At 64.1% G+C, this 115,343-nt stretch carries 89 protein-coding genes (1 of these 89 only partly in view); 24 read left to right on the top strand and 65 right to left on the bottom strand.

The window, feature by feature from the left end:
• Positions 1-162: 162 nt before the first annotated feature.
• Complete coding sequence (locus H582_RS27820) at positions 163-2,691, bottom strand: diguanylate cyclase domain-containing protein (RefSeq protein WP_052333308.1); 2,529 nt, start codon at positions 2,689-2,691, stop codon at positions 163-165.
• Positions 2,692-2,760: 69 nt separating this feature from the next.
• The gene (locus H582_RS0115015; protein WP_028599173.1) at positions 2,761-3,348 is read right to left on the bottom strand and encodes a biliverdin-producing heme oxygenase; all 588 of its coding nucleotides are present in this window, start codon (positions 3,346-3,348) and stop codon (positions 2,761-2,763) included.
• A 193-nt stretch (positions 3,349-3,541) separates the two neighbouring features.
• Between H582_RS0115015 and H582_RS30195 the strand changes: the two genes are divergently transcribed.
• Positions 3,542-4,009 carry a hypothetical protein gene (locus H582_RS30195; RefSeq protein WP_028599174.1) on the top strand — a complete coding sequence of 156 codons (468 nt, stop codon included), beginning with the start codon at positions 3,542-3,544 and terminating at the stop codon, positions 4,007-4,009.
• A gap of 113 nt (positions 4,010-4,122) precedes the next feature.
• Here H582_RS30195 and H582_RS0115025 read toward each other — a convergent pair whose 3' ends face one another.
• The gene (locus H582_RS0115025; RefSeq protein WP_028599175.1) at positions 4,123-4,506 is read right to left on the bottom strand and encodes a DUF423 domain-containing protein; all 384 of its coding nucleotides are present in this window, start codon (positions 4,504-4,506) and stop codon (positions 4,123-4,125) included.
• 181 nt (positions 4,507-4,687) lie between these two features.
• Between H582_RS0115025 and yhbH the strand changes: the two genes are divergently transcribed.
• Positions 4,688-5,833 (top strand): sporulation protein YhbH, encoded by a 1,146-nt coding sequence (gene yhbH, locus H582_RS0115030; RefSeq protein WP_028599176.1) that lies wholly within the window; start codon positions 4,688-4,690, stop codon positions 5,831-5,833.
• 139 nt (positions 5,834-5,972) lie between these two features.
• Here yhbH and H582_RS31995 read toward each other — a convergent pair whose 3' ends face one another.
• Entirely contained in the window at positions 5,973-6,074 is a 102-nt protein-coding gene (locus tag H582_RS31995; RefSeq protein ID WP_028599177.1) for a hypothetical protein, read from the bottom strand.
• A 122-nt stretch (positions 6,075-6,196) separates the two neighbouring features.
• On the opposite strand from H582_RS31995, the gene H582_RS0115040 reads away from it, so the two are divergent.
• Together H582_RS0115040 and H582_RS0115045 are read left to right on the top strand one after the other, a co-directional pair.
• Positions 6,197-8,257, top strand: a complete 2,061-nt coding sequence (locus H582_RS0115040; protein ID WP_043111407.1) for a prenyltransferase/squalene oxidase repeat-containing protein — start codon at positions 6,197-6,199, stop codon at positions 8,255-8,257.
• A gap of 199 nt (positions 8,258-8,456) precedes the next feature.
• Positions 8,457-10,535, top strand: coding sequence for a serine hydrolase domain-containing protein (locus H582_RS0115045; RefSeq protein ID WP_028599179.1), 2,079 nt, complete (start codon positions 8,457-8,459; stop codon positions 10,533-10,535).
• A 112-nt stretch (positions 10,536-10,647) separates the two neighbouring features.
• Here the strand turns inward: H582_RS0115045 and H582_RS0115050 are convergent, their stop codons facing one another.
• The 8 genes from H582_RS0115050 to H582_RS0115085 all read right to left on the bottom strand — a co-directional run bounded on the left by H582_RS0115050 (position 10,648) and on the right by H582_RS0115085 (position 22,365).
• Positions 10,648-12,420: a glycoside hydrolase family 2 protein gene (locus tag H582_RS0115050; RefSeq protein WP_028599180.1), complete on the bottom strand. Its 1,773-nt coding sequence runs from the start codon at positions 12,418-12,420 to the stop codon at positions 10,648-10,650.
• Between the two features lie 19 nt (positions 12,421-12,439).
• The gene (locus tag H582_RS0115055) at positions 12,440-14,071 is read right to left on the bottom strand and encodes a response regulator (RefSeq protein ID WP_028599181.1); all 1,632 of its coding nucleotides are present in this window, start codon (positions 14,069-14,071) and stop codon (positions 12,440-12,442) included.
• A complete protein-coding gene (locus tag H582_RS0115060; protein ID WP_052333309.1) occupies positions 14,046-15,890 on the bottom strand; it encodes a cache domain-containing sensor histidine kinase in 1,845 nt (614 codons plus the stop codon). The genes H582_RS0115055 and H582_RS0115060 overlap by 26 nt, the downstream gene beginning before the upstream one ends.
• A 21-nt stretch (positions 15,891-15,911) precedes the next feature.
• Positions 15,912-17,396 (bottom strand): extracellular solute-binding protein, encoded by a 1,485-nt coding sequence (locus H582_RS0115065; RefSeq protein ID WP_240479027.1) that lies wholly within the window; start codon positions 17,394-17,396, stop codon positions 15,912-15,914.
• 62 nt (positions 17,397-17,458) lie between these two features.
• On the bottom strand, positions 17,459-19,204 hold the full coding sequence (locus tag H582_RS0115070) for a family 43 glycosylhydrolase (protein ID WP_028599184.1): 1,746 nt from the start codon (positions 19,202-19,204) through the stop codon (positions 17,459-17,461).
• Positions 19,205-19,229: 25 nt separating this feature from the next.
• Positions 19,230-20,069, bottom strand: a complete 840-nt coding sequence (locus H582_RS0115075; RefSeq protein ID WP_028599185.1) for a carbohydrate ABC transporter permease — start codon at positions 20,067-20,069, stop codon at positions 19,230-19,232.
• Positions 20,070-20,957: a carbohydrate ABC transporter permease gene (locus H582_RS0115080; RefSeq protein ID WP_028599186.1), complete on the bottom strand. Its 888-nt coding sequence runs from the start codon at positions 20,955-20,957 to the stop codon at positions 20,070-20,072.
• A 109-nt stretch (positions 20,958-21,066) separates the two neighbouring features.
• Complete coding sequence (locus tag H582_RS0115085) at positions 21,067-22,365, bottom strand: ABC transporter substrate-binding protein (protein WP_028599187.1); 1,299 nt, start codon at positions 22,363-22,365, stop codon at positions 21,067-21,069.
• A 235-nt stretch (positions 22,366-22,600) separates the two neighbouring features.
• Here H582_RS0115085 and H582_RS0115090 point away from each other — a divergent pair, with 235 nt between their 5' ends.
• Together H582_RS0115090 and H582_RS0115095 are read left to right on the top strand one after the other, a co-directional pair.
• The gene (locus tag H582_RS0115090) at positions 22,601-22,867 is read left to right on the top strand and encodes an AbrB/MazE/SpoVT family DNA-binding domain-containing protein (RefSeq protein ID WP_240479028.1); all 267 of its coding nucleotides are present in this window, start codon (positions 22,601-22,603) and stop codon (positions 22,865-22,867) included.
• Positions 22,864-23,199, top strand: coding sequence for a type II toxin-antitoxin system PemK/MazF family toxin (locus H582_RS0115095; RefSeq protein ID WP_028599189.1), 336 nt, complete (start codon positions 22,864-22,866; stop codon positions 23,197-23,199). The genes H582_RS0115090 and H582_RS0115095 overlap by 4 nt, the downstream gene beginning before the upstream one ends.
• An 82-nt stretch (positions 23,200-23,281) precedes the next feature.
• Here H582_RS0115095 and H582_RS0115100 read toward each other — a convergent pair whose 3' ends face one another.
• The 12 genes from H582_RS0115100 to H582_RS0115155 form a co-directional block, all read right to left on the bottom strand.
• The gene (locus H582_RS0115100; protein ID WP_043111409.1) at positions 23,282-24,700 is read right to left on the bottom strand and encodes a family 43 glycosylhydrolase; all 1,419 of its coding nucleotides are present in this window, start codon (positions 24,698-24,700) and stop codon (positions 23,282-23,284) included.
• A gap of 719 nt (positions 24,701-25,419) precedes the next feature.
• Complete coding sequence (locus tag H582_RS0115105; RefSeq protein WP_028599191.1) at positions 25,420-26,193, bottom strand: alpha/beta fold hydrolase; 774 nt, start codon at positions 26,191-26,193, stop codon at positions 25,420-25,422.
• 3 nt (positions 26,194-26,196) lie between these two features.
• Positions 26,197-26,484 (bottom strand): hypothetical protein, encoded by a 288-nt coding sequence (locus tag H582_RS0115110; protein WP_028599192.1) that lies wholly within the window; start codon positions 26,482-26,484, stop codon positions 26,197-26,199.
• Positions 26,485-26,696: 212 nt separating this feature from the next.
• On the bottom strand, positions 26,697-26,960 hold the full coding sequence (locus tag H582_RS0115115; protein WP_028599193.1) for a DUF3886 domain-containing protein: 264 nt from the start codon (positions 26,958-26,960) through the stop codon (positions 26,697-26,699).
• Positions 26,961-27,044: 84 nt separating this feature from the next.
• A complete protein-coding gene (locus tag H582_RS0115120) occupies positions 27,045-27,923 on the bottom strand; it encodes a VOC family protein (protein ID WP_043111445.1) in 879 nt (292 codons plus the stop codon).
• A gap of 221 nt (positions 27,924-28,144) precedes the next feature.
• A complete protein-coding gene (locus tag H582_RS0115125) occupies positions 28,145-29,962 on the bottom strand; it encodes an APC family permease (RefSeq protein ID WP_028599195.1) in 1,818 nt (605 codons plus the stop codon).
• 251 nt (positions 29,963-30,213) lie between these two features.
• Entirely contained in the window at positions 30,214-30,453 is a 240-nt protein-coding gene (locus tag H582_RS0115130; RefSeq protein WP_028599196.1) for a hypothetical protein, read from the bottom strand.
• 290 nt (positions 30,454-30,743) lie between these two features.
• Positions 30,744-31,829: a glycoside hydrolase family 88/105 protein gene (locus tag H582_RS27830; protein ID WP_052333310.1), complete on the bottom strand. Its 1,086-nt coding sequence runs from the start codon at positions 31,827-31,829 to the stop codon at positions 30,744-30,746.
• Positions 31,830-31,953: 124 nt separating this feature from the next.
• Entirely contained in the window at positions 31,954-33,150 is a 1,197-nt protein-coding gene (locus H582_RS0115140) for a YhgE/Pip domain-containing protein (RefSeq protein WP_028599197.1), read from the bottom strand.
• 15 nt (positions 33,151-33,165) lie between these two features.
• Complete coding sequence (locus tag H582_RS0115145) at positions 33,166-33,813, bottom strand: TetR/AcrR family transcriptional regulator (RefSeq protein ID WP_052333311.1); 648 nt, start codon at positions 33,811-33,813, stop codon at positions 33,166-33,168.
• Between the two features lie 150 nt (positions 33,814-33,963).
• A complete protein-coding gene (locus H582_RS0115150; RefSeq protein WP_028599199.1) occupies positions 33,964-34,854 on the bottom strand; it encodes an aminoglycoside phosphotransferase family protein in 891 nt (296 codons plus the stop codon).
• Positions 34,854-35,429 (bottom strand): Uma2 family endonuclease, encoded by a 576-nt coding sequence (locus tag H582_RS0115155; RefSeq protein WP_028599200.1) that lies wholly within the window; start codon positions 35,427-35,429, stop codon positions 34,854-34,856. The genes H582_RS0115150 and H582_RS0115155 overlap by 1 nt, the downstream gene beginning before the upstream one ends.
• A gap of 160 nt (positions 35,430-35,589) precedes the next feature.
• On the opposite strand from H582_RS0115155, the gene H582_RS0115160 reads away from it, so the two are divergent.
• Positions 35,590-37,023, top strand: a complete 1,434-nt coding sequence (locus tag H582_RS0115160; RefSeq protein WP_028599201.1) for a SpoVR family protein — start codon at positions 35,590-35,592, stop codon at positions 37,021-37,023.
• 71 nt (positions 37,024-37,094) lie between these two features.
• Here H582_RS0115160 and H582_RS0115165 read toward each other — a convergent pair whose 3' ends face one another.
• Positions 37,095-37,589 (bottom strand): DUF6933 domain-containing protein, encoded by a 495-nt coding sequence (locus H582_RS0115165; RefSeq protein WP_028599202.1) that lies wholly within the window; start codon positions 37,587-37,589, stop codon positions 37,095-37,097.
• 174 nt (positions 37,590-37,763) lie between these two features.
• On the opposite strand from H582_RS0115165, the gene H582_RS0115170 reads away from it, so the two are divergent.
• Positions 37,764-39,386 (top strand): stalk domain-containing protein, encoded by a 1,623-nt coding sequence (locus H582_RS0115170; RefSeq protein ID WP_028599203.1) that lies wholly within the window; start codon positions 37,764-37,766, stop codon positions 39,384-39,386.
• Between the two features lie 115 nt (positions 39,387-39,501).
• Complete coding sequence (locus H582_RS0115175; RefSeq protein ID WP_028599204.1) at positions 39,502-39,984, top strand: DinB family protein; 483 nt, start codon at positions 39,502-39,504, stop codon at positions 39,982-39,984.
• Positions 39,985-40,041: 57 nt separating this feature from the next.
• Here H582_RS0115175 and H582_RS0115180 read toward each other — a convergent pair whose 3' ends face one another.
• The 3 genes from H582_RS0115180 to H582_RS0115190 are packed head-to-tail and all read right to left on the bottom strand — an operon-like array spanning position 40,042 to position 41,812.
• Positions 40,042-40,221, bottom strand: coding sequence for a hypothetical protein (locus H582_RS0115180; RefSeq protein ID WP_028599205.1), 180 nt, complete (start codon positions 40,219-40,221; stop codon positions 40,042-40,044).
• On the bottom strand, positions 40,218-40,982 hold the full coding sequence (locus tag H582_RS30200) for a GNAT family N-acetyltransferase (protein ID WP_052333312.1): 765 nt from the start codon (positions 40,980-40,982) through the stop codon (positions 40,218-40,220). The genes H582_RS0115180 and H582_RS30200 overlap by 4 nt, the downstream gene beginning before the upstream one ends.
• A complete protein-coding gene (locus H582_RS0115190) occupies positions 40,979-41,812 on the bottom strand; it encodes a phosphotransferase family protein (RefSeq protein ID WP_240479030.1) in 834 nt (277 codons plus the stop codon). Before H582_RS0115190 ends, H582_RS30200 begins: the two co-directional genes overlap by 4 nt.
• Before the next feature lie 238 nt (positions 41,813-42,050).
• On the opposite strand from H582_RS0115190, the gene H582_RS0115195 reads away from it, so the two are divergent.
• Positions 42,051-42,674: an FMN-dependent NADH-azoreductase gene (locus H582_RS0115195; RefSeq protein ID WP_028599207.1), complete on the top strand. Its 624-nt coding sequence runs from the start codon at positions 42,051-42,053 to the stop codon at positions 42,672-42,674.
• An 86-nt stretch (positions 42,675-42,760) separates the two neighbouring features.
• On the opposite strand, the gene H582_RS0115200 is transcribed toward H582_RS0115195, so the two are convergent.
• Positions 42,761-43,642 carry an alpha/beta fold hydrolase gene (locus H582_RS0115200; RefSeq protein ID WP_028599208.1) on the bottom strand — a complete coding sequence of 294 codons (882 nt, stop codon included), beginning with the start codon at positions 43,640-43,642 and terminating at the stop codon, positions 42,761-42,763.
• A gap of 158 nt (positions 43,643-43,800) precedes the next feature.
• Between H582_RS0115200 and H582_RS0115205 the strand changes: the two genes are divergently transcribed.
• Positions 43,801-44,526: a MerR family DNA-binding transcriptional regulator gene (locus H582_RS0115205; protein ID WP_307719985.1), complete on the top strand. Its 726-nt coding sequence runs from the start codon at positions 43,801-43,803 to the stop codon at positions 44,524-44,526.
• Between the two features lie 387 nt (positions 44,527-44,913).
• Here the strand turns inward: H582_RS0115205 and H582_RS31080 are convergent, their stop codons facing one another.
• The 4 genes from H582_RS31080 to H582_RS27855 form a co-directional block, all read right to left on the bottom strand.
• Positions 44,914-51,927, bottom strand: a complete 7,014-nt coding sequence (locus H582_RS31080) for a pullulanase (protein ID WP_240479032.1) — start codon at positions 51,925-51,927, stop codon at positions 44,914-44,916.
• 779 nt (positions 51,928-52,706) lie between these two features.
• Positions 52,707-53,672, bottom strand: coding sequence for an ornithine cyclodeaminase (locus tag H582_RS0115220; protein ID WP_028599211.1), 966 nt, complete (start codon positions 53,670-53,672; stop codon positions 52,707-52,709).
• A gap of 88 nt (positions 53,673-53,760) precedes the next feature.
• Entirely contained in the window at positions 53,761-54,753 is a 993-nt protein-coding gene (sbnA, locus tag H582_RS0115225; protein ID WP_043111411.1) for a 2,3-diaminopropionate biosynthesis protein SbnA, read from the bottom strand.
• Positions 54,753-56,222 carry a phenylacetate--CoA ligase family protein gene (locus H582_RS27855; RefSeq protein ID WP_174817701.1) on the bottom strand — a complete coding sequence of 490 codons (1,470 nt, stop codon included), beginning with the start codon at positions 56,220-56,222 and terminating at the stop codon, positions 54,753-54,755. Before H582_RS27855 ends, sbnA begins: the two co-directional genes overlap by 1 nt.
• Positions 56,223-56,441: 219 nt before the next feature.
• On the opposite strand from H582_RS27855, the gene H582_RS0115235 reads away from it, so the two are divergent.
• Positions 56,442-57,245: a YheC/YheD family protein gene (locus tag H582_RS0115235; RefSeq protein WP_028599213.1), complete on the top strand. Its 804-nt coding sequence runs from the start codon at positions 56,442-56,444 to the stop codon at positions 57,243-57,245.
• A 36-nt stretch (positions 57,246-57,281) separates the two neighbouring features.
• Here H582_RS0115235 and H582_RS0115240 read toward each other — a convergent pair whose 3' ends face one another.
• From H582_RS0115240 to H582_RS0115250, 3 genes are all read right to left on the bottom strand, one after another.
• Positions 57,282-58,136, bottom strand: a complete 855-nt coding sequence (locus tag H582_RS0115240; RefSeq protein WP_028599214.1) for a carbohydrate ABC transporter permease — start codon at positions 58,134-58,136, stop codon at positions 57,282-57,284.
• Between the two features lie 12 nt (positions 58,137-58,148).
• Positions 58,149-59,033, bottom strand: coding sequence for a carbohydrate ABC transporter permease (locus H582_RS0115245; RefSeq protein ID WP_028599215.1), 885 nt, complete (start codon positions 59,031-59,033; stop codon positions 58,149-58,151).
• Positions 59,034-59,132: 99 nt separating this feature from the next.
• Positions 59,133-60,374: a sugar ABC transporter substrate-binding protein gene (locus tag H582_RS0115250; RefSeq protein WP_028599216.1), complete on the bottom strand. Its 1,242-nt coding sequence runs from the start codon at positions 60,372-60,374 to the stop codon at positions 59,133-59,135.
• Between the two features lie 271 nt (positions 60,375-60,645).
• On the opposite strand from H582_RS0115250, the gene H582_RS0115255 reads away from it, so the two are divergent.
• The 6 genes from H582_RS0115255 (at position 60,646) to H582_RS27860 (ending at position 69,391) form a co-directional block, all read left to right on the top strand.
• A complete protein-coding gene (locus H582_RS0115255; RefSeq protein WP_052333313.1) occupies positions 60,646-64,026 on the top strand; it encodes a GH36-type glycosyl hydrolase domain-containing protein in 3,381 nt (1,126 codons plus the stop codon).
• Positions 64,027-64,109: 83 nt separating this feature from the next.
• On the top strand, positions 64,110-65,084 hold the full coding sequence (locus H582_RS0115260) for a LacI family DNA-binding transcriptional regulator (RefSeq protein WP_028599218.1): 975 nt from the start codon (positions 64,110-64,112) through the stop codon (positions 65,082-65,084).
• A 224-nt stretch (positions 65,085-65,308) separates the two neighbouring features.
• A complete protein-coding gene (locus H582_RS0115265; RefSeq protein ID WP_052333314.1) occupies positions 65,309-66,808 on the top strand; it encodes a spore germination protein in 1,500 nt (499 codons plus the stop codon).
• Entirely contained in the window at positions 66,805-68,016 is a 1,212-nt protein-coding gene (locus H582_RS0115270; protein WP_028599220.1) for a Ger(x)C family spore germination protein, read from the top strand. The genes H582_RS0115265 and H582_RS0115270 overlap by 4 nt, the downstream gene beginning before the upstream one ends.
• An 11-nt stretch (positions 68,017-68,027) precedes the next feature.
• Entirely contained in the window at positions 68,028-68,261 is a 234-nt protein-coding gene (locus H582_RS0115275) for a hypothetical protein (RefSeq protein ID WP_028599221.1), read from the top strand.
• Between the two features lie 17 nt (positions 68,262-68,278).
• Positions 68,279-69,391 (top strand): GerAB/ArcD/ProY family transporter, encoded by a 1,113-nt coding sequence (locus tag H582_RS27860; protein ID WP_052333315.1) that lies wholly within the window; start codon positions 68,279-68,281, stop codon positions 69,389-69,391.
• A gap of 28 nt (positions 69,392-69,419) precedes the next feature.
• Here the strand turns inward: H582_RS27860 and H582_RS0115285 are convergent, their stop codons facing one another.
• The 4 genes from H582_RS0115285 to H582_RS0115305 form a co-directional block, all read right to left on the bottom strand.
• Positions 69,420-70,286, bottom strand: coding sequence for a transglutaminase family protein (locus H582_RS0115285; RefSeq protein WP_028599222.1), 867 nt, complete (start codon positions 70,284-70,286; stop codon positions 69,420-69,422).
• Positions 70,283-71,275: an alpha-E domain-containing protein gene (locus tag H582_RS0115290; protein ID WP_028599223.1), complete on the bottom strand. Its 993-nt coding sequence runs from the start codon at positions 71,273-71,275 to the stop codon at positions 70,283-70,285. The genes H582_RS0115285 and H582_RS0115290 overlap by 4 nt, the downstream gene beginning before the upstream one ends.
• Positions 71,269-72,813: a circularly permuted type 2 ATP-grasp protein gene (locus H582_RS27865; RefSeq protein WP_084137351.1), complete on the bottom strand. Its 1,545-nt coding sequence runs from the start codon at positions 72,811-72,813 to the stop codon at positions 71,269-71,271. The genes H582_RS0115290 and H582_RS27865 overlap by 7 nt, the downstream gene beginning before the upstream one ends.
• A gap of 401 nt (positions 72,814-73,214) precedes the next feature.
• Entirely contained in the window at positions 73,215-75,110 is a 1,896-nt protein-coding gene (locus tag H582_RS0115305) for a PrkA family serine protein kinase (protein ID WP_028599224.1), read from the bottom strand.
• Between the two features lie 248 nt (positions 75,111-75,358).
• Between H582_RS0115305 and H582_RS0115310 the strand changes: the two genes are divergently transcribed.
• Positions 75,359-76,108, top strand: a complete 750-nt coding sequence (locus tag H582_RS0115310) for a DUF2161 family putative PD-(D/E)XK-type phosphodiesterase (protein ID WP_028599225.1) — start codon at positions 75,359-75,361, stop codon at positions 76,106-76,108.
• 123 nt (positions 76,109-76,231) lie between these two features.
• Here H582_RS0115310 and H582_RS32430 read toward each other — a convergent pair whose 3' ends face one another.
• The 5 genes from H582_RS32430 to H582_RS0115335 all read right to left on the bottom strand — a co-directional run bounded on the left by H582_RS32430 (position 76,232) and on the right by H582_RS0115335 (position 82,373).
• Positions 76,232-77,428 (bottom strand): hypothetical protein, encoded by a 1,197-nt coding sequence (locus H582_RS32430; protein ID WP_028599226.1) that lies wholly within the window; start codon positions 77,426-77,428, stop codon positions 76,232-76,234.
• A 176-nt stretch (positions 77,429-77,604) separates the two neighbouring features.
• Positions 77,605-78,933: an ABC transporter substrate-binding protein gene (locus H582_RS0115320; protein ID WP_028599227.1), complete on the bottom strand. Its 1,329-nt coding sequence runs from the start codon at positions 78,931-78,933 to the stop codon at positions 77,605-77,607.
• Between the two features lie 208 nt (positions 78,934-79,141).
• The gene (locus tag H582_RS0115325; RefSeq protein ID WP_043111412.1) at positions 79,142-80,443 is read right to left on the bottom strand and encodes an ABC transporter substrate-binding protein; all 1,302 of its coding nucleotides are present in this window, start codon (positions 80,441-80,443) and stop codon (positions 79,142-79,144) included.
• Positions 80,444-80,661: 218 nt separating this feature from the next.
• Entirely contained in the window at positions 80,662-81,495 is an 834-nt protein-coding gene (locus H582_RS0115330) for a carbohydrate ABC transporter permease (RefSeq protein WP_373864125.1), read from the bottom strand.
• Entirely contained in the window at positions 81,492-82,373 is an 882-nt protein-coding gene (locus H582_RS0115335; RefSeq protein WP_028599230.1) for a carbohydrate ABC transporter permease, read from the bottom strand. The genes H582_RS0115330 and H582_RS0115335 overlap by 4 nt, the downstream gene beginning before the upstream one ends.
• A gap of 223 nt (positions 82,374-82,596) precedes the next feature.
• On the opposite strand from H582_RS0115335, the gene H582_RS27875 reads away from it, so the two are divergent.
• Positions 82,597-84,447: a sensor histidine kinase gene (locus H582_RS27875; protein WP_052333316.1), complete on the top strand. Its 1,851-nt coding sequence runs from the start codon at positions 82,597-82,599 to the stop codon at positions 84,445-84,447.
• Entirely contained in the window at positions 84,444-86,036 is a 1,593-nt protein-coding gene (locus tag H582_RS0115345; protein WP_028599231.1) for a helix-turn-helix domain-containing protein, read from the top strand. Before H582_RS27875 ends, H582_RS0115345 begins: the two co-directional genes overlap by 4 nt.
• Positions 86,037-86,326: 290 nt before the next feature.
• Here H582_RS0115345 and H582_RS0115355 read toward each other — a convergent pair whose 3' ends face one another.
• Positions 86,327-86,575, bottom strand: a complete 249-nt coding sequence (locus H582_RS0115355) for an AbrB/MazE/SpoVT family DNA-binding domain-containing protein (RefSeq protein WP_028599232.1) — start codon at positions 86,573-86,575, stop codon at positions 86,327-86,329.
• A gap of 211 nt (positions 86,576-86,786) precedes the next feature.
• Positions 86,787-87,251, bottom strand: coding sequence for a tRNA (uridine(34)/cytosine(34)/5-carboxymethylaminomethyluridine(34)-2'-O)-methyltransferase TrmL (gene trmL / locus H582_RS0115360; protein WP_028599233.1), 465 nt, complete (start codon positions 87,249-87,251; stop codon positions 86,787-86,789).
• A gap of 116 nt (positions 87,252-87,367) precedes the next feature.
• On the opposite strand from trmL, the gene H582_RS0115365 reads away from it, so the two are divergent.
• Positions 87,368-88,093: a response regulator transcription factor gene (locus H582_RS0115365; RefSeq protein WP_028599234.1), complete on the top strand. Its 726-nt coding sequence runs from the start codon at positions 87,368-87,370 to the stop codon at positions 88,091-88,093.
• Between the two features lie 106 nt (positions 88,094-88,199).
• Here the strand turns inward: H582_RS0115365 and serC are convergent, their stop codons facing one another.
• The 13 genes from serC to liaF all read right to left on the bottom strand — a co-directional run bounded on the left by serC (position 88,200) and on the right by liaF (position 105,541).
• Positions 88,200-89,312 (bottom strand): 3-phosphoserine/phosphohydroxythreonine transaminase, encoded by a 1,113-nt coding sequence (gene serC, locus H582_RS0115370; protein WP_028599235.1) that lies wholly within the window; start codon positions 89,310-89,312, stop codon positions 88,200-88,202.
• 220 nt (positions 89,313-89,532) lie between these two features.
• Positions 89,533-90,957 carry a type I glutamate--ammonia ligase gene (gene glnA, locus H582_RS0115375; RefSeq protein WP_028599236.1) on the bottom strand — a complete coding sequence of 475 codons (1,425 nt, stop codon included), beginning with the start codon at positions 90,955-90,957 and terminating at the stop codon, positions 89,533-89,535.
• 332 nt (positions 90,958-91,289) lie between these two features.
• Positions 91,290-92,351: a 3-deoxy-7-phosphoheptulonate synthase gene (gene aroF / locus H582_RS0115380; protein WP_028599237.1), complete on the bottom strand. Its 1,062-nt coding sequence runs from the start codon at positions 92,349-92,351 to the stop codon at positions 91,290-91,292.
• 213 nt (positions 92,352-92,564) lie between these two features.
• Complete coding sequence (locus tag H582_RS33155; protein WP_052333317.1) at positions 92,565-94,922, bottom strand: glycosyltransferase family 39 protein; 2,358 nt, start codon at positions 94,920-94,922, stop codon at positions 92,565-92,567.
• A gap of 1,482 nt (positions 94,923-96,404) precedes the next feature.
• Positions 96,405-96,959, bottom strand: coding sequence for a DUF2062 domain-containing protein (locus H582_RS0115390; RefSeq protein WP_084137353.1), 555 nt, complete (start codon positions 96,957-96,959; stop codon positions 96,405-96,407).
• Positions 96,956-97,906: a 4-hydroxy-3-methylbut-2-enyl diphosphate reductase gene (locus H582_RS0115395; protein ID WP_028599240.1), complete on the bottom strand. Its 951-nt coding sequence runs from the start codon at positions 97,904-97,906 to the stop codon at positions 96,956-96,958. The genes H582_RS0115390 and H582_RS0115395 overlap by 4 nt, the downstream gene beginning before the upstream one ends.
• 87 nt (positions 97,907-97,993) lie before the next feature.
• The gene (locus tag H582_RS0115400) at positions 97,994-99,469 is read right to left on the bottom strand and encodes a sensor histidine kinase (RefSeq protein WP_028599241.1); all 1,476 of its coding nucleotides are present in this window, start codon (positions 99,467-99,469) and stop codon (positions 97,994-97,996) included.
• A 2-nt stretch (positions 99,470-99,471) separates the two neighbouring features.
• The gene (locus H582_RS0115405) at positions 99,472-100,167 is read right to left on the bottom strand and encodes a response regulator transcription factor (protein WP_028599242.1); all 696 of its coding nucleotides are present in this window, start codon (positions 100,165-100,167) and stop codon (positions 99,472-99,474) included.
• Between the two features lie 137 nt (positions 100,168-100,304).
• Complete coding sequence (locus H582_RS0115410; RefSeq protein WP_028599243.1) at positions 100,305-101,903, bottom strand: S1C family serine protease; 1,599 nt, start codon at positions 101,901-101,903, stop codon at positions 100,305-100,307.
• 199 nt (positions 101,904-102,102) lie between these two features.
• Entirely contained in the window at positions 102,103-102,522 is a 420-nt protein-coding gene (locus tag H582_RS0115415; RefSeq protein WP_028599244.1) for a YugN family protein, read from the bottom strand.
• 154 nt (positions 102,523-102,676) lie between these two features.
• On the bottom strand, positions 102,677-103,339 hold the full coding sequence (locus H582_RS0115420; RefSeq protein WP_028599245.1) for a response regulator: 663 nt from the start codon (positions 103,337-103,339) through the stop codon (positions 102,677-102,679).
• On the bottom strand, positions 103,336-104,373 hold the full coding sequence (locus H582_RS0115425) for a sensor histidine kinase (RefSeq protein ID WP_028599246.1): 1,038 nt from the start codon (positions 104,371-104,373) through the stop codon (positions 103,336-103,338). Before H582_RS0115425 ends, H582_RS0115420 begins: the two co-directional genes overlap by 4 nt.
• 10 nt (positions 104,374-104,383) lie before the next feature.
• Complete coding sequence (gene liaF / locus H582_RS32615) at positions 104,384-105,541, bottom strand: cell wall-active antibiotics response protein LiaF (protein ID WP_028599247.1); 1,158 nt, start codon at positions 105,539-105,541, stop codon at positions 104,384-104,386.
• Positions 105,542-105,925: 384 nt separating this feature from the next.
• Here liaF and H582_RS0115435 point away from each other — a divergent pair, with 384 nt between their 5' ends.
• The gene (locus H582_RS0115435; protein WP_028599248.1) at positions 105,926-106,384 is read left to right on the top strand and encodes an Lrp/AsnC family transcriptional regulator; all 459 of its coding nucleotides are present in this window, start codon (positions 105,926-105,928) and stop codon (positions 106,382-106,384) included.
• A gap of 47 nt (positions 106,385-106,431) precedes the next feature.
• Here the strand turns inward: H582_RS0115435 and H582_RS30210 are convergent, their stop codons facing one another.
• The 3 genes from H582_RS30210 to ytxC all read right to left on the bottom strand — a co-directional run bounded on the left by H582_RS30210 (position 106,432) and on the right by ytxC (position 110,666).
• Positions 106,432-107,274 (bottom strand): 3D domain-containing protein, encoded by an 843-nt coding sequence (locus H582_RS30210; RefSeq protein ID WP_052333318.1) that lies wholly within the window; start codon positions 107,272-107,274, stop codon positions 106,432-106,434.
• Positions 107,275-107,428: 154 nt separating this feature from the next.
• Complete coding sequence (gene thrS / locus H582_RS0115445; RefSeq protein WP_028599249.1) at positions 107,429-109,369, bottom strand: threonine--tRNA ligase; 1,941 nt, start codon at positions 109,367-109,369, stop codon at positions 107,429-107,431.
• Between the two features lie 349 nt (positions 109,370-109,718).
• Positions 109,719-110,666 carry a putative sporulation protein YtxC gene (ytxC, locus tag H582_RS30215; RefSeq protein WP_052333319.1) on the bottom strand — a complete coding sequence of 316 codons (948 nt, stop codon included), beginning with the start codon at positions 110,664-110,666 and terminating at the stop codon, positions 109,719-109,721.
• Positions 110,667-110,871: 205 nt separating this feature from the next.
• Between ytxC and H582_RS27890 the strand changes: the two genes are divergently transcribed.
• Entirely contained in the window at positions 110,872-111,993 is a 1,122-nt protein-coding gene (locus H582_RS27890; protein ID WP_043111414.1) for a GGDEF domain-containing protein, read from the top strand.
• A 1,805-nt stretch (positions 111,994-113,798) separates the two neighbouring features.
• On the opposite strand, the gene mqnC is transcribed toward H582_RS27890, so the two are convergent.
• Positions 113,799-114,932 (bottom strand): cyclic dehypoxanthinyl futalosine synthase, encoded by a 1,134-nt coding sequence (mqnC, locus tag H582_RS0115460; RefSeq protein WP_028599250.1) that lies wholly within the window; start codon positions 114,930-114,932, stop codon positions 113,799-113,801.
• A 308-nt stretch (positions 114,933-115,240) separates the two neighbouring features.
• Positions 115,241-115,343: the end of a trans-sulfuration enzyme family protein gene (locus tag H582_RS27895; protein WP_043111415.1), read on the bottom strand. It continues 1,097 nt past the right edge of the window; the window shows 103 of its 1,200 coding nt (coding positions 1,098-1,200); the start codon falls outside the window, past its right edge — the gene reads right to left on this strand; its stop codon occupies positions 115,241-115,243.

A 115,343-nucleotide genomic window follows, 5' to 3' on the forward strand; every position in this document is an offset into this window, starting at 1 on the left:
GCAATCCAAGGCACATTTATGCCTTGGATTCGACGAGTCGGCCCGCCTTGGACTTCCCCGCTCGTTTCACTCTATCGCCGGCGGCGATCAGCTCCGACGCCGCCACAGCCTCTGGCTGCCGCGCGCTGCGAACGCGCGCCGCTGCCGGATCGCGGCCGCGGCCTACTGCGGCGAGGCGCTCGCGCCGCGGCCCGTGCCGGCGGCCTTCGCCTGCCGCAGCGCCTCCTGCGCCGCCTGCAGCAGCTGCGCGGAGGCTTGGCCGTCGGCCGGCCGCGCCGTCGCCGCGCCCGTGCCGACGGAGATGAAGCCGCCGCTCGCGCCGTCGCGCGGAATCTGCAGCGACAGCACGCTGCTGCGGATCTCCTCCGCCAGACGCGCCGCGGCCTCCTCGTCTTCGCGCAGCTTCAGCACGAACGTATCGCCCGTGATTCTGGCCAAATAAGCTCCATGCTGCTTGGAGATGACGCCGAGAGCGTCAGCGACCCACTGCAGGCACAAGTCGCCGCCGCGGAAGCCGTGCAGCGCGTTGTACGACCGGAAATCGTCGATGTCGACGAGCAGCAGCGACAGCGGCTCGCCGGTCCGCTCCGGCTCGTCCCAGTCGGCTTCCAGATCCCGCTCGAACGTAAGCCGGCTCGGCAGGTCGGTGAGCGAATCGCTCGTCACATAGCTTTCCAGCTGGCTCGCGATATGGGAGAAATTCTCCTTTTGCTCGGGCTCCGCCTTGACTTCCTTGGCGATGACCATCGCGGACGGCTCTCCGCCGTGGATGACGGAGGCCAGCGTCAGATCCAGCTCGACCGGACCGCTCCCCTTGGGCAGGAACGTCCCCCGATACGAGTCCAAAAGGGCGACGTTCTCGCCCAGGCTGTCCAGCCGCGCCCCGAGCTCGCCTCGTCCCTGCTCGTCGAAGAAGTCGAGGAATCCGGCCCCTTCCAGCTCCCGGGCCGACTTGCAGCCGAGCAGCTCCGCCGCCTGGCCGTTGGCGTATACGACGCGCCCGCCCGTGACGGTCAGGAACGGAACCGGAGAGTACTCCATCAGCTGCAGATAGCGGTTCTCGTTGTCGCGAAGCACGCGGGCGTTCTGCAGCGCCTGCTCCTCGGCCTGCACGAGCTGATGCTCCGTCTCGCGCTGTACGATCGACTTCAGCTCCTGCAGCGCGCTCAGCTCCGATTCCTTCCACGGCTCCGACTTGCCCTTGATGACCTCTCGCCATTTTTCGAAGGACTTGCGCGGAGAGAGCCGCAAGCCGTCATCGGCCTGGATGACCGCCTTGGCCGGATCTCCCGCCCACTCGACGACCTCCACCTGCTCCGGACGGAACCAGAGGATGTAATGCTGCAGGCCGGGCGACAGCGCGAGGAACACCGCTCCCGCCGCCTTGTCCGCATAAGCGGCGGCGGGAGCGTATTCCTGGCCGAGCCTGGACGTATGGTACGCGTAGTCGGCCGACTGCGCTCCCATCCATCCGGCCAGCTCGCGCACCTGCGAGGCCGTCGGCGTCCTGCCGAACAGCTGCAGCTTGTCGCGGAAGCAGACGGCGGCGCCGCTCGCTCCGAGCAGCTCGAGCAGCTGCCGCTGGCTCTGCTCCACCTTCTGCATCGTCCGCAGCGCATTGCCGCCCGCGAACAGGCCGGTGAGCCGGGACGCGGCGGAGCGGGTGCTCAGCGTCCGCTCGTACTCCTCCAGCTGCTGGCGCTGGTACAGCTCGTTCGAGAAAAACGCGCCGAGAAAGTTGCACAGGCTCCGCACCCGATGCGGAACGTACTTGGGCGAATAGTGGTGGCAGGTGATGAGGCCCCACAGCTCGCCGTCGTGGATGAGCGAGATCGTCGTCGTCGCCGCGACGCCCATGTTGCCCAAGTATTCGATATGGAGCGGAGACACGCTGCGCAGGGAGGACAGGCTGAGGTTGAGCGGCTTGCCGGTGAGCGGCTGCACCGTCGGCACGATGGCCGAGGGCTCGTACCGGACGTCGACGATCGTCCGCAGCCAGTTGCGCAAGTACAGCGCGCGCGCCTGCTTCGGAATGTCGGAGGCCGGATAGTGATGGCCGAGGAACGGCTCCAGCCCTTCTTCCTTGGCTTCGGCAATGACCTTGCCGTTCCAGTCCGCATCGAACTCGTAGATCATGACGCGGTCGTAGCCGAGCATCTCCTTGACCTGCTCGGCTGCCGCCTGGCTCGCCTCGATCCGGCTCGACGCCTGCTTGATCCGGGAAAAGAACGTATTGATCCACTGGAAATCGTGAAGCGAAGGGCCGAGCTCCTCCTCGCACGGCTCCAGCTCCAGGATGAGCAGCCCTTCGCTCACATGGACGATGCCGGTGAACGTCATCCGGCTGCCGTCGGCGCGCGAGACCGGGACGGCGACATAATGGAGGTCCGCCGTCATCGTCGCGTCCGGATCCGTGCTTGCGATCTGCTCCGCCTTGTCCTGGCCGACGAGGCGCTCGAGAGGCTGCCCGATCAGCTCCTCCGCCGGATAGCCGAACAGCTCCAGCGTGCTGCGGCTCGCCTGCACGATGAGCGGCCGCTCGTCCCGCGTCACCGCCAGCAGCGCCCCGTGGGGCTGGATGCTGCCGGGAATATGGATCGGCTCCTTGTCGCAGTTCGTCAGGTCGATCTGCGCACCGTGCTCGTACTCTCCCTCGTCCAGAAGAGTCCGGTCCAGCGTCCCCTCCTCCATGCTTGCTCGTTCCTTCTTGATGGGAATTCTCCTCCTCGGCGGTTGGATTCGCGGAACGCGCGGCGTCCGTCAGGCGGAGGCGGCGACCCAGCGCTCCAGCAGGGCGAACGTCTCCTTGGCGGCGGCGATCGTCTCTTCCTCGCGTCCCGCCGCTCCCTGCTCGATGATGCTCCTCATCTCCAGCCAGCGGCTGCGGGTATCGTCTCCGTAGGCGCGGAAATAAGCGAGTCCCCGCTCCTCGTCCAGCCCGAGGCTGGCCGCCAGCTTGCGGGAAATGATCTGTCCGCCGAGAGTGGAGCCCTCCAGGACGTACAGATAGCCGAGCTTGCGCGCCGGATCGGACAAGTCGGGCAGCTCCGCGCAGCGCGGAATGGCGCCGAGCTCCTCCCTCGACAACCCCAGCTTCTCGAGATCGCTTTCAAGCAGCGGCGCCTTTTGCCGAACGGCCGCCTCGAGCCCCAGCGACTCCAGCTCCGCATCGGGATAGATCCGCTCCTCCGCCGGCTGGATGAAGCCGTAGAACAGCTCCAGATAGCGGCGATATCCCGCAGGATCCAGCGTGCCTTCCATGATCGCCCGAGCATACCGGTTCTCCTCCATGCGCTCGTGCTCCTCCGCGGTCTGGCCGCGAAGCCGTTCCATGATCGATTGGCCCATGATCCACCTCTTCCTAACCGCCTCGGCGGAAATGTCGCTGCCGTACATCCCAGCATGGAGCGAGAAAAAACGTCCATCCACCCATCCTACCATATTCAAAGAGCGCCTTGAAATGCCGAGAAAAATAGGACTATATGTTCAACAATTCCAATGATATAGTTAATGAACTATCTCAATCAAGTACGGAGGAACTATGGCTATCAAGAATGGAAAAGGACTCCATACCTATTCTTTCCAGACCGATCTGGTCGTCGAGGCAAGCACCCGCGATGCGGCCGAGGCGCTGCTCAGGCAGCGCCTCGGCGAGGCGGGGCTCGACCGCTACCGGATCGGCAAAGGAACCCTCATCGGCTTCTCGCTCCTGCCCGACACCGACGCCCCTGCCGCATCCGGCGCCGCGACCGTCCCGGCCGCGCCCGTCCCGCCTCCGGGCCAGCCTGCCGACGGCCTGCGCGATCTCGCGCTCGATCTGATCCGGCGCTGCGTCGATGACGGACGCCTCGTCCGGCTCAGCATCAACCGCGGCAAAGGCGTGCGGCTGAGCGTGCCTTGCCGGATCTTGCGCTGGGACGAGCCGTCCTCGCTGCTGACCGTCTACCATGTCGACGAGAAGCAGGTGTACACGTTCGGCATCGGCGAGATCGACGACTTCCTGCTGTAGCCGCCGGCTGGCGGCTGGCGGCCCGAACCTTTTCCCAACTCAAAAGACCTTGCCTCGATGCTTGTCCGAGGCAAGGTCTTCTTTTTTAAAGCATAAAGGGCCGATGCGGCAGATCAGCCTTCTCCCCTCGCCCTCCAGGCGCTCCAGGCGGCGATCCCCCAGGCGGCGATGAAGCAGACGCCTCCGATCGGCGTAATCGCGCCGAGCCAGGTGACGCCGCTCAGGACGAGGACGTACAGGCTGCCGGAGAAGATCCAGATGCCGGCCTGCATGAGGCGGCCGGCGAGGCGAAGCGGCCTCCGGTCGCCGAGCTTGCTCGCGGCGAAGGCGAGCAGGATGAGGCCGATCGCATGGTACATCTGATAGCGCACGCCCGTTTCAAAAATCTCGAGCCGGTCCGGCTCCACATGAGCCTCCAGCCCATGGGCGCCGAAAGCGCCGAGAGCGACGCCCGCAAGAGCGTAAAGGGCGCCGAAGGCGACGTAGCGGGGAAACATCGGTTGGACTCACCTCTTCTGTCGTCCCGGAAGGAACGGATTCTACCGTAGTATAGCACAACCCGCCGGCGCCGGTCCCGTCCGCGCCGCCCGGCGCTCCGTCATGATCGTCCTCCATCTGAATATACTTGGAGAACAGGTCCGGCGGACTCTGAATATCGAACGAAGCGGGGTGAGCGGCATGACGGAACCGTTGTTCATCGTCTCGCGCGAGGACTGGTCCCTGCACCGCAAGGGCTATCAGGACCAGACCCGGCATCAGCAGAAGGTCCGCGAGGCCATCAAGAAGAACCTCAAGGACATCGTCAGCGACGAGAGCATCATCCTGTCGAACGGCAGGGAGACGGTCAAGGTGCCGGTGAAGAGCATCGACGAGTACCGGTTCGTGTACAACTACAACAAGAAGCAGCATGTCGGACAAGGCGACGGCGACTCGCAGGTCGGCGACGTGCTCGGCGTCGATCCGAGCTCGGCCAAGGGCTCCGGCAAGGGCCAGGGCGCGGGCGACCAGGCGGGCGAGGATTATTTCGAGACCGAGGTCACGATGGATGAACTGGAGGATCTGCTGTTCGAGGAGCTGGAGCTCCCCCGGCTGGAGCAAAAGCAGAAGGAGAACGTGCAGGCGGCCGACGTCGTCTTTCAGGATATCCGCAAGAAGGGCATCATGAGCAACATCGACAAGAAGCGGACGCTGCTCGAGAACCTGCGCCGCAACGCGGGCAGCGGACGCAAGGGCATCGGCGGCATCACGCCCGAGGACCTTCGCTACAAGACGTGGCAGGAGGTCATGAAGCCCCACTCCAACGCGGTCGTGCTGGCGCTCATGGACACGAGCGGATCGATGGGCTCGTTCGAGAAATATTGCGCGCGCAGCTTCTTCTTCTGGATGACGAAGTTCCTGCGGCGCAAGTACGAGCATGTGGAGATCGTCTTCGTCGCCCACCATACCGAGGCGAAGGAGGTGACCGAGGACGAGTTCTTCACGCGCGGCGAGAGCGGCGGCACGATCTGCTCGTCCGCCTATCAGAAGGCGCTCGACATCATCGACAGCCGCTATCCGACCGCGAACTGGAACATCTACCCGTTCCACTTTTCCGACGGCGACAACCTGACCTCCGACAACGAGAAATGCGTCAAGCTGATCGACGAGCTGATGAAGCGCTCGAACCTGTTCGGCTACGGCGAGGTGAACCAGTACAACCGCAGCAGCACGCTCATGTCCGCCTACAAGCATATCCAGGACAAAAAATTCCTGTTCTCCGTCATCCGCGACAAGAGCGAGGTGTACGACGCGCTCAAGAAGTTTTTCGCCAAGCCCGCCGGCTGAGCCCGGCGCCCCTCCTGTCCGCCGATGGCGTCCGGCATGAAAAAGGGCTGCGCCCTTCCGCGACCTGCATGCAGGTCGCGGAAGATGCGCAGCCCTTTGGCTGGCGGGATGCGGCGCGCCGGGCTTCAGCCCCGAGGCGCTACACCAGGAAGATGCGGCTGATGATGACGAGAAGAATGAAAAGGACGAGGATGACGCTCGTGCTGGTCCAGCCTGCCCCGGCTCCTGCAGCATATGACATGGATGCTTCACTCCTTTTGCCTTGAATAGTCCAGCATATGCCCGGTTCGGGCGTTTGCTCTGGACGCATGCCCATGCCCTTGCAGCCGGAACGATCCGATCTTGAAAGGAGGCCTGAACGCCATGTCCGACCCGGCCCGCCTCGCCTCGGCCGCCATCTCGAGGCTGCAGCAGGAGCTGCTCCGCAGCCAGAGCGGCGACGGCGCCTGGAGAATGATATGCGAAAGCGGCGTCATGAGCGACGCCTACCTGCTCATCCTGCTGCAGGCGCTCGGACGCCCGCCGCAGGACGAGGAGCTGATCCGCCGCATCGCCGCGCGCATCGCCTCGCTGCAGCACGAGGACGGCGGCTGGCGGCTGCATGCCGATCAGCGCGAAGGCCATCTGGAGTCGAGCGTGGAGGCGTATTACGCGCTGCTCGCGAGCGGCGCGCTGGAATACGGCGATCCCGCGCTCGTCCACGCCCGCCGCTTCATTCTCGAGCGGGGCGGCCTGACCCGCGTGCGGGCGATGATGACGCAGGTGCTGCTGGCGATGACGGGCCAGCTGCCGTGGCCCAAGGAGCTGCGGCTGCCGGTCGAGGCGCTGCTCGCCCCCTCCTGGCTGCCGCTGTCGCTGTTCGACCTGTCCGGCCACGCGCGCGCCCATCTCGTGCCGGTGCTCATGCTCAGCTCCGGCTCGTTCCGCCTCGGCGAGGGCCGGCTGCCGCATCTGACGGAGCTGATCGCCGGCGAGGACCGCGGCTTTTCGCTGCCGACGCTGCTGCCCGAGCCGCTCGCCGGCATGCTGCAGGCGATGGCGGACGGCCATTCGCCGCTCTACCCGGCCTCGCTGGAGCGCGCCGAGCGCTACCTGCTGGAGCGGATCGAGCCGAACGGCACGCTGCTCACGTACTCGACCGCCACGATGCTCATGGTCGCGGCGCTGCTGTCGATCGGCTACGATCCCGGCGACGAGACGATCCGGCGCGCGCTGGACGGCGTCCGCTCGCTCGTCTGGCAGGAGCCGGAAGAGGCCGAGGCTGTGGAAATCGCGGCGGCGGCGGCCACGGGAACGGCATCGGCACCGCCGGAGCATGCCGCGGCCGGCCCGGCGCCGCAGCCGGAGCGAGCGCATCTGCAGATCGCCGACTCCGCGCTGTGGGATACGGCCATGATCGCCAATGCCCTCCTGGAAAGCGGCATGCCCCCCGAAGCGAACGCGATCCAGCGGGCCGCCCGCTGGGTCGCCGCCCGGCAGCAGAGCGAGGCCGGCGACTGGCGGCGCCGCGTTCCCGGCGTCAAGCCGGGCGGCTGGGGCTTCAGCGCCGTCAATACGCGCTATCCCGATGTCGACGATACGACGGCGGCGCTGCTGCTGCTGCAGCGGGCGGCAGGCAAGAGCGGCGGCGCTCCGTACTGGAGCGAGGCCGCGCAGGAGCGCGGCAGCCGCTGGGCCTGGGCGCTGCAAAACCGCAGCGGCGGCTGGCCGGCGTTCGAGCGCGAGTCGGGCAGCCCGCTCATCGGGCTGATCCAGTTCGAGCAAAGCGCGCAGATCGTAACCGATCCGCCGACCGTCGACCTGACCGCGCGCACGCTCCAGTGGGCGGCGCTGGCCTCCGCCCCGCTGCCGGGCTGGCTCGCCGCCGCGCTGCAGGCGGAGGACGACGATGCGGAAACGGCCGCCGCCACGGACGCCGTGCGCCGGGCCTGCGCATGGATCGTCTCGCAGCAGGACCACGACGGCAGCTGGGCCGGACGCTGGGGCATCTGCCGCGTGCACGGCACCGGCGCGGCGCTGGCCGGCCTGCTCGCCGTCAAGGCGCCGAGCTCGGCATCCGCCCTGTACCGCGGCATGCAATGGCTGCTCTCCGTGCAGAACGGCGACGGCGGCTGGGGCGAGTCCTGCGCCAGCGACGTCGAGGGCAAGTACGTGCCGCTCGGCGCCAGCACGCCTTGCCAAACCGCCTGGGCGCTGGAGGGGCTGCTCGCCCATCCGCATGCGCCGCGGGAGGCGGTCGAGCGCGGCATCGCCTGCCTGTGCTCTCTGCTCGAGGCGGACGACTGGCGCGGACGCTATCCCGCCGGCGGCGGCTTGCCGGGGCATGTCTACCTGCACTACGGCAGCAGCCGCTACATCTGGCCGCTGCGCGTGCTGGCGCAGTATGTCCGGCGCTACGGCGGCGGCATGCCGGCGGAGGGCTGACACCGGGATCTCGCCCCGGCGGAGGACCGGCTCGAGCCCCCGCCTCGGGGCGAGGACTGCTTCGGACCTGTACTAGCCGGCAGGTCCTAGAAGAAGCCTTGAGGCTGCGACCAAACTCCTTTTTATCGCCGATCTTGAACTTTGCCGGCGCTTCAGGCGTACGAAAGATGGATCGCCTTACAAAAGGAGGGAATTTTCAATGAAAAAAAGGATCGGCTGGATGCTGGCCGCCGCGCTCGTCGCGACTCCCGTGCTGCCCGTCTCCGCGGCTCCGTCCGCCCCGCAAGGGGCCGCTCCCGCCCAAGGACAAGGACTGGAGCGGATCGCCGCGGACAAGGCAAGGCTGCTCACCGAGCAGTACGGCACGGTCAGCGTCCAGTACGCGCTCATCGACGAGGGGAGCATCGTCGTCTCCGGCCAGAACGGCAAGAACGACGAGCAAGGGAAAATTCCGCTGGCCGCGGACACGATGTACGGCATCGGCTCGGTCAGCAAGATGTTCGCCGCAGCAGCCGTCATGAAGCTGGTCGACGAGGGGAAGATCGACCTGGACGTCCCGCTCGTCCAGTACATGCCCGACTTTACGATGAAGGACGAGCGGCATAAGCAGATCACCCCGCGCATGCTGCTGAACCATTCCTCCGGACTGCCGGGCTCGAGCCTGAACAACGTGTTTCTGTTCGAGGATCCGGACTCCTACGCCCACGATACATTGCTGCAGCAGCTGGCCGAGCAAAGCCTGAAAGCCGATCCCGGCGCCTTCTCCGTCTATTGCAACGACGGCTTCACGCTCGCGGAGCTGCTCGTGGAGCGCGTGAGCGGCATGGCCTTCACCGCCTTCGTGCACCAGCATTTCACCGATCCGCTCGGCATGGAGCATACGAAGACGCCTGCGGACGGGGTCGATCCCGCCCGGATGGCGGGGCTGTACTTCCCGGCGATGGCGCGGCAGCTGCCGAATGAAACGGTCAACATCTTCGGCGCAGGCGGCATCTATTCCACGGCGGAGGACCTGGCGCGGTTCTCGCAGCTGTTTACGGACGAGGAGCAGGGCATCCTCTCGGCCGAGGCGGCGGAGGCCATGGAGCAGCCCGAATACAAGAGGGGGCTGTGGCCCGAAGAAGCGGACAACAGCATCGACTACGGCCTCGGCTGGGACAGCATCCGCCTGTATCCGTTCGGCGATTACGGCATCCAGGCGCTGACCAAGGGCGGCGACACGATGTTCTACCATGCGTCGCTCGTCGTCCTGCCGGAGCAGGACATGGCGGCGGCCGTCCTGTCCTCGGGCGGAAGCAGCTCGACCGCCCAGCTGCTGGCGAACCAGATTCTTTTGGAGGCGCTGAAGGAAAAAGGAGAAATCCCGGACATCAAGCCGGACAAATCGTTCGGCAAGCCGGCGCCGGCCCCTCTGCCGGCCGGCATGAAGAAGCTCGCCGGCTACTACGGCATGTCCGGACAGCTGGCGAAGGTCGAGCTGAAGGGCGACGGCATGTCCGTCACGCTGCCTAACGCGCCGGAATATCCCGCGGAGAAATATATGTATACGGCAGACGGAACGTTCATGGACGAAGCCGGAACCGTCAAGATCGAGCTCGTGAAGGAAACGAACGGCCAGACCTATGTCTGGGTCCGCCAGTACATTTCGGTGCCGGGACTCGGACAGACCGCGCTGTCCCACTATACGATGCAGAAGCTCGCCAGCAATCCGCTTCCCCGGGAGACGGCCTCGGCCTGGGCGAAACGGGAAGGCAAGACCTACTACCCGCTCAATGAAAAATACACGTCGATGCTCTACCTGCTGAACCCGAAGCAGGACATCCGGCGCGTCGTCGAGTTCGGCGGGTATGCGAACGACAAGCAGATCACCGGCCCGAACAGCGCCGCAAGCCGGCTGCAGATTCCCGCCATGGGCGGCCGCGATCTGGCCGCCTACCGCTTCTACCGCCAGGCCGGCGCCGAATACCTGGAATCGGCCGGAATCCGCTATATCAGCGAGGATGCGGTCAAGCCGCTGCATCCGGGCAAGCAGTCGGCCGTGACGGTGAAGCAGGACGGCCATGCCAGATGGTTCACGATTCCCGCTGCGGCAGCGGGCAAGACGATGACGGTGAAGCTGCCGGCCGCAGGCGGATTCACCGTGTATGACGCCGCTGGCCTCCCCGCAGGCAGCAGCGTCGCCGGCGGCACGACCTCCGTCGCGCTGCCGGCAGGCGGAACGGTCGTCTTCGCGGGCGAGCCCGGCTCGGCGTTCGGCATCACGCTGAGCAAGAAATAAAGCTTCGCGCGAAGCTGAAGCCGATTCAACTTCATGGAAACCGAACAGGACGATGCAGAGGGAGATCCCTCGCATCGTCCTGTCTTGGCCTTCCTATTTCCGCTGCCCCGCCTCAGCCCTGCGCGTACCGTCCCTCGACGATCGCGCGGATCGTCTCCAGCGGCAGCTTGGGCTGCCGGTCGTACGTCAGCAGGCCGTTGATCTCCTGCTCGACGTCGGTCAGCTGCGTGTAGCACCAGCCCTGCACGATGCCGCCGGCCAGCGGCGAGATGACGTTGTCCAGCCGCTCGGCGAAGTCCTCGTCGCTCGACGCGCCGGAGTAGCCCCAGCCCTCCCAGTCGCTCTTCTTGTAGGCGATGCCGCCGAACTCGGTGACGAGGATCGGCTGCCCCTCGTACGGGAAGCCGTCGACCGCCAGCACGCGGCCGGCCGGCGAGGCGGCGACGGCGCTCTCCGCCGTGGCGTACCGCCGCTCGAGCACGCCCCGCCGCCACTCGTAGTCGTGGATGTTGAACAGGTCGGTGCGCACCATCTCCCAGCCGTCGTTGGAGACGACCGGCCGCGTCGCGTCGAGCGACTTGGTCAGATGGTACATCGCCAGCGCATGCTGCTGCTGGCGCTTGTCGACGGCGATGTTCGGCACGCCCCAGCTCTCGTTGAGCGGCACCCAGGCGACGAGGCACGGATGGTTGTAGTCGCGCTCGACGCTCTCCTGCCACTCCCGCGTGAAGCGGCCGACATACTCCTCGGAGTAGGCGTAGGCGTTGGCCGCCTCGCCCCACACGAGCAGGCCGAGCCGGTCGCACCAGTACAGGTAGCGCGGGTCCTCCAGCTTCTGATGCTTGCGCGCCCCGTTGAAGCCCATGTCCTTGGTCAGCTCGACGTCGCGGCGGATCGCCTCGTCACTCGGCGGCGTCAGGTTGCCGTCCGGGAAGTAGCCCTGGTCGAGCACGAGCCGCATGAAGTACGGCCGGTTGTTCAGACACAGCCGCCCGCTCTCCACGGAAATCTTGCGCATGCCGAAATAGCTCTGCACCTCGTCGAGCGTCTTACCGTCGCCGTCCACGAGCCGCAGCGCGACATCGTACAGCTGCGGCTTCTCCGGCGACCACCAGCGGCCGAGGCCGTGGTCGCTGAAGTCGCCGAGCGCGATGGCGCGCGACTCCTCGCCCCGCCGCACGGAGAACGTGTCGCTCGCCACCGGCTCGCCCTCGAACGAGATGTCGGCGCGCAGCGTCAGCCCGTCCGGCAGCGGACCTTTCACCCAGGAGCGCAGCTCGATGCGGTCGGCGTCGATGTCGGGCGTCAGCTTGATTCGGTCGAGCCGCGTCGCCTCGACGGCCTCCAGCCATACCGTCTGCCAGATGCCGGTCGTGCGGGTGTAGAAGATGCTGGCCGAGTCTTCCTTCCAATACTGCTTGCCGCGCGGCAGCGTCACGTCCCGGCTGTAGTCGGCCGCCCGCACGACGAGCCGCTGCGGCCCGTCTCCCGCCGCCCGCAGCGCGTCCGTGATGTCCGCGCGGAACGGCGTATGGCCGCCCTCGTGCCGGACGACGAGCGCGCCGTTCACCCAGACGCTCGCCTCGTAGTCGACGGCGCCGAAGTGCAGCAGGATGCGCTTGCCGGCGAACGCCTCCGGCAGCTCCAGCTCCCGCCGGTACCAGACGATGTCGTGGAAGCCCGGCTCGGCGATGCCGCTGAGCTTGCTCTGCGGCGCGAACGGCACGACGATGCGCCGCCCGAGCTCCGTCTCTCCCCGCTGCCAGCCGAGGCTCTCGCCCTCGCCGTCGTCGTCGAACTGGAACTCCCATTCCCCGTTCAGATTGATCCATGCCTCGCGGTAAAACTGCGGCCGCGGATGCTCCGCGCGCGGTTGTTCTGCCATGTTGCGAATCCTCCTCGTGTTAGCGGGAGCGCGCCTCGGCGCTCCCTCTCATGCGTTCCCGATATTCCTTCGGCGATGCGCCGGTCCGGCTCTTGAACACCCGGTTGAAATGCCTCACATGGGCGAAGCCCGTCTCCTCGGCGATCGCCTGGATCTTGTCGGAGGTGAGCGCCAGACGGCGCTCGGCCTCGCGCAGCCGCAGTCCGGTCAAATGCTCGACGAACGTCTCGCCGGTGCGCTGCTTGAACAGATTGCTGAAATAGGCCGGATTCAGGTACACCGCCTCCGCCACGTCGCGCAGCGTCAGCGGCTCCCGGTAATGCTCGGCGATGTAGCGCGCCGCAGCCGCCACCGGATCGCGCTCCTGCAGCGCCCGCGCCTGCGCGATCGCCGCCGCGAGCCGGACGAGCAGCTCCTGCAGCCGCTCGGACAGCTCCTCGCGCGAGCTGATCGCGCATACCTCCGCGAGCCGCTTGCCGATGTCCTGGCCGCCGAGCCAGGCGGACGACGCCCCGAGCTCCTCCGCGAGCTCGTAGTAGCGCAGCAGCAGCTTGCACAGCTGCTGGTGGATCGCCTCCGGCGAGCGGGCCGCCTCGCACAGCTCGCCGACCCAGAGGGCCGCCTCGGCGGCAATGCGCTCCGGCGCTCCCTCCAGCACCGCCTGCTCCAGCCGGTCGGCCGAGCGCCGGGCCGCCTCGCCGGCAGCCGAGCCGCGGCCGCCGACCTCGGCGTAGTCGAGCACGCAGTCGCCGCCCGCGATCAGGCGGTGCAGCAGGGCGATCTCCGCCTCGCCGTAGGCGCGCGGGATGCCGCCCAGCCCCTCGGCCGGCGCGCTGACGCCGATCGTCACCGTCAGCCGCGACAGCGACGAGATCTGGCGGCGGATCATCTCCGCCAGCGAGTCCGCGCCGGAGCGCAGCGGCTCCGGCGTCGGCCGGTTCACGAGCGCGACGACCTTCGTCTCCGACAGCACGAAGCTGATGCCTTCCGCATGGCGGTCGAGCATTTCCTGGGCGAACTGCTGGATGTACAGCTGGAACAGCGACGGATCGCCGCTGCGGTAGCGCTCCTCGCCGACCGAATGCTTGTCGAGGTTGATGACGAGGCAGACGAAGTACGGGTGGCGGAAGCTCGCGCCCATCTGCTCCAGCAGCTCCAGCTCGCCGGGCCCGATCCGGCCCGCCAGCAGCGCCTCGGCCAGATGGCCGGCGAGATGGCGGCGCACCTCCGGCTGCGCCTTCCAGCCGGCCTCCGCCCGGCGCTCGGCGCTGCGCCGCGTCCGCAGCTCCTCCCCGAGCCGGCCGAGCACGCGCGCCAGCTCCTCGCGCTCGATCGGCTTCATCAGGTAGTCCCTGGCCCCTTGGCGCATCGACTGCTGCGCGTAGGAGAAGTCGTCGTAGCCGCTGACGACGACGGTCAGCAGGCCGGGCTGGCGGCTGGCGGCGAGCCGCTGCAGCTGGATGCCGTCCATCCGCGGCATGCGGATGTCCGTCAGCAGCACGTCCGGCGCCAGCTCCTCGAGCCGGTCCAGCGCCTCATGGCCGTCGCAGGCTTCCCCGGCGACCGTCCAGTCCTCGCCGAGGCCGCCGATCATTTTGCGGAGCCCTTTGCGGAAGATCGATTCATCATCGACGATCAGGATGCTCGGCATCCGAATCCTCCTCCTTTCCGGTATCGAGCGGCAGCAGCGGCAGCCGCAGCGCGGCGCGGAAGCCCCGGTACGGCATGCTCTCCAGCTGCAGGCCGTACTCCTCTCCATAGTGCAGCACGAGGCGGCGGTGGACGCCCAGCAGTCCGTTGCCGGAGCTGCCGCCGAGCTCGCGCGTATGCCGCAGATGCTCGCGCAGCGCCTCCAGCGCCTCGCCCGTCATGCCGATGCCGTCGTCGGCGACGGCGATGACGAGCGTCTGCCCTTCGGCCGCGGCGCTCAGGACGATCCGGCCTTCGCCGGCGCCCTTGTCGATCGCGTGGTTGATCGCGTTCTCGACGAGCGGCTGCACGAGCAGCGGGATGACCTCGCAGCCGAGCAGCGCCGGATCGGCCTCCAGCGTGAACTTGATGCGCTCCTCGTAGCGCATCTGCTGGATGCTCATGTAGCCGCGCACATGGTCGAGCTCGTCGCCGAGGGTCACCCGCTCCTTGCGCCCGCTCAGGCTGTAGCGCAGCAGGCGGCTGAGGCTGTTGGCCATCGTGATGATCTCGCGATTGCCCTCGATCTCCGCATACATGCTGATCGAGCCGAGCGTGTTGTAGAGGAAATGCGGATTGATCTTGCTCTGCAGCGCGGCGATCTGCGCGTCCTTCTCGCGGATCTCCGTCTCGTAGAGCAGGTAGCCGAGCTCGCTCAGCTTCGCCGTCATTTCGTTGAACGACTGGCCGAGCGCGCCGACCTCGTCGCGCCCCTCGGCCGGGAAGCGCTGGCTCAGGTCGCCGCGCTCGACGCCCCGCATGAGCCGGCTCAGCTTGCGCAGCGGCTGCGTGACGCGGTACGCGATGAACACGTAGAGCAGCAGCGCGAGGCCGACGCAGACGGTGCCGAACAGGATCAGGAACGTGCGCAGCGTGTCGACGTCCTTCATCAGGCTCGCGAGCGGCACGACGCCGACCGTCGTCCAGCCGGTCACCTCCGACTTGAAGCGGGAGACGAGCAGGCCGCGGCCCCGCTCCTCGACCTGGCTCAGCCCGTCGCCTCCGGCGACAAGCGACGCTCCCGCTCCGGCGAGGTCGAGCGGAGCGGCTGCCGCCCCGCCCCCGCCTTTGCGGATGACGAGCTTTCCCTCGTCGTCGGCGATGTACAGCGACTCCTCCGCGTCGAGCTTCACCTTGGAGAGGATCTCGCGGATGAACTTGGGGTCGACGTCGATGACGATATGGCCGAGCGTGCGGCCGCTGTCGAAGCTGCGCAGCTCGCGCGCGATCGAGAACGCCTGGTAGACGATGCCGCCGGTCGAGCGCACATCATGCGTCGGCACGAATACCGGCTCGCCGTAATGGCCCTCGAAGCGGTCGAGCCAGGCGACGCTTTCGTCGAGCTTGTAGGTCGTCACGTACTGGCTCTCCGGCAGGACGACATAGGAGGCGCCGTCGCGGCCGTAGAGCGACACCCCGAGGATGTCGACCCGTCCGTTCAGGAACACCTGCGTCACGAAATTGTTGAGCTCGCTGATCTCCTCGAGCGTGAGCGGCTGCCCCGGCGTCCGCTTGGACTCCAGGAACGCCGTCACCTTGGGATACTGGTACGGCATGACCGTCAGCCGGTTCAGCTCGTTCATATAGGTGTCGATGTTCAGCGTCATCTGCTTGATCGCCTGCAGCTGCGATTCGCCGACCTTGGCCTCCGTCGTCTCCGAGAAGCGGGCGAAGGCGAAGCCGCCCATCAGCCCGAGCGGCAGGACGATGAACACGGCGTTGATGAGGATGAGCTTGCGCGCGAGCTCGAGGCTGCGGAACCAGATGCCGAATGCCTTCATGCTGCCTCTCTCCTTCGCCCGCTACTTGGCCAGCGCCGCGTCGACCGCCGCCTGCGCCCGCCGCAGCGCCTCGGCCGGCGTCTGCTGCCGGTAGATCATCCGCTCCCACTCCTTGATGAGCAGCTCGATCATGCTCCACTGCTTCACCTGGCGCGGCCAGTAGGCGACGTCGTTGGCCACCTCCGCATAGTCGCTGCGGAACTTGAGCCGCGCGTACGCCTCGCTCGCCACGACCTGGCTCGAGCTCGGCACATGGCCGGCCTTGGCCCACAGGTCGCCGTGCTCGACCGCCCACTTGGCGAACGTCAGCGCCGCCGCCCGCTTCTCCGGCGTCAAGCCGGCCTTGGCCGGCAGCGCCAGCGTATGCGTGTCGCCCCAGACGGCGGCATGGTCGTACAGCACGGGGAACGGCACGACCGACAGCTCCAGTCCCGGCGCCTGCTCGAACGCGCCCGTGCCCCACATGCCGGTGACGAGCAGCGCCGCGTCGCCGTCGTGGAACAGCTGGAACGCGTCGTTGATGCCGGACGGGATGAGCTCCTTGCGGTACAGGCTGTCGACGAGCTCCAGCGCCTCGAGCGCCTGCGGATTGTCGAACACCGCCTTGCCGCCGTCCGCGCTGTAGAACGCGCCGCCGCCGTCCATCTGGTTGTACAGGCTCCACCACAGCCATACGGAGTCGATGCGCGTGCTCGGCAGCGCGAGCGGAGCGACGCCGGGCGGACTGCTCGCCTTGAGCCGCTCCAGGAAGCGGAGGAAGCCCTCCTTGCCCGGCTCCAGCAGCGGCTTGCCGTCGTCGCCGAGCAGCCCGGCGCGACGCAGATGCGCCTGGTTGGCGTACAGCACGAGCGCATGCGTGTCGAGCGGCACCGCATAGTGGGCCTGCTCGTAGAGCGTCGATTCGACGATGTTGGCGTTGAACTGGCTCCAGTCCAGCCCCGCCGCGGCCGCCGGCTCGTCCAGCCGCTCGATGTAGCCGTTCTGCACGAACTGCGGCAGGTTCGTCGCATGCACGATCGCCAGATCCGGCGCGTTGCCGGCGAGAATCGCCGTGCGCAGGCGGGAGTAGTAGTCGTCCAGCCGCGAGTTGATCTGCTCGACGCGGATGTCCGGATGCTCCGAGTTGAACGCTTCCACGATATCCGTCATGAAAATGTTGTCGCCGCCGCTGAACGGCGTCCAGTACTCGAGCACGATCGGCTCGACCGCCGGGCCCGGATCGGGCTGCGGCTCGGCCGCCCCGGAGCAGCCCGCCGCGAGCAGCGCCGCCGCCGCTGCGGCCCATCCGAGCCGCCGCCAGCCTCTCCGGCCGATCCAGCCTCTCCAGCCGCCGCTGCCTTTCCAGCCTCTCCAGCCGCCGCTGCCTTTCCAGGCGCTCCTGCCGCCGTCTCCGGCGGCGCGCGCTCCGCTCCGCCGCGCCTTTCCGGCTTCGCAGTCCATGCTGCCGCCCTCGCGCTTCCATCCGTGCCGTCCGCCGCTCCTGCCGAGCTGTCCGCCGCTTCTCATGCGCCATCCCCCTGCCGCTTCATCGTTGTCGCCTTAAGTTTCCTCCGGCAAGGCGGCTGCCGTCAACCGCCGGGACGAATCCAGATGTCGGCAAAGTCGACGCGCAGGCTGCCGGCCCGCGCCGTCAGCTCGATGGCGCTCGCGCCGGCAGGCAGCTTCAGCTCCGCCTCGTACATCCGCAGCTCGCCCCGCTGCTGCGGCTCGATGTCGAGCGTCCGCTTCGCGCCGCCTGCGGATATCTCCAGCTTGGAGCCGTCCGCCGGGTTCAGCACGGCCACGGACACCGTGTACGTGCCGGACTTCGGCACGCGCACGTTCGGCAGCCGCACGCCGGCGCCGGCCTCATGCAGCAGCGCGGCAGCGCCGCGCGAGGCGAACACGTTCTCGTTCTCCTCCGCGCCGCCGAGCATCTCGCCCCATTCCGCCTCGAAGCGCGGCAGCTCCAGCGCCAGCAGCTCCGCTCCGCCGCTCGCCCGCGCCCGCAGCTCGCCGCCGCCCTCCGGCAGCTTCAGCTCGGCGTAGGCATAGCCGACTGCTCCCGTCGCGGTCGGCTCCAGCTCCGCCGTCTCGGCCTTGCCGGCGGAGGAGCTCAGCGAGATGCGTCCCGCGCCGCCCTCCGCCATCCGGTAGTGGAGCAGCACCGGCACGACCGTCTCGACGGTGGAGACGACGTCGCTGAACACAAGCTCCTCGCCGTCCGGCCGCGCGTCCTCCGCCCGCAGGACGCCCATGCCGGACGGCGCCTCGATCGCCGCCTCCAGCGGCTGCGGCGGACCGAAGTCCGGCAGGCCGTCCGCGGTCCAGCCGACCTTGGCGGCGCGCGCCTTGCGGTTCGCCCAGCCGTCGGACTCGCCGCTCGTCGCGTGGTAGACGATCCACGTCTCCGTCCCGTCCGGCGACGCCGCGAACGAGTTGTGCCCCGGCCCGTACACGCCGGCCTCCGCGTCCGGCGCGAGCAGCGGCTCGGGATGCTTGCTCCAGTCCTCCGCCCGCAGCGGATCGCCGCCCTCGCGCAGCGAGAGCGCGCCGATGCTGTAGTACGGCGTCCAGCTGCCGGCGCCGGAATAGACGATATGGACGCGTCCGTCCCGGCGCAGCACCGACTGCCCTTCGTTGATGTACGGCGGTCCGCCGGCCTTTTCCCAGTCCAGGTCGGGACGGCTCAGCAGCACGCGCGGCCCGCTGATCGTGAGCGGATCGCTCATCGGAGCGATGTACGTGTTCTGGGCTTCGTTGACGTCGCCCTCCCAGCCCGACCAGATGAAGTACAGCCGCTCCTCATGCTCCATGACGAGCCCGTCGATCGCCCACTTGTCCGTGTCGTCCGCGATCTTGCCCTTGAAGGCGTATTCGCCCATCGGGTCGTCCGTCGCCGCTTCGAGCGCGTACATGCGGTGGTTGGCGTTGTCGCCGTCGTCGGCCGCGAAGTAGATCAGCCATTTTCCGCGCACATGCTGGATTTCCGGCGCCCACAGGTTCGCCGAATAGGCGGTGCCGACCGGCGGATGCCAGACGACCTTGCGCTCGGCGGAGCGGAAGTCGAGCGTGCGCGACTTCATGACCATGATGTCCGTGCCGCCATGGGTGAACGTCATGTAGTAGAATCCGCCGTGATGGACGACGCTCGGGTCCGGCGTGTCGATCTCGGCCAGCGTGTTCTTGAACGTGCCGCCGTGTCCGGCGTACGACGCATCCGTCTCATCCGGATGTCCTTGCTTGCTCCACATCCAATAGCCTCCTCCCGCGATCAAAAGCAGGAGCAGCGCCGCCAGCAGCGTCGCCGTCCCTCGATTCCTTTTCAGCCGCATCGCCTCGTTCTCCTTCTAAGCTGCCTTATTTGACGCCGCTGCTCGTAATCGCGCGGACGAACGACTTCTGCCCGAGGATGAAAATGAGCACGACCGGAAGCGCGGCGACCGTCGTCATCGCCATCAGCTTGCCGTAGCTCTGCGTGTAGCTGCCCGTCGCCATCATCGCGATGCCGGCCGTAATCGTGCGCATCTCCGGCGACGTCGTGGCGTAGAGCGGCCAGACGAAGTCGTTGTAGATGCCCATGAACGTGAAGATGCCGAGCGTCACCAGGATCGGCACGGCCGACGGCATGAGGATGCGGGCGTACAGCTGCCATTTGTTGACGCCGTCGATGCGGCCGGCCTCCTCGATCTCCTTGGGGAACGAGAGGAAGAACTGGTACAGCAGGAACACGCCGAACGCGCCCGCCGTCGCCGGCAGGATGAGCGCAGGATACGTGTTGATGAGGCCGAGCGCGTTGAACTCCATGTACATCGGCAGGAACGTCAGCACGCCCGGAATCATCAGCGAGGCGATGAACATCGGCAGCAGCAGCCGGCGCAGCGGCAGGTCGGTCAGGCGCGCCAGCGCGAAGGCGGCCATCGAGTCGATGACCAGCACGATCGCCGTGCCGATGGCGCCGACGGACAGCGAGTTGGCGATCCAGCGCAGCACCGGCGTGTTCATCAGCTCGCCGCCGAGCCCTTGCCGGAAGTTGTCGAGCGTCGGCTTGCGCGGCAGGAAGTCCATCCGTCCGGACAGCGCCTCGAAGTCGTTCTTGAAGCCGGTCGAGAGCATCCAGATCAGCGGCAGCACCATGACCGCGGCGATGATCGCGGCCAGCAGGAGAAGGATCGCCTGGTTCCGTTTCGAAGTCGTCATCTAAGCCTTCTCCTTTCGGTTGGTGAGCTTGAACTGCACGACGGACACGGCCATGATGAGCAGCGCCATCAGGATCGCCATCGCCGACGCCGAGCCGACGTCCTTGCGCGCGAACGCCTGGTCGAGCACGTTGATGAGCAGCACGCGCGTCGTGTCGCCCGGCCCTCCGCGCGTCAGCAGGAACGGCTGCGCGTAGATGTTGAACGAGGCGATCGTCGAGGTGATCATGACGAACAGCATGACCGGACGGATCGTCGGCAGCGTCACGGAGACGAACTTCGACCAGGCGCCCGCCCCGTCGATCGAGGCCGCCTCGTACTGCTCCTCCGGCACCTCGTTGAGCGCGTTGATGAAAATGATCATGTTGAAGCCGATCGTCCACCAGATCGTCGCTCCGATCAGCGACACCCACGCCCACGGCGTGTCGGTGAGCCACGGAATGCCGGCGAAGCCGAGCCGCGCGAGCAGGCTGTTGATGAAGCCGGCGTTCGTATCGAGCATCATGAGCCAGATGACGGCCATGACCGACGCCGAGAGCGCGTACGGCAGGAAGTAGAACGTGCGGAACAGCCCGCGCACGCGCGCCGGCAGCGCGTTCAGCAGCATGGCCAGGGCGAGCGCGACGAAGATGAGCAGCGGCACCGAGTAGAGGACGAACTGCGCCGTCGTCCACAGGCCGCGGAAAAACAGGCTGTTCTCGTACGTGCCCGGCGTGAGGATGGAGATATAGTTGCTCAGGCCGACGAACGCATGCTCGCTCGAGAGCAGCTCGAAGTCCTGGAGGCTGATGACGACCCCGTACAGGATCGGGAACAGCAGGAACAGGCCGAAGCAGGCCAGATAGGGCAGCACGAACAGGAACGAGGTGAGCCGCGAGGTCCATTTCATGGATGGGTCCTTCCTTTCATGGGCAGCGGGCGGGCGAGAAGGAAAGAAGGACGAGAGAGCGCACAGCCCGCTCTGCCGTCCTTCCGCTTTCGCTTCCCGGCAAGCCGGATTATTTCATCGCCTGGCGGGACTTGGCGACCGCGTCGTCCATCGCCTGCTGGGCCGGCTTCTTGCCGAGGATCGCGTTGCTCAGCTCGCCCCACAGCGGCTCGACGATCGTGCCCCAGTTGAGCACGTTCGGCGCGAACTGCACGTCGGCGAAGCTGCCGGCGACCGTGCTCTGGAACTCCAGCGCCTTGAACTCCGGCGATTCCAGCACCTTGTTGGAAGCGACCGCCTGGCCGGACTCCGCCCAAGCGAGCGAGTCGCCGGAGACGAACTTGAGGAAGTCGCCGATCGCGGCGAGCTTATCCGCATCCGTGACCGCCTTCGGCACGACGAAGCCGTGCGAGCCGGCGTAGACCGCTTTTTTCGCCTTGCCGATCTGCGGCATGACGGCGACGCCGTAGTTCAGGCCGGCTTCGTCGAACTGCGACTTCATCCACGGACCGTTGAACTGGATCGCGTTTTTGCCCTGGAGGAACAGCGTGTTCTCTCCGTCCTGCTGCACGTTGCCCGGGGAGATGCCCTTCTCGACCATATCCCGCAGCCATTGCACCATCTCGACCGCCTCCGGCGAGTTGTACGCCACGTCGGAGCCGTTCCACAGCTCGCCGCCGTTCTGCCAGACAAGCGAAGGGAAGATGAACTGCTGCGGCCACAGCGTCGGCACGACGTAGCCGTACACGCCTTTGTCCTTGTTCGTCAGCTTCTCGACGGCGGCGTCGAACTCGGCGCGGTTCGTCGGCGGAGCGGAGATGCCGGCTTGCTCGAACAGATCCTTGTTGTAGTACATGACGGCCGGGTGGATGTCGAGCGGGATCGTGTACAGCTTGCTGTCGATCGTCGCGTACTTGATCGGCGCCTCGGCGAAGTCCGCGGCGTTGATGCCGGCCTGGGACGCCAGGTCGTCGACCGGCTGCAGCTGGTCCTTGCTCTGGTACGTCGGCACGGAGTCGACGTGCATGATCATCAGGTCGGGCCGCTCCTTGCCGGTGCTGAGCGCGACGTCGAGCTGCTTGTAGTACTCGCCGTTCGGCTGGATGACGAATTTCACCTTGTAGGCGTCCTGCGAGCTGTTGTATTGGTCCACGATCTTTTTCATGAACGGGCCGTCCGAGCCGGAGAAAGGAGACCAGAACAGAATTTCCGTCGCTTTGCCGCTTCCTCCTCCGGAGGACTGATTTTCGGCCGCGCTGCCGCTGCCGTTTCCATTTCCGTTTCCGTTGCCCGAGCAGGCGGTGGCCAGAAGCGGCACCATCAGCGTCATGGCGAGGATCGAGGCTTTTTTCCGGTTGCGTTTGCTCATCCGAGATACTCCCCTTTTATGTCGGTCTTCCACGAGCGAGGCTCGTTGGATAGCCTTATCGTAAGGGAAGGAGACGCTTTGAAAAATGGCGCTTCTACAGATGAAGTGGACATTTTTACAGGTCCTGTCTTCGGAAAGAGGAATCTAAACCCGCTTATATGTATATCCTGTGGATATACAAATTGGGAGGAGGGCGATATAATTGAGCCATCAAATACGAAGGGATAGGGTCCTTATGACGACGGTAACGCTCAGCCGTTGGGGCAACAGCAGCGGCATCCGAATTCCGAACCAGTTTCTCAAGAGGATGAATCTGGTCGAAGGCGCGGAAATGGAAGCCGTGCTGACGGAAGATAATTGCATCTTGCTGCGTCCGCTGAATCAGACGGATGCGAACGAACAATTGCGGGAGCATCTGAACATGCTGCTCTCGAAAATCAAGCCGGATTCCTCGCGGCATGAGGAGATCGACTTGGGAATCGAAGGAGACGAGCTCATTTGACCTTTCCCGCACGCGGCGATCTCGTCTGGCTCGATTTTGATCCGCAGGCAGGCAGAGAGCAGGCAGGCCGCCGCCCCGCCCTTGTCTTGTCGGAAGCTTTGTTCAACGAGCTTACCGGCTTTGCCGTTGTATGTCCCATCACCAATCAAGCCAAAGACTATGCGTTTGAAGTGCCGATTCCGGAAGGCCTGGCGTTTTCCGGAGTTGTCCTGACCGATCAATTCAAGAGCCTTGACGTTCGGAAAAGGAAGATCAAGGTCGTCGGGAACGCGGCGCCGGAATCGGACTTTTTCAAGAGCGTGCTTCAGAATGTCCGCTCCATTTTGGCTTGACCCTCATCTTTCGATGGACTCCGATGGAGTCGTTCCAAAAACAAGACGCTGCGCCGGCATCCCTCGAGGCTGCCGGCTTCGGTCAGAGGCTCGGGAACAGATCCAGGCTGTCGATCTCGGCGTAGTTGCTGACGCGGGTGAAGCGCACCGTGTTCGAGCCGGCGTTCAGATAGACCTTGGCCGTGGACGTCCCCCAGTTGTTCCAGCCGGAGTAGGCGACATAGAAGTTCGAGGCCGCTCCGCCGTTCACCGACAGCCCGTGGATCGCCCACGGCTGGCCGCTCGTGCCGTTGCCGGTGCGCGCTGCGAGCACGTACCAGCCGGCCGCAGGAGCGCTGACCGTGAACTGCACGTAGCTCGCCGCCGTATCGATGTAGCCGACCTTGCGGCCGCCGGAGGCGCTGGCCTCGTTGGTCGCCGCCGCGCCGCCTCCGAGCGCGGCGTTCTCCGCCTCATAGCGCTCGCGGGACGGCTCGCCGGACGGAACGGCGATCGGCGCATTCGGCGCGGCGGGGGAGCCGAGGTTCGGCGTATTGTCGGCGTTCCAGCCGAACTTCTGCGCGCGCACCTGGCGCGTCCAGCCGGCGCCCTGCCAGCGGGCGGAGTGGTAGACGATCCAGTCCTCGGCGCCGTCCGGGGACTTGGTGAAGCTGTGGTGGCCGGGGCCGTAGATGCCGTTCGCGCTGGCGAAGATCGGCGTGCTCTTTTTCGTCCAGGACGAAGCGTTCAGCAGGTTCGCGGACGTGCCGGCGGTGATGAGGCCGAGGCAGTAGCCGTCGGTCCAGCTGCCGCTCGCCGAGTAGACGAGGCTGATCGTGCTGCCGCGCACGATGACCTGCGGGCCTTCGTTGACCTGCGGCGTCGTGTTCGTCTCCCAGCTGTACGTCGGCGTGGCGATGCGCGTGCGCGCGCTGCTGATCGTCCACGGGTTGCTCATCTGCGCGATGTACAGATGCTGCTTGTCGTTGACCGTTCCCTCCCAGCCCGACCAGAGGAAGTAGCGGCTGCCGCCGACGGTCAGCACGGTGCCGTCGATCGCCCAGCGGTCGGTCGCGTCGCTGATCTTGCCCTTGAGCGTCCAGCTGCCGGTCATCGGATTGGCGCTGGCGTTCTCCAGGACGTACATGCGATGGTTCTCGTTGCTGCCGTTGTCGGCGGCGAAGTAGACGTACCATTTGCCGTCGAGATAGTGCAGCTCGGGCGCCCATAGGTTGGAGCTGTACATCGTGCCTGCGGGCGGCGTCCAGACGACGGCGCTCTCGCCGGCGTCGATGCCGCTGAGCGTCCTGGAGCGGGACAGCGTGATGTTGCCGCCCGTCGTCTGCGTGTAATAGTAGTAGCCGTCCGTATGCTTGTACATCCATGGATCGGCTCCGTCCTGCTTGATGACGTTGAAGAAGGTCGAGACCGGGGCGGCATGCGCGCGCTCGGCGCCGAGCGGCAGCACCAGCGTGACGGCGAGGAAGCAGGCGAGGGCCATCAGGGCGAGGCGTTTGATCATGATCGATTCCTCCTTGGGATGGTCGCATATGCGAGATGCGCCAAGCCCAGTCTACTCGGTTCAGGGAAGCGCTTCCAGGACATCCTTTTGCAGATGCCGGACGTATTTCTAGATCGTGGAATGGAAATGGCCGCAAATGGGCAAGCCGACCGGCTCTAGACGGAATCGGCATCGTCCATCTGGAACGATTCAGCGGCGGCTCGAGCGGCCGAAGCAATTCTCTTGCCGAAGCCAGGGAGCTGACGACGAATCAGATCGTTAGCAGGTTGAAATGACGCCATTTCCATGCCTAACGACGCGTGGCGGGCTTAGCCGTTAAAAAGACGAAAAAAATGAGCGAAATGGGGGCGTCGGAGCGGTTTAAGCGTATGACGCGTCGTTAGTCGATCATGAAGGCGGAATATGGGGCTCTAAGCGCACCAGGGATCGTTGCCGCGGAATGCCGTCAGCCGGCAGCAGTTCAAGCTGCTCATTGGCATTATTCCGGCTGCTTGCCGGCAGCAGTTCAGCTGCTCGTTGGCATCATTCCGGCTGCTGGCTTGCAAGCCAGCACGGAGACGACAAGCGAACCGGCCAGGCCGCAACGAAGCTTCTCCGCCAGGCGAGCCGCGCCGTCAAGAAAATGATGCAACGCAAACGAGACGAAGCCGCTTCCTGCGGCTTCGTCTCGTTTGCTGCTTCCATTCCTCTGCGCCATGCGCCTTGCGGGAGGACCGCTTTCACGGCAGGCTTTCCAGCCACGCGGCCATCGCTTCGGCGGTGTGACGCGCCTGCGCGCCTGCAGGGAGAGTCGACTTGCCGTCGCCCCGCTGCTCGCCGTAAGCGCCGAAGCCGGCATGATTGCCGCCCTCGATCGGCACGTACGCCGTGTCCGGCGGCAGCCAGCGCTTCGCCTGGCCCCAATCGCCGCGGTCCATCACCTCGTCGTTCGTCGCGAACACGGACAGAGCCTTCAGGCCGCTTCCGTTCAGGTCGCCCTTGGGGTCGGGGTAGGAGGCGAGGAAAAACACGCCCGCCAGCCGGTCCGGATGCTCCGCCGCATATCGGGCCGCCATCACGCCGCCGAGGGAATGGCCGCCGATGACAAAGCTCCCGTCCCGGGCCGAGTCCAGCACCCCGTCGGCGCGGCTCCCTCCCAGCACGGCGAGGTCGAGCGGCATGCGGATGAGATAGGCCGGGTAGCCTCGGCGGGAGAGCTCAAGCGCCAGCGGCGCGTAGCTGCGCTCATCGACAAGCGCTTCGGGATACAGCAGGACGGACGGGCTCTTGCGATCGCCCGTCGGGACAAAGGCGATGAAGGAGTCGGTTTGCTCGACCTCGACGTCGGCTGCCCGCAGCGCTTCCTCGGCCTCGGCAGCGGGACCGTAGCTCAGCGCCTTCAGCGCGATCAGTCCGGCCGCAGCCAGCAGGAGCAGCGAGGCGCCGATCCACATCGCCGCCTTGGTGCTGCGCCGGCGCTTCGGGCGGGACTGGGAGTTGGCAATTTCGCTCATCGTCTAGACCTGCAGCGAGCCGGCCGTCTCCGCGCCGCCGATCGAGCAGGCGAGGATCGCCGCATCGAGCAGCTCCAGCTCGCCGGCGAGCGCCGCGCGCTTGCGCTCGAACTGCTGCAGATGCAGCACCCCCGTCTCGTCCTCCGGGTAGCGCTCGACATATTGGCGCATCTCGGCCAGCGTCAGCTCAAGCTCCTCCAGCTCCCCCGGCCCCGCCTGGCTGGCGGCAAAGCCTTGGCTCAGCCGATCGTCCTGCATCCTGTATTCGTTCATCATCATCATGGAATTCATCGTTGTCGTACCTCCTGATTTCTCGCGTTCGTTTCGGTCCGGATGGGCTCGTTTCGCTCCGAGCCGGGCAGCCCTCGCTGCCGTCCGCTTCCTTTATTACCACCGCGAGTCCGAGTGAAACAACGAAAAGGCCCTCCCTTATGGAAGGGAAGGGCCTTGCCGGAAAGGAAAGGGTCCATCCGCCGCAGAGCATGCGGAAAAAGGGCTCGATTCTACTTGAATTTCTTCCAGTCCATGCTGCTGTTCTCAAGCAGATACTCCATGCTGCTCTCGTTGCGCTTCTGCTCGGCCTTGCGCGCTTCTTCGGCGCGACGGCGCTCTTCCTCGCGGACGCGCTCCTGCTCCGCGCGCATGTCTCCCGCCTGGTTCTTCAGGCGGTCGACGAGCTCCGCCGGCAGCAGATCCTTCAGCGTCGCCGGCTTCGCCGCCGCTTCCGGACGCGGCTCCGGCGCGCGGCCCCGATTCTTTTTGGCCATATTGCGGCATCCTCCCCTCGCGTCTAGCTTGCTCGCAGGCGATTATACCACAGCGCGCCCCTCCCGGCATCTGCCGCGCTCGGCTCAGCCGATCGACAGGCGCAGCGTGATGCCGGAAGGATCGACGACCTCAAGGCCGCCCTCCGCCTCGCGAACGTCGACGCCGCCTGCCCGCAGCCGGTCCGCCGCCGCCTGGCGCGCCGCCTCGTCCGGGAACAGGATCGTGGCGAACTTCAGGCCGACGGCGTTCTCCGGCGGATGCTTGGCGCCTCGTCCGGCCCAGATGTTGAGCCCGATATGATGGTGATAGCCGCCGGCGGAAATGAACAGCGCCCCCATCGACTGCCAGCCGTCGACGATCAGATCGAAGCCGAGCAGGCCGCAGTAGAACTGGCGGGCCGCCTCCAGCTCCGCCACATGGAAGTGGACATGGCCGATGACCGTGCCGTCCGGCAGCCCTTCCCACGGCTGGCCCTCCGCCAGCGCGAGCAAGCCCTCGACGTCGACCGGATCGGTGCCCATCCGCACATGGCCGCTCTCGTCGTACGTCCACTCGCTGCGCGGACGGTCGCGGTAGATCTCGATGCCGTTGCCGTCAGGATCGGTGATGTACAGCGCCTCGCTCACCCAGTGGTCGCCCTGGCCGATGTGGATGCCCGCCTCGGCCATGTTGCGAAGCACGAGCCCGAGCGACCGGCGATCCGGCACGAGCACCGCGAAATGATACAGTCCGGCCGCCGAGCGGCGGTCGACCGCCGCGGCATCCGGCCTTTCCTCCAGCTCCAGCAGCGCCTCGTCCGAGCCGGCATGGCCCAGCGCGGCCTCGCCGCCGCTGCGGCTCAGTACGCGGAAGCCGAGGATGTCGCGATAATAGGCGATGGAACGGTCCAGGTCGCGGATCTTGAGCCGGACCTTGCCGATGCGGACGGCGGGATCGATCGAGCCCTGCAAAGGATTATTCATCATGGATGCACCTCATTAGTTACTTATTTTTAGTTAGTATAATACATAAAGTAAATAGATGCAATCGTCAGCGGATCCGATTCGTTCCCATGAAAAAGGGACGCTGCGAGCAGCGCCCGCCTCGTCCCTTTTCGGCTCTTCCCTATCGTATCCATTTCGAGCGGCTTCATTCAAAGTCGAGCCGGCCGCAGGAGATCGGAGCGGAGCGCTCTTGTCTCTCGTCAATGCTTCAAATGATAAGGGACCGTCGCGATGACGATGTCCTTGCGGTTGAACAGATACGTCCGCAGCAGCAGGCCGGTCTGATTGTGCAGGATGTGCTGCCACCAGTGCTTCGTCACGAACTGCGGGATGAGGATCGTAATATGGTCGGTCTCCGCCGTCTTCCACTCGACCGTGTCGATGAACTTGAGCAGCGGCCGCGTGATGCTGCGGTAGCTGGAGCGCAGCACGATCAGGCGAACGCCCGGGTTCCACTCCGCCCACTTGGCCTCCATCCGCTCGATGGAGTCGTCGTCGAAGCCGACGTAGACGGCGACGACGTTGTCCGTGAGCGACTTGGCGTAGCCGATCGAGTTGCTCACGACGCGCGTGATGCCGGCGACCGGCACGACGACCGTGCTGCCTTTGATGACCGGCTTGTCGGCGGCGAGGTCGATGCGCAGCTCGTCGGCGACTTTGACGTAGTGGCGATGGATGCGCAGGAACAGCCACATGACGACCGGCAGGAAGACGAACACCATCCACACCTGGGAGAACTTCGTGAAGATGAAGATGAGCGTAATGCCCAGCGTCGTCAGCATGCCGACCGTATTGATCGCGAGCTTGCCTCCCCAGCCCTTGGGCCGCAGCCGCACCCAGCGCACCATCATGCCGAGCTGCGACAGCGTGAACGGGATGAACACGCCGACGGCGTACAGCGGGATCAAGTTCTCCGTATCGCCGCCGAACAGCACGACGAGCACGATCGAGAACGCGGCGAGGAATAGAATGCCGTTGGAAAAGCCGAGCCGGTCGCCGCGCACCATGAACGCATGCGGCATGTATTTGTCCTTGGCCAGCATGAACGCCAGCAGCGGGAACGCCGAATACGCCGTATTGGCCGCCAGGAACAGGATGAGCGCCGTCACGCCCTGGATGAAATAGTACAGGAAGCCGCGGCCGAACGTCGAGGCGGCGATCTGCGACACGACCGTCTCGTTGTGGCTCGGCGTGATGCCGTACCAATACGCCAGCACGCTGATGCCGAGGAACATGCCGCCGAGGATGAGGCCCATCATGACGAGCGTCGCGGCGGCGTTGCGCTCGGCCGGCTGCTTGAAGTTCGGAATGGCGTTGGACACCGCCTCGACCCCGGTCAGCGCCGAGCAGCCGGAGCTGAACGCCTTGAGCAGCAGGAACAGGCTGACGTTGCTGACGGCCGTGCCGAGCTCCGGAATGTCGGGATGGGCTCCGCCGGTCAGGTAGCGGATGACGCCGGAGACGATAAGCACGAAGATGGATACGACGAACAGATAGATCGGAATCGCGAGCACCGAGGCCGACTCGGTGACGCCGCGCAGGTTCATGAGCGTGAGGAACAGGATGACGACCGTCGCGATCAGCACTCGGTGGTCGTGCAGCGACGGGAACGCCGACGTGATCGCATCGGTGCCGGCGGAGGCGCTGACCGCGACGGTAAGGATGTAGTCGATCAGCAGCGAGCCGCCGGCCAGCAGGCCGGTCGTCGTGCCAAGGTTGTTCTTGGCCACGACATAGGCGCCGCCGCCCATCGGATAGGCGAAGATCGTCTGGCGATACGACAGGATGAGGATCAGCAGCAGGCCGAGCACCGCGATCGAGATCGGGATGCTGTACCAGACCGCGGCGAAGCCGGCGACCATCAAGGCGATCAGGATCTGCTCCGTGCCGTAGGCGACGGAGGACAAAGCGTCCGAGGACAGGATGGCGAGCGCCTTAAGCCGCCCCAGCTTCTCTCCTTCGAGCTCCTTGCTTTTCATCGGCCGGCCGATCAGCAGCCGTTTCATTCGGTTTGCCATCATGCTTGCTTTCCCCTTTGCGCGCGCTGCGCCTTGACATGGTTGAGTGCTGGCGGCCCCGTCTGCGCCGGAGCCATGATGTATCTTACACCCGGCCCTTATCGCTGTAAATAAACATTTACACCTAAGCTTCTTGCTTCTCTCCTTTCAACCGAAAACCATCCTTCCGAAACGCAATTCGAGCCGTCCCGTTCGGCCTGAACGCGCCGAAGAGCCCTTGCAGCCGGCAAGAGCTCTTCGGCGGAGGCGGCTCAATGACTGGACTTGTCGTCCTTCTCGTTGCCGTGCTTGAAGTTTCCGGTCAGCTTGGCCATGACGAGCTGCGTTCCTTTATGGTCCTGGCCTGCAATCGCGCTCAAGAACCTGTCGCTTGCCTTGCCGGCGAGAGTCTTTACATGTTTGCCATTCCAATAGAGGAATATCCCGTTGTTTTTGGTGCGCTTATAGGTAAATATTTCTTCGTTCAGACGGCCGCGCTTGTCGATTGCCATGTCGTTCCTGCTCCTTTATTCTGCATCTCCCTCCATCATAGAGGCGCGTCTCTTCCCCCGCGAGGCCCGATTCGGCTTAACCTGTTTTCCACCGGCAGTTTCATTTGTAAACGAGATGTAACGGGATTGAGATTTTTTCTTCAGGTTGGTTTAAGATTCGATGCTTAAAATGAACACATGACCCCCCTTTGAATAGAGCATCATCTTGGGCTCGCCGGCTGCCACCGGCGGGCCGCTTTTTTTCCCCGCAAGCAAAAACGCCGGCGGGATCCGCCGACGCTGTTGTCCTTCTATTCCGTTGCGCTTGCCGCCTCTTCTTCCGCCGGCCCGGCCGCTGCGGCTTCATTCCGCTTTGCCGCCCGCTGGATGACGGACGAGAGGAGCGCGAGCGCCAGTCCCTGGCCCCAGCCCTGCGCCCATTTGCGGTCGATCTGAAGATAAGCGTCGACGTCGTTCATGACGGCGGTGCCGCCCGACACGTTTCGGACCCGCCCGTTGTCGGCGATATTCGCCAGCACGCCGTCGAGAGCCTTTTGAACGTACTTCGTATGAAGCGGGTTGCCCTGCTGGACCATCGCCGCGGCGATGCCCGCTGTCGCCGACACCTCGCCGTACGCATCCGGGCAGTCCAGCACCGTCCCCCACAGGCCGTCGTCCTTCTGAAGCTTCTTGAGCGCTGCGAGCTGGTCGCGCAACGAGCTCCAGATATGCATCATCGGCGGATACAGGTAGCCCTCCGGCACCTCGCCGGCGGCTCGGGACATCGTATAGGCCGCCCAGGCGTTCGCGCGCGCCCAGTGGATGCCGGACATATGGTTCTGGTGGACGTGGGTGTAGCCGTGGTACCAGAGGCCGTTGTCCTCGTCCTGCAAGTAGTTGATGTGCCACAGGAACTGATGCAGCCCGTCATGGATCAGCCGCTTCTCGTTCAGCTTGACGCCGACGCGCAGCATGAAGTACGCCGCCATGAACAGCGTATCCGCCCAGCACTGCTCCGGAAAGTCGTTTTTGGACGACACGGTATGCTGCAGCACCCGGTCGCCGAACCGCAGCGCGCGATTTTCCAAATAATCGATCTTGCTCAGGATGATGTCGAGGTATTTCTGATCCTTCGTCTCCTCGTACAGAGTGAGCAGCATATGCCCCATGGCGCAGGTGTTCACCGTCCAGCCGGGCAGGCCGACCTCGATATACTCGTCGACCCAGCGGATCATCCGCTCCAGATACGTCTTGTCGCCCGTCGCCTCGTATGCCCGGCTGACGCCGTAAAACGCGACGCCGCCCGGCCAGTCCCAGGTCAGATCCATCCCGAACGTATAGTCGACCACCCGATCCGCCACCTGGTTCAGCCGGTCCGCGGAAGCCAGTATGTTCATCCGTCCAAGCCCTCCATTTCCTGAAAAGCATGCGGACATTCGGCCTGCTCCGTCCGCATGCTGTCGTTTGTAATGGATTATAACGGCTTCACGAGCGGGATGACATACAGATATCCGACTTGTTTCAGCGAAAAGCAGAGTCTTGGCGGCGGCGCTTCTCGGCTGCGCCGGACTTGAGAGCCGAAGCGAGCGTGACGGCGGCTCCGCCCGCTCCGATCCAGGTCAGCGCGGCGACGGCATGATTCCAGCTCAGTCCTTTGCCAAAGAAGAACAGCTCCCGAAGTCCGTCGACCATAAACCGCATCGGCAGCCAAGGATGGATCCAGTCCCGGTAGAACGGCGACATCATCTCCGGAGCCAGAGCGAGCAGCGGAGCGCCGAAGAACAGCATCAGCGCGAACACGGCGATGCCCTTGAGCCCCAGCCAGGACACCACGGCCGTGATGAGCAGGAAAAAGCTGAAGAAGGCAAGCGCGAGGAACAAAGCCGTATCGACGAACTGCGGAATCGCAAGCCCGATCATAGCCTCCGCGATCCAGGCGAAGCCGAAGCCGACGAGCAGCGCCACGACGGCTCCCGCGCCGATGTGGACGAGCTTCGTCGCGAGCGACCGCTTGCGATCGGAGGCCGCGGATTTGCCGAATGCCAGGAACAGGACGGCGGAGCAGGCCATGCTCGCCATCCAGAGAGGCTGGAACAGCGAGATCGGCGCGTTGCCGTTTGCGCTTTTCGTGCCGATCTCGTTGACGTTCGTCACCTTCTTGGCGATCGGAACGGCCAGCGCGGCCGCCTGGTCGGGCGACAGCGTCGCTCCCTGGGCTTGGAACGCATCCAGCACCTGCGCGCGGATCTTCTCGCTCAACGTATCGACGACGCCGTTCAGCACTTGGCCGGCCGCGGTAGCCGCCGCCGCGTTCAAGCCCTGATTGAGGTAGATCCGAAGCTCCGGCGACGAGGGAGACGGAGTCCGCAGCGAAGCCTGCTTGGCGCTGAAATCCTGCGGGATGACGAGCGCGGCATAATAGTCCTTGTCGTTCAGGCCTTGCCGCGCCGCGTCCTCATCCTTCACGACGACCCACTCGACAGCCGGCTCCTCGCCGGGGGCCGTCGGCGCTTGCCGGATCGTCTCGACGATCGTCTCGCCCATATTGAGCTTCGGCTGGCCGGAGATCTCGACTCCCTGATCCTCGTTGACGACGGCGATCGGCAGCTGCCGAGGCTTGATCTGCACGCTCGGGAACAGCGTGAGCGAGAATACGAATACGATCAGCAGCGCGATGACCGGCGCGAGCAGGACGAGCTTTTTTTCTTTGGCTTGCATGTCAGGATCCTCCCTTTAGATAGACGATGGATTTCCAATTCCGCGGAGCAGGAAGCGGACCGCTTCCTCGATCTCCTCGTCCTCGATGACGTCCTGGTTCAGGAGCACGAGGCGCGAAGCGAAAAATCCGCCGACGAACGTGAACAGATTTTTGAGCAGCATAGCTGGAGGCAGTTCAATGAGCTCCCCCCGCTGCTGGAACAGCTCGATGACCGGAATGAGCCGGGAAGCCGCGACATCGGCCAGATAGGGCAGGATGTCGTTTTTGAGCTCTTCCTTGTAGATCAGCTCCTTGATCAGGACGCGGAGGATGTCCTTGTTCTCCAGCGCGAAATCGACCCGGTTGCGGATGAACGCCCGCAGGAACCCTTCGAGCGACGAGTTGGTGCGGACGATGCTTCCAATGACCTCTTCCGCCATGACCGGAAAGATTTCCTTGACGCGAGGGACGAGCAGATGAAGCAGCAGCTTCTCCTTCGTCCCGTATTGCTTGAAGATGCTCGCCTCCGACACCTCGGCCGCTTTTGCGATTTCCGCCGTCGAGGTATTGGAATAGCCCTTTTCGGCGAACAATTGAATGGCCGCCTCGACGATCCGCTCCTGCTTGACCGTCAGCTTGGATGCGCCGGAGAGCAGGATTTCCTGGAACAGGTTGCTGGTCAACCTCCGTTCACCTCATTCTTCCCGATTCAAAAGTAAGTACTTACTCACTGGGTTATATCACTCCGCTGCGCAACGGTCAAGAGCGCTCGGCGCCGGATGCCGGCCCCGAACGCTGTCCCCCTCCTATCGGCCCGGATAGCCGACGATCCGTCAGCTCCGCCGGCCGCGATGCTCCGCCGCGATCTCATCGATTACGCGCCTGCCCCATTCGGACAGCTCCGAGCCTTTTTCATGCCACTCGTAGGTGATGAGCGCCTTCCAGAGCGCCCAGCCGCGGGCGCGGTCGATCACGCCCTCGTCGGCGGCCATGCGCCCCAGGAACACGGCTCTGCTTGGGGCATCAAAAAAATTCCATGCCATCACCAAATCGCTGGACCGGTCGCCGACGCCCATCGTGCCGAAGTCGATGACGCCGCTCAGGCGGCCGCCGCTCGCCAGCAGGTTGCCGACCGCGACGTCTCCATGCAGCCAGACCGGCTGGCCGGAGAACGGCGCCGCCAGCGCCCTCTCCCAGACCTCAGTCAGCAGCGCGGCATCGAACGGAGCGCCCGGCCTCGCCAGCACGGAGCGGGCATCGTCTTCATAAACCGCGAGATCGCCGCCGCGATGAAAATTCTGCTCGCCTGCCGGCACGCCGTCCGTCGCGTCGATGGCCTCCAGCTCCAGCAGGAAAGCGGCAAGATCCTCGGCGAACTCGATTTTATCGCGAATCGCGGCACGGGAGACCGGCTCGCCGGCCAGCCAGCGATTGACCGACCAGGGCAGCGGATACTCCTCATCCGGCTCGCCCTTGGCGACGGGCACGGTGATCGGCAGCGTCAGATGCGGCTGAAAGACGGGGAGCCATTTCTGCTCCTTTTCCACGGCGGATGCGTAGCGCTCATGGCTCGGCAGGCGGACGGCCAGCTCCGGACCGAGGCGGAACGTGCGGTTGTCATGGCCGCTCTCGTCGACCGGACGCACCTCCAGACGGCTCCACTGGGGGAACTGGCGGGCGATCAGCCTCTGGACGAGGTCGGAGGTGATGCCGATCGTCCCCATCAGGCATCCGCCTCCAAGCGGAACAGCTCTTCCAGCTGGACTTGAAACCCTTCGAATACAAAGGAGGGCACGCTGCCCTTATCCATATACAGCTCCTTGACCTTGTACTCGCCATCTGCCAGCGCAAACACATGGACGGCACGGTTGCCTGGGTCTACGATCCAATATTCGGCGACGCCATATTTTTGGTACAGCTCGAATTTCTCATTGAAGTCCTTGAGGGCGGTGGACGGCGACAAGACCTCGATGACCAGCGTCGGGGCTCCATGACAGCCCTTTTTCCCGATCTGATCCTTGGCGCATACGACGGAGAGATCCGGCTGCACCACATGATCGGGCGAGCGGTAATCACCGCTTTCGCTGAGAAAGACATCGAAGGGAGCGACGAAGACTTGGCAGCTTCTGCGCTGGAAGTAAGCTCGCAAAGCGAAATGGAGCTCTCCGACGACGGACTGATGGAGCGGTGTAGGGGCGGGAGACATGCTGTACGCCTTCCCGTTGATCCATTCCCAGTTTCCTTCCCATGTCTGCCAGTCCTGGTAGCTGTAGACGGCTTTTTCGTCCGGAAATGACATCGGTCTCTCCTCCTTCGAGTTCCTGCATCCTCGGATCGTTCTAGGGAAAGTATACCCCATCTCTTCAGGGACTGCACTTGCCCCCATCCCTCATAGTCCCGTCCACCGTCGCATAGATTGGGTATGAACCTCAACTTTCGCACGGAGGGATGGAACGGACATGACTCAGGACGAGATCCGCCAGCTGGAGCGGGCGATCGACGAGATCACGGAGATCGCGGCCGGCTTCGGCCTTGACTTTTACCCGATGCGCTACGAGATCTGCCCCGCGGACATCATCTATACGTTCGGCGCCTACGGCATGCCGACCCGCTTCTCGCACTGGAGCTTCGGCAAGTCCTTCAACAAAATGAAGCTGCAATACGATCTCGGCCTCAGCAAGATCTATGAGCTGGTCATCAACTCCAACCCCTGCTACGCCTTCCTGCTCGACGGCAACTCGCTCATCCAGAACAAGCTCATCGTCGCGCATGTGCTCGCCCACTGCGACTTTTTCAAAAACAACGCCCGCTTCCGCAATACGAACCGCGACATGGTGGAGAGCATGTCCGCTACGGCCGAGCGCGTGACGCAGTACGAGATGCTGTACGGCACGGAGACGGTCGAGGCGTTCATCGACTCGGTGCTCGCCATCCAGGAGCATATCGATCCCGCGCTCGTGAAGCCGCGCCAGCTCGACAAGTCGCTGCAGGGCGAGTTCCTGCGCCGGGAAGCCGAGGAAGCCGAAGCGCCGCCCGCGGGCGCCTACGACGACCTCTGGTCGCTCGACGAGGACGATGCCGGCGACCAGGACGTGCAGCCGGACCCCCACCGCTTCCCCCGCCAGCCGGAGAAGGATCTCGTCTGGTTCATCGAGGAGCACAGTCCGACGATGCAGGACTGGCAGCGCGACATCATGAGCATGCTGCGCGAGGAGATGCTGTATTTCTGGCCGCAGATGGAGACCAAGATCATGAACGAGGGCTGGGCCTCCTACTGGCATCAGCGCATCATCCGCGAGATGGACCTGACGAGCGAGGAGACGATCGAGTTCGCCAAGCTCAACTCCTCCGTCGTCATCCCCGGACGCGGCAGCCTCAATCCGTACTACCTGGGGCTGAAGATCTTCGAGGACATCGAGAAGCGCTGGGATGAGCCGAGCGAGGACGACCGGCGCCGCTTCGGCTACAAGCCGGGACGCGGCCGCGAGAAGATCTTCGAGGTGCGCGAGCTCGATTCCGACATCTCGTTCCTCCGCAACTACCTGACCAAGCAGCTCGTCGAGGACATGGACCTGTACATTTTCGAGAAGAAGGGCCCGGAGTGGAAAATCACCGACAAGACGTGGAAAAACGTCCGCGAGCAGCTCGTCGTCTCCCGCATCAACGGCGGCTTCCCCGTGCTCGAGGTGCTGAACGGGGACTTCAACCGCGTCGGCGAGCTGTACCTCGGGCACAAGTACGAGGGCGTCGAGCTCGACCTCAAGTACGTCGAGCGCACCTTGCCGCATGTCGTCAACCTCTGGGGCAAGGCGGTCCATCTGGAGACGGTCGTCGAGGACAAAAAAATCGTCTTCAGCTGCGACGGCAAAAAGACGAGCCGGAAATTCATCTGAATCGGAAGCGAAAGCAAGCCGCCCCGCGCGAACGGGACGGCTTGCTTGTCTGAGCAGGGAAACTCCGGACGTCAGCCGCCCGCTCTTGCTTTCATGTTCAGCCACAGCGCTTTCTGGAAAGCTTCGATCGGCCGGTCGTAGTTCAGCGGCTTTCGGATGATGCGGTTATGATAGCCGATGCGGTCAAGCGGATGGGCAAAATCATCCCGCTGGAAGAAGGAGATTTCCGTCATCGTGCCGATGACGCTGCGGCTGTTCGTTTTTGCGATGGAGAAAGTCGTGGCTTCTTCCAGGTAGAGGCTTACCGCCCGCTCCTCCAGCTTTTGCTGCAGCAGGTACTCCCGCAGCGTCTGCACGAAGGCGCTTTGCAGCTTGTCGAGCTGGCCGGCGCGGATGCCCTCGAGAAAAAGGCAGAGCAGCGTCTCGTCATTGACGAGCAGGATCTGCTTGCGGTTGTTCAGCTTGATGATGTTCGCATGCCAGCTGTACAGGCCGTCCGCCGCCTGCTCGTCCGGCTTTGCCTTCATGTCCTTCAGCAGCGACTGGGTCATTCGCAGCGTAATCATGCTTCCGTCCTCATTTCCGTTCGGCGGTTCCGATTTTACTTTCCACTATACGGCCAGCACCGCCGGCTCGTCCATCCTTCAGCCGCCATTCCTTGAAAAAAGCATTGACAAGCATTGCCGAATAGCTGTAGCATCATCCTTGTTCGTAATTTTTACATATAGGAGAGGGTTGGATTGAACAAGCTGTCCGCATTCGCGCTTTCGCTGAGCGCGCTTGCTCTATTGCTGCCTGCATCCGGCGCCATGGCGCACGGGACGGTAGAACGCATTTCGGAAAGCACCTCAGCCGAAGCCCGGCTGTTCGTGGCTGACGGCCAGAATGGCGATCTCGTCACGATCGATCTGCCGAGCGGCAAGACGGTCTCGCGGCTGTCCACGCCGGCCTCGATCATGAGCCTGAGCCTGGCGCCGGACGCCCGCCATCTGTTCGTCACGCGCGGCCGCGACACGGACAAGGATTACGTCACCGTCGTGAACACCGGCTTCGATCCGGCGACCGGCGCCGCCCGTCCTCCGATCGTCTCACGCACGTTCGAGGGCTACTCGCCCGACAGCTCGCATCCCGTGGCCGGCTTGCCGACGATCGCCAACGAATCCAAAGCGGAGCTGCTGCTGCTCAGCGGCGATCTCGACTCGCTGGACGGCGTGAGCGTACGCAAGCTCGCGCTGGCGGGCAACGCCCATTACCACTATGCCGAGGCGGGCGGCCTGCTCTACGTCGGCCATCTGCAGCAAGGCTTCGTCCAGGTGCTCGACCTCGAGAGCGGCCAGGAAAAGACGCGCATCCCCGGCTGCCCGGTGCTGCACGGAATCGCCGAGGACGAGCCGAGCGGCCGCCTGCTGTTCGGCTGCCAGAACGGCACGCTGGTCGTCGGCACGCAGGGCGCGGAGACGGCGAAGGCCGTCGCGCGCATCGACTATCCGGAGAAGCAGCGCGTCGCCGCTTTCCTGGAGGGCAAGGACCGCGTGTTCTGGGGCTACACGGAAGGCACGCTGCCGCTGCTGTACAAGCTGGACGCCAGCCGCCAGCCCTATGCGTATGAGACGGTCGCGATCGAGCCGTCGATCCGCCAGGCGGTGTCCTCGGATCAGGCGTACCTGCTGAGCCTGCGCCGATCCGGCATGCTGGAGATCCGCGACTCGGCCAGCGGCAGCCTGCTGCGCGCGACGGCGATCGGCAAAGGCTGGAGCGCCGACTTCCATGAGCATGTCGACAAGGCGGTGCTGCCGGATATCGCCACGAGCGCGCGCTACGCCTATGTCAGCCTGCCCGGCGAGGGACGGATCGCCCAGGTCGAGCTGGCCTCCGGCAAGCTCGTCCGCTACCTGGAGGTCGGCGGCGAGCCGACCCGGCTGGAGCTGCTGGAGAAAAAGGGCGGCGACGATGCGCCGTCCGCCTCCGAGCCGTCCGCTTCTCCAGCGGCAGCGGAGCCGGCGCTGAAGCGCGGCGATAAATCCGTGCCGCTGGCGGCCGCTCCGCTGATGCAGGACGATCATGCCTGGCTGCCTTTGCGCAGCACGGCCGCAGCGTTCGGCCTGCGCGTGCAGTGGCAAGCCGGCGCCGGCATCGCGGTGAGCGGGGAGGGCCTGTCCGTGCAGCTGACGATCGGCGGCCGGACGGCGAAGGCAGGCGGCAAGGCGGCGGAGCTGCATGCTCCGATCCGGCTCGTCGGCGGCTCCGCCTACATCCAGGAGCATGATCTGGAAAGCCTGCTCGGCATCCAGCTGCTCGGCGCGGGCGGCCATGCCCACGGCGAAGGGCATGAGCATGGCGAGGAGCATGACCACGCGCATTAAGCGCATAGCCTGATCGGGACGACGACGCGACATTTTCTCCCCGATTTTTACACGACTGGAGGAATTCGGCCCTCTGATGCCAAAGTAGTCGTGGAAAAAGGAGGAGGAATGAGCGATGCAGACCCGGCATGAAGTGTTGTTCAACCAGCTTGAAGCGTATCGAAGCGAGCTGCTCGAACTCGCCGAGGCGGCAGGCGAGGACGCCGCCGACCGGATCCCGGACGGATTCGCCAACAACATCCGCTGGAATCTCGGACATGTGTTCACGGACCAGTACCTGTGGATCCGGGCGCTGACGAAGGAGGAGGTCCCCCTGCCGCCAGGCTTCCCCGCTTGGTTCGGATACGGCACGAACCCGAGCCTTTTCACGGCCGAGACCCCCTCGTACGGCCAGCTGCTGGAGCTGCTGCGGCAGCAGCCGCTGCAGCTGAGGGAGCGGTACGGCGATCGGCTCGAGGAGAGCTATCCGCCGACGGAGATGGGGATGCATACGATCGAGCAAGTGCTTGTGCGCACGATCTTTCACGAAGGACTGCATATCGGAGCCGTCCAGGCGATCCGCCGCCAGCTGAACCGGCAAGCGGCCAACGCCGGCTGAACAAAAAATCCAAGGCTTATGAGAGCCTTGGATTTCTTTTTGTATCAGCGTAAGGAACTAGAGCCGATGGTTGCGCTTTTCGTCCAGGTAGATGTCCAGCGCGGCGATAGCGCGTTTCAGCAGCTTAATTAGAAGATAGAGCACGTAAAATCCAATACCAATCAATAGCAGGTAGACGATGCCAATGCCAAGGGGCAAAAAGAAGCTAAATGCGGAAAAGCCGGTAGCCGAATTCATTGCTCCTCCTCGGATTCAGCGGCATTTTTTCCTGCCGCAGATTTTGTCGGCCGTTTCAGCCGGGTCGAATAGGGCCGAAAGCCAGCGCTTCTCCAGAAAGCCATCCCTTCGGGATTGCTCTCCAAAACATCGACGGTCACTTCCGTGCCTGCAGAAGCATGGCGGTCCACATACAGCCGGACAGCCTGCTGCCCGATGCCGCTGCGCCGATGCTGCCGTTCCACGAACAGCTGCCGGATCTGGCCGTTCCCATCCTCGCTCCGCCGATGCAGCAGATAACCGGCTGTCCGCTCGTCAAGCATGATCCATTGGGCATGCCACTCCTCCGAGAGGAGCCAGCCGCGCATCCGTTCCAGCAGCTCTTCGTCGCTCATCGGGTTCGAGCTGCGCTCGTCCTCGATCAGCATCCGATTCATCTGCGCAAGTCGCGGCGCATCCTCGACGGCAGCCGGAACCAGCCGCACCTGCGCGCCAGGCCCCGAGCCGCCAGCGCTAGAGGCGGGGTCTTCTGGCCCGCGCATCCTCTCCAGCTCTTCCTCGATCTCGCGGTTGTACGCCTCAAGCTCGGGATCATGCGTCTCGCGCTCCGCAAGCTTCGCTTCCTCCTCCATCGCCCGCTTCAGCTCGCGCTCCGCGAGCTCCTCCGGCCGCAGCAGGCCGAGCTTTTCGCGAATGGCGGTCAAATCCTCCTGAACCGACTTCGTTTTCTGGTACAGGCTGAACGTCAGCATAAGAAGCGCGATAAGCACGATTAGAATCATGTCCATCCTCCTGGCGTCGCGGCGAGCAGGCTGCGCAGCTGAGCCGCATGCCTGCCGTCGTCGCCACGGTCCATTTCCGCAGCGCGGACCGCGAAGGTCGGAACCATCCAGGCATCCGCCAGCGCCGGGTCCATCCCGGACAGCGAGAAGTACTCCTGGCGATAGTCGTGATGAAATAGCTCCCTGAGCTCGCGCCGGCGCACCCATTCCGGAGCGCCGGGCGGGAGCGACCGCCCCTGGAGCATCATCGAGCTGCGGGCTACATCCGCCGCCGGATCGCCGACAAGCGCGTTCATCCAGTCGATGATGACCGGTCCTCGCGGAGACAGAATGATATTGTCCGGATGAAAATCATAATGGCATACTCGCTCGCCTGCAGGCAGAACGTCCAGCACGGCCTGAGACGCCTGCTTTTCGCTTTCCGTGAGCCAAGGCGCCCATTGGATCATCCGCGCCATATCCGTCTTGAGCTCCGGACCGCCCTCGGCGCGGACGCCGTGCAGCTCGTTCTGCAGACGAGCCATCATCCGGGCATAGGCGGAAACGCTTGCCGCCGACGGCTCGATCGTCCATAGCATCGTCAAGCCCTCGATCCGCTCATAAATCAGTCCCGGCCGACCTTCAAACTCGACGAATCCGCCAAAAGAAGGGGCATTCAAGCCGAGCTTCTGAAAAAAGACGGCCTTGGCCGCTTCTTTCTCGGCTTCCTGACGAGCCGTCGAACCGTCATGGAATAGTTTGACGACCTCCGTTTTTCCCCAGCGGTAAATCGTCGCCGTGTTCCCCCTGCCGATCGGCTCGCCGAGGGTCGAAGCCAACCCATCCTTCAATGAACCCACCTCATTTCGATGGATCTAGCATACAGATTCTTCCTTATCGTGTAAATATGCCGACCGCCCCGGAATCGACACATTGAGATCGCTTCCAACAGGCAAGCTATCGAATCCTCAGGACCGATCCCCAGATCCTGTCCTCAGTCCTAAAAAAAGTTAGTTGCACATTTTTAGTTATCACGCTATACTGTGACTTATTCAGTCACAATTCATTTTCAAGGGAGCGATTTTTTTCATGGCAAATGTTCTATTCATCAAAGCAAACGACCGTCCTTCGGATCAGGCCGTCAGCGTTCAAATGTACGACGCCTTCCTGGACTCTTATAAGAGCACTCATGCCGGCGACACGGTGACCGAGCTTGATCTGTACACGGAGCTCCTGCCGTTCTACGGCAACACGGCGATGACCGCGATGTTCAAAGGCGCGCAAGGCATGGAGCTGACGGCCGAGGAGCAGGAAGCGGCCGATCGCGTCAACCAATACGTCAACCAGTTCCTCGAAGCCGACAAGGTCGTCATCACGGTTCCGCTGTGGAACTATGCCGCTCCGGCTCCGCTGATCAACTATGTCGCATACATCGCCCAAGCCGGCAAGACGTTCCGCTACACGGCGAACGGTCCGGAAGGCCTGGCCAAAGGCAAAAAAGTCGTGCTGCTGAGCGCGCGCGGCGGCGTGTACTCCGAAGGTCCGATGGCCGACTTCGAAGCGGCTGTCCGTCCGCTCAAAGGCGCATTCGGCCTGTTCGGAGCCGACGTGCAAGAGCTCGTCATCGAAGGCCACAACCAGTTCCGCGACCGCTCCGCCGACATTCTGCGCGAAGGTCTGGACAAAGTGAAGGCTGTCGCTTCCGACTTCTAAGAAACGGCTGCAACCACGAACGGAGGATCCCCATGCCTGGCATGGAGATCCTCCGTTTTTTTGCTATTCGGGCGACCGATGCCGGGTCATCGGGGAGCCAGAGCTTTTTCCAGCCAGGGCTTGATCAGCGGCAGCGCGGCGTCCGGCTGCATCGCTTTCACATGGTCCATATCCGCTCCCCGAAGAAGCTCCACCCGCCATCCTGCCTGCTCCATGGATCTCCGATGGCGCTCGATCGGCCCGGCGATATCGACGGTCACGCCGCCGAACCTTTCCCCGTAGGCGATCATGTCCCTTTCTCCGGCAAAGACCAGCCTCGGCATCCCCAGCTTGTCCTGGACGCGCCGATCATCGAAGTCCGCCAGGCTTTCATACAACGTCCGAAACTGCAGCGCGACCTGCGGATCGACCGTGACCGGAGCGCTGTCCCAGTCATGCTCCTCCATGGATGGCGGAGACTCTGGAGGCGGCACGGAAGCGCCAGGCCGCAGCCAGTTCTGCCGGGCCAGCTCATGCGTGCGGCGGGTCACCTCCAGCATCTCTGCATAAGGCCCGTCCAGAGGAGGGAAACCTCCCATGACGAGGCTTTCCATCCGATCGGTGCGGATCGCCACCTGCAAGCCGACCAGAGCGAGCCACGAGTACCCGTAATAACTGAAGCGCCCGACCTCCGCGGCATCCGCGATCTCCAGCATGTCCCTTGCGGCTCGCTCGGCAGTCAAGCCTTCCGGATACGGATTCGAGAAAAGATAGCTTTCATAGTCGAAATATACGACCCGAAACGATTCCGCCAGCCCTTGAACGAACCGCTCTCCAAGAAGCGGGTCGACTCCCCACTGCAAGAGCGCATCGGCCTCCTTTCCGTATACGCTCCGTTTTGCTCCCGGCAGCAGGACGACTCGTCCATCCGGCCTCCCCGCAACCCCGACATCGATCTCCCCGCGAGACAGCTTCGCCTTTCGGTCCATTCGGCATCCTTCCTTTCCTTTTCCCTCTCCTTATCAGGCTACTACATGAAGGCAAGCTTTCGGTTCGACGGGCGGAAAGCCTTGATTCGCGGGTCTCAATCCGGTTCAATGTTGTTGTAGCGCTTCAAGGCTCTACATGAAGGAGGAAAGGTGAGGCGATGCAGAAGATGCAGAAGCTCTACGCGCCTAGCCAGCTGGCCGAGCTCCTGAAGGTCAGCACGACGACGCTGCGCCGCTACGAGGATCTGGGCCTGATCCCGGATGTGCCTCGAACGGAAAGCGGACGCAGAGGCTATGCCGAGCTTCATCGGCAAGCTTTTCAGACGATCCGGGCTCTGCTGAAGGCCGGCTCGATCCCGCTCGCCTACGAAACGATGCGGCTCCTCAAGCAGGGACGAGGCGGGCAGGCGCTGTGGGGCGTCAATCGGCAGCAAGCCGATATCCAGGCGGAAAAGGAGCGGGTCGAGTCGCTCCTCGTCTGGATCCGGTCGGCTGAGTCGGATCCGCCAGAGAGAGCGGACCGCAAGAAAGGAAGGACGATCGGAGAAGCGGCGGAGCTGGCCGGCGTCCGGCCATCCGCGATCCGCCACTGGGAGAAGGAGGGGCTGATCGCCTCCGAGCGGAATCCCGCCAACGGCTACCGCCTGTTCTCGAATCGCCAGCTGCGCCGGATCCTTGTCATCAGCAGCTTGAGACAATCGGTCTATTCGATAGACAACATGAAAAAGCTGCTCGATGAGCTGGACGGCCGGCAGCTCTCCAGCGTCGAGGCTTCCTTCGAGCTCGCTCTGGAGAAGCTGAACGGTCAGCTGGAGCGGCAGTTTCAAGCGATCGCGGAGCTGATGGCTTATCGGAAGCAGCTCATAAAAGCCAGCCTTGAATGAACCGGCGTGGGCGAAAAGGTGACGGGGTTGGTTAAAGGCCCCTGCACCGATTCGTGACCGGAGGCGTACTTGTAAGGATAGGGGAGCCGAAGCCGATGATGCTCGGCCTCCACATCCTCGCCTCCTGTCCGGTCGTTCCCGTGAACAGGTCCAGCAGCCGATAGGCATCTTCGCGCTTCTGCGGGTTGTCTACGCTCTCGATGAAATCCAGCATGCTCGCTTCGGACTGCTTCGTCTTTCAGCTCGTAAGCCATGCGGAGACGCGCCGCTTGTGTGCTTCTCTCCCTGGAAGGCGAAAATCAGCCTGTACCTGAAGACCGAAAAAGGACTGCCCCGTAAGGGCAGTCCTTTTTGCATGCAGCATGCTGCTGGAGTCGCCTCGGCTCGCTACAGCCCGAGACGATCCGCCAGATTGAGGATCGCTTGCGCGCTGTCCGCGCGGCTTGCGGAAGCCGCCGGCGCGAAGCTGCCGTCGGCGCGGCCTTTGAGCAGGCCGAGCGCCAGCGCGTCCTGCACGTCCTTGGCCGCCCATGCGGATACGCGGTCGAGATCGCGGACAGCAGCCGCTTGAGCGGCAGCTGCGGCATCCGCCGCTTGCGCGCGGTAGGCACGGACCAGCATCAGCGCCATCTCCTCGCGGGTAATCGCCGCGTGCGGCTGGAACGTTCCGTCTCCTTTGCCGGTGACGATGCCGTGATGGCGAGCCGCCTCGACGGCGGAGGCGTACCAGGCGCCGGACGGAACGTCGTTGAACGCGCTGCCCGCTGCCGGCGCGTCCAGTCGGAGCGCTCTCGCCAGCATCGCGGCGAACTCGGCGCGGGTGACGGCTTTGGCCGGCGTGAACGTCGTGGAGCTCGTGCCGGCGACGATCTGCTTCGCCGACAGCCGCTTCACGGCCGCTTCGGCCCAGTGGCCGGACAGATCGGCGAACGTCTTGTCGACTTCAAGCGCCGCATAGCGGCTGAAGTGGCTTACGCTGGCCGTCAGACGTCCATCCGCCAGCTTGCCGCCGACGTATTCCGGCTGCTCGCCGGACAGGTAGTAGATGCCGGCCAGCTGCAAGCTCACGCCGGAGTCCAGCGCGAACGTCAGCTGGACCGGAGCTTCGAAGCGATCAAGCGAGTAGGCTTGGCCTGCCTTCGTCACGACGGCGAGGCTCAGCTCCACCAGCTTGCTGCCGAGCTTGACTTCGGCATCCAGCTTCGTCGCCGCTTGATCCGCGGCCGCTACGGCTGCCGCTGCATCCAGCTCGGCGGCCTGGAAGCGGAGGTACGCGCCTTCCGACTCGCCTGCCGGCATCAGCTTGGCGAGCTGCGCCAGCAGAGCTGACGGCAGCTGCACCGTCAGTCCCTCGCGCTTCAGCTCCAGCGGCTTCGAGCCCAGAATCGTGCTCGCGTCAAGCGGCAGGCGGACTTCCGCGATCCCAGCTTCAAGCGTGATGGAAGCCGAGGCTTTGAGCGCATCCGCGGTCAGCTCGACCACGTTCTCCGGCTTGGCAGGAGAGGAGCTCGGCGCCGGAGTCGGAGTGACCGGCGACGGTGTCGACGGGTTCTCCGGCGTCGGCGACGGGTTCTCCGGCGTCGGCGACGGGTTCTCCGGTGTCGGCGTCGGGTTCTCCGGTGTCGGCGTCGGGGTTGCCGGCGTCGGCGTCGGGTTCTCCGGCGTCGGCGTCGGGTTTGCCGGCGTCGGCGTCGGGGTTGCCGGCGTCGGCGTCGGGGTTGCCGGTGTCGGCGTCGGATTCTCCGGCGTCGGCGTCGGGGTTGCCGGCGTCGGCGTCGGGGTTGCCGGTGTCGGCGTCGGGGTTGCCGGTGTCGGCGTCGGGGTTGCCGGCGTCGGCGTCGGATTCTCCGGCGTCGGCGTCGTTTTCACGCTCGCCAGCACGACCGTGCCGCCATCCGCCATCGCTGGCAGCGAGAACGTCACCTTGCCGCCTTCAGAGACCGCGTAGGTCTTGCCGCCGTACAGATCCTTCACGCTGCTGCCTGCCGCGAACGGCACGGCCAGCGTCACTTCCTGCGCGGCGGTCTTGACGCCGAGCGCCGTCACGAGCTGCTCGCCTTCATAGCGGTTGAGGAAGGCCATGTAGCCTTTCTCATTGGAAGCCTCCAGGCTGACCCGCTCGCCTTTAGCGTACACTTTCGAATAGTCGGCGCGGATGCCGAGCAGCTTTTGGTAATGCGCCAGCAGCTTGGACTCGGACTCCAGCTTGTCCCACGGCATGTCGCCGCGGTTCTCGCTGAACTCGCCCTTGCCCATGTCGCGGGCGTTCTTGCCGGAGCGGCCGAGCTCCTCGCCATAGTAGACGACCGGCTGGCCCTTGGCCGTAATCTGCATGGCCGCGGCAGCCATCAGCTTGGCCTTGTCGCCGCCGACATACTCGCTCAGGAAGCCGTCCTCGTCATGGCTGCTCAGGAACTGCCCCATGACGCGCGTATTGTCCAGCTTGGCGGCGCGCTCCGTCAGATAAGCGTCTGCCGCCTCTACGTTGCCTTCGACAAAGGCCTTGGCCTGGCCCTTGAACCCGAAGTCGAGCAGGCTGTCCATCTGGCCGCTCTGCAGCGTGCCGCCGTCGCTGTCGACGGTCGCGCCGAAGTATTCGCCGATCAGCTTGAAGTTCGGATCGATGCGCGTCAGCTCGTTCTTGAACGCTTTCCACGTCGTGTCCTCGACATGCTTGACCGTATCGACGCGGAAGTAGTCGATCGTATCGCCGCGATCGCTCTTCGCGCGCTCCAGCCAGTCGGTCTGCCAGCGGATGACCTGGCTGCGGACATCCGGATTTTCCGTCAAGAAGTCCGGCAAGCCGGCCAGCTCGCCCTTGATCGCATCCGTATCGGCGGAGAGGCCGTCCGTGCGAAGCATGCCCGCGAAGCGATCCTTGTCTGCCTGCGTCACGCCAGGGTACTGATCTCCGGGCTTCATGCCGTAGCCCGTATGGTTGAGCACGACGTCGACCATGATCTTGATGCCGCGGTCATGAGCCTCGTCGATGAGCTGCTTGAACGTGTCCAGATCGCCGAGATGCTCGTCGAGCTTGGCGAAGTCCTTGGCCCAGTAGCCATGGTAGCCGTACTGCTCGCCGCCGAAGTCGGTGCCTTTGTTGAAGTCGATGTTGTCCACGATCGGGGTGATCCACAGCGTATTGACGCCAAGATCCTCGATGTAGTCGAGCTTGTCGATCAATCCCTGGAAGTCGCCACCATGATACGCCTCCAGATGGTTCTTGTTCACGTTGAAGTTATTCGTCTCGTCGCCGTCCGCGAAGCGGTCGGTCAGCACGAAGTAGATGCGGGACTCGTCGAAGTCGAAGTCCAGCTTGCCGCCGGCCGTGCTCTTCGCTTGCACCGTCAGCTCGGCGCTGCCATGGTGGCGGTTGCCGTACGAATCGACGAGCGTAATCGGGATTGTCTTCTCTCCCGCAGGCACCGAGTCCTTGACGGCGACCGTCTGCTGCATGAGCTCCGTGTCCAGCTTCACCTTGGCCGGTCCGCCAAGCGCCGTCAGATCCAGATAAGCTTCCTTGAATGCAACTTCTTCGGAAGCTTCCGCTTCCACTTCCAGCACGGCGTGCTGGCCTGCAGCGATCGCTGCCGGGGATGCCGATGCGGAGATGGCTACATCCGGCCTTACATAAGTGACGGTCGACTTTCCATCCACCGTGTTTTTCGGATCGGTGATCTCGGCCGTCTGGCCGTTCTTCGTCACCGCGAACGAATACTCATGCGTGCCCGGCTCGATGCCGCTCAGCACGTAGCGGAACAGCTCCTGCTCCGGCACATACGCCATCGCATGCTCCTGTCCGCCGATGAGGAGCTTCACGCCCTCGATCTCATTCATGCGGTTCGTGCGGAACAGCGCATCGTCCCGATAGCGGAACGTGATCGTTCCGTCGTCGAGCGTCGGACCGGTCAGGCTCGGCTTGATGTCGAGCTCGCGGACCATGCTCGTCACGTTGACCTTCGTAAAGGCCTCGCCCGGAACGAGCGGGATGATGCGGTCATCCGGAATATCCTGCTTCGCCGTATTCCAATCGGTGCCTTTGCGAAGCACGAAGCCGACGCTGGTCGCTTGCGGCGCGACCTCGATGAGCACCGAAGCGATGCCGTTGTCGAACGTCTGGAAATCGATTTGGTCGTTCTTGACACCCGTATTCCATACCCACATATTCCAGTCCTTGTAGCTCTTGTCCGGACGGATATAGTTGACCTGCACGTAGCGCTTCTCCGTCGGAGGAGCCGTCTTGCCCTCCGTGCGGATGATGACCGCGGTCAGCGGCTGCAGCGTGATCGAGCCGGACTCGAGCGAGAAGCCGCTCGGAGCGGATACGCCCGCCGCCAACGCTTCGTCGTCGTCCGCGACGACCAGACCGCCGGTCAGGTCTTCGGAGAGCGTCAGCTTCCGGGACTTGCTGTCGGCGTTGACGAACACATAGAAGTCGTCCTTGCCGTCGGAGGACTGGCTCTTGTACGCGATGACCAGATCCTGCGCGTTCACTTCCGGAACCTGGAGCAGCGTCACGTTGCGATCCACCAGGGCCTTGTCGCCGAGGCGGAACGCGTCGCTCGACTGGCGCAGATCGATGAGGCCTTTCGTATACTCGACGGTCTTGACGTTCTCGCCGTAGACGTTCGCATCCGTTGTCTTCGCCCAGTCGAACTTGTTGATCGCGTCGGAGGAGTCATAGGAGTCATGGACGAAATAGCCGAACGTAACGCCTTTTTCATCCTTGAGCTCATGGTACTTCTGCTCCGGCACCCCTTCGCCGAGCCACTGCTTCGTGCGGCCGTATTCCTGACCGGCATGCAGGAACGCAGTCCCTTGAGACGTGAGTGTCAGCAGGTTGCCGAGACGGACGCGCTTCAGAATTTCCTCATTGTTCTCGGGAACGGAAGGATCCTTCTTGATCGCCTGCGCCACGATGTCGTACAGCGGCAGGTTGTCATGCGCCTCGACGTACTGCACCATGTCGCCGGGATCGTCCTGCTTCGTATTGCCGGCCTGAGCCTTGATATTGTTGAAAATGACGCTGATGTCCCGCGCCCCGCCCGTGATGAAGCGCGGCTCGCCTTCGCTTCCGAAGCCGGACTTCAGTTCATTGCGGAACTCGTCGGAGAAGACGCCGACATCGTCGGTCTTGTCCATCCAGTCCTGATCGGCGCCGTGGCCCGCCAGGTAAGGATCTGCCTGATGGCCGGCGAACGTGCGCCAGCCTTCGCCGATGAACAGCGCCTGCGGGTTGATCGCCGCGGCCGCGTCGTAAGCGTTCTGGATCGACTCATAGGTCGCGTCGCCCATCATGTCGAAGCGCATGCCGTCGATCTTGTATTCATCGAACCAATATTTCACCGAGTCGACCATGAGCTTCTCGGCCATCTTGCGATTCGTCGCCAGGTTGTTGCCGAACCCGCCGAGGAAGTTGCCGTTCGGTCCTTGGAACGCATAGTAGTTCGGAACGATGTCGTTCAGGAAGTCCGCCTTGGCCATATGCGTGTAGACGACGTCCAGGATGACGCCCATGCCGGCGTCGTGGATCGAGTCGATCATCGCCTTCAGCTCGCGGACGCGCAGCTCCGGATCGGCCGGATTCTCGGAGTAGGCTCCGTCCGGAGAGAAGTAGCTGTGCGGATCATAGCCCCAGTTGTACTCATTGTTCATCGCCGAGTAGGCGAGCTCGCGCTCCTTCATCGCCGCCTCGTCGCCGTAGTACCAGGCCATCACCGGCAGCAGCTGCACATGGGTCACGCCGAGCGACTTGATGTAGTCGACCTTCTGCTTGAAGGCGTCGAACGTGCCCCAGGTCGCTTCGTGGAGGTCGCTCTCGACCGACGGATCGGACGTGAAGTCGCGGACGTGGATCTCCCAGATGACCGCGTCCTCTCGCTTCTCGTAGCCGTCGATGTCGGCGAAGCCGTAGCCTTCCGGATCGGTGCCGGCCAGATCGACGATCGCCGCCTTGCCGACCGCGTCGCCGTCCGCTCCCGTCTCGCCCTTCGTATTGACGTGGAACTCGGCCATCGACTTGGCGTACGGGTCGAGCACGCGCTTCGTCACGCCGCCGTTGGTCACTTCATATTGGTAGAAATAGTTCTTGAAATCCGTCACGCCGAAATCGTTCGGCTGGAGCTGGATCGACCAGACGCCTCGCTCGCCTTGGGCAAGCGGCCGGGAGCCGACCTTGACGGTCGCGTCGTCCTTGTCGTAGACGTTGACCGTGACGCTCGACGCCTTTGGCGCCCACAGCTTGAGCGTCGCTCCGCCGGCGGCATACGTCGCGCCGAGATCGCTGCCGTCGTAGGCGTACAGCTCGTCCATCATGCGCCAGCCGGCAGCGGCGGCGACGGTCTTGCCCTCGTAGGTCAGCTGCAGCGGCGCTTGGGCGTCGGAGAAATCCGCCTGGATGCGGATCGACGTCGCGCTGTCGATCTCGACGGAAGCGATCGAAAGCTGCGCTCCGCTCTTGTCCTTGAGCTGCAGCGCCTCCTTGAGCGCCGCCGTATCCAGACCTGTCGTCAGCGTGAAGTCCGCATGAATGCGGCCTCCGGCCAGCAGCTGAGCGGACAGGAGCGCAGGCGCTCCTTCGTTCACCGGCAGCTCGCCGAACGGAGAGATATACACCTTGTCGTCGCCCTGCTTCACGAACAGATGCTTGTAGCTGCTCACGTAGGCGAACTTCTTGTCGCCGCCGTCCTTGCCGGCGTCGCCCTTGGATGGATCAAGCAGCAGGAAGCCGATTTCCTGGGCGTTTTCCTTGAGCTTCAGATCTACGAATCCGCCATAGGCGTCCTCGCCGGAGAACATCGCCGCATCGGTCGGCCATGTGGACGGAGGAGCCGCGACCTCTCCCCACGACCATACGCCGTATTTGGCATGCTCGCCATCGGAGCGCTGATAATGCACGCGCACCGTATCGGCCGGCAGCTCGACCGGCTCGAAGCTATGTACCGCATCTGAGCCTTGCTTCAGCCACACCTCGTTCATCGCCGGCGAGGCCAGCGAGAACTTCTTGTCGCCGGCGTCCTTGTCGCCGTTGGCCGGCTTCATGACGACGAGGCCGACGTTCTTGGCGTCCGCCTTCAGCGGAATATCGACGTACGCTCCGTATCCGTCGGCCTGTCCGGCCGGGAAAGGCGTGCCGCCGTTCGGCCAGTTCGAAGACGGCTGGGCGACGTCCTCGAATTGCCATAGCCCCCAGCCCTCATAGTTGCCGTCCGTACGTTGGTAATGGACGCGCAGATGGCCATCCGCCACCGGCGGCGCCGTTTCCGCCTGCACGGCTGCGTTTTCGCCAGCCGCCGCGTCCGCGTTCGCCTGCACGGGCAAAGCCCCGGCGAACAGCGACAGCAGCAGCGCGAAAATGGCGGTGATGGAAGCGAAACGCTTCGTCGTAGCGCTCATGATCATGTTCAACTAGACCCTCCTCTGAATGAATGACTCCTAAGACAATGACCGTTAAGCAAACGTTTGCATAAGGGTGGAAAAAGATACCCGCTCGTCCAAGGAACGAAGGCAATCCACGGGACGGCAAGCACCAGGATAAATATAAAGCGCTTTCACAGAAAACGTTTGCACAACCTATTCTAGGGATGAAAAGCAAGATCGTCAACTTTAAAATTTCCTCCAAAGCAAAGCGATCCTATCGCGCGAATCGAGAACGAGTCATATCCCGTCATCAGATGACGATGATGAACTTATGCGGAAGCTCGCGGGCATGACCCGACCGCGGACGGTTCATGAACGAAGATTCGTTGGGAGGAGGGGCTGGTTATGCAGCCAGATCGAACTTTTTGACGTCTCAATGATACCAGGAAACGCTATTCGGCGGTTTTGATGGTTTTTTCGCAGCCAACGATACGGAGGAGCGCTATTTTGTCGAAAAAGCAGCTTCGGGAGCGACTTGGGCAGCAATAAGGTCTGTCCGTATCGTTAGGATTTCATTCGGCGCCAATCGGACGAAATAAGGTCTGTGAGTATCATTAGATCGCGGAGCAGGCGTATGGGAACGCCGCTTCGCTCGCCCCGATGGGCGAGCGAAGCGGCGCGGCGGGCATGGAGCTCGGCAGGTCTGGAGCTTGGCGGGCATGGAGCTTAGCGGGTCTGGAAGCGCATCACGCCTGGCGGCGCAACGTGCTCCCTTCCCCCTCCTGCAGAATCATCCTTGCGACCTTAATGATCTCGTCAGGTCAATCCAGCCCCACCCCAAGCCCCTCCGCCAGCGCGCGGCGGTAGAAATCCCCCGCCAGCGCCAGGTCGAAGATGCCGAGCCCCATCGGATTAAAAAAGATCGTCTCGCCCGCGAGCGGAGCCAGCGCGTCGCGGCAGACGGCGTCCGCCAGCGTCAGCGCGTCCGGCTCCGCCAGCAGCCCCGCCGCGTGCAGCCGCTCGATGTCCGTATCCTCGCGGCATACCTGGCTCCAGTCGTCGACGAACGTGCGCAGGCCGGCGACGCTGTGCGGCTCGTAGTCCCGCAGCGACACATGCAGCAGCAGCGCTCCCTGCGGCGGCGGCTCGTCGATGTAGCGGCTCGGCGCGACCGTGCAGGTCGCGGTCACGTCCGACTGCCGGTACAGCTCCCGCCAGTCCGTCGTCGCCTCGACGCGGCCGAGCAGCTCCGGCGGGATGCTGTCCTCCGCGATGCCGCGCACGTCATGCAGCAGCACCCGCTCCAGGCGCGGCCCGAGCAGCGCCGCCGCCATGTCGAGATGCAGGCGGCCGATCGGCCCCCAGCCGATGATGCCGACCGTGAAGCCGCCCCCGGACGCCGGACGCAGCTCGGCGTACCAGCGCAGCATGGCGCCGCTGACCGCCGCCGCGCGCAGTCCGTTCAGCCGATCGCTGCGCAGCACGGCGAGCGGCTCGCCCGTCGACGGATCGTTCAGCGCGATCAGGTTGCGGGCGCGCGGCAGCCCGCGCTGCGGGTTGCCGGGAAATCCGGCGATCCACTTGATGCCGGCCAGCTCCGTGCTTCCGCCGAGATAGGCCGGAGTCGCGATGATCCGGTTCGGCGTGCCGGGAAAGCGCAGATAGCCTTTGAGCGGAGCGGCGCTACCGCCCGCGTCCATCGTGCGCACCGCTTCCTCGATGAGATCCGCCAAGCGGCTCCAGTCCCAGCCGAGCTCGCGGATATGCTCGTCGTTCAAGTAAAGCATCGCTTCTCCTCCTCTTTCCTGCGCTTCCTGGCCTTTTCCCCGACCGTCGTCTCGCTGCTGCCCGTCTCGCTGCCGCTCAAACGCTCCGTCACGGCGCGGCGGCCAGCTCCTCGTCCGGTCCAAGGCCGAGCTCGCGGCTCGCCCATCCGGCGTCGAACGCCGTATCGAGATAGCGGTCGCCCCGGTCCGGCAGGATCGCCGCCACGACCGCTCCGGCAGGCAGGCTGCCGGCCATCCGCTTGATCGCGGCGACGACGCCGCCCGAGGAAGCTCCGGCGAGGATCGCCTCGCGCCGCAGCAGGCTGCGGCAGCCGCGCACGCAATCGGCGTCGCTGACGCGGACGACCTCGTCGGCCAAGTCCGCGCGATGCAGCCCCGGCTCCAGCGCCGCCCCGAGGCCGGGAAAGCGGCGAACGCCGCTGCCCCCGCCGAACAGCGCGCTCCCCTGGGCGTCGACCGCGACGATCCGGGTCGGCCAGCCGCGGCCGCGGATGTAGTCGGAGCAGCCCCGGATCGTGCCGCAGGAGCTGACGCCGCAGAACAGCCAGTCGACCGTGCCGAGCTTCTCGGCGATCTCGGCCATCGTCGTGGCTTCATGCGCGGCGGCGTTGTCCGGGTTGGCGTACTGGTTCGTCCAGTACGCCCCGGCAATCGACGCCCGCAGCTGCCGCACGCGGGCGATGCGCGCCGGCAGGAACTCGCCGGTCGCCGGATCGGGCCGGCTCACCAGCTCGATCTCTCCGCCGTAAGCGGAGATGAGCGCCTTATGCGCCTCGGTCGTGCGCGGATCGACGACGCAGACGAAGCGCAGGCCCGCCTGCCGGCATAGCTGGGCGAGGCTGATCGCCAGATTGCCGGAGCTGGACTCGACGACCGTGCCGCCGGCGGCCAGCTCTCCGCGCCGGATCGCCTCCTTCAGCATATGGAGCGCGGCCCGGTCCTTGGCGCTCCCGCCCGGATTCATCCCTTCGAGCTTGGCATGGACCTCGAACGCCTCCCCCTCGAACAGCCGCGAGAGCCGCACGAGCGGCGTCCGCCCGATCGCCGACGCGATGCCTCCATTCAGATCCGGTTCCCGCATCACGGCGTCTCTCCTTCTCCGTAAAAGATCTTCTTGCGCTTGATCGGCCCTTCGGCCGCCTCGTCCCCGAGCCGCACCCGCCGCACCGCGATGTCCTCCAGCAAGCCGCTGCGGATCATCTCCCCGATCGCCGGGATGCGCGCCTCCACGTCCCGCCCCGCCAGCTCGAACTCCTCGTCCGAGGCGGACGGACTGTCGATGCCGATCGCCAGCCGGTTGCCCCGCACCTCGACGCGCAGCCGCGCGTCCGGCAGCCGGCGGCTGACCGCGTCCTCGATGTCATAGAGGCTGATCTTCTCGCCATGCTTGAGGTCGGGCCCGATGCGCTTGACGAGTCCGGCGAAGCTTTGGCGCAGCCGGCCGCCTGCGACGATCGGCCGCAGGTCGCGCACGACGTCATAGGTGACATATCGAAGCGCCGGGAACGCTTCGCGCAGCGCGGAGGTGAGCACGAGCACCGCCTCGCCCTCCGGCAGCGGCTCCAGCCCGTCGCCGAGCGCTTCCGCCGGCACGCCCTCCGCAAGCAGCCCGTCAGCCAGCAAATAGCGGCCATGCTCCGGGGAGTAGGAGGCGATCGTGCCGATCTCGATGGAGCCGTACGTATCCGCGATGTCGAGCTCGGTCAAGCCGAGCCGAGCCGCTGCCGCGCGCCGCCATCCCGGCGAGGCCAGCTCGCCGACGAGCAGCACGCGCCGGATGCCGAGCTCCGCCGGCCGCGCCGCCGCCGCCAGGATGCGGTCGAGAATCGACGGCATCGTGTAGAGCACCTCCGGCCGCAGCCGCTCGAGCGCGGCGACATGCTCGGCGATCGGCAGCCGGAACGGCAGCGTCTCCACGGACAAGCCGAGCTCGCGGAACACCTCGCCCGCCGTCGCCTCGGCATGGCCGGTGCCCATGTCGGAGACGGCTGTCCGCCACTCGCCGCCGGCCAGCAGCTCGCGGAACACGTCGAGCTTGACGCGCAGGTAATCCGCCTCGTCCTGCGGCGAGTAGTAGATCGCCTTGCGCCGGCCGGAGCTCGTGCCGGACGTGCGGTACACGTTCAGGCCCGGCTGCGCGGCGAGCGGGTTGCCCTCGGCATAGTAGTGCCGCTCCAGCGCCGACGCCGTCAGCAGCGGCAACCCTTCCAGCAGCTGCAGCGCCGCGGCCAGACCGTCGCCGGAATCAGCCTTATCCGGCCTTCCATCGCCGGCTTCGTCCTCGGCATCCGCGGCCCCAGCCAGACCGTCGCCGAAATCAGCCTCATCCGGACTTCCGCCGCCGGCTTCGTCCTTGGCATCCGCGGCCCCCGCCAGACCGCCGCCGAACTCGGCCTCATCCGGCCTTCCGCCGCCGGCTCCTTCCGCTGCCCCGGCCGCCGCATCCGCTCTGCCCGCCGCTCCCTCGACGGCTGCCCCTGCCAGCCCATCGATCCACGGAAAGCTCCGGCGCAGCCGTCCGATCGCCGCGCTCCACTCCGCTGTCCGCATCGCTTCGCCCTCCTCTAGTCGGCGGAGTCGATTCCGCCCATCGCACTACCGTATGCCCATGACGCCTGTCAGGTTCGTGCGTATGTGCCCGCAACGCCGCCGCCAACGGCAAATGGGGCTCTACGAGCTCCACGGTCACGATCCTTCCCCGCGCGCCCAGTCGCCCGCCGCCAATTGCCCATACACTGGAACCAATCCCTAGCGAGAGGAGCCAGCGGCATGTCTAGCGGCGAAGGCGGCGACGCCACCCGGCGATCCGTCGCCAGCAAGATGGAAAAGACGCAGCGGCTGCTTCAGCATCCGCAGCTGGCCAAGTCCGTGCCCGCGACGCGCTGGCTGAACGAGGAGTCGCTCGCCGAGCTGCTCCGCAAGCACCGCATGGTCTACGTGAAGCCCGACGTCGGCCGGATGGGCATCGGCGTCATGCGCGTCGAGCGGACCGGCAGCGGCTGGGCTTACCAGAGCGGAGAGAAGGTGCGGCGCTTCGCGACGCGCAGCGGGCTGTACCGCTCGCTCGCCAAGCGCATCGGCGATACGCCCTATCTGGTGCAGAGGGGCATCCGCATGCTGGAGCACGAAGGACGTCCGTTCGATTTTCGCCTCATGATCCAGCAGGACCGGTCGGGGGCATGGGCATGCAACGGCACCGCGGCGCGCGTCGCCCATCCCGCCAAGATCGTCAGCAACGGCAGCCAGGGCGGCACGATCTTCGAGCCGATGCGTCTGCTCGCGCCCGCCTTCGGCCAGACGGAGGCCGAGGCGCTGCTGCGCCGCATGGACCGGATCGCGCTGCAGACGGCGGGCGAGCTCGGCCGGTCGTACCCGGCGCTGCGCGAGCTCGGCCTCGACCTGGCGGTCGATACGAGCGGCAAGCCGTGGATTCTCGAGGTGAACACGCGGCCCGATCCATGCCCGTTCACCAAGCTCGACGATCCGGCGATCATCCGGCGCATCGTCGAGTACGGCAAAGGCTACGGACGGCATTACAAGCTGATCTGCAACAAAGCGAAAAAAGCGCCCTGAAGGGGCGCTTTTCGCTGTCATCCTTTTCTCATCCGTTCACTTGATGCCGGAAATATTGTAGTTCTCGATGATCTGCCGCTGGAAGAAGATGAAGATGACCATGATCGGCAGCACCATGAACGCCGCGCCGGCCATCTGCAGGGCGAAGTTGGTCGTGTTCTGCCCTTTGAGCAGCTGCAGGCCGACCGAGAGCGTGTACAGCTTCTCGTCGTTGGCGATGATGAGCGGCCACAGGAAGCTGTTCCAGCCGCCGATGAACGTCAGGATCGCCTGCACGGCGAGGATCGGCTTGGACATCGGCAGCACGACCTGCGCGAACAGCCGGTACTCGCTCGCGCCGTCGAGCCGCGTCGCCTCCATGATCTCCTCCGGCAGCGTGCTCATGAACTGGCGGAACAGGAAGATGCCGAAGGCGCTCGTGAAGCCGGGCAGCACGATGCCGAGCATCGTATTGGTCAGGCTGACGCCGTTCAGGATGAGGTAGACCGGGATCATCGTCACCTGGCCGGGGATCATCATCGTGGCGAGCACGAGCAGGAACAGCTTTTCCCGCCCCTTGAACCGGTACTTGGCGAAGCCGAATCCCGCCATCGCGTTCAGCAGAAGGCCGACGAACGAGAACAGCGTGATGAGCAGCGTGTTGCCCAAGTACGTGCCGAAGTCCATCTCCGTGAACAGCCGGGTGAAATTGTCCACGGTGAACGCCTCCGGCCACAGCGTCGGCGGGATGCGCTTGATCTCGCCTTCGGTCTTGAAGGCGGACAGCACCATCCAGACGAACGGCAGCACCATGGCGATGCCGAATACGGTCAGCACGATGCCCGCGGCCCATTGCTGGAGCCGGCCTCTCGGAGCGGCCGAGGCGGGCTTTCGAGTCGTCGCTTGTTTCATGAGAGCCTCCTCCTATTCCTCGGCTTGCTTCCGCTGCAGGCGCAGCTGGACCATCGTGACGGCGATGATGAGGAAGAACAGCACGAACGAGCCGGCGGCCGCATAGCCGAAGTGGCTGTACTGGAAGCCGTTCTGGTAGATGAACAGCGACGCCGAGACGGTGCCGTTCAGCGGTCCGCCCTGCGTCATGACGAAGGGCTCCTCGAAAAACTGCAGCCAGCCGATCATCGTCGTGATCGTCACGAAGAAGATCGCGAAGCGCATCATCGGCAGCGTGATCCGCGTCAGCTGCTGCCAGCCGCTCGCCCCGTCAAGCTGCGCCGCCTCGTAATAAGAGCGGTCGATGCCCTGCAGCGCGGCGATGAAGATGATCATGTTCAGTCCGATGCTCCGCCACAGCGCCAGCAGGATGAGCGACAGCTTGGCGATCGTCGGCTCCGTCAGCCACGGCACCTTGTCGAAGCCGATCGACGTCAGGATGTAGTTGAACAGCCCGATGCCCGGGTTGTACAGATAGCTCCAGACGACGGCCACGGCGACGACGTTCGTCACCGACGGCAAGTAGTAGACGACGCGGAACACCTTGAACAGCCGCGAGCGGCCGAATTGGATGAGCAGCGCCACGCCGAGCGAGCAGGCGATGACGAGCGGCACGCCGATGACGACGTAGAACAGCGTGTTGCGCAGCGCCAGCAGGAATACCGGATCGCCCAGCACGTCGGCATAGTTGGCCAGGCCGACGAAGGAGATGGACGAATAGTCGGCCAGCCCGGCGAGGTCCATGTCGGTCAGGCTGATGCCCAGCGCGACGAGGATCGGCAGCAGCGAGAACACCGCCAGCAGCAGCAGCGTCGGTCCGATGAACACATACGGCGCCATTTTGGAGGAACCCTTCATACACTCACTTCCTTTGCAAGTCGTGGCCGCTCCGAACGGCAGGCGGAAGCCGGCGGCGGGCTGCTCCCGTCCTCCGGCCGCCGCCGCGGCCTCGTTCGTTTACTTGTCGAGCAGCTTCTGCGACTGCTCGTTGAAGTCCTTCAGCTTGGCGTCGATGTCCGCGTCCGCGCGGTAGATCTCCTCGAACGTCTTGAGGAAGTTCTGGGAGATGTTGTCCCACGCCTTGACGAGCGGCATCGGCTCGGCATTTTTCAGCTGCTCGCCGACGACGGCCATGTTCGGATCGCCGCTCAGCTGCGGGTCCTCCCACGCCTTCTTGTTCGCCGGTAGCTCGCCGGTCTGCTTCATCCACTCCAGCTGGTTCTCCGGCTTGCTGAGGAACGCAATGAACTTCATCGCGGCCGCCTTCTGCTCGGTGAAGCCGAATACGCTCAGGTTGGAGCCGCCGAGCGAGCTCATGTTGCCGTCCTTGGACGGCAGCACCGCCGTCGCCCACTTGCCCTCGATGTCGGGGATCTGGTCCGCGACCGTCTTGATCATCCACGGGCCGCTGATGAACATCGGCACCATGCCGTCGCCGCCGAACGTCTGGGACGTATCGAGGCCGAGATCGACCGGCGCGTAGCCGTTTTTGAAATACCCGTCCAGGTAGCGGACCGTCTCCGCGAATGCCGGCTGATCGAACTGGGCCTTGCCGTCCTCGATCAGCTTGGAGCCGTTCTGGCGGGCGAACATGAAGCTGAGCGTCGGCTCCTTGGGATCGAGGCCGATGCCGTATTTGTCCTTGCCCCGCTCGGTCAGCTTCTTCGAAGCGTCGAGCAGCTCATCCCAGGTTTTCGGCGCATGATCGTAGCCGACCGACTGCAGCACGTCCGTGCGGTAGAACAGGACGCGCGTCTCCGCCAGCCACGGCACGCCGACCGTCTTGCCGTCGAACTGCGTGGACGTGACCGTGCCGTCGAAGAAATTGTCCGCGGCCAGCTCCGGGTAGTCGGCCAGGTCGGCGGTCAGGTCGGCCAGCGCGCCGGCCGCCGCGAACTCCGGCATCCACGTCGTGCCCATCTGCAGCACGTCCGGACCTTTTTTGGAGGCGACGGCCGTCAGCAGCTTGTCATGCGCGCTGCCCCACGGAATCGCCTGCACCTGGATCGAGACGTCCGGGTTCTCCTTCTGGTACGCGGCCGCCATCTGCTCCATCGGCTTGCTGCTGTCTCCCATCGCCCATACGGTGAGCTTCGTCTTGCCTTCCTCTGCGCCGCTTCCGCCAGACGAGCAGCCTGCGATCAGGCTGCCTGCCAGCGCGGCGGCAGCCAGCGCCGCGATCGTTCTTTTCGTATCCATTCGCCATATCCTCCCCTGGATTCCGGTTGCTTTTCGTTTAAAGCGAAACGTTTCGAACAAAGTATAAATCAAATTGAAATCGCATTCAAGTCCTCTTTTCCAATCATTTTTCGCTTCATTAATAGCCAGGAAGTCGATACGCTCGTTCGACGCCATGGCCCGGAGCGCCGTTTGACTTCCTCAAGCTCTATTGTATATACTCGTCTTGGTTGTTTTCGAAACGTTTCTATCACTATTATCAAGCGGCTCTGCAAGAAAAGGAGGAAGCACCATGCGATCCCAATCCAAGCCGTTGCCGTCCGCCAGCTGGCGGCTCGAGCGCGACGGACTTGCCTTCACCTTCCACCCGACCGGCGACCTGTATGAGGCGTCCGGCAGCGGCATGATGCTGAACCAGCTGCGCAGCCATCCGCTGGACGGCTCGCTCAACCAGCTGTACCTGCGCGTGCGCGGTCCCGAGGGCATGCGCGCCTATCCGCTGATCGGCATCCGCTCGGACAGCCGCGTCGGCCGCGGGAGCGACCGCATCGTCTGGAGCGGCGAGGCCGACGGCGTCCGCTACGAGGCCGCTTTCCGGCTCGGCTCGGGCGGCGCCTGGTTCTGGCGCGTCCGGCTCGAGGCGGACGAGCGCGGACGCTCCGCCGACATCGTCTACGGCCAGGATATCGGCCTGGGCGCTCCGGGCGCCGTGCGCGGCAACGAAGCGTACAACGCTCATTACCTGGACCATTCCGCCTATGAGGACGAGCAGCGCGGCTGGATCGTCTGCACCCGCCAGAACCAGCCGCAGGACGGGCGCTTCCCGTATGCGCAGCAAGGCTGCCTGACCGGGGCGGTCTCGTTCGCGACCGACGGCTTCGCCTTTTTCGGCCGCTCGTTCAAGGAGACGCATCAGCCGGAGGCGCTGAAGCTGGACCGGCTGCCGGGCGAGGTGCTGCAGTATGAGTTCGCCTATACGGCGCTCCAGTCGCGCGAGGTCGATCCGGCCGACGGCGCGGAGATCGTATTTTACGGACTGTTCCGCGACGATCATCCCGAGGCGGTCGAACGGGCCGAGTTCGGCGAGGAGATCGAGCGGGCATGGACGGAGCTTTGCCGAGAGGAAAATGAAGCCGTCCCGACGCAGCCGACGCCGCGCCGCGCGGACGATCTCGGCGAGCCGCTGCAGGCTCGCTCGCTGAGCGAGCAGGAAATCGCGGCGCTCTACCCCCTGCGGATCGAGGAGGAGCGGCGGGACGGGGAGCTGCATGCCTTCTTCACGCCGGAGTACGCCCATGTCGCGCTCAAGGCCAAGGAGCTGCTCCTCGAGCGGCCGCATGGCCATATTCTGCTCAGCGGAGCGCCGGATATGCCCGGAGCGGAAGTGCTGGCCACGACCGCTTATATGTACGGCATCTTCCATTCGCAGCTCGTCGTCGGCAACACCAGCTTCAACAAGCTCATCGGCCATGCCCGCAGCGCGCTGAACGCGGCGCATGCGTCGGGCTTGCGCCTGTACGCCGAGCAGGACGGCCGGTTCCGCCTGCTGGCGATGCCGAGCCTGTTCGAGATGGGCTTCAACTACGCCCGCTGGGTGTATGCGCTGGACGGCGACACCGTCACGGTGACGAGCTGGACGTCCGCGGACGCGCCCGAGGCGACGCTGGACATCGCGTCCGCCGCCGGCATTTCGCGGCGCTACCTGCTCACGGCGCAGATTACGATGGGCGAGCGGGAGCTGGAAGGCCCGTATCGGCTCGAGGCGCCGGCGGACGGCTCGCTGCGCTTCCGCGCGGCCGCCGGCTCGCCGATCGCCGGCGCCTACCCCGAGCTCGCGTACCGGCTGACGGTCGCCGGCACGGGCTTCGAGCGCTTCGACGATCGCAGGCTCGTGCCGGATCTGGAGCCCGGCGTCTCGCCGCTGCTCGTCCTGCAGACGGAAGCGTCGGCGAGCTGGAGCGTGCGGATCGAGGGCCGGCTGGACGGGCTGCCGGCCGCGGCTGCGCCGGCGCCGGAGCTCCCGCAGTCGGCGGCGGCGTACCGCGCAGGCATGGCGGAGCTCATGCGCGGCTTCCGCCTCGAGCATCCCGGCGGCGATCCGTCGGTGCGGCGGCTTGATCTGCTGTCATGGTGGTATGTCCACAACATGCGCGTGCATTTCCTCTCTCCGCACGGCCTCGAGCAGTACGGAGGCGCCGCCTGGGGCACGCGCGACGTCTGCCAGGGTCCGGCCGAGTTCTTCCTCGCGATGCAGCGCTGGGACGCGGTCCGCGGCATCCTGCGGACCGTGTACGAGCATCAATATGAGCAGAGCGGCGGCTGGCCGCAATGGTTCATGTTCGACCGCTACAGCCGCATCCAGCAGCACGAGAGCCACGGCGACATCGTCGTGTGGCCGCTCAAGCTGCTCGGCGATTATCTTTCCGCCACCGGCGATTACGGCCTGCTGGACGAGAAGCTTCCGTACACGGATGAGACGACGTTCGACTTTACGGCGGGGCGGCATCCGCTGCGGGAGCATGTCGAGCGGCAGCTCGCCCATATCCGCGACCGCTTCCTGCCCGGCACGATGCTGTCCGCCTACGGCGACGGCGACTGGGACGACACGCTGCAGCCGGCGCGTCCAGAGCTGCGCGCCTCGATGGCGAGCAGCTGGACGGTGGCGCTGACCTATCAGGCGATGCGGACGCTCGGCCGGGCGCTCGCCTCCGCGCCCGGGCACGCCTCCTGGTCGGAGGAGCTGCTCGCCCTGGCGGACGGCATCCGCCGCGACTTCGCCGCCTATATGGATCCGGACGGCGTCATTCCCGGCTTCCTCGATCTCGCCGACCCGGCCCGTCCGGCCAAGCTGCTCCATCCGGACGACGTCCGCACCGGCATCCGCTACCGCCTGCTGCCGATGACGCGCAGCATGATCGCGGAGCTGCTCACGCCCGAGCAGGCGGAGGCGCATCGGGAGCTCATCCGGCGCGAGCTCCGCTTCCCGGACGGCGTCCGCCTCATGAACCGTCCGGCCGCTTACGAGGGCGGAGTGAGCGTGCGCTTCAAGCGAGCCGAGCAGGCGGCCAACTTCGGCCGCGAGATTGGGCTGCAGTACGTGCATGCGCATATCCGCTACATCGAGGCGATGGCCAAGCTCGGCCAAAGCGAGGAAGCGTGGCATGCGCTGCAGGTCATCAGTCCGGTCGGCATCGAGGACGCGGTCCCGAACGCCGCTCCGCGCCAGAGCAACGCTTATTTCAGCAGCTCGGACGGCGCCTTCGCCAATCGCCGCGAGGCGGCGGCGCGGTTCGAGGAGCTGCGCAGCGGCGCGGCGCCCGTCAAGGGCGGCTGGCGCATCTACTCGAGCGGTCCAGGCATCTATCTCAACCAGCTCGTGTCCAGCGTGCTCGGCATCCGCGCGGCCGCCGGCCGGATCGTGCTCGACCCGGCGCTGCCCGCATCGCTCGACGGCCTCTCCGTCCGCTTCGAGCTCGCCGGCAGGCCGGTCCGCATCGTGTACCGCCTGAGCGGATCGCCGGTGTCGCGCATTTCCGTCAACGGCCGCGAGGCCGCCTTCGCCCGCCTGCCCCATCCGTACCGGAGCGGAGGCGCGGAGCTGTCTCTGGACGAGCTGGAGCCGCTCTGGAACGATGAATCCGGGGCGCTGCAGGACATTCTCGTCGAGGCTTGAGCTTCCGCTGCCGCAGCCGCACGAGAACAGCGATGGAAAGTTGTGGTATAGTGAACAAAAAGCCGTCCACGGGAGGTATCGCGGTGGTCAGCATCAAGGATATTGCCCGCAAGGCCGGCGTGTCGATCTCGACCGTCTCCTATGCGCTGAACGGCAATCCCAAGGTAACCCCTGAAACGAGCGCTCGAATACGGGCGATCGCCAAGGAAATGAACTACATCCCCAATGGGGCGGCCCGCCAGCTCAAGAAGCGGGAGTCCCGGATCATCGGCGCGTTCCTGACCGATTTCACCGGCGCTTTCTACGGCGATCTGCTGCAAGGAATGAAGGAAGTGCTCAACCGCAAAGGCTACGACCTGATCGTCTGCAGCGGACTGCAGTCGCATCGGCTGCTGCCCGAGCGGATGATCGACGGCGCGATCATCCTTGACTCGGCCTTTTCGGACGAGGAGCTGCTCGACTACGCCGACCGGGGCCACCGGCTCGTCGTGCTCGACCGCGAGCTGAACCATCCCGCCGTCAATCAGGTGCTGCTCGACAACAAGGCCGGCGCCAATCTGGCGATGGACTATCTGATCGAGACCGGCCATCGCCGCCTCTACATCGTCGCCGGCCCGTCCGACAGCTTCGACGCGCGCCAGCGGATGGGCGCCGTGCGGCAGACGCTGGACCGGCATCCGGAGCTCGAAGCGACCGTGCTCGAGGGCGACTTCAATCAGGGCTCCGGCGAAGCGGCCGGCCGGCTCATCCTGGAGCAGTGGCAAGGACCGGCCGGCGTCTTCTGCCTCAACGACGAAATGGCGATCGGCCTGTTCAACGCGGTCTCCGCGTCGGACTCCGGCATCCGCGTCGGCGAGGAGCTGTCGCTCGTCGGCTTCGACAACATCGCCCTCACCCGCTACATCCAGCCTCGCCTGGCGACGATCGAGTATTCCAAGTACCGCTGGGGCGCGATGGCGTCCGAGCAGCTGCTGCGGATGATCGCCGGCGAGGAGGTCGAGCATGAGCGGATCTACGTCTCGCTCGTCGAGAGCGGATCGGTGAAGGACCGGCGCTGAGCCGAGGCTCTGCCGCTCCCTTTCCTCGACCTCCCTTCCCTCGGGCAAGTGCGGACGTCTCCTCCCGCACTGTCCCCAAAGCGGCTTTCCCGCGGCCTGGCGCCGCGCGGAAAGCCGCTTTTTGCGATGCCGCCGCTCCCGCTTCGCAAGTCATGGATAGCCGGCCCTCAACTGGAACATCCTAGTTCAAGACATCTAATCTGGAAAGGAAATCAGGTGAGAGGATGACGAAACAGTCGGCCGCCGAGTCCGCGGACTCGCTCAGCCGCTCGCTGAAGGTCAATGACAGCCGGCTCCGCGACCGCTTCGGCATCAGCCCCGACTTGCTCGCGCGCGAGTTCCAGGCGGAGCTGGACGGCGGGGAGATCATGCGCGGAACGGCGTGGGCGATCGACGGCATCTCGAACTCCGCTCCGCTGCTGCAGGCTCTGTTCGCCCCGGATGTACGAAGAAGCCTCATCTGCGGCAGCGCCGAGGAATGGCTCGACCTATGCCGCGCCCGCATCCTGCCGGAGGGAGAGATCCATGTCCTGGGCACGCTGGCGGAGGTTTGCTCGATGCTGCTCGACGGCCATACCGTCCTGTTCGCGGACGGCAGCCCGCACGCGCTTGCCGTCGCGACCAAGGATGTGAAGGCCCGCTCGATCGAGGAGCCGAACGTCCAATCGGTCGTGCGCGGCCCCCGCGAGGGCTTCACCGAGGTGCTCGCCTGGAACATCGCCATGCTGAGGAGGAAGATCGCCAGTCCCGACCTCCGGTTCGAGCCGACGACGCTCGGGACGGTGACGAATACCGCGGTCGCGATCGTATACATCCGCGACATCGTCTCGCCGGAGGTGCTGCAGGAGGTCAAGGACCGGATGGCGACGATCGACATGGACAGCATCCTCGAGAGCAACTACATCGAGGAGTACATCCAGGATCGGATCTACACGCCGTTTCCGACCGTGTTCAACTCGGAGCGGCCGGATGTCATCGCCGCCGGCCTGCTCGAAGGCAGGGTCGCCATCCTGGTCGACGGCACGCCGTTCGCGCTGCTCGTCCCGGCCCTGTTCAGCCAGTTTTTCCAGTCGAGCGAGGACTACTACCAGCGAGCCGACTTCAGCACGCTGATCCGGCTGCTGCGGTTCCTCTCCTTCCTGCTCGCGACGCTCACGCCGTCGTTCTACATCGCCATCACGACGTTCCATCAGGAGATGCTGCCGACGACGCTGCTCTACAACCTGGCGAGCCAGCGCGAGGGCGTGCCGTTCCCCGCGTTCATCGAGGCGCTTCTCATGGAAGTGACGTTCGAGATTCTGCGCGAGGCGAGCGTGCGCATGCCCAAGACGATCGGCCAGTCGATCTCGATCGTCGGCACGCTCGTCGTCGGCCAGGCGGCGGTGGACGCCGGGCTCGTGAGCGCGGCCATGGTCATCGTCGTCTCCATCACGGCCATCGCCAACTTCGTCCTGCCCGCGTTCAACATGGGCATCGCCGCGAGGATCATCCGCTTCGGCCTCATGACGCTCGCCGCCTCGTTCGGCTTGTACGGCGTATTCATCGGGATCATCGCGCTCGTGCTGCATCTGTGCAGCCTCCATTCCTTCAGCGTTCCCTATATGGCGCCGCTCGCTCCGTACCAGCGGGACGATCAGAAGGATACGCTGTTCCGCCTGCCGATTCCCTGGATGAAGAACCGGCCGATCAGCCTCAAGCCGCAGAAGCTGCGGAGGCAGCCATGAACCGCTTCGGGCTGGCGTCCAGGCTGCTCGCGCTGCTGCTGATCGCCGCGCTGGCCGCCCCGCTCTCCGGCTGCTGGAGCCGCAACGAGCTCAACGGCATCAACATCGTCGTCGGCATGGGCGTGGACAAAGCAAAGGACGACGGGTATATCGTGTCGGTCCAGATCGTCAATCCGAGCCAGGTGACGACGAAAAAAACGTCCACCAGCTCCTTCAGTCCCGTCGTCACCTTCCGTTCCTACGGGAAGACGCTGCCCGACGCTCTGGCGCGCCTGACGCTCAAGGCGGCCCGCGAGCTCTACCTCGCCCATTTGCGCATCCTCGTCATCGGCGAGGAGATCGCGCGCAGCGGCCTGAGCAAGCCGCTCGACTTCATCGCCCGCAACCGCGAGCTGCGGACGGACTTTTATCTCGTCGTCGCCAAAAAGGCGTCCGCCTCGGATATTCTCGACATGTACAGCCCGATCGATCCGATCCCGGCGAACAGCCTGTACACGAAGCTGGACACGTCGGACGATATCTGGTCGGCGACCGGCAAGGTGACGCTCGACCGCCTCATCCGCGATCTGGCGACCGAAGGCAAGGGACCCGCGCTCACGTCCATCGAGCTGCTCGGCAACCGCCACAGCGGCGAGGAGATGAAAAGCGCCCAGAACATCGAGCCGCAGACGCTGCTCCGATACGACGGCATGGCGGCTTTCCGCAACGATCGCATGGTCGGCTGGCTGAACGAGAATGACGTCCGCGCGCTCAACCTGCTGCAGAACGAGACGCATCATACCTTCCTCACCGTCGAGTGCCCGAACGAGGAAGGGCTCGTGACGCTGGAGCTGAATCAGGCGCATGCGCGCATCACCGCGCATCGTCCGGATGCGTTCGAGGTCGAGCTGCGCTCGCAGCAGGACATCGCCGACATCGGCTGCAAGATGGACGTGATCGATCCGGCCAATCAGGAGAAGCTGGAGCGACTGGTCGACGCCAAGCTCGTCGATCTGCTCCAGCGGAGCATCCGCAAATCGCAGAAGGAGCTGAAGTCCGACGTGTTCGGCTTCGGAAGCGCGCTTCATCGCCAGCATCCCGGCCTGTGGCGGCGCATCGAGGACTGGGATTCCATCTACGACCGGGCCAAGATCGACATCCGCTCAAAAACGACGATTCGCCGGATCGGCACGACCTTCAAGTCTATGAAGGACGAATCGCGACCTTAGGAGGAAAAGCCATGTGGCTCTGGATCGGACTGTGCGCCGGCTTGCTCGGCGCGCTGCTCCTCGATTGGCCCCGCCTGCGCCGCAAAGGAGCGGCGAAGGAACGTCTCGCCGCCGCTGCGGCTTGGGCGGCGGCGGCGATCGGAGCGACGCTGTACGGGACTCTCCCCGAGCCGCCCAATCCGCTGCAATGGATCGCCGTGGCGCTGCACGGGTACGTCGACGTCTTTAATTCGCTCTTTTCCTAACGAAGGAGGCTGGCATCATGAATGAGGAACGGAACACCTCGATCTCCGCGCGCGGGTTCGCCGTGCTGACGGTTTATTTCATGATCGGCACCTCCATCCTGATCGCCCCTGCCGGCCTCGCCGTCGCGGCCAAGCAGGATGCCTGGATGGCCGCCCTGTTCGGGGTCGGCCTGAACATCGCGCTTGTCGCGCTCTACGCCGCCCTCGGCAAGCTGCGCCGGCACGAGTCGCTCGTGCAGATGTGCGTCAGCGCGCTCGGCCGCTGGGCAGGGGGACTGCTCGGGCTCGCCTTCGTCGCCTTCTTCTACCTGCTCGCCTCGCTCATGATCGGAGATCTCGGCTTTTTCCTGACGACGCAGAACTTGCCGGAAACCCCGGTCGAGGTGCTGCAGCTGCTGTTCGTCCTGCTCGCCGTCTACGCCGTCCGTCTCGGCAAGTCGGCTTATTCGCGGGCGGCGGAGCTGTTCTTTCCGTTCCTGCTGCTGCTGTTCACGCTGCTCGTGCTGACGACGCTTCCGCGGATCGATCCCCGCAATTTCGAGCCGTTGCTGGAGTTCGGCTTGCGGCCGATCTTCAAGGGCGGCATCAATCTGTTCGCGCTGCAGGAGATGATCGTGCTGCTCATGCTCTATCCGTACGTGCGCCGGGCGGCCGGCAGGTCCGGCGCGATGATCGGAGGCACGGTGCTCGGCGGGATCGTGCTCGTCGTCACGACTGCCGCCAGCATCGGCGTGCTGTGCGCCGGCGTGACGGCCAATCAGCTGTTCCCGGCCTATGCGCTCGCCAAGAACATCAGCATCGGGCATTTCCTGGAGCGGATCGAAGGCATGATCATCTTCATCTGGGTGTTGTCCATCCTGATCAAGATCGTCATCACGTTCGACGCCACCCTCATCGGACTCGGCCAGCTGTTCGGCCTGCGCTCCACGCTGGCGCTGACGTTGCCGCTCGGCGTCGGCATGGTTGTCGTCGCCCAGCTGTGCTACCCCAATACGGTGTTCGTCCAGGACTTCCTCTCCAAGAACTGGACGCCGTTCGCTTCGATCTTCCTCGTGTTCGCGCCTCTGCTCCTCTACGCCGTCCACCTCATCCGCGCGCGCGCCAAAAAGCAGCCGGCCCCGTCCTCATGACGGAGCCGGCTGCTTTTTTTGCCCGATGTCATTCCTCCGCCGGGCTGACGTCGACATGGACCTCGAGCGTCTGGACGCCGCTGCCGAGATAGACGCCTTTGAACGGGACGATGTCGCGATAGTCGAGTCCGTGCCCCAGCTTGACGTAGCGCTCGCCGACGAGCGACGCATTGGTCGGATCGTAGCCTCTCCAGCCCGCGCCGGGCACGTAGGCCTCCACCCAAGCGTGGGACGCCTGCTCGAAGTCGGCGTTGCCGCCGCTCAGGTCGCCGACGAAATGGTACCCGCTCACATACCGGGCCGGAACGCCTTGGCAGCGGCAGCAGGCGATCATCAGATGGGCGAAATCCTGGCAGACGCCGCGCCGCGTCTGCAGCAGATCGGACGCCTTGGTCTGCACCGTCGTCGCCAGCGGATCGTAGATGAATTCGTCGCGGATCCGGCCGCAGAGCCGCTCCAGCCACGAGCCGACGCCCCGCTCGTCCGGCGGATGGCCGTCCGTGTAGGAGCGGATGCCCGCAGTCTGCTCCGTATAGCCGGTCGGCAGCAAATATTCCGCGAAGCGGTCGAGCGCCTCGTCCCCGCCGAGCCAGCTCCATGCCGCATCCGCTTCGGCCTCCGCCCGTCCTGCGGCCCCGCCCGGCTCTTTTGTCGTCACAATGGAGTGCGTCCGCACCGTCAGCGAGCGATGGGCGGCGTTGACCGTGAAGGCATGCACCTTGTTGCCGAACGCATCCTCGTAAGCGAGCAGCGGCGCGTTCGGCTCGACGGAGATGCTGTGCTGATAGCAGGACTGATGCTTATTGGTCACCGGCGTGAGCCGGATTTCGTTGACGCTGTCCCGGACCGGGTCGGAGTACCGGTACGTGGTGACATGCGAGATGCGCAGCTTCATGCGGTAGCCTCCCCGAGGCGAAAGAACGCCGCCTCCATCGCCGCCCCCAGCTGCCTCGACTGCTCCAGCAGATGCGCGACGATCCGGCCGTCCCGATCGAGCAGCAGGTCGTCGCGCTCGAGGCAGGCCAGATCGGCCAGCACCCGCGCCGAGCTGCGCAGCAGCTTGTCGCGGCGGGCGCGCATCGCCGGCTCCTGCGCCTCCAGCAGGCTCAGATGCGCGTCCATCTTGCGGAGGGAATACTGCACGCTGCGCGGAAAGGCCGCGTTGAGCAGCACGAACTCCATGATCGCATCCACGCCGAGCCCGTCCGCATGATAGCGGCGGAACGAGTCGTAGCCGCTGATCGAGCGCAGCACCGCCTGCAGGTACGGATACGCCTCCGGCTCGTGCCAGCCTCCGCCCGGCACCCATCCGCGCACCGCCTGCAGGATGCGCAGCGTGTTCTCCATCCGCTCCAGATAGCGGCCGCATTCCAGGAAGCGCCATTCGTTCTCGCGCGGCATGACGGATTGGCTATAGCCCTGGAACAGGCTCGCCCAATCCTTCATTTGGCGGAAGAAAGCATGCGGCGCCTCCTTGCGCCAGCCGTCTTCCTGCCGTTCCCGCAGCCACAGGTACATGCCGTTGAGCGCATCCCACAGCTCCCCCGGCAGCTTTTCCCGCAGCGTCCGCAAATTCGCGCGCGCGGCGCTTACGCAACTGAGCATCGAGTTCGGATTGGCGCGGTCCATCGTGACGTACTGGAGCACGTCATCCTCGTAATAGCCGTCGTACGCGCTCTCGAACTCCTTGCGGTCGCCGATGGCGCCGACGACGAGCGCCCACTTGCCCGCGTTGTCCACCTCCGATCTCAGGCGGTCGTCGACCGCCTCGCGCGGCTGCAGCTGCTGCAGATGATAGAGCACGTCCACGAAGCGCGCATGGTTTTCCGTCCGCTCCATATACCGTCCGATCCAGCATAGTGCCTCTGCGTTCCGGTTCAGCATCCGCATTCCTCCTCGTTCCGATCCTGGTCTTGACTCTGCGCCTCGCACCGGCTCTGATCGCCGCGCGGGCCCGAACGTCCGCGCCTCGGCACCCATGTATCCTTCACGCCGCCGCCCTGCGAGGAGTTCACCACAAGCGAGCCTTCCTGCAAGGCGACCCGGGTCAGCCCGCCGGGAACGACATGCGGCTCTCCGCCGCTGCCGCTGAGCACGAAGCCACGCAGGTCGATGTGGCGAGGCATCATGCCGCCCGCCCCCATGACCGGCGCGGTCGACAGCTTCATCGTGCGCTGAGCGATATAGCGGCCCGGCTGCTCCCGGATCCGCTCGCGGAACGCCGCCAGCTCCTGCGCCGACGCCTGCGGTCCGATCAGCATGCCGTAGCCGCCCGACAGCGACGTCTCCTTGACGACCAGCTCCTCCAGGCGATCCAGCACATATTCGCGCTCCTCCTTGCGGGACAGGATGTAGGTCGGCACGTTCGACAGGATCGGCTCCTCGCCCAGATAATAGCGGATCAGGTCAGGCACATAGGCATAGACCGCCTTGTCGTCGGCGACGCCGGTGCCGGGAGCGTTGGCGATCGCCACGTTGCCGGCCCGATAGGCGTTCATCAGGCCGGCGACGCCGAGCATCGAGTCGGGCTGGAAGGAAAGCGGATCGAGAAATTCGTCGTCGATGCGACGATAGATGACATCGACCTGACGCAATCCTCGCAGATCACGCAAGTAGATCTTGTGGTCCTTGCAGACGAGATCCCGTCCCTCGACGAGATGGATGCCGAGCTGCTGCGCGAGGAAGGTATGCTCGTAATAGGCCGAATTGTACGGACCGGGAGTGAGCAGCACGATGAACGGGTCTTTTTTGCCCGAGGGGGCGAGCGAGCGGAGGCTGGTCAAAAACACGTTCAGGCTGCGCTCGGTATCCTCGATCGAGCTCGGCAGGTACAGGTCGGGAAACAGCTCGCTCATGAGGCTGCGCCCCTTGAACAGATAGGAGAAGCCCGACGGACTGCGCAGATTGTCCTCCAGCACGTAATAGCCCGTCTCGTCGCGGATCAGGTCGATGCCGGCCGCCGTGACGTAGACGTCTCCCGGCGCGTCCAGTCCGGCCATTTCCGGCCGGTAGTAGGTGTTGCCGACGATCATGCGGCGCGGGATGACTCCGTCGCGCACGCAGCGCTGGCCGTGGTAGAGGTCGCGGATGAAGCGGTTCAGCGCGATGGTCCGCTGGCGCAGCCCGGCCTCGAGCAGGCTCCATTCGGCGGCAGGTATGATGCGCGGGACGCAGTCGAAAGGAATCGTGCGCTCCAGCGGGTCCGGAGCTCCCGGCGCATGGAGCGTGAAGGTGATGCCTTCCTCCAGCATGCGGCTGCCGAAAGCCTGCCGGCGTCTCGCCAGCTCGGACGGCCCCATCGCGGCGAAGCTCCGATGCACCTGCTCGTAGTGGAGCCGCACGCGGCCTTGCTCGTCATACATCTCGTCGTAGAAGGAACGGGAATCATAGGCTGGAACACGGGTCGGTTCTGCGGTAGACATGGCTGACGGCCTCCCTCCGGGTCAACCTGCAGCGGGAAACGCTCGAGGTGCCCTCCATGATGGATCGAAGCGCTTGGGTATATTTACCCAATCATACAAGGATCTATCAATTCATGTCAATATAGTTGACATTAATGGAGCGTAAAAAAGCCCCCTATACAGGGGCTTACTGAATTCGTCTATTTGTCCATGCACGACGCTTGGATGGAAAAGCTCGCCTCCAGAATGGAGGTGACGCCTATGTCATTTTCGCTACAGGAAGTGATGATGCTCGGGATGTTCCTGCTAGCATTGCTCGCTTACTTAAAACGAAAATAACCCGTCCAAGTTAGCCTCTGGAAACGGGTTATTTTCGAATCCCACGTTTTACAATCCGGAGGTTTCCTCCAAGTTTTTCGCCCTTACCGGTTCAGCAGGCTGCCGACATACCGCAGCAGCTCGTTGGCGCTGGCAGGCGTGTAGCCATGCTCGTCGACGAGGCGCTTGGTCACCTCGTTCATGCGCTTGAGCTGGTTCTCGTCCGGCGTTTTGGTCGATGTCGTGATCTTGACGATGTCCTTGAGGTCGGCGAACAGCTTCTTCTCCACCGCCTCGCGCAGCCGCTCGTGGCTCGTGTAGTCGAACTTGCGCCCCTTGCGGGAGTAGGACGAGATGCGGATAAGGATCTCCTCGCGGAACGCCTTCTTCGCGTTTTCCGAGACGCCGATCTGCTCCTCGATGGAGCGCATGAGCCGCTCGTCGGGATCGAGCGCCTCGCCGGTGAGCGGGTCCTTGATCTTCGACCAGTTGCAGTACGCTTCGATGTTGTCGAGATAGTTCTCGAACAGCGTGCGCGCCGACTCCTCGAACGAATAGACGAACGCCTTCTGGACCTCGTTCTTGGCCAGCTGGTCGTATTCCTTGCGCGCCGCCGAAATGAAGTTTAAGTAACGCTCGCGCTCCTCCTTCGTGATCGAAGGATGCTGGTCGAGCCCGTCCTTGAGCGCCCGCAGCACGTCGAGCGCATTGATATGGTCCATCTCGCCCTTGATGAGGGCGCTGGAGATGCGGTTGATGACATAGCGGGGGTCGATGCCCGACATGCCTTCTTCCAGGAATTCGTTCTGCATTTCCTTGAGGTCGGCGTCCTTGTAGCCTTCGACTTCCTCGCCGTCGTACATGCGCATCTTCTTGACGAGGTCCATGCCCTGCTTCTTGGACTCCTTGAGCCGCGTCAGGATCGAGAAGATGGCCGCCGTGCGCAGCGCATGCGGCGCGATGTGCACATGGCGCAGGTCGCTCTGGGCGATCAGCTTGCTGTAGATCTTCTCTTCCTCCGACACCCGCAGGTTGTACGGGATCGGCATGACGATCATCCGCGACTGCAGCGCTTCGTTCTTCTTGTTGGCGATGAACGCCTTGTACTCGGATTCGTTCGTATGGGCGACGATCAGCTCATCCGCGCTGATGAGCGCGAAGCGGCCGGCCTTGAACTGCCCTTCCTGCGTCAGCGACAGCAGGTTCCAGAGGAACTTCTCGTCGCATTTGAGCATTTCCTGGAACTCCATCAGGCCGCGGTTGGCCTTGTTGAGCTCGCCGTCGAACCGATAGGCGCGCGGATCGGATTCCGAGCCGTACTCCGTGATCGTCGAGAAGTCGATGCTGCCGGTCAGGTCGGCGATGTCCTGCGACTTCGGATCCGACGGGCTGAACGTGCCGATGCCGACGCGGTTGTCCTCCGACAGGAAGACCCGCTCGATCTGCACGTTCTCGATGTCGTTCTCGAACTCGTTTTTCAGCCGCAGCTGGCAGTGCGGGCACAGGTTGCCCTCGATCCGTACGCCGAGCTCCCGCTCGAGCTCCGGCCGCAGCTCATGCGGGATGAGGTGGAGCGGATCCTCGTGCATCGGGCAGCCCTTGATCGCATACACCGCCCCCTGGTCCGTGCGCGAGAATTTCTCCAGCCCTTTCTTGAGCATCGTGACGATCGTCGACTTGCCGCCGCTGACCGGACCCATGAGCAGAAGGATCCGCTTGCGCACGTCCAGCCGCCGCGCCGCCGAGTGGAAATATTCCTCCATCAGCTTCTCGACCGCCCGGTCGAGGCCGAAAATCTCCTGCTCGAAGAACTTGTAGCTCTTCTGTCCGTTCTTCTCGTCGATGCCATGCGACTTGATCATCTCGTACACCCGCGCATGCGCCGTCATCGCCGGCGCCGGATCGTTCCGCAGCAGCTCGATGTACTCCTTGAACGTCCCCGTCCAGGCGAGCCGCTCGCCCTCCGACTTGTATTCCGCGATCCGTTTGAAAATATCCATGCTGCGCCTCCTCCCATTCCTTCCGCGTCAAGACCCTCGCCGTCCGCTCCGCCCAGGCTGTATCTCTGCTTCCCACTCCTGAATAGCATCGTATTCGAAGTATTAAAGCCTATGCGGAGGGGGGCGATAACTTGACCGGAAATTTGGAGTCGGACAAGATTTGCCAGACCTTCGGCGATCTCCTATAATGGACGGAATGAGAACGCCTGTGCCGGTGGAGCGGCGGGCGGCGGGGAGGCCGAGAGGGCATGGCGGTGAAGGAGGAAGCGGAGCTGTACGGGCCGGTGAAGGCCTATCTGGAGGCGCGGGGCTACGAGGTGAAGGGCGAGGTGCTGAGCTGCGATCTGGTGGCGGTCCGGCCGGACGGCGATACGCTAATCGTCGAGATGAAAAAGACGTTCACGCTCGCGCTGCTGCTGCAGGGCGTCCAGCGGCTGCGGATCGCGGACAAGGTGCTGCTCGCGGTCGAACGCAACCGCTCCCGCAAAGGGGCGGTCAACCAGCGCTTCGGCGAGCTGGCGGAGCTGTGCCGCATGCTCGGGCTCGGCCTGATGACGGTTACGTTCTACAAGACCAAATCTCCCGTCCTGGAGTTGCTCTGCGAGCCCGGCGACGCGCCGCTGCGCGGACGGCGCCCGTCCCGCGAGCGGCGGCTGCTGCAGGAGTTCCGCGAGCGCAGCGGCGACTACAACGTCGGCGGCAGCGGGCGCGTCCGGGGCAGCCGGCTCATGACCGCCTACCGCGAAAAAGCGCTCCGCCTCGCCTGGGCTCTCCAGGCGCACGGAGCGCTGTCGCCGGCGCGCGCGCGCGAGCTGACCGGCGTCGCCAAGTCAGGCGAGTTCCTGCGCGCCAACTACTACGGCTGGTTCGCCAAGGTCGAGCGCGGCATCTACCGGCTGCTGCCGGCCGGCGAAGCCGCTCTCGCGGAGCATGCCGCAGTCATCGACGGCTGGCTGCTGCAGCAGGGCGCGGCCGCTCGGGAGGCGGAGCGGGACTGAGAGCCGGAAGCGGCTCTCCCTCCGGCGAGGCTCGAATCTGCCTCGGCGGCCCGGACCGCCCGCCTCGAGAGGCGGAGCGCCTTCCCCGCTCGGCGGAGGATACGGCCACGCTCCCCGGCTTCTTCAGCTGCGCGCGGTGAACTCGCGCATCGCCTCCGCGAGTCCGCTCAGCGCCAACGCCAGCTGCGCTCCGCTCGCGGCTCCGGCGGCCAGCCTCGCTGCGCCTGAACCCGGCGCTGCGCCGAGGCCGGCGCCGGCAATCCCGATGCACAGCCCGCGCAGCCGGGCCGCGCGCTGCAGAGCGCGCGCGTCCAGCCCCTCGGGCAGCAGCAGCTCCATCGCTGCGCCGCGCGGATCGCGCCGCCAGCGCAGCCCGGCCGGCATGGAGGCGGCGTTCAGCGCCTCCTCCAGCTCCTGCAGCGCCGCTTCGCAAGCCGCTGCCGCCGCGGCGCGGCGCGGCTCCAGCTCGCCCAGGCCGAGCAGCTCCTCCATGACGAGCAGCTCCCAGCCGCTCGCCGCGCCGGAGCGCCGCTGCTCCTCGCGCACCCGCCGCAGCAGCTCCGGCGGCCCGCTCGCCCAGGCTGCGCCCAGGCCGGGCACGCCGCTCGCGAGCGAGCCGACGGCGAGCAGCCGCCTGGCGGCATGCCCGCCAGGCGCGCCCCGCTTCGCCGGCGCCGCCGCTCCTGCGCCTTCGCCCGCTCCTGCACGCCCTCCTGCATCCGCTCCTGCGCCGCCGCCCGCTCCTGCATCCGCTCCTGCGCCGCCGCCTGCTCCTGCACGCCCCCCTGCGACTCCGCCTGCACCTGCTCCCGCTACTGCGCCCGCCCCTGCTCCCGATGCCGGACGCCATGACCAGGCGCTGTCCGGCCGCAGCTCGACCTGCCAAGCATTCGGCTCCTCATTCGCGTCGTCCGGCGCGGCGCCGCTCCGCCCCGGACTTTGCCGCTCCTCGCCCGCTTGCCCGCGCGCTCGCTGCCCATCGCTCCGCTGCGGCTGCTCGCGCAGATGTCCTGCGCCTTGCCGCTGCGGCACCGGGCCGAGCCTGCCGCCTGTCGCGGCGAGCGCGCGCCGGACCAGCTCCAGCGCCGCCTCCGCGCTCGCCGCGACGACGATGCCCTCGCCAGGCCGCGCCGTCTCCTCCGCGCCGAGCGCGCGCTGCAGCAGCGCGGCCAGCCGCTGGCCGGCGTCCTCGCCTAGGGCCGTCTTCCCTTGCGCCAGCGTCCGCCGAGCCGCCTCGAGCACCTCGCTGTCGGCGTACAGCCGCAGCGCTTCCCCCGGACGGTCCAGCGCTATGCAGCCGAAGCTTCTCTCCATCGCCATGCCCGGCGCCCTCCTTTTTTCGGCCCGGCCTCAGGCCCTCCATTCCACGCCGCCGCCGCACGGCCGCCTTCGCCCAGCCCGCTCCATCCGCCCCTTGCCCGGCGCCTGCCTCGATCCCTCCGCGCAAAAAAACGCCCCTGAAGCATATATGCTTCAGGGACGCGCCTTAGAACCGCTTATTTTTTCGCCATGCTGGTCCATTTCGCTTCGATGTTCTTCAGCAGGCCGGCTTTATCCACCTTGCCCGCGACATACGCCTGCATCTCCGCGCCGACTTCCTGCGGCAAGCCTTCCGGCATTTGGTTGAAGTACCAGCCGGACGTCTTGTTGTCCTTGGAGTAGGCCATGATGTCCGTCGCGATCGCGCCGAGCACCTTCTCGTCGGTCACTTCGATCGACTTGAGCGCCGGGATGAACTTGAACTCCTCGACGATGTAGCGCTTGCCCGTCTCGCTCGTCGCCAGCCAGTTGAGGAACTCCTTGGCCGCTTCCTTGTTTTTGGAGTTCTTGTTGACCGCCCAGTTGTTCGGCACGCCGACCATGATGTTGCCGCTCTTCTCGCTGTCGTCGATCGGCATCGGCAGCACGCCGATGTTCATGTCCGGCGTAATGCCGTCGATCTGCACCTGCGTCCAGTTGCCCTGCTGCATCATCGCCGTCTTGCCGCTGGCGAACAGCGTCACCTGCGTGTTGTAGTCGGTCGTCAGCGGGTTCTTGTTGCTGTACTTCATCGTCAGGTCGAACAGGTTGAACCATTTTTCCACGACCGGGTTGCCGGCCAGGCCGCCCTTGCCCTCGTTGAGGCCCTGGATCAGCGCCGCAGGATCATCCTGATCGGCGAGCGCGACGTTGAACAGATGGTTGCCGAGCACCCACCACTCCTGGTAGCCGTTGGAGAACGGCGTGATGCCGGCGTCCTGCAGCTTCTTGGCGGCCGCGTCGAGCTCCGTGAGCGTCTTCGGCAGCTCGGTGATGCCCGCTTTTTCGAACAGGTCCTTATTGTAAATGTAGCCGTAGCCCTCGATGCCGATCGGCATGCCGTACATCTTGCCGTCGCGGCTGATCGGCTCCTTCGCCGTGTCGAGCACGTCGCTTACCCACGGCTGGTCGGACAGATCCTCCATCTTGTCGATCCAGGTCGTCAGCTCGGCGTTGCCGCCGTTGTTGAAGATGTCCGGCTCCTGGCCGGAAGCGAATTTCGCTTTCAGGCCCGCGCCGTAGTCCGCGCCGCCGCCCATCGTCTCGATGTTCAGCGTGACGTTCGGATGCTCCTTCTCGTAGTCGGCTTTCAGACGGTTCATCGCATCGGCGATCTCGACTTTATATTGGAAGATATTGAGCGTGACCTTTTCGCCGCTGCCCGCGTTCGTTCCGGAGCCGGCGTTCGTCGCCGTATTGGCCGGGGCTTCGTTGCCGTTCGAGCCCGAGTTGCCGGAAGTGCTGCAGCCTGCCGCCAGGCTGAGCGCCAGACCGGCGGACAAGACGGTTACCATCGTTTTTTTCATTCGCTTTTCCTCCTTGGATAATGACCCTCGTTCGTCCTGCAAGCGCCCTGAGTTCTATATTGGCTGATGTTCCCTTAGATTCTCCTGGGAACAATCCAAGTATACCTTCGGTCATGCAAACGCTACCACCGAGGATGTTGAACAAAAAGGGGGAAAATATTGATGCCGAATCTCCGGATCAATATCTTCCCCCTGCGGGCTTGCCGCCTTATTTCGCGAACGTGCCCCACTTGGTCTGAATGTTTTTAAGCATCTGCTCCTTGCTCGACTTGCCGGCGACGTACGCCTGCATTTCCGCGCCGACTTCCTGCGGCAGCCCTTCCGGCATCTGGTTGAAGTACCAGCCGGACGTCTTGCCGTCCTTGGAATAGGCCATGATGTCGTTCGCGATCGCGCCGAGCACCTTCTCGTCGGTCACCTCGATCGACTTGAGCGCCGGAATGAACTTGAACTCCTCGACCGTGTAGCGCTTGCCCGTCTCGCTCGTCGCCAGCCAGTTGAGGAAGTCCTTGGCGGCTTGCTTGTTCTTGGCGTTTTTGTTCACGACCCAATAGTTCGGCACGCCGACGAAGATGTTGCCGCTTTTCTCGCTGTCGTCGATCGGCATCGGCAGCACGCCGATGTTCATGTCCGGGGTGATGCCGTCGATCTGCACCTGAGTCCAGTTGCCCTGCTGCATCATCGCCGCCTTGCCGCTCGCGAACAGCGTTACCTGCGTATTGTAGTCCGTCGTCAGCGGGTTCTTGTTGCTGTTCTGGATCATCAGGTCGAACAGGTTGAACCAGTCGCCGACGACTTTATTGCCCGCCAGATCGCCCTTCTTCTCGTTCATTGACTGGATGAACGCGGCCGGGTCCTCTTGATCCGCCAGCGCGACGTTGAACGTGTGGTTGCCGAGGACCCACCACTCCTGATAGCCGTTCGCGAACGGAGTAATGTCGGCTGCCTTCAGCTTCTCGACGGCCGCCTTCAGCTCGGTGAGCGTCTTCGGAGGCGTATCGATGCCCGCTTTGGCGAACAGATCCTTGTTGTACAGCAGGCCGTAGCCTTCGATGCCCATCGGCAGGCCGTAGTTTTTGCCGCCCGAGGTGATGCCTTCCTTCGCCGTATCGATAACGTCGGATTGCCAAGGCTCGCCGCTGAGATCCTCCAGCTTGTCGACCCAGGTCGTCAGATCGGCGTTGCCGCCGTTGTTGAAAATATCAGGCTCCTGGCCGGAGGCGAATTTCGCCTTCAGGCCCGCGCCGTAGTCCGCGCCGCCGCCCATCGTCTCGATGTTCAGCGTGACGTTCGGATGCTCCTTCTCGTAATCGGCCTTGAGGCGGTTCATCGCGTCGGCGATCTCCACCTTGAATTGGAAGATGTTCAGCGTCACCTTCTCGCCGCTTCCGGCGCCTCCGGAATTGCCCGCCGCCTCGTTGCCGGCACCGCCGTTGTTCGTCGTGCTGCAGCCGGCCAGCATGGCGATGGCTACGCCCGCGGATACCGCGGTCATCAAGCTCTTTTTCATCTTTTTCAAGCCCCTTTCCTATCCTTGCTCCCTTTAGTATGCCAATGTTTCGGCATCGGATGCGGAAGCGTCTCTGGTTTATGGCCTTAGTATACCCGTTCTGTGCAAACGTTGGCACATACGATATTGCGGCAAAAGGGGGAGGATATTGACCTCGCTTTCGCGCGGGTCAACATCCTCCCCCTCGGGGAATGTCCGGCTATGCTCCTTTGATCCGATCAGCCCTTCACCGAGCCGGCCGTAATGCCCTCGATGATATGACGCTGCAGCGTCAGGAAGAACACGAGGATCGGCAGCACGCCCATGACGAGGCCGGCGAGCGCCAAGTCCCACTGCTTCGTGTACTGCCCGAAGAAGGAATACGTCGAGAGCGGGATCGTCCGGTTCGCCTCGCCGAGCATCAGGTTCGGCAGCAGGAAGTCGTTCCAGATCCAAAGGCTGTTCAGGATGATGATCGTCGCCGTCATCGGCTTGAGCAGCGGGAAGACGATGCGCCAGAACACGCCGTAAGGCGAGCAGCCGTCGACCGTCGCCGACTCCTCGATCTCGACCGGAATCGACTTGACGAAGCCGTGATACAGGAAGATCGTGAGCGACGAGCCGAAGCCCATATAGCACACCCACAGCCCCCAGATGCTGTTCGTCAGGCCGAACGTAGCCGCTACCTTCATCAGCGGAATCATGATCGACTGGAACGGGATGACCATCGCCGCGACGAACACCATGAACAGGATGTTGTTGTACTTGGACGGATGGCGGACCATCCGGTAGGCGCACATCGAGCAGATGATCGCCAGGCCGATGATGCTCGTCACCGTGATGAGGAACGAGTTCATGAACGACGCCGGAAACTTCATGATTTCCCAGGCGCGGGTGAAGTTGTCGAACGTCCACGGATTCGGCAGAGCGGCGGAGTCGAGCAGGATGTCCGCGTACTTTTTCAGCGAGTTGCTGACGAGGAAGTAGAACGGGACGAGGAACACGAGCGCGATGAGCACCGCGACGATTTCCAGGATAATCGTCGACCAGCGATAGCGGCTGTTTTCCATCAGACCTGCACCTCCTTGCGTTTCGTCAGCCATACCTGCGCCGACGAGATCAGCGCGACGACGATGAAGAAGACCAGCGCCTTCGCCGTGCCGAGACCGTAGTTGTTGTTTTGGAACGCTTCATTGTAGATATTGAGCGCGACGGACTGCGTCGAGTTGTACGGTCCGCCCTTGGTCAGCGACAGGATGATGTCGAACGACTTGAACGACCAGCTGAGCGCGAGGAACAGCGAGATCGTGACGGCCGGCATGATGAGCGGCACCGTAATGTGGCGCAGCCGCTGCCAAGGGGTCGCTCCGTCGATCGACGCCGCCTCGATCAGCTCGCGCGGCACGTTGATGAGCGCGGAGATGTAGATGACCATCAGATAGCCGGCGGTGCTCCAGATCGTCACGATGACGATGCCCCAGAAGGCGGTCGTCTCGTCGCCGAGCCAAGGCAGGTTGAACAGCGCCCAGCCTGTCTTTTCGCCGACGGCCGCGAAGCCTTTGACGAAGATGAACTGCCAGATGAAGCCGAGCAGCAAGCCGCCGATGACGTTCGGCATGAAGAAGATCGTGCGCAGCACGTTCCGCGACTTGAGAGGCTGCACGAGCAGCAGCGCCAGCAGGAAGCCGACGAGGTTGGAGAGGATGACCGCGGCGACCGTGAACCGCGCCGTGAAGGCGAACGAGCTCAAAAAGGTCTGATCGCTGAAAATGTTGATGAAGTTGCTCAGGCCGATGAATTCGGCGTTGTCGGACACGCCGTTCCACTCGAAGAACGAGTAGTACATGCCCATAAAGAAGGGAAGCGCAACAATGATCGCGAACGCGAGCGTGACCGGGCCCGTGAAGACGATCTGCTGGATCCATGATTTGGACCATCCGCTGCTTTTCATCCCGTATCTCCCCTTTCGCTTGAATCGTAGTCAGTTTGGCCTGCAGAATGTCGAAATATGCCCACCGCTTGCCTGATTATCCTTAAGTATAAAGGCGGAAGGACCCTCCTCCCACCGAGGATGATGACGGGAAAGGTGTAAAATATTGATGCTGCAGCCGCTTGCCGCTATAATCGAACGATAGCCCTTCCCGACCGGAAGGCAGGCAAAGGAGCGCTCTGCCGTGAAATTTTACTGGGTGAGGCGCAGCATCCGGACCAAGCTGGCCGTCTTCCTGCTGCTGGCGATCGGCATTCCGATGCTCGTCTCCATCACGATTACGAATACGCGGACGGCCCGCTTCGTCGAGGAAGACACGATCCGGCAAAATTCCAATCTGCTCTACCAGGGGAAGACGAATCTGGACAACTATTTCCGTTCCTTTTTCCAGACCTCGCTCGCGCCTTATTCCGACACGACCTTGTACCGCACGCTCGAGACCGGACGGAGCGACTATCTGACGGACAACCAGATCTTCGTCAGCCTGCAGCTCATGTCGTCGTCGGTCAAGGAAATCTACCAGGTGTACCTCCACTCTCCGCTTGCCGAACGCGGCTACCTGTACTCCAAGGGCCAGTACAAGCGGATGGAGCAGATCGTCAACGCTCCCGGCACGTCGCTGCCGGAAGGGGTCGCCTATTCGATCCGGCCGCTGCATATGAGCACCAACTACAACATCAGCGCCGCGCCGCCGTTCCTCTCGAAGCGCGTCATCACCGTCATCCGTCCGATCCTGCAAATTCCGAGCGACAAACAGATCGGCACGCTCTCGCTCGACATCACGCCCGAGATGATCATCTCGATCTGCGATCAGCTGTATCAGCGCGACCAAGGCGAGGAGGTGTACCTGCTCGATCCGTCCGGCGTCATCATCTACGGTCCCGATTCCGACCGGTTCGGCCTCAAGCTCGATGCCGAGTGGGCGCAGGAGCTGCTCGAGCAGTCGTCGCTGCCGGATGGCCACGACGCTCCGGGCGGAGCCCGCTCGACGCGGCTCGGCGGCGGCGATCACGAAGCGGTGTTCATCTACGAGCAGATCGAGGCGGGGGACAGCAACTGGACGCTCGTCAAGCGCATTCCCGACTCCGTGCTGAGAAGGGCGACGAATCAAGTGACGCAGGTCAATACCGGCGTGCTGATCGGCTCGCTGCTCATCGTCGCAGCCGCCGCGCTGTTCATCTCGTTCTGGATCACCGGCCCGATCAAGCGGCTGACCGGCTACGTCAGCCAGATCCAGTCCGGCCAGCTGCAGACCGACATCCATCTCGGCCAGGCCGACGAGATCGGCCAGCTCGCCCGGCGGTTCCGCATGATGATGGAGACGATCAACAACCTCGTCCTGCGCGAGTACAAGCTCGAGCTGGCCAACAAGACGAACCAGCTCAAGGCGCTTCAGGCGCAGGTGCATCCGCATTTCCTGTACAACGCGCTGCAGTCGATCGGCACGACCGCGCTCAAGCGCGGCGTTCCCGACCTGTACAAGCTCATCATGCAATTGGGCAAGATGATGCGGTACTCGATGAATACGGCCGAGGAATTTGTCGCTATTTCCCAGGAAATCGACCATGCCCGCTCCTATCTGGAGCTGCAGCGCCATCGCTTCGACGACAAGCTCACCTACGAGATCGCGATGGACGAAGGAGTCGGCGAGGCGCCGCTGCCGCGCATGGTCATCCAGCCGATCGTAGAGAATGTATTCAAGCATGCCTTCGATCCGTCCGGCGGAGAAGTCCATGTATCGATCCGCTGCTTCCGCGAGGACGGCCGGATCCGGATCGAGATCGCCGACAACGGTCCCGGCGTCAAGCCGGAGCGGCTGCAGGCGCTGCGCGCGAGCCTGCTCGGCGTCGATGACGAGAGCGCCTCGATCGGCGAGCACATCGGACTCGCCAACGTCGCGGCGCGGCTCGCCCTTCACTGCGGCGAGGAAGCCTCGATGAGGCTCGATTCCGGACTGGAGCCGCTCGGCGGCTTCTCCGTCACGCTCCTGCTGCCCGATCAGCTTCCATCCCAGACCAGCGAGGTGTCCCCATGAACGTATTGATCGTCGACGACGAGAGCCACGCGCGCGATGCGGCGAAGCTGCTTGTCGACTGGCAAGGACTCGGCTTCGAGCGCGTGCTCGAGGCGGACAACGGCGAAGCCGCCAAAATGCTCATGGATGAACACAATCCGATGCTCATCCTGACCGACATCCATATGCCGATCACGGACGGCATCCGCTTCATGGAGTGGACCAGCACGCATCATCCGGAAGCCAAGGTGATCGCCATCAGCGGCTACAACGACTTCGAGTACGTCCGCAAGACGATGAAGTACGGCGGCCGAGACTATATTTTGAAGCCGATCGACCCCGACCAGCTGAACGAGGCGGTGCAGCGCGCGCTCGAGGAGCATCGGAGCGAGACGAGGGAAAAGCAGCGCCAGGTCGAGAGCGGCATCGCGCTGAACCAGTACAAGCCCGTGTACTGGAGCCATCTGTTCGGCCGGCTGCTCGCCGGCTCCCAGGAGGCCGAGGCGGCCGCCGTGCAGCTGAAGGCCGAGTTTTCCGGCTTTCCCGACCAGGCGCCGATGCAAGCGGTGCTGCTCAGCCTGTACCCGATCCCGGACAAGCTGCTGCGCCGCTTCCGCGGCGACCGGGAGCTGCTCGATTTTGCAATCGTCAACGTGCTGAACGACCTGCTGCGCTCGGAGTGGCGCTGCGGCTACGCGTTCCGCAGCTCCGAGGCGCCCGACGAGCTGATCGCCCTGTTCTGGGACCGCTTCGACCTGCTGGAGGAGCGCGTCCGCCTGCTGATCGAGGCGGTGTCGATGACGCTCAAGGCGGAGCTGCATGCCGGCATCGGCGGCAAGGAAGAGCGGGCGTCCGCCGCCTGGCAGTCCGTCAAGCAAGCTCGGATCGCGCTCTCCCAGCGCAATCTGCTGACGCCGGAGCTGCGCATCCATCGCGGCGGCATTCCGGCGGCGGCAGGCGCGGCGCTCCCGAACCTGTCGGCGCTCGGCGACGCGCTGCGCCTGTCGATTCAAGTGCGCAACGCCGCCGAGGCGACCTCCGCGCTCGGCAATTGGTTCCGCCTCGTCCGCAGCCACGGCGTCGTCACGCCGGCCTCCGTCCGCGCGTGGGAGACGCAGATGGGCGTCATCCGCAGCCGCATCGAGCAGGAGTACGAGATCGATACGCTGCGCGACCAGGAGCTGCCGCTGGTGTTCAGCGACCAGGGCCGGCTGCTGCTCGACGAGACGGAGAAGGAATGGCGCCTCCTGCTGCTCGACTGGCTCGACGCGCTGCTGCGCAGCATCCGCCAGGAACGCAGCATCATCGACGAGATGAGCTCGTATATCGCTTCGCATTTGGAGGAAGACTTGAGCTTGCAGGCGCTGGCTTCGCGCTTTTTCCTCAGCCGCGAGCATGTGAGCCGGCGCTTCAAGCAGGAGACCGGCCAGACGCTGAGCGAGCATGTCGAGAGCCTGCGCATGGACAAGGCCCGCAAGCTGCTGTCCTCGTCGGAGCTGCGCGTCAGCGACGTCGCCGCCCAGGTCGGCTATACGGACGAGAAATATTTCAGCAAAGTGTTCAAGAAGCATTCCGGCTGCTCGCCGGGCCAATACCGCCATCGCGACTGACACATTCTGTTCACAACTTGAATCGTTTTCTTTTTTTCCCCAGTTGGGTATAATGAAGACAATTCGTACGGAGGTGCTACATATGTCCTTACCGTTTATCGTGGTCGTGCTGGTCTCGCTGCTCTTCCTGACGGCGATGCTTACCGCGGCGTACAACGACGACAAGACCAAAGGCCTTTAAAAAGGCTTAGGCTCGGCACTGCAAAACGACGAACAACAAAGGCCAGGCGGCCCGGATCTCTCCGGCCAGCCTGGCCTTTTTCTTGCGCGTGCTCCGCCTCTGCAACGGCTCAGCGTCGCAGCTGCTGCATCTGTCCCATGCACTCCGCGCACAGGAACCGTTCCTTGAACTCCCTTACCTCTTCCATCGATCCGCAAAAGACGCAGCGGGGACGATAGCGCTCGAGAATGATGTGATCCCCTTGCACGAGGATCTCCACGGGATCGCCTTCATTCATTTGATAGCGTTTGCGCAGCGATTTGGGCAGGACGATTCGTCCCAGCTGATCGACTTTGCGCACGACTCCGGCCGGTTTCATCGGTTGTATTCTCTCCTTATGTCTGAAAATCTAGTCACAACCAACCCTCGGCGGACCTTGCAGTCTCAGGGCTATTGGATGTCTATTCCCCTGTTGTTCGCTTTGCGCGATCAGAATCCTTCCGCAATCGCCTTATTTCTTAATATAGTCCAACTCTTGGCAAAATGGACTTCGTTTGGATGGTCCGAAAAGCGGATTCCGGCTCCGAAGCTCAGTCCATCCCCGGAAACCCGTTCTGGCGCAGCGCCTCGAACAAAATGACAGCCGCTGAATTGGACAGATTCATCGATCTCACGTCGCCCGTCATCGGCATGCGGATCGCCGTCTCGCGGTTGGCCTCGATCAGCTCCGGCGGCAACCCCTTCGTCTCCTTGCCGAATACGAGCAGATCACCGTCGCGATATGCGACCTTATCATAGCGATGGCTCGCCTTGGTCGAGGCGAAGAAGAAGCGCCCTTCCGGGAACCGCTCTTGCACCTCCTGGAACGAATCGTAGTAGGATACGCGGACCGCGTGCCAGTAGTCGAGGCCGGCGCGCTTCAGCGTCCGGTCGTCCGTCTGGAAGCCCAGCGGGCGGACGAGATGCAGATGAGCGCCTGTCGCCGCGCAGGTGCGGGCGATATTGCCGGTATTGGCCGGAATCTCCGGCTCGACGAGTACGATATGAAAAGCCATGGCTTTCATGCATCCTTTCGTTTACGCTTTTACATTCCTTTTACGCGCCATTAATTCCTTTCTGAAGGTAACGCTTTATTCTGAATTAAAGAACCTGGAAAAGGAGACCGACCAAGGTGACGAAAAAAAAAGTTCTCATTGTTGATGACGAGCCTTCCATCTCCATGCTTCTGGAATTCAATCTCAACCTTGCCGGCTTTGAAGTCCGCTCCGTCCACGACGGCTTGGCCGTGTTCGATATGCTCAAGCCGTTCCGCCCCGATCTGATCGTGCTCGACCTGATGCTGCCCAAGATGGACGGCATCGAGGTATGCCGCGAGCTGCGCCGGCGCGGCAACGCCGTTCCGATCGTCATGCTGACGGCGATGCAGGACGTCACCGACCGCATCGCCGGGCTCGACAACGGCGCGGACGATTACATGACCAAGCCGTTCAGTCCGCAGGAGCTGATCTCGCGGATTCAGGCCGTCCTGCGGCGCGTGCAGGCGCAGCCCGGACAGATGGAAGAGATCCATTACGAGATTGGCCCGCTGCGCGTCGATCTCGGCCGCCGCGAGGTTCACTTGAACGGCGCCGCGATCGAGCTGACCCCGAAGGAATTCGAGCTGCTCGCCTTCCTTTGCCGGCACCGCGGCAAGGTGCTGAGCCGCCAGCAGCTGCTCCAGGGCGTGTGGGACTACCACTTCCTCGGCGATACCCGCATCGTCGACGTGCATATCAGCCATCTGCGGGACAAGATCGAGCGCAGCGCCCGTTCCCCGGAATTCATTATGACCGTGCGCAACGTCGGATACAAGCTCACCGGCCCCGGACCGAACGATCGGAGGAGCGCGCTGGCCTAGAGCGTGCTAGAGCGTGCTCGCCAACCTGCTCAAGGGCATCGCTCCCCGCCTTCTCGCCCCAAAAAGCAGCGCCCTTGCCGGCATCTCCGGCAAGGGCGCTGCTGCTTCAGGCCAAGCGGCGCGTTCCGCTTCGGCCGTTTTTACGCTGGAATTCGGCCATGAACTCGGCAAGCGCCCGGCAGCTCTCGAGCGGCACCGCGTTGTAGGTCGAAGCCCGCAGGCCGCCGACGTCGCGATGGCCCTTGAGGCCGACGAAGCCGGCCCGCTCGGACTCCTGGATGAACTTCTTCTCCAGCTCCTCGCTCGTCAAGCGGAACGTGACGTTCATGAGCGAGCGGCTGCCGGACTCCGCTACGCCGCGATAGAACCCGCCGCTGCCGTCGATGGCGCTGTAGATGAGGCCCGTCTTCTCGCGGTTGAGGCGGTCGATCTCGGCCAGCCCGCCCTTGCCGCGGATCCACTCCAGCACGAGGCCGACCATGTAGACCGCAAAGGAAGGCGGCGTATTGTACAGCGACTTGGACTTGGCATGCGTATCGTAGCGGAGCATCGTCGGCACGCCGGGACGGCTCGGCTCCAGCAGGTCGTCGCGGGCGATGACGAGCGTGACGCCGGACGGGCCGAGGTTCTTCTGCGCGCCGGCATAGATCATGCCGAACGAGGCGATGTCGAGCGGACGCGACATGATGTCGCTCGACATGTCCGCGATGAGAGGAACCGCTCCCGTGCTCGGGAAGGAAGCGAGCTGGGTGCCCTCGATCGTCTCGTTGGACGTCAGATGCAGGTAGGCCGCATTGTCCGGCAGCTCCACCGAGGCGAGGTCCGGCATGCGGGTGAAGCGCGCGCCCTCGGACGTGGCGACGACGCGCGTCTCTCCGATCAGCTTCGCTTCCTTGATCGCTTTTTTGGCCCAGCTGCCGCTGTTTACGTAGGCGGCCGTCTTGCCGTCCGCAAGCAGGTTCATCGGCACCATCGCGAACTGGGTGCTCGCTCCGCCCTGGAGCAGCATGACGCTGTAGCCGTCCGGCACGCCGAACAGCTCGCGCACGAGGCGTTCCGTGTTGTCGTTGACGCCCTCGAACGCCTTGCTGCGGTGGGACATCTCCATGATGGACATGCCCGCTCCGTTGTAGTCGACGAACTGCTCCTGTGCCTGCCGCAGCACTTCAAGCGGCAGCGCCGCCGGACCGGCATTGAAATTGTAGGCTCTCTTCGTCACGCTCTCGCACCCCTGTCTCTGTCGCTGGAACGAAACGCTCCAGTAAAGTTATGAGTATCTTAACAAGTTTGAGTTCATCCTTCAAGGGCAAATTCGCGAATGCTGACCGGGAAAAGACCCGACATTATTCGGATTTAGGCTAGAACTATGCCTCGCCGCTCCTCGCATGAAAACAAGGCTCCCTGAACCAGGGAGCCTTGAAGGTATGAGTGCGTTCCGACTAGCAGTCGAAGTAGAGGCCGTACTCGTGCGGATGGACACGGATCGCGACGGCTTTGGCTTCTTGACGCTTGAAGGCCACATAGTTGTCGATGAAGTCCTGGCTGAAGACGCCGCTTTCGGTGAGGAACGCGGAGTCGGCCTCGAGAGCGTCCAGAGCCTCGTCCAGCGTTCCAGGAACGCTGCGGATCTCTTTTTTCTCTTCGTCGGACAGCTCGTAGATGTTTTTGTCGTACGGACCGTAGCCGAGAGCCGTCGGGTCGATCTTGCGCTGGATGCCGTCCAGGCCGGCAAGCAGCATCGCGGCGAACGCGAGGTACGGGTTGGCCGTGGAGTCCGGCGTGCGGAACTCGATGCGGCAGCCTTTCGGCGTGACCGCTGCGACCGGAATGCGCACCGCGGCGGAACGGTTGCCTTTGGAGAACACGAGGTTGACCGGAGCTTCGTAGCCTGGAACCAGGCGCTTGAAGGAGTTCGTGCTCGGGTTCGTCAGGGCGATCAGCGCCGGAGCGTGGTGCAGGATGCCGCCGATGTAGTGCAGCGCCATCTGGCTCAGGTTGGCATAAGCGCCTTTTTCGTAGAACAGCGGGCTGTCGCCGTTGAAGATCGACTGGTGGACGTGCATGCCGCTGCCGTTGTCGCCGAAGAGCGGCTTCGGCATGAACGTCGCGACCTTGCCGTACTGGCGAGCCGTGTTGTGCACGAGGTATTTGTACAGCAGCAGGTTGTCAGCCGTTTTGGTCAGCGTGTCGAAGCGGAAGTTGATTTCCGCTTGGCCGGCCGTCGCCACTTCGTGGTGATGGCGCTCGACGCGCAGGCCCGCTTCTTGCATCAGGCGGACCATCTCGCTGCGGATGTCCTGCTGGGAGTCGACCGGCGCCACCGGCACGTAGCCGCCTTTTACGCCGACCTTGAAGCCGAGGTTTCCGCCCTCTTCCTTGCGGTTCGTGTTCCAAGCCGCTTCCTCGGAGTCGACCGAGTAGAAGGAGGTGTTCATGGAGCTCTCGTAGCGCACGTCGTCAAAGATGAAGAATTCGGACTCTGGGGCAAAGAATGCCGCCGTGCCAACGCCGGAGGATTGGAGGTATTCTTCCGCTTTTTGGGCGATGCTGCGCGGATCGCGATCGTAGCGCTCGCCGTCAGGCGTGTGGATGTTGCACATCACGTTGAGCGTCGGATGGTCCGTGAAAGGATCGATGAAGACGGCTTCCGTATCCGGCATCATGACCATGTCGGACTCTTCGATGCCGCGGAAGCCCGGAATCGAGGAACCGTCGAACGCTACGCCGTTGACGAACGTGTCACCATCCACTTCCGTCGCAGGAAGGGTGATGTGGTGAGCGCGGCCGGCAAGATCCACAAAACGGAAATCGACAAACTGGATGCTGTTTTCTTTGATTTTGTCCAAAACACCTTGAACTGACATCTGAAATTTCCTCCATTTCCGAACGTTAGCATTGATTGGAGCCCAAATTGTTCAACTTTGACCCTAAACCTTGAAGTAATTATAAAACTCTCGATTAACACCGTCAATAGCTATGTAAGGTATTTTTGGCACAAGTGTAAGCATTACTCACAACATTTATACAATATTCACATTGCGAACCGCCTTTCCGCACGAACATCCGTAAATCCCTGAGAATCCAAGGTTTTACGGATGTTCACGAACAATAGGAGCGAATGCGGAGCCTGTCGTTATTCGTCTCTCTACATATTTATGCGAAAACGCTTTCTTTCTCTCTCCTCGAAAAGCTCCGTTCAGCGCTGCCAGACGGCGAACGCCTCGGGCTGCTCCTTTTTCGTGTCAAATTTCTTGCCGACGATCGGGGCGAGGCGCTCGAGATCCTTGAGCAGGCCGGCGAACTGGTCGGGGAAGAGCGACTGGACGCCGTCTCCGGTCATCGAGTTGTCCGGATCGGTATGCATCTCGATGATGAGCCCGTTCGCGCCGGCGGCGACCGACGCCTTGGCCATCGGCTCGACGAGCTCGCGCCGCCCCGTGCCGTGGCTCGGATCGGAGATGACGGGCAGATGGCTCAGCCCTTGCAGCACCGGAATCGCCGACAGGTCGAGCGTATTGCGTGTGTACGTCTCGAACGTGCGGATGCCGCGCTCGCACAGCATGACGTTGGGATTGCCTCCGGCGAGGATGTACTCGGCCGCGTTGAGGAATTCGTCGTAGGTGCTGCTGAAGCCGCGCTTGAGCAGCACCGGCGTCTGGATCGTGCCGAGCTTGCGCAGCAGGTCGAAGTTCTGCATGTTGCGCGTGCCGACCTGCAGGATGTCGGCATGCTCCGCGCAGATGTCCACGTACTCCGGCGTCATCACCTCGGTGATCGTGAGCAGGCCGTGCTTCTCGCCCGCCTCGCGCATCATCTGCAGTCCTTCGACGCCGACGCCCTGGAAGCTGTACGGCCCCGTACGCGGCTTGAACGCGCCTCCGCGCAGCACCTGGCCTCCGGCCGCCTTGACGAGGCGGGCGATCTCGTCGATCTGGGCCGCCGACTCCACGGCGCACGGACCGCCCATGATGACCAGATTGTCCCCGCCGATGCGGACGCCCTTGATGTCGATGACCGTATCCTCCGGATGGAAGTCGCGGCTCGCAAGCTTGTAGGACTTGGAGATCTTGATGACGTTCTCGACGCCCTTGAGCTGGCGCAGATGCTCGGCGAGCGTCGGCGCGGCCTGGCCGATGATGCCGATGACGGTGCGGTCCGTTCCTCTCGACACATGGGCCGTGACGCCGGCCTGCTCGATCTGGGCGACAATCTCGGCGATGCGCTCGTCGGTGACGGATGGCTGAGTGATGACGATCATGGATGGTTCTCTCCTTCGGGGTTCGGATAAGGTGGCGCTATGCATTCGGACAAGACTTTCGCACTTGTTCGCTTTTAAGCTTTTATGCTTTTATTTGCTAAAGTAAATATACGCGATTCCGCTCCCTCTGTCAAGACGCCCTTCCAGAGCAGGCGGCCCGCTCCTCGCACGAAAAGCGGCCGCTCCCCGAAGCCAGGGAGCGGCCGCCTGCCGCTAATCGAGCGTCACTTCATACAGCGTCGCCGCTCCGCTCGCGGAGGAGCCGTAGGCGGACGGATCGACCGCCTTGCCGTGCTCGGCGATCCAGGCATTCAGATCGCTGCCGCTGCCGCCGTTGCTGCCGCCGCGTCCGCCGCCCCCGAAGCCTCCGCCTCCGACGAGGAAATACTTCACCTTGCCCGAACGGACGAGCGCTTCAAGCTTCTGTTCGTCGTAGACCGGATCGGAGTTTTGAAAGCCGTGCAGGATGACGACCTTCTCGCCTTCGCCGACAATGTAAGGGGCCGCCGTACCGTAGTCGGATACGGCAAGCAGGTAGTCCGTCGTCTGGTTGTCCCGCAAGTACGCGAGCAAGCCCGGATCGACCGAAACCGCCTCGCCGCGACCTCCTCCGAAGAACGAGCCGGGCATCATGCCGACCATGCCGCCCTGCGCCTGCGGATTCGCCCCGCCGCTTTGCCCTCCGCCTGGGGCTCCCCCGCTCCAGCCGCCGCCTGCGCCGTCATCCGCGCCATTGCCTTGGGCGCCGCCCGGTCCCCCCGCGGCCGGCATTTCGCCGGGGAAACCGCCGGGGAAACCGCCGGCCATGCCGGCCGCAGCTCGGCCCGACATCGCCCCGCCGAAGCCGCCCATGCCGGAGTCCGGTCCGGCGGCCGGAATCATCGAGTTCTGCCCGTACACGATCGGCGTCGCCGACCAGTAGGCCGGGCCGATCAGCAGCACGGCCAGCCCGGCTGCCGCGATCCAGCGGACGGAGCGGCGGTCTCTTCCCGCTGTCGCGGTCGCGCCGAGCAAAAGCGCGCCGAGCAGGCCGAGACCGGCGACGGCGATCGACCAGCCGAGCCCGATCGTGGATTCGTAGGCTTGCAGGATGTACCACTGGAACAGCGCGGTCGCGGCGATCGAGGCCGGCAGCAGCCAGGACTGCCAGCCCGCCCCCTCGCGGTAGCGGACCCATAGGGTCCACGCTCCGGCGCCTGCCAGCGCGGCGATCGGCGGCGCCAGCATGATGAGATAATACGAGTGGAAAAAGCCTGCGACGCTGAAAAATGCCGCTGCCGGCAGCAGCCACGCCAGCCAGAACAGCGTCTCCTTCTGCGCCGCCGTCAGGCTGTGGAGACGCAGCGGAAAGAGCAGGACGAGCGCCGACAGCAGCGCCAGCGGCAGCAGCCAGCTGGCCTGGCCGGACAGCGACTGCTGGAACAGGCGCAGCGGCCCCGCCTCGCCCGTGTTGAACATGCCGCCTCCGCCGCCCATCCGGCCTCCGCCATCGCCGAACGTCCTGCCTTCGGCAGAACCGAAGCCTCCGGCAGCGAATCTTCCTGCGCCTCCGCCCTCCGGCCGCTCTGCTCCGGAGTCTGTGCCTGCGCCGCCAGCCGCGCCCGGCCTGCCGGCCGCATTCCCGCCAGCCCCACCGCCATCCGCCGCGCCTTGGCCGAAGACGCTTGACCCGCCCTGCCCGGTTGCGTCCTGCATCGTGCCGTCCGGCGAGATCGCGCCGGGGAAGCCTCCCTGTCCCGCCTGGCCGCCCGCGCCGCCGCGGTCGCCGGTCAGGCGGGAGATGCCGTTGTAGCCGAACGCCAGCTCCAGCACGGAGTTCGTCTCGCTGCTGCCGACGTACGGCCGCTTGTCCGCCGGCACCGCGTCGACGACGACCGCCCACGAGACCGAGATCAGCAGCATCAGAGCCGTGCAGCCGGCCAGCAGGCCGTACTTCGCCTTTGCCTTCATCCGCACGCCCAGCACATAGAGCAGGTAAAACGCCGGCAGCACCATGTACGCCTGCAGCATCTTCATGTTGAAGCCCGCCCCGATCAGCGCGAAGGCGGCCAGCAGGTTGCCCGCGCGTCCTTCGCGGACGCCGCGCAGCAGGAACCAGGCCGCGAGCGCGAGCGTGAACACGAGCATCCCGTCGATGTTGTTCGTGCGCGACACCGCGACCGCGACCGGCGTCAGCGCCATCGCCCAGGCGGCCGCACGCGCCGCCACTGCGCCGAACGTCGGCTTCACGCACGCGTACAGCAACGGTACGGTCGCGACGCTCGCCAGCGCCTGCGGCAGGATGACCGACCAGCCTTGCAGGCCGAATACCCAGGCGAACGCCGACTGGATCCAGAAGGTCAGCGGCGGCTTGTCGACCGTCACCGACCCGGCCGAGTCCAGCGAGCCGTAGAAGAAGTTGTGCCAGCTCTGCAGCATGCTTCCGACCGCCGTCGTGTAGTACGTGTTGGCGTAGACCTCCTGCCAGATGCCGTATCCGTTCAGGAAGACCGCGGCGGCGACCGCCGCCAGCAGCCAGCCGTCCACGGCGATGCCGCGGCGCAGCCGCGCCGCCTTCTCTTGTCCGTTCATCGTTTCCCACTCTCCTCGTCCAATCCGGGCTGATTCCACCATCTTACGGGATCAAGATGAACGAAAAATGAACGAGGCCGCGCTCAAAACGAACCACTGGGGCGGACGACCAGGATTCGGGATCTGAATGGGCCGCTTTGCGCGGAGCTGGCCATTCGAAACCTGCACCCGCTTCGCTGCGAGCTAGCGCATTCGAAACCTGCACCCGCTTCGCGGAGCGGAGACTCGTTCCGATCTCCCTGGAGCCCAGATTCCTTTGATTCCCTGTTCCGAAACGGAAGGAATCCGGCCTCCAAGGGAACCGCTGACGCTTCTCCACGAGCCCCCGTCCGCTTCGCTCTTTGGTTTCGACGATAGGCTCGGTGCCCTCGCTCATCAGCACTAACTCTTGTGACCTCACCGATACGATCGTTTAGAGAATAATGCCGAATCTGCCTCCAACCGCGGAGTGGAAACTCATTATGCTCTCCATGCACCCCAGATTTCTTTGAGCGCATTTCTCCGAAACCCTAGAAAAAATCCTATATCGAGCTGAATGCCGAAAACTTAGGGTTACAGCGGCTTACAAGCTCGCCTTTCAAGCTCCAACCCGATTAAATCGGGTTACAGCGGCCCTCAAGCCCGTCCTTCAAGCTCCAACCCGATTAAATCGGGTTACAGCGACCCGCAAGCCCCTCTGTAGCGGAAGGAATCCAGCTTCAGAGGAATCGCTGTCGCTACACGAGCCCCGTTTACTTCGCTCCACTTAGTTCCAACTCATGCTTGGCGAAAGGTACTTGGTGCGCATCGCCCTCCTCCTGTCCGAGTTACTCGGTTTTTCCGCGTAACTCCCTCCGGTTCGCCACCCGCCTGTCCGAGTTACTCGGTTTTTCCGCGCTTCTCCCACCGGTTCGCCACCCGCCTGCCCGAGTTACTAGGTTTTTCCGCGTAACTCCCTCCGATTCGCCACCCGCTTGCCCGAGTTACTCGGTTTTTCCGCGCAGCTCCCGCCGGTTCGCCACCCGCTTGCCCGAGTTACTCGGTTTTTCCGCGCAGCTCCCACCGGTTCGGCCCCCGCCTGCCCGAGTTACTCGGTTTTTCCGCGCTACTCCCACCGGTTCGGCCTCCCCCTACCCGAGTTACTCGGTTTTTCCGCGCAGCTCCCACCGGTTCGGCCCCCGCCTGCCCGAGTTACTCGGTTTTTCCGCGCTACTCCCACCGGTTCGGCCTCCCCCTACCCGAGTTACTCGGTTTTTCCGCGCAGCTCCCACCGGTTCGGCCCCCGCCTGCCCGAGTTACTCGGTTTTTCCGCGCTACTCCCACCGGTTCGCCACCTGCCTACCCGAGTTACTCGGTTTTTCCGCGCTACTCCGAAGGCCGGCGTGACGCGCAAAAAGCCGTCCGCGAGCACGAAGCTCGCGGACGGCTTAGTCGAATTGCAAATGCGACGCTGCCTGCGCCGGCGGCGGCCATCGGCGGGCCGCCAAGCGGACAGCGCTCCGCTCAGCCCCGCGCGATGTCCGGCCCGGCTGCAGCACCGGGGCGCCGACGAAGCCGGCGCCGTTCCTTGCGCTGCGCCGCCAGATAAAGCAGCAAGGAGCGCATCGCGATGAACAGCACCGCGCCGATCCACAGCCCGTCGACCATGCCGCCGACGATCAGCTTGAGGTTGAGCAGCAGCATGCGGTTGATCTTCTCGCCGATGAGCGGCAGATGGAAGCTGAGCCGCGTCGGCAGCACCCACCCTCCGACGACGGAGTGCAGGTAAGCGAGCGGCAGGTAAACGACCTTGCCCAGCACGAAGCCGACGAGCGCGCCCGCCAAACTCCCCCGCAGCACATAGATGAGCGGGAAGATCAGGAAAAACGCGAGACCGTACGTCGGCAGCGTGAACATCTCGCAGAAAAAGCCGACGGCGAAGCCCGTCGCGACGAAGGTCGGCCCGCCCGGGGCGCGCAGCAGCTGCAGCAGCTTGAAGCGCGCCCAGCGGCGGATGCCGGCCAGCCAGCCGCGAAGTCCCGCCCGCCGCGGCCTTTCCGCTGCTCTCCGGGCGGTCATGGGGTCGACTTGACCTTGACCTTGGGCAGCAGCTTGGCCATGTCGACCGTCCGCTTCAGCTCCCAGGTGGCCGGGTCCTGCTCGTCGTACTGCTCCAGGAACTGGATGACCTCGCGCGTCAGCGGCGTCGGCGTCGAGGCGCCGGACGTGACCGAGACGCGCTGCTTGCCCTGCAGCCACTCCAGCTTGAGCTCGGACAGGTCGGCGATCCGGTACGCCGGCACGCCGGAAATCTCCTCCGACACCTGCGCGAGCCGGTTGGAGTTGTTGGAGCGCGGATCGCCGACGACGATCGTCAGCTCCGCCGCGCCCGCCTGGTCGGCGACCGCTTCCTGGCGCACCTGCGTCGCGAGGCAGATCTCATTATGGATCTCCGCATGCGGAAACTTCTCGAGCAGGCGGGAGATGAGATGGCGGATGTCCCACTGCGACATCGTCGTCTGGTTCGTGATGAGGATGCGGTCGCCCGTCACGTCCAGCCGCTCGATGTCCTCCTCGCGCTCGATCAGATGCACGCGGTCCGGCGCGACGCCGACGGCGCCTTCCGGCTCGGGATGGTTCTTTTTGCCGATATAGATGATCTGGTAGTCCTCCGCCGTCTTCTCGCGGATGAGGTCATGCGTCTTGGTGACGTCCGGACAGGTGGCGTCGACGACGGTCAGCCCCTTCTCCTTGGCGCGTCGGCGCACCTCCGGAGAGACGCCGTGCGCGGTGAAGATGACAGTGCCCGACTCGACCTGCTCCAGGATTTCCAGGCGATTCTCGCCGTCGAGCGTGATGATGCCTTCTTCCTTGAAGGCGTCCGTGACATGCGCGTTGTGCACGATCATGCCGAGAATATAGATAGGGCGCGGGAGGTCGAGATTGCGCGCGGTCTGCAGCGCCAGCACCATCGCGTCGACGACCCCGTAGCAGTAGCCCCTGGGCGATATTTTGACAACTTCCACTTGGATGACCTGCCTTCCCTGCCGCCGCTCGCGGAATTCCGATCCGGCATCCCCCGAGCCCGCGGCGCTAGCTGTCTCCAGTATACTCTATCTAGCCGGGACGGAAAAGGCGACGGGCAGCCAGACGGTGAACGTCGTGCCCGCGCCGGGACTTGTATGCACCTCGACCGAGCCTCCGTGCTCGTCGATGATCCACTTGGCGATCGACAGGCCGAGGCCGGTGCCGCTCGTCACGCCCCGCGACTCGTCCGCGCGGTAGAACCGCTCGAAGATGTGCGGGATCTGCTCCGGGCTCATGCCGAGGCCGGTATCGCGGATCAGGATGCCCGCCTGGCCGCCGCTCAGCGTCGCCTCCAGCCGCACGAAGCCCTCCGGCGTGTACTTGAACGCGTTCTCGATGAAAATGAACATGAGCTGGCGCAAGTAATCCGCGTTGCCGACCACGCCTACGCCCTCCAGCGCCGACAGGTCGCCCGGACGCCACTGCGCCGTGCGCGGCAGCAGCGCGGCGCGCCGCACGACGTCTTCGAGCAGCGGCAGCAGCTCGACCGGCTGCTTCTCCATGACGAAGCCGGCGTCGGCGCGGGCGAGCGCGAGCAGGTCGTTGACGAGGCGGCTCATGCGCCGAGCCTCGTCGCCGATGTCGCGCATCGACTCGCGCGACAGCTCCTGGCGCAGCGCCTCCTGCTCCGAGATCGGCTCGGAGCGGCCGGCCTCGGCTTCGAGGGCGGGCGTCCACATCTTTTCGAGCAGGTCGATGTTGCCCCGGATCGTCGTCAGCGGCGTGCGCAGCTCATGCGAGGCGTCGGAGACGAACCGGCGCTGCGCGTCGTACGCCTCGTCGAGCTCGTTGTAGGCGCGCTCCATCCGGCCGAGCATGCCGTTCAGCGTATCGGTCAGCCGCCCGAGCTCGTCGTTCGGCCCGTCCCAGGCGATGCGCATGCGCAGGTCGGAGCCTTTGTCGATCTGCTCCGCCGCCTGAATGACGATCTCGATCGGCCGCAGCGCCTGCCGCGCCATGATGAGCCCGACCGAGAACGCCAGCAGCAGCCCCATGATCGACGAGAACACGAGAATCGTGCGCAGCTGCTGGAGCAGGTTCTCCTGCGCGCCGACGAACAGCCCGACCTGCAGCAGGCCGACCGTCTGCTGGGTGCTCGTCGCCTGGATCGGCACCTCGTAGATGTAGAACGGATTGCCGGAGACGACCGTCTTGACGAAGCGCGCCTTAGTAACCTGGGAAGCGTCTTTTTCGTAAGGGAAGACCAGGTTCCGCTGCGCCAGGCCTGCCGACTGCTGCAGCTCGCTGCTCCGGTAATTGTTGATCTGGATGAAGTACTCGTCCTGCAGATAGGAAGACCGGTTCAACTGCAGCCGGCCGGGATCGAACACGCTGTTCTGCACGATCTGCTGCCCCAGATTCTGGCCTTGATTCTGCAGCTTGCCCTTCATCTCGTTATACGTGTTGTGGTAGAGGAAAGCATACACCGAGCCGCTCAGGATGAGCAGCACGAACGCCAGGATGCCGCTGTACCAAAGCGTCAGCTTGAGGCGGATCGGCATCTTCAGCCCCCTCCCCCGCGCAGCACGTAGCCGGTGCCGCGCACCGTCTGGATGAGGCGGGCTTCCTTGCCCGCGTCCTCGGTCTTCTGGCGCAGCATGGCGATGTACACCTCGAGCACGTTGGATTCGCCGCTGTAGTCGTAGCCCCAGATCTTGTCCATGATGGAGTCGCGCGTCAGCACCCGCTTCGGGTTGCTCATGAAATACTGCAGCAGGTCGAACTCCTTGGCCGTCAGCTCGATGCGCCGCCCGCCGCGGATCGCCTCGCGCGAATCGAGATCGAGCACGAGGTCCTCGAAGACGAGCCGGTTCGACGGCTCCTCGAGCTTGTCCGGCTTGCGCCGCAGCAGGGCGCGCACCCGCGCCAGCAGCTCCTCCAGCGCGAACGGCTTGACGAGGTAGTCGTCCGCGCCGAGATCGAGCCCTTTGACCCGGTCGCCGATGTCGTCCTTGGCCGTGAGCATGAGGATCGGCACGGAACTGCCTCCCTCGCGCACGCGGCGGCATACCTCCCAGCCGTCCACCTGCGGCATCATCACGTCGAGGATGAGCAGCTGCGGCTCGATGCCGAGCAGCACCTTGAGCCCTTCCAGTCCGTTGCTCGCCGTCGTCACCTCATAGCCCTCGAAAGCCAGGCTGCGGCGCAGCATCGATATGATTTTCTCGTCGTCGTCGACGATGACGATATGCGGTCTCATGTTCCGCTCCCCTTCCGTCCATGCTGCCTCTATCGTACTGTATTCCTGCCGCATGCAAAAGCGCAGGCGCCTGTTCAAAGCGCCTGCGCGTCTGGAGCGGCTCCGGCCTGCCGCCATAAATCGCCGGCTCCCGGGGATTACTGCACGTCGAACTTGCTCTTGTCGCCGATCTCCACGGTCACCTGCATCTTGTCGCCCTTGCGGATGACGTCCAGGACGACCTTGTCGCCGACTTTTTTCTTCTGAATTTCCGCGATCAGCTCTTCCTTCTTGGCATAGGCTTTGCCGTCCAGGCCGGTGATGACGTCATACTGCTGCAGTCCGGCCTTGTACGCAGGCGAGTTGAACAGCGTCTCGCGCACGATCGAGCCGTCCGTGCTCGGCAGGCCGAGGTTCTGCTGCATCTGCTCGCTGATGTCCGCGAGCGTCGCGCCGATGAACGGCGTCGGCATCGTGACGTTCTGGCTGCTTTTCAGCTGCTCGAGCACTTCCTTGATCGTCGACGTCGGGATCGCGAAGCCGATGCCCTGCGAGTCCGCGCTGATGGCCGTATTGATGCCGATGACCTCGCCGCTCGTGTTGAGCAGCGGTCCGCCGGAGTTGCCGGGGTTGATGGAGGCGTCCGTCTGCAGCAGATGCTGATACGTGCGCGCCGTGCTGCCCGTGCTGTCCGCCGCGACCTGGATCGTGCGCTCGCGGGCGCTGAGCACGCCGACCGTCACCGTATGGTCAAAGCCGTTCGGGTTGCCGATGGCGACGAGCCAGTCGCCGATCGCCGCGGATTCGGAGTCGCCGAGCGGCAGCGTCGGGAATTCCTTGCCGTCCACCGGCTCGACCTTCAGCACGGCCAGGTCGAGATCCTTGGCCGAGCCGAGCAGCTTGGCGGTCAGCTCCTTGCTTTCGCCCTGCACCTTGACCTTGATCTCCTGAGCGCCGTCGATGACGTGCTGGTTGGTGAGGATGTAGCCGTCCTTTTCGAAGAAGAAGCCGGAGCCGAGGCCCGTTTCCTGAAGCTCGCCGCCGCTTCCGCCTTGACCGCCGTTGCCCTGGCCGCCCTGGCCGCCTCCGAACTGGTCGCCGAAGAACTGACGGAAGAACGGATCGTCGTACAGGCTGCTGCCGGAGCTGCTGCTGCGCCCGCTCGCGAACGTCGTGATGAGCACGACTGCCGGCGACGCCTGCTCGGAAATCTGGGCGATGTTCATCGGGCGGGTCGTGTCGGAGGCCGTGGAAGCTTTGCCGCTCGCCGGCACGTTCGTGGAGTTCTGGCCGGAGAGGGCGACCGCCGGAGCGGAATCGCCGGTGAACCAATTGTCCGTGTCGGCTTTCCACATCAGGCCGCCGACGGCGATGACGCCGGCCAGGAACGAGACGGCCGCCGTGCGCAGCCCGCTGCCGCGCTTCTTGCCGCCTCCGCCGCCGCCGCCCTGCCATTCGCCCTTGCCGGCCGAGGAGGCGGGCACGAACGGCCGGAGCTGGCGCGGCGGCGTGACGACGACGTTGCGGGGAGCGGCTTCTTCGCTATCGGCCTGAGCCCGCTCCTCCGGCAGACGGGAGCTTTCTCGCTGCGCGCCGTCCGGCTGGCCCTGCTTGAACGGCCCGTACGAATAATAGTAGGAGGAAGAGCCTTGAGCTCGATCCGAGCGCTCCTCGCGCTCCTGCCGCTCTTCCCGCTCCTGCCCCGGCTCGGAGTCCTTGCCGTTCCAAAACTCGTCATAGCGCTTGCGATCGTCCATGTCCATGTTCCTCCTCTTAGTCCTCTATGAGATGCGCCTAGCGGCGCCTGACTGGTATGTTCCTATCATGCACAACCTTCCTTAAAAGAAACTGAAAAAGCGTTTAAGACAACATAAAAAAGCCCATGCGCCCCAATTTCGGGGCGTGGGCTCTTGAACTTCCCGTTCCTTCTCGCTGTCCGCGAGCCGGATATCCACGTCAGCGCGCCGTCAGCAGCTGATCTTCCGCGCGGCGGAGCTGCTCGCCGGCCTGATCGACCCACTTGCCGTCCACCTCGGCGTCCGGATCGACCGGCGCCTGAAACTGGTCGAACAGCGCGCCGACCGTGCGCGCCTTCGCCTCGGGATCGTTGCCTTCCCGGTACAGATGGCGAAGCACATACGGCGTCGTCAGCTTGATGGAGGCGTCGTTGTCCTCCGTCTGGTCGTCGATGTTGCCGCGCAGCACGTCGAAGCCGAGGCGCAGCCACACCTTGTTCTGCTCGTCGAGGTTCAGATCGAAGGAGCCGCTGCCGTAGTCCCAGTTGCCTCCCAGCACGAAGCCCTGCTTTTCCAGCACGCGCTTGATCTGAACGAAATCATGCTCGGTCCCCTCCAGCGGGGATTGAATCGCGATCATGGACACCTCTCCTTGTCGGCTCAAGTAGGATCAGCATTCCCTGACGGGAGCCGGCTTATGTGCGAGAGAAGAGGCGCCATGCAAGCAGCGCCCGATGTTCATCGGAGCGGATCGGCGCCAGAGGCGCGCAGGCGCTCGTGCCGCGCCCGGCCGGTCAGCTTTTGGCCCAGCCCTTGCGGTGCGCATAGACGGCCAGCTGGGTCCGGTCCTCCATCTCGCATTTCATAAGCAGGTTGCTTACATGGGTCTTAACCGTTTTGATGCTGATATGAAGCTCCTCGGCGATTTCTTTGTTGGCCCGTCCTTCGGCGATGAGCAGCAGCACTTCCTTCTCGCGCTCGGTCAGCCCTTCGTCGACGCCCTGCGCGGAGCGCTGGCGCAAGCCGCGCGTAAGCGCCTGGGATACGTCGGAGGTCATGACCGGCATGCCGCGCAGCGCTCCGTTCAGCGCATAGACGAGTTCCTCGGAGCTGACCGTCTTGAGCACGTAGCTGACCGCCCCGGCTTCCACCGCGGCGACGACCTTCTCGTCCTCGAGGAAGCTCGTCAGCAGCACGATGCGCATCTCCGGGAACGACTCGATGACGCGGCGCGTCGTCTCGACGCCGTCCATGCCGGGCATCATCAGATCCATCAGCACGAGGTCCGGCGGACCGTCCGGCAAGCCTTTCTCCAGCAGCCGCAGCGCTTCCTCGCCGCTGCCCGCCTCCGCTACGACCTCGAACTTCGGCTCCAGCATCAAATACGTCTTCAGTCCCATCCTCACCATATCGTGGTCGTCCACGATCATGATCCGGCATGTTTGCGTCTCCGTCATCCTTCCGCCCGCTCCTCTGCTCCATAATTAGGGAGCGACACCCGAATGCGGGTGCCTCCTCCCGGCTTGCTGACGATGGCGGCGTCTCCGCCGAGCTGCAGCGCCCGCTCCTGCATCGTCGACAGCCCGTACGATCCCGGCCGGACCTGATCCGCGCGGAACCCATGGCCGTCGTCCTGCAGCAGCATCGTCAGCCCCGTCCTGTTGTCCGACAGGCTGAGCGTGACGCTCGTCGCCTGCGCATGCTTGACGACGTTGGCCATCGCCTCCTGCACGATCAGGAACAGCTGATGCTCCTTGGCCTCGGATATGCTGCCCTGCACGCGCCAGTCCAGCTCGCCCTGCAGGCCGTTCTGCCGGCAATAGTCCGGGAACCATCGCTCCAGCGCATCCTCGAGCGAGCGCCCCTCCAGCTCCAGCGGGCGCAGCTGGGCGATCAGGCCGCGCATCTGCTTCTGCGCATGGGAGCTCATCGTGATGAGCTGCTCCATCACCTCGCCCGCGCGCTCCGGACTCGCCGCGAGCAGCTTGGGCAGCGAGGAGGCCGACATATGGATGGCGAACAGCTGCTGGCTCACCGTGTCGTGCAGGTCGCGCGCCAGCCGCTTGCGCTCCTCGAGCACCGCTTCTTCATTAGAAGCCGCCTGCTGCAGCACATGCATCTCGTTCTGCCGCTGCATCACCTGCAGCCGCCGCTCCAGCTTGCTCGCCAGCTCGTTGAACTCCGCGTAGGCGGCGCCCAGCGAGTAGCCTTCGCGCTCCGGCAGGCGAACGGCGAGATTGCCCTGCGCCGCCTGCTTGAGCGCCAGGTGCAGAGCGTCGATGCGCGACTGCTGCCTGCGGCCCACGCCGTACCCGAAGCCTACGCTTGTCAGCGTGAACACGATCGTGCCGATCGCCCACAGCTGCGCCGTAGAGGCGTCCGGCATGACCGCATGCTTGATTGCATAAAGGATGCTCCACGGAAGCACGGAGCTGACGATGAAAAACATTACGAGCTCCATCTTCCCGCTTCTCAGCAGCTTGACCATCATGACCGATCTCTCACCCGACCTTCGTCACTCGCACATCGCCGATGAATGTGCTGCATACCAGCTTGATCCGGCGCTCGTTGTCGCGGTAGCCGGACGATTGCGTGTCCATGTGGCGGAACATGCCGCCTTCCTTGCGTCCCAGCACCTTGGAGTCGCCGATGAACGCGCTGGAGACGACCTGGATGCCGATGTCGCAGTCCGTCGGCAGAAACACCTTGACGTCGCCGATGAACGAGCTGACCGTAATCCGCGTCTCTCCGGGCGCGATGTTCGCGCGCGTCAAGTCGATCACCGTGTCGCCGATGAAATGCGAGATGTTGAGCGGGACGAGATCCCAATAGTCATGGCCGAGATGGATGTCCCCGATGAAGTTGGAACGGGTCTGGACGTTCTCGTCGGTGTTCCACCATTCGGTGCGCCCGCCGGCCCCCTCCTGGCGCTCGCGGCGATGGGACCGATGGGAGTGGCGGCCGTGCTTGGCCGCTTCCCGGATATCTTCCTTGATCTCCTTGAAATCATGCTTCAGCTCCTGCTTGGCGCGGCGCAGCTCCTCCCGCCAGTCGTCCTTCCCCTGAGATCCTCCGCCACCGCCGCCTCCGAATATTCCGCCGCCACCGCCGCCACCGCCGCCTTGGCCCGCGCCGCCGTCTCCGCGCCGTCCGCCCTCGTCGCCATAAGGCGGCGGAGGAGCGGAGCCGGCCTCCGGCCGGCCTTCCCGATCCAGATCCTTGCCGAGCGGATCGGGATGCAGCGGAGGCGGCTCCGGCACGTCGTCCGGATAGGAATTGTAGGAGGTCCATTCATCCTCCTTGAGCTCCTTGCGATGGCTTTTGCCCGAGCGGCCCAGCAGCAGCTGGAGGCCATAAGCGATGATGCCCACCGGAATCAGGTAGCGCATCGCGTCGCTGAATTCTAGATCGTAGATGCCCGTATTGCGGCTGAGCATGACGAGCGCGAATAGCGTCACCGCGATTCCCGGCAGCCATCCTCCGCCGAGCAGCATCGACACGCCGACATAAAGCGGCGCGATCGGCCAGTAGCGGGAAATGAACTCGCCGATGCCGAGCGGCTCGAAGCCGAACAGTCCGGCCGTGTGGAACAGGAACAGCGCCCCGATTCCGACGATGGCGAGGCCCGTCAGCACCTGGTTCAGTTTGGCATGGTTCATCTATGACACGCTCCTTGGATGTAGTACCGTTCGTGATAGTTGAAGTATAGCGCATGGAAATGCATCCCTCCAGAGGCTGGCGGTCGATGCCCGCCTCGGTCTGCAGACCGAGGACAGGTTGCGGCTCCTGCTTTCGGCAGCTGGAAGGGAAAGCCGCCCGAAGCCGCTTTCCTCACATTCATCTCACATAGCTCATGCGGCGCAAGCGCTCCAGTGAATCCATTTTTTCCCGCCGCACTCTCCAGCCTCCTCATTTTACTTGCATAAAGCGTTAAATGGACGAGGCGGCGTTGCTGTTCGCAATCAAAAACCTCTATTCATTTTCCTATCCATATGTTATGTTTATTAACATTAAAGTGGATTCTAGAAAGGAGTTCAACGGCCATGAAGCTCCCCCACCTGGACGAGATCGATCAACGGATCGTACAGCTGCTTCTAGAGAACGGACGGATGCCTTACGCCAAGATCGGGGAGACACTGAGCCTGTCGCGCGTCGCCATCCAAAAGCGCGTCGAGTCCTTGCTTGAGAGCGGCGTGCTGGAGCATTTCACCGTCCGCGTCAATGTCGCCAAGCTCGGACGGACGGTTTCGGCCTTTTTCGAAGTGCAGGTCGAGCCACGCCACGTCGACGCCGTCGGCCTCCAGCTGTCCGAGGAGGTGCAGGTCATCAGCATTTACCAGATGACCGGCTCCAGCACGCTCCATGTCCACGCCCTGCTGCGGGACGAGGAGGAGCTGGAGATGTTTCTCTACGACAAGCTCTATGTGCTCCCAGGCGTCGTCAATGTGCAGACCCAGCTCATGATCAAGAAATACAAATCGGCCAGCGGGCTGGACGTCTAGCATTCCGATAAGAAGCGCAAAAAAGCTGAAGCCTCCCGAGGGAGGCTTCAGCTTTTTTGTTCGTCGAGCAGCAGTCCCTTGCCGGCCTTCATCGCTTGGTTCAACCGGTTCAGCGTCGACTGGTCGAGCTTCCCGCTGCCGTATTTCAGCACCTGCACGGTGACCTGCTTCTTTCCCCATTCCTTGTATACCTGCTTCGTCGTATCGAAATAAAGGTCGATGCGCCGTCCCTTGATCTTGGAGCCGGTATCGGCGACGACGCCGTACCCGTAGCCGGGCACATAAACGATCGTGCCGATCGGCATCACCTTCGTGTCGGCGGCGATCGTCGACACCTCGCCGCGCCGGACCTTGACGCCGGAGCGGGTGATGCCGTAGAGCGGATGCCCCGGCTTTTTGCCTGTCGACTCGATGCCGGCCGTATAGCCGGTCGCGAGCACCGAGATCGACTTGAGGGCGGCCGGAACCGCGCGGCTCGCCGGAGCGGCGGAGGCAAGCTTGTCCGCCGCATGGCGCCGCTGCGGAATCGCCGGCCTCGCCGCCGCGGATTCGCGCGCCCGGATCACGCGCTGCAGCCGGGCGATGGCGGGCTGGACCTGCGCGCCGTCACGGACGGCGGCTCGCGCGTTCAGAGCGACGAGTCCGGCGGTCTCGCGCAGCGGCTTGGCTGGAGCTGCCGCGAGCCGGATTCGGCTCGTCTCGCGCGGCTCCTCGCGCTTCGCCCCGGCAGCGGCTGCCGGCTCAGCGGCTTGCTTCGCTTCGTCCGCCACGACGACGATTCGTCCGGCGGCCAGGCAAAGCGCGGCGACGAGCACGAGCAGCAGCGGATGGACGAACGTCCAAGCGAACCGCGGATTTGCAGATGGTTGCTTTCGATAGCCTTTCGGCATGGTGTCAATCTCCCCTTTAGACGGAGGTTACCCGCCGCCGCCGGGGCTTATTCAGATTTTGGCCAAAAAAAGCGCCCTCCACTTGCTGGAGAGCGCTGATTTCGGGTCGTTGATCACGATCCATACGGTGTTGATGATACCTGTAGACGTGATCCTATTGCACGGCTTTGCTGCGGATCTCCTCCGCCAGCTGAGCCGCCAGCTCAGCGACCGGACGGGCGCCGAGGTCGCCCTCGCCGCGCTTGCGCACCGAGACGGTGCCGGCTCCGGCTTCGTTCTCGCCGACGATGAGCATGTACGGAATTTTCTCCAGCTGCGCCTCGCGGATCTTGTAGCCGAGCTTCTCGTTGCGCAGGTCGCTCTCGGCGCGCACGCCGGCGGCGAGCAGCTGCTCCTCGACGCTGCGGGCATAGCTCTCGTACGCCTGGGACACCGGGATGACGCGCGCCTGCTGCGGGCTCAGCCAGAGCGGCAGCGCGCCGGCGAAGTTCTCGAGCAGGAACGCCGTCATGCGCTCCATCGTGCTGATGATGCCGCGGTGGATGACGACCGGACGATGCTTCTTGCCGTCCTCGCCGACGTACTCAAGCTCGAACCGCTCCGGCAGCAGGAAGTCGAGCTGGGCGGTGGAGAGCGTCTCTTCCTTGCCGAGCGCCGTCTTGATCTGCACGTCGAGCTTAGGCCCGTAGAACGCCGCCTCGCCCTCCGCCTCGAAGAACGGCAGTCCCAGCTCCTCGACGACCTCGCGCAGCATGCGCTGGCTCATCTCCCACATCTCGTCGTTCTGGAAGTATTTCTCCGTATCCTTCGGATCGCGGTACGACAGGCGGAAGCGGTACTCCTTGATGCCGAAGTCCTCGTACACCTGCTGGATCAGGTTCACGACGCGCGCGAACTCCTCCTTGATCTGATCGGGACGGCAGAAGATATGCGCGTCGTTGAGCGTCATCGCCCGCACGCGATGGAGGCCGGTAAGCGCTCCGGACATCTCGTAGCGGTGCATCGTGCCGAGCTCGGCGACGCGGATCGGCAGATCGCGGTAGCTGCGCATGTCGCTCTTGAACACCATCATATGGTGCGGGCAGTTCATCGGGCGCAGGACGAGCTCCTCGTTGTCCATGACCATTTTCGGGAACATGTCCTCGCTGTAGTGCTCCCAGTGTCCGCTCGTCTTGTACAGCTCGACGTTGGCGAGCACCGGCGTGTACACATGCTGGTAGCCGAGACGCTCCTCCAGGTCGACGATGTAGCGCTCGAGCGTGCGGCGCACGCGCGCGCCGTTCGGCAGCCAGATCGGCAGGCCCTGGCCGACCTCCTTGGAGAAGGTGAACATTTTCAGCTCGCGGCCGAGCTTGCGGTGGTCGCGCTTTTTCGCTTCCTCGAGCAGATGCAGATGCTCGTCGAGCTGAGCCTTTTTCGGGAATGCCGTGCCATAGATGCGCTGCAGCATCTTGTTCTTGGAGTCGCCGCGCCAGTAGGCGCCCGCCACGCTGAGCAGCTTGAACGCCTTGATGCGGCCCGTGCTCGGCAGATGCGGTCCGCGGCACAGGTCGAAGAACTCGCCCTGGTCGTAGATCGAGATGACGGCCGACTCCGGCAGGTCGCGGATCAGCTCCAGCTTGAGCGGGTCCTCCAGCTCGGCGAAGAGGCGGACCGCTTCCTCGCGGCTTACCTCGCGGCGGCGGATCGGCACGTCCTCCTTGATGATGCGCTCCATTTCCTTCTCGATCTTCTCCAGATCCTCCGGCGTAAGCGACTGTTCCATGTCGATGTCATAATAGAAGCCGTCCTCGATGACCGGCCCGATGCCGAGCTTCACCGTCTTGTCGCCGTAGATGCGCTTGATCGCCTGCGCCATCAGATGGGCCGTGCTGTGCCGGTACACCTCGAGGCCGTCGGCCGAGTCGAGCGTGACGATTTCGACGACCGCGCCTTCGGTCACGGGCGTGTTCAGGTCGACGACTTTGCCGTCCAGCTTGCCGGCGACCGCGTTTTTGCGCAGGCCGGAGCTGATCGAGCCGGCTACGTCCTCGATGGTCGCTCCCGCCTCGTACGAGCGCGCCGCTCCGTCGGGGAGCTTGATTTCTACTGCCATGTCCATTCGCCTCCGTGAAATAGAAGTGTGTCAGGACGCAAAAAAGCACTGCGTCCCGCAAAGGGACGAGTGCTGTCGGTTCAGACCCGTGGTTCCACCCTCATTCAACGTCCCTCGGCCGCGCCGGCCGAAAAAGGAGCGTTCTCCTGATGTCCGGTAACGGGGACGAGTCGTCAGGATATACTGCCGGGGGACCGGGTTCCATCCTGCAGCTTCGAAGGGGTACGCCATCCGCGCTCGCATCGGGGGCTTGCAGCCAAGGCTCCCGTCTCTGAAAAAGGGCTGTCGGATGCCGCGTGTCTTCGTCACGGCTTTGTGATGCCATTATAGCGACGATCAGGCGAGCCCGTCAAGGCTCCCCGCCGCCCAATCCTTCCCTGCGCTGTCCGGCGCAGTCGGGACAGCCCTCGCAGATGCCGATCCGGCTGTCGAAGATCGACCGGATCGTGCGCACGACCTGATGCTCCGGATCAGACGTATGGATCCGGATCGAAGCCGGCGAGGCGGCGATCAGGCTGCTGAGCACCATGTCCTCCATGTTCAGCTCCGCGTCCACGAGCTCGGACAGCGCCTTTTCCTCCGACCGCATGTCGAGCGGCTCGCAGCGCTCGTCGAGCAGCCGGATGCCGCGCTCGGGCTCATGCAGCACATGCACGAGGCCGCGGCGGCTCGGCTGCGAGGCTACATAATACTTGAGCAGCGAGATGAATTCTTGATACTGCTTATCCATCACGTATTCTTCGACCGCGTACTCCGCCGCCTCCCGCAGCTCCTGCCAATAGCCGTGCAGGCGGAACGTCACGTAGCCCTGCAGATGCAGGCTCGAGTTCTCCTCGATGTAGGCCCTCAGCTCGGCGGCGATCCGGCCGCTCCGCTGGCTGCGTCCGGCTGTCGGCGAAGGACCGTCCTCTCCGGGGCTCCACTGCTCGCCGGACAGCACGAGGCCGCAGCAGCGCTCGACCGCAAGCTCCTCCTCCCGCGAATAGCGGTAGTTCTTGCGGATGATGTGGCGGATCAGATCGCCCTCATGCCGATCGACGATATAGTCGGACAGGACGCTGGCCGCGCCGTCGTACAGCAGCGCTCCATGCTCGCCGAGCCGGAAGCGGGGCAGATTCGCCATGCAGCTCAGCCGGCAGCCCTCCTCCGACAGCCGCCAGCTCCAGAGAGGCTCCTCCGAGGCGGCTCCGTTTTGGCTCGCGACCGAGGCGGCGAGCGCGTTCAGACGGTCCAGCAGCGCGGCTCCGCCGTCCTCTCCTTTATCGATGAGCTCCACGACAAGCAGTTCCATCGCCATCCGCCTCCCTTCCTTCCGCTAGTATATGGCTGAGCGCGGTCGGATATGCGGCTCGGAAGGCGTCGGCTCCAAGCCCTATAGATGTAGGAAAATGGTGGTTAATCATGAAATATCTATTTAGAGGAGGATTGGATTGAATCCATATTCATGGTATATTGGTTAACGTGCGTGCATCATTAGCTTTCTAGCTGGAGTGAACCTAACCTTGGATGATCAATTGCTCGACTTCACCCGGGCGCGTTGGAACCGGATGCTGATGAACGGCTTCTGGTGCCTGCTCGTCTTGATGGTCATATTGGAAGGCCTGTTTCTGATCTTCATCACTCCGCTTGCTCCGGATGTTTTTCTGCGGCGCTACATGCTGCTGCCGACGTCACTCCATCTGAGCGTGCTCGTGCTGACGGAGCTCTGCCTGCGCTTTCTCGAGGAGCGGCTGCGCGACTATGCGCTGCTGGCGGCTTCCTCGCTGCTGACCTTCATCATCGTCGACATCAATATCGAGATCGGCTACATCATTCCGGCGCTGTTCCTGCCCGTGCTCGTCTCGATCTTCTACTTCTCTTCGCGCAAGCTCATCGCCGCCGTCGTCATGTCGCTGACGACGCTGTACAGCCTGTACTTCTTCAACCGGAGCCTGGACATCTCCGTCGTCGGCATCCTGTCGCTGACCGCGATGCTGGGAGCGTTCTGCCTCATCGCCTGGGGCGTCATCTCCCGAGGCAAGGAGATGCGCAGCTACTACATCCACGCCGCCAAGTCCAACCAGGAGCTGCTCGTCAAGAACATCCTGATGGACAAGCTGGCCAAGACCGATGCGCTGACCGAGCTGTACAACCATATTACGTTCCACGAATACCTGGACAAGCTGATCGAGCATCACGATACGACCTCGATGCCGCTGCAGCTTGCCCTCATCGATATCGACAACTTCAAGTCCGTCAACGACCAGTTCGGCCATCGCGCCGGCGACTCCGTGCTCAAGCAGGTCGCCGATCTCGTCCGCTCCCAGGCCGGCATGAACGACTTCGTCGCCCGTTACGGCGGCGAGGAGCTGGCGCTCATCTTCACGGACAAAAGCGCCGACAAGTCGCTGCAGCTCCTCGAGACGATCCGCCATAACATCGAGGCGGCCTCGTACGAGGAGCTCGGCTCGCGCAAGATCACGGTGAGCATCGGCTTCGCCGATTACCTCGGCGAGGGCAAGGAGCGATTTTTCGTGCGCACGGATCAGGCGCTTTACGCCGCCAAGTCCACGGGCAAAAATCGCATCGTCACCGCCGCAGCGGAGCCCGACCCCGGGTCGAAGTCCCGCTTCGCGTGGCAGTGAGTATTATGACAGCCCTTTCCTGCGGGAAGGGGCTGTTTTTTTGTCCGCTTCGCGGGGCGGGTGAAGCCGGCATCCGCGATGCGGAGCGGGTGGCTGACGTGTTGAACCGGCATCGGCGATGCGGAGCGGCTGAAACCTGGACCCGCTTTGCGGAGCAAGTGAAACCTGGACCCGCTTCGCGGAGCAAGTGAAACCTGCATCCGCTTCGCGGAGCGGGAACTCGTTCCGATCTCCCTGGAGCCCAGATTCCTTTGATTCTATTCTTCCGAAACGGAAGGAATCCGGCCTCCAAGGGAACCGCTGCCGCTTCTCCACGAGCCCCCGTCCGCTTCGCTCTTTGGTTTCAACGATAGGCTCGGTGCCCTCGCTCATTACCGCTAGCCCCATCACGATCCGATCGGTTAAGTGCTAATGCCGTCTTTCGTGCTCCAACCCGAATTAATCGGGTTACAGCGGCTCACAAGCCCGTCTCTTAGGCTCCAACCCGAATTAATCGGGTTACAGCTGCTCGCAAGCTCGTCTTTCAGCCTCCAACCCGAATTAATCGGGTTACAGCTGCTCGCAAGCTCGTCTTTCAGCCTCCAACCCGAATTAATCGGGTTACAGCTGCTCGCAAGCTCTGCCTAGTTCAAACTCATGCTTCGCGCTTGGTATTCGGTTTGCATTGCCTTGTTCCAATTGCATTGCAGCTTCTTTGGACTCGTTCCGTGTTTTCTCGAAACGCCTCTGCTGCCCCTCTACTTGCCCGAGTTATTCGGTTTTTCCATGCAACTCTCACCGGGTCGGCCTCCGCTTGCCCGAGTTACTCGGTTCTTCCGCGTAACTCCGACTGTTTGGCCCTCCCAATGCACGAGTTACTCGGTTTTTCCGCGCATCTCCGACCGTTTGGTCCCTGCTTGCCCGAGTTACTCGGTTTTTCCGCGCAACTCCGACCGTTTGGCCCCTGCTTGCCCGAGTTACTCGGTTTTTCCGCGTAACTCCCTCCGTTTGCCCCTCTACTTGACCGAGTTACTCGGTTTTTCCGCGCATCTCCAAAAGGATAGTTGGCGTGCCGGCTCTACGAGGGGGGCACGCAAGCGCCTTGGTTCGCGCCAGCGATTTGGTTTATACGCCCGAGTCGAGGGGGGAGAGGCGGCAAGCCGCATGCGGCTTGCTGGCTGATCTGCGGCAGCCGAATCGTGCCGGCTGCGATAAGCGCCGCCGTCTCCCAGGTAAGCGGGAGACGACCCCTCCCCCAAATAAAAAGGGGGAGCAGCGGGCTGGGACAAGGCAAGCGAAGCGAGCCGATGCCTTTCGGAGAAGCGGCAGCGGTCCTCTTGGAAGACGGATGGCCTCCGCATGGGAGGTCAGGCAATCCGGGCATCCGGCTTCCAGTGGAATCGGAGAAAGGCTCGGTTCGCGCAGCGGACTTCTTGTCCACCGGAGTGGCTCGGATCGCGCAGCGGGCTTCTTGTCCACCGGAGTGGCTCGGATCGCGCAGCGGGCTTCTTGTCCTTAGTATGCTGTCGGCTGCCTGCCGAGAAAGGCCCGGCTCTCGCAGCCGACTTCTTGTCCACCGGGAGTGGCTCGGGTCGCGCAGCGGCCTTCTTGTCCACCGGGAGTGGCTCGGGTCGCGCAGCGGACTTCTTGTCCAACGGAGTGGCCCGGCTCGCGCAGCGGACTGCTTGTCCACCGGGAGTGGCTCGGATCGCGCAGCGGACTGCTTGTCCACCGGGAGTGGCTCGGTTCGCGCAGCGGGCTTCTTGTCCAACGACAAAAAAGCCCTTTCCCGGAATCGGGAAAAGGCTCCTCCACTACGTCCAGCTTCAGTTCTGCATCACAAAATCGCGCTCGGCATGCTCGCCCTCGTGGAAGACGCGAAGAATGTCATACCGCGTGTTGCGCTGCGCGGGAATCTTGCCGGCCTCGCGGATATACTGCAGGATCAGCTCGATGTTGACCTTATGCGTCGTGCCGGCGGCGGAGACGACATTCTCCTCCAGCATCGTGCTGCCGAAGTCGTTGACGCCGTAAGACAGCGACTGCTTGCCGATCTCCGGCCCCATCGTCACCCAGCTCGCCTGCATGTTCGGGATGTTGTCCAGCATGATCCGGTTGATCGCGACCATCTTGAGGTATTCCTCCGGCTTGGACTTCTCGCGCTTGAGGTTCGTGTTGTCCGGCTGGAACGGCCAGGTGATGAACGCCAGGAAGCCGGGCGAAGGATAGCCGAGCTCCTTGCACTCGTCCTGCGCCTCGCGCACGCGCAGCATATGCAGCGCCCGCTCCTCCATCGACTCGCCGAAGCCGTACACCATCGTGGCGGTCGTGTTCATGCCGTTGCGCCAGGCGGCCTTCATCGTGTCCATCCAGTCCGTCCAGGAGCCCTTGAGCCGGCTGATCTTGCGGCGCGTCCGGTCGTCGAGGATCTCGCCGCCGCCGCCCGGCAGCGAGTCGAGACCCGCCTCATGCAGCTCGCGCAGCGTCTCGTCGAGCGACAGGCCGGAGAGCACCTTCATCTTTTGGATCTCCGCCGGGGAGAAGCTGTGCATCGTGATGCCCGGGAACCGGTCCTTGATCTTGCGCAGGATATTGAGGTAATACTCGAACGGCAGGTCCGGGTTGACCCCGCCCTGCATCAGGATCTCGTCGCCGCCGACATCCACCGTCTCCTGGATCTTCTGCAGGATCGTCTCGTCCGGCAGCACATAGCCTTCCTTGGAGCCCGGCGGACGGTAGAACGCGCAGAAGCGGCAGTACACGTCGCATACGTTGGTGTAGTTGATGTTCCGGCCGATGTTGAAGGTGACGATCGGCTCGGGATGGCGCCGCCTCATGATCTCGTCCGCGGCCCGTCCCATTTTTTCAATCTCGTCCGACTCCAGAAGGACGATGCAGTCCTCGAGGCTGATCCGCTCGCCCTGCAGCGCCTTGTCCAGCACGCGGTCCACTTGTTGCATCCTTGCGGCCTCCTTCTATCGCGAGGCGGCGACCGGGCCCGATCGCCCGGCGGCGCCGCCGCTGTCATGATTCACTACGTTCCTATTTTCACAGCCTATCGTAACATGAACGGCATCCCTCGTCACGTTGCAATCCCGTGACGTAGAGCGAGCACGGAGGAGCAAGCGGAGCTTCCGCCCGCCGCAGCCGCTCCATTCAAGCCGCGCGCGGTGTTGCATCCGAGCTCGGCTTGTGTCCACGATGCAAAAAGCAGCCCGGCCGGACGAGCCGACGGGACTGCTAGGAAAAAAGTCACATCTGAAAACCGTCAGTTCTCGTCAAGCGCCTGCTCCAGATCCTCCAGCAGGTCGTCGATATGCTCCAGCCCGACGGAATAGCGCAGCAGTCCGTCGCCGATGCCGCGCTCGGCG

Origin of the sequence: Paenibacillus pasadenensis DSM 19293 (assembly GCF_000422485.1) — a bacterium.
GTDB lineage: Bacteria > Bacillota > Bacilli > Paenibacillales > Paenibacillaceae > Paenibacillus_O > Paenibacillus_O pasadenensis.

Bases quoted from the DNA above. Each gene is read 5' to 3' on its own strand.
- H582_RS27820 (WP_052333308.1), bottom strand. From the start codon at position 2,691: ATGGAGGAGGGGACGCTGGACCGGACTCTTCTGGACGAGGGAGAGTAC.
- H582_RS0115015 (WP_028599173.1), bottom strand. From the start codon at position 3,348: ATGGGCCAATCGATCATGGAACGGCTTCGCGGCCAGACCGCGGAGGAG.
- H582_RS30195 (WP_028599174.1), top strand. From the start codon at position 3,542: ATGGCTATCAAGAATGGAAAAGGACTCCATACCTATTCTTTCCAGACC.
- H582_RS0115025 (WP_028599175.1), bottom strand. From the start codon at position 4,506: ATGTTTCCCCGCTACGTCGCCTTCGGCGCCCTTTACGCTCTTGCGGGC.
- yhbH (WP_028599176.1), top strand. From the start codon at position 4,688: ATGACGGAACCGTTGTTCATCGTCTCGCGCGAGGACTGGTCCCTGCAC.
- H582_RS31995 (WP_028599177.1), bottom strand. From the start codon at position 6,074: ATGTCATATGCTGCAGGAGCCGGGGCAGGCTGGACCAGCACGAGCGTC.
- H582_RS0115040 (WP_043111407.1), top strand. From the start codon at position 6,197: ATGTCCGACCCGGCCCGCCTCGCCTCGGCCGCCATCTCGAGGCTGCAG.
- H582_RS0115045 (WP_028599179.1), top strand. From the start codon at position 8,457: ATGAAAAAAAGGATCGGCTGGATGCTGGCCGCCGCGCTCGTCGCGACT.
- H582_RS0115050 (WP_028599180.1), bottom strand. From the start codon at position 12,420: ATGGCAGAACAACCGCGCGCGGAGCATCCGCGGCCGCAGTTTTACCGC.
- H582_RS0115055 (WP_028599181.1), bottom strand. From the start codon at position 14,071: ATGCCGAGCATCCTGATCGTCGATGATGAATCGATCTTCCGCAAAGGG.
- H582_RS0115060 (WP_052333309.1), bottom strand. From the start codon at position 15,890: ATGAAGGCATTCGGCATCTGGTTCCGCAGCCTCGAGCTCGCGCGCAAG.
- H582_RS0115065 (WP_240479027.1), bottom strand. From the start codon at position 17,396: ATGAGAAGCGGCGGACAGCTCGGCAGGAGCGGCGGACGGCACGGATGG.
- H582_RS0115070 (WP_028599184.1), bottom strand. From the start codon at position 19,204: ATGCGGCTGAAAAGGAATCGAGGGACGGCGACGCTGCTGGCGGCGCTG.
- H582_RS0115075 (WP_028599185.1), bottom strand. From the start codon at position 20,069: ATGACGACTTCGAAACGGAACCAGGCGATCCTTCTCCTGCTGGCCGCG.
- H582_RS0115080 (WP_028599186.1), bottom strand. From the start codon at position 20,957: ATGAAATGGACCTCGCGGCTCACCTCGTTCCTGTTCGTGCTGCCCTAT.
- H582_RS0115085 (WP_028599187.1), bottom strand. From the start codon at position 22,365: ATGAGCAAACGCAACCGGAAAAAAGCCTCGATCCTCGCCATGACGCTG.
- H582_RS0115090 (WP_240479028.1), top strand. From the start codon at position 22,601: ATGACGACGGTAACGCTCAGCCGTTGGGGCAACAGCAGCGGCATCCGA.
- H582_RS0115100 (WP_043111409.1), bottom strand. From the start codon at position 24,700: ATGATCAAACGCCTCGCCCTGATGGCCCTCGCCTGCTTCCTCGCCGTC.
- H582_RS0115105 (WP_028599191.1), bottom strand. From the start codon at position 26,193: ATGAGCGAAATTGCCAACTCCCAGTCCCGCCCGAAGCGCCGGCGCAGC.
- H582_RS0115110 (WP_028599192.1), bottom strand. From the start codon at position 26,484: ATGAATTCCATGATGATGATGAACGAATACAGGATGCAGGACGATCGG.
- H582_RS0115115 (WP_028599193.1), bottom strand. From the start codon at position 26,960: ATGGCCAAAAAGAATCGGGGCCGCGCGCCGGAGCCGCGTCCGGAAGCG.
- H582_RS0115120 (WP_043111445.1), bottom strand. From the start codon at position 27,923: ATGAATAATCCTTTGCAGGGCTCGATCGATCCCGCCGTCCGCATCGGC.
- H582_RS0115125 (WP_028599195.1), bottom strand. From the start codon at position 29,962: ATGGCAAACCGAATGAAACGGCTGCTGATCGGCCGGCCGATGAAAAGC.
- H582_RS0115130 (WP_028599196.1), bottom strand. From the start codon at position 30,453: ATGGCAATCGACAAGCGCGGCCGTCTGAACGAAGAAATATTTACCTAT.
- H582_RS27830 (WP_052333310.1), bottom strand. From the start codon at position 31,829: ATGAACATACTGGCTTCCGCGGACCGGCTGAACCAGGTGGCGGATCGG.
- H582_RS0115140 (WP_028599197.1), bottom strand. From the start codon at position 33,150: ATGCAAGCCAAAGAAAAAAAGCTCGTCCTGCTCGCGCCGGTCATCGCG.
- H582_RS0115150 (WP_028599199.1), bottom strand. From the start codon at position 34,854: ATGGGGACGATCGGCATCACCTCCGACCTCGTCCAGAGGCTGATCGCC.
- H582_RS0115155 (WP_028599200.1), bottom strand. From the start codon at position 35,429: ATGTCATTTCCGGACGAAAAAGCCGTCTACAGCTACCAGGACTGGCAG.
- H582_RS0115160 (WP_028599201.1), top strand. From the start codon at position 35,590: ATGACTCAGGACGAGATCCGCCAGCTGGAGCGGGCGATCGACGAGATC.
- H582_RS0115165 (WP_028599202.1), bottom strand. From the start codon at position 37,589: ATGATTACGCTGCGAATGACCCAGTCGCTGCTGAAGGACATGAAGGCA.
- H582_RS0115175 (WP_028599204.1), top strand. From the start codon at position 39,502: ATGCAGACCCGGCATGAAGTGTTGTTCAACCAGCTTGAAGCGTATCGA.
- H582_RS0115180 (WP_028599205.1), bottom strand. From the start codon at position 40,221: ATGAATTCGGCTACCGGCTTTTCCGCATTTAGCTTCTTTTTGCCCCTT.
- H582_RS30200 (WP_052333312.1), bottom strand. From the start codon at position 40,982: ATGATTCTAATCGTGCTTATCGCGCTTCTTATGCTGACGTTCAGCCTG.
- H582_RS0115195 (WP_028599207.1), top strand. From the start codon at position 42,051: ATGGCAAATGTTCTATTCATCAAAGCAAACGACCGTCCTTCGGATCAG.
- H582_RS0115200 (WP_028599208.1), bottom strand. From the start codon at position 43,642: ATGGACCGAAAGGCGAAGCTGTCTCGCGGGGAGATCGATGTCGGGGTT.
- H582_RS0115205 (WP_307719985.1), top strand. From the start codon at position 43,801: ATGCAGAAGATGCAGAAGCTCTACGCGCCTAGCCAGCTGGCCGAGCTC.
- H582_RS31080 (WP_240479032.1), bottom strand. From the start codon at position 51,927: ATGATCATGAGCGCTACGACGAAGCGTTTCGCTTCCATCACCGCCATT.
- H582_RS0115220 (WP_028599211.1), bottom strand. From the start codon at position 53,672: ATGCTTTACTTGAACGACGAGCATATCCGCGAGCTCGGCTGGGACTGG.
- sbnA (WP_043111411.1), bottom strand. From the start codon at position 54,753: ATGCGGGAACCGGATCTGAATGGAGGCATCGCGTCGGCGATCGGGCGG.
- H582_RS27855 (WP_174817701.1), bottom strand. From the start codon at position 56,222: ATGCGGACAGCGGAGTGGAGCGCGGCGATCGGACGGCTGCGCCGGAGC.
- H582_RS0115235 (WP_028599213.1), top strand. From the start codon at position 56,442: ATGTCTAGCGGCGAAGGCGGCGACGCCACCCGGCGATCCGTCGCCAGC.
- H582_RS0115240 (WP_028599214.1), bottom strand. From the start codon at position 58,136: ATGAAACAAGCGACGACTCGAAAGCCCGCCTCGGCCGCTCCGAGAGGC.
- H582_RS0115245 (WP_028599215.1), bottom strand. From the start codon at position 59,033: ATGAAGGGTTCCTCCAAAATGGCGCCGTATGTGTTCATCGGACCGACG.
- H582_RS0115250 (WP_028599216.1), bottom strand. From the start codon at position 60,374: ATGGATACGAAAAGAACGATCGCGGCGCTGGCTGCCGCCGCGCTGGCA.
- H582_RS0115255 (WP_052333313.1), top strand. From the start codon at position 60,646: ATGCGATCCCAATCCAAGCCGTTGCCGTCCGCCAGCTGGCGGCTCGAG.
- H582_RS0115265 (WP_052333314.1), top strand. From the start codon at position 65,309: ATGACGAAACAGTCGGCCGCCGAGTCCGCGGACTCGCTCAGCCGCTCG.
- H582_RS0115270 (WP_028599220.1), top strand. From the start codon at position 66,805: ATGAACCGCTTCGGGCTGGCGTCCAGGCTGCTCGCGCTGCTGCTGATC.
- H582_RS0115275 (WP_028599221.1), top strand. From the start codon at position 68,028: ATGTGGCTCTGGATCGGACTGTGCGCCGGCTTGCTCGGCGCGCTGCTC.
- H582_RS27860 (WP_052333315.1), top strand. From the start codon at position 68,279: ATGAATGAGGAACGGAACACCTCGATCTCCGCGCGCGGGTTCGCCGTG.
- H582_RS0115285 (WP_028599222.1), bottom strand. From the start codon at position 70,286: ATGAAGCTGCGCATCTCGCATGTCACCACGTACCGGTACTCCGACCCG.
- H582_RS0115290 (WP_028599223.1), bottom strand. From the start codon at position 71,275: ATGCTGAACCGGAACGCAGAGGCACTATGCTGGATCGGACGGTATATG.
- H582_RS27865 (WP_084137351.1), bottom strand. From the start codon at position 72,813: ATGTCTACCGCAGAACCGACCCGTGTTCCAGCCTATGATTCCCGTTCC.
- H582_RS0115305 (WP_028599224.1), bottom strand. From the start codon at position 75,110: ATGGATATTTTCAAACGGATCGCGGAATACAAGTCGGAGGGCGAGCGG.
- H582_RS0115310 (WP_028599225.1), top strand. From the start codon at position 75,359: ATGGCGGTGAAGGAGGAAGCGGAGCTGTACGGGCCGGTGAAGGCCTAT.
- H582_RS32430 (WP_028599226.1), bottom strand. From the start codon at position 77,428: ATGGCGATGGAGAGAAGCTTCGGCTGCATAGCGCTGGACCGTCCGGGG.
- H582_RS0115320 (WP_028599227.1), bottom strand. From the start codon at position 78,933: ATGAAAAAAACGATGGTAACCGTCTTGTCCGCCGGTCTGGCGCTCAGC.
- H582_RS0115325 (WP_043111412.1), bottom strand. From the start codon at position 80,443: ATGAAAAAGAGCTTGATGACCGCGGTATCCGCGGGCGTAGCCATCGCC.
- H582_RS0115335 (WP_028599230.1), bottom strand. From the start codon at position 82,373: ATGAAAAGCAGCGGATGGTCCAAATCATGGATCCAGCAGATCGTCTTC.
- H582_RS0115345 (WP_028599231.1), top strand. From the start codon at position 84,444: ATGAACGTATTGATCGTCGACGACGAGAGCCACGCGCGCGATGCGGCG.
- H582_RS0115355 (WP_028599232.1), bottom strand. From the start codon at position 86,575: ATGAAACCGGCCGGAGTCGTGCGCAAAGTCGATCAGCTGGGACGAATC.
- trmL (WP_028599233.1), bottom strand. From the start codon at position 87,251: ATGGCTTTTCATATCGTACTCGTCGAGCCGGAGATTCCGGCCAATACC.
- glnA (WP_028599236.1), bottom strand. From the start codon at position 90,957: ATGTCAGTTCAAGGTGTTTTGGACAAAATCAAAGAAAACAGCATCCAG.
- aroF (WP_028599237.1), bottom strand. From the start codon at position 92,351: ATGATCGTCATCACTCAGCCATCCGTCACCGACGAGCGCATCGCCGAG.
- H582_RS33155 (WP_052333317.1), bottom strand. From the start codon at position 94,922: ATGAACGGACAAGAGAAGGCGGCGCGGCTGCGCCGCGGCATCGCCGTG.
- H582_RS0115390 (WP_084137353.1), bottom strand. From the start codon at position 96,959: ATGACCGCCCGGAGAGCAGCGGAAAGGCCGCGGCGGGCGGGACTTCGC.
- H582_RS0115400 (WP_028599241.1), bottom strand. From the start codon at position 99,469: ATGCCGATCCGCCTCAAGCTGACGCTTTGGTACAGCGGCATCCTGGCG.
- H582_RS0115405 (WP_028599242.1), bottom strand. From the start codon at position 100,167: ATGAGACCGCATATCGTCATCGTCGACGACGACGAGAAAATCATATCG.
- H582_RS0115410 (WP_028599243.1), bottom strand. From the start codon at position 101,903: ATGGACGATCGCAAGCGCTATGACGAGTTTTGGAACGGCAAGGACTCC.
- H582_RS0115415 (WP_028599244.1), bottom strand. From the start codon at position 102,522: ATGATCGCGATTCAATCCCCGCTGGAGGGGACCGAGCATGATTTCGTT.
- H582_RS0115420 (WP_028599245.1), bottom strand. From the start codon at position 103,339: ATGACGGAGACGCAAACATGCCGGATCATGATCGTGGACGACCACGAT.
- H582_RS0115425 (WP_028599246.1), bottom strand. From the start codon at position 104,373: ATGATGGTCAAGCTGCTGAGAAGCGGGAAGATGGAGCTCGTAATGTTT.
- liaF (WP_028599247.1), bottom strand. From the start codon at position 105,541: ATGAACCATGCCAAACTGAACCAGGTGCTGACGGGCCTCGCCATCGTC.
- H582_RS0115435 (WP_028599248.1), top strand. From the start codon at position 105,926: ATGAAGCTCCCCCACCTGGACGAGATCGATCAACGGATCGTACAGCTG.
- H582_RS30210 (WP_052333318.1), bottom strand. From the start codon at position 107,274: ATGCCGAAAGGCTATCGAAAGCAACCATCTGCAAATCCGCGGTTCGCT.
- thrS (WP_028599249.1), bottom strand. From the start codon at position 109,369: ATGGCAGTAGAAATCAAGCTCCCCGACGGAGCGGCGCGCTCGTACGAG.
- ytxC (WP_052333319.1), bottom strand. From the start codon at position 110,666: ATGGCGATGGAACTGCTTGTCGTGGAGCTCATCGATAAAGGAGAGGAC.
- mqnC (WP_028599250.1), bottom strand. From the start codon at position 114,932: ATGCAACAAGTGGACCGCGTGCTGGACAAGGCGCTGCAGGGCGAGCGG.